The sequence below is a fragment of the Intrasporangium sp. Soil_C_50 genome (assembly GCF_057656595.1).
In genome coordinates this window covers 1,229,661-1,340,922 of record NZ_JBDGKB010000001.1, presented here as the reverse complement: position 1 = coordinate 1,340,922, position 111,262 = coordinate 1,229,661, and the positions used below count along the sequence as shown (strand labels likewise).

The window sequence follows — 111,262 nt, the reverse complement described above, 5'->3', positions numbered from 1 at the left end:
CGAAGGCGTCCTGGGTCAGCCCGAAGATCGCCGGGATGGAGTCGAGGGCGAACACGACGTTGGCCAGCGCGATCGCCGACACCGCGATCACGAGCGGCGTCCAGTGGCGGCGCCCGTCCTGGCGGACCGAGAGCCGGTCACCGTGGTAGTCCCGCGTCATCGGCAGGACCCGGCGCATGGCCCGCAGCACCCGGTACTCGCCGAACTCGGGCTCGTCGTCGCCACGAAGCAGCGAGATCGCCGTGTAGATGAGCAGGATGCCGAACAGGTAGAAGGTCCACGAGGCCGCAGCGATGAGGGCCGACCCGGCGAAGATGAACACGGCACGCAGCGCCATCGAGATGACGATGCCGAGGTAGAGCACCTTGTCCTGGGCGAAGGAGGGTACTGCGAACTTCGTCATGATGATGACGAACACGAAGAGGTTGTCGACCGAGAGGCTGTACTCGGTGATGTAGCCGGAGAAGAACTCGGCACCGGTGCGCCCGCCCACGGTCAGGGACAGCACGAGTCCGAAGAGCACGGCCAGCGACACGTAGAACGTGACCCACTTGACCGACTGGCCGAGCGTGACCTCGCCGTCGCGGCGGGCGATGACCCGCAGGTCGACGAAGACGATGACGGCCAGCAGCGCGAGCGTCGCGGCCCAGGCATAGGCGGGGATGGTGCTGATCATCGGAACCTCCGGAGGCGTACGTCATCTCCGGAGGTCTCCTCCGCCGACACCGTCGGCCCCGGACACCGGAACAGCAGCGGTGCTGTTCGTGATGACGACATCCGGAGTTGGGAGTACTCCCCTCCACCGCGGGGGACCTTATCGGCCATGACCTCGCGACGCATGCCGGAGTCCGGATCGTGGCGAGCTGCACCCCGGGGGAAGCGTCGGGGCCTGCCGCTGCGGCCCGGGACCTGTCAGGCGGCGGCGGTAGAGGTTGGACCCGTCGAGCAGACCGCGGGACTTCCTGACGACGGTGCCGTCCCAGGACTCAGCCATGTGCACGTTCCTTCCGGTCGGCGCCAGAGCGGTTCGTGGCGCGTGAACCACTCTGGCGTGGCCGTGCCCCGTGGTCATCGGTCGAAGGTCGCGACCTGCCCGTCCGAAAGTCGCGGACGCGGGTCGGAGGGGTAGGGCGCGACTCCGGTCAGCCGGGTCAGCCGGGTCAGCCGGGTCAGCCGGGTCAGGCGCCGAGCGGAGCGCGGAGGTCCCAGCCCTCGAGGATGGCCTGGACGGCACGCCCCTCCGCCTCGTTGACGAGGACGGGGGCGGCCAGGTTGACGGACGTGCCGGACGCGCCCGGCGTCGCGACGACGAGGATCCGCGCGGGCTCGTCGGGCTCGAGCCCGATCGACGCGCTGGGCGCGGCGACCTCGGGGGAGTACGACGGCGCGTACACCGCGGCGTCGAGCACGAAGAGGCGAACGTCGGGAGCGTCCGACGGGCGAAGGCTGAAGACGCCCTCCGCGCCGTCGACGGCGTCGAGCTGGTAGACGGTGTGCGGCGCGAGGCCGGGCAGGGGCTGCTCGAAGACGAGGGTGCTCATCGCAGGAACTCCGTGAGGCTGGGCTGGAGGACCTTCGCCGTGACGGCGAGGGCGGCTTGGTAGGCAGTCTGCTGCAGCTGGAGGTCGAGCACGGCCTGGCCGAGGTCGACGTCCTCGAGTGCGGTGCGGCGCGAGGTCAGGGCGGTCGTGGCCTCGGCCGTGGCCTGGCTCGCCCGCTGGAGCAGGGCCGAACGCGTACCGGCCTCGGCCCGCGCGGCGACGACGTTCCTCATGGCGCCGTCGAGCGCGCCGAGCCGGGCCGCCGGGTCGACGCCGGCGCGCAGGTCGGCGGCGATGTCGTCGAGGACCGTGAACGCCGACGTCGCGCCGGTGCCGAACGCGGTGCGGCCGTCGGTGTCGACGGCCACGGTGGTGTCGGGCCCGACCCGACGCGCGACACTGCCGGCGGCGCCGTTGAAGGTGGGCGGGGTGCCGTCGGTGAACGCGGCGTCGGCGTCGGACGTGCCGGCGAAGACGCTGCGGCCGAGGTAGCGCGTGTTGGCCGAGGACAGCAGGTCGGTGCGCAAGCCGTCGACGACGGTCGCCAGGGCATCGCGGGCGTCTTGGGTGAGCGAGCCGTTGCCGCCCTGCACGACGGCGTCGCGCACCTGGCGCAGCAGGCCCGTCGCACCCTCGAGTGCGGAGTCGACGGTGGACAGCCAGGCAGTGCCGTCGTCGATGTTGCGCTGGTACTGGGCCTGCGCAGCGAGGTCGCCGCGGACGCGGAGCGCGTCGCCCGTGCCGGCGGGGTCGTCGGACGGACGCGTGATGCGGGCCCCCGACGTGGCGGTCTGCTGGGCGGAGGCCAGCCTCGACTGCCGCTCGCCGAGCGCGCGCTGCGCGGCGAGGGACATCGACTGGTCGGTCACACGGAGCATGTCAGCGTCCTACCATCCCGGTGCGGTTGATGAGGGTGTCGAGGGCTTCGTCGACGGCGGTGAGCACGCGGGCCGCGGCCTGGTAGGCGTGCTGGGAGGCCATCAGGCTGACGCTCTCCTCGTCGAGGCTGACCGACGCGCTGGAGATCTGCGCGTGCTTGGCGTTGCCGGCCGCGGTGTCGGCGATCCCCGTCTGCTGCGTCGCGGCCCGGGACGCGCTGCCCGTCGCCGTGACGAACGCGGCCCACCGCGCGTCGGGGGAGCCTGCGCCACGGGCGATCTGGGCGATGGCGTCGGCGGTGCTGCCGTCGAGCGCGCCGGCACCCACGGCCCCGGTGGCGAGGCCGGACGCGTCGGTCGGGACGACGGACAGCCCGCGCGCGGCGGGCAGGCTCGGGTCGAGGCGGAAGAAGTCGAGCCCGGTGACCCCCGTGGAAGTCTGGCCGGCGCGGTGCACGGCATTGACCGAGGTGGCGATCGTGGTGGCGACCGCGTCGTAGGACGCCGCGGCCTCGGCGATGGCGCCGCCCGCTCCGCCGGCTGCCGGAGCGAGGGTCGAGAGGGCGCCGGCGATGCTGCCGCCCTCGAGCCCGACCTCGTGGCCGGGCTGGTCGGCCCACTCGAGCCGCAGCGCCGAGGAGGTCGTGTCGGCCATCGACGCCGCGCCGGTCAGGGCGACCTGTCGCGCCGTGTCGCCGCGGACGAGCGCGTTGCCGCCGAGGTACACGGTGACGGTGCCGTCGGCCTCGTCGCGGACCGAGGCGCCGGCGAGCGAGGAGATCGACTCGGTGAGCCGGGCCCGCGCGTCGATGAGCTCGCCGGGCGAACCGCCCTGGGCCACGGCCGACCTGATCTGCTTGTTGAGCGAGGCCACTTGCGCGGCAGCGTCGTTGAGGGAGGCCACCATGCGCCGGGTGTCGGTCGCGGTGTCGTTCCACTGGACCTCGAGGGACGCACGCCCGCTGCTCAGCGTGCCGGCGAGCTGACCTGCGGCGCTGAGCAGCGCACTCGACGCCCCCGCCTCGCCGGGGTGGTTGGCGACGTCCTGCCACGCGGACCAGAACGCCTGCAGACGCGTCGAGAGCCCGTCGCTGCCGGGCTCGCGCAGCGTCGCCTCGATGCCGTCGAAGGCCGCCGAGCGCTGCGCCGTGTACCCGGCCGAGGAGGCGGTCGTGCGCACCGACGCGTCGAGCAGCGCGTTGCCGAGACGGGCGATGCGGTCGACCGAGACGCCTTGTCCGGCCTGGGGGCCCGTGGCGCCGGGCCACATGGGCGCGGGGGCGCCGACCGAGGACTGCTCGATGCGCTGGCGCGTGTAGCCGTCGGTGCCGACGTTGGCGACGTTGTGACCGGCGAGGTCCATGGCCTGCTGGGCCGCCGACAGCCCGCGGTAGGCGGTGTTCAGGGCGCCGAAGGTGCTCATGGTGACCCTTCTGGTGAGAGGTTGGTCGAGAGGTCTGGTGGGGAGACAGGTCAGAGGTTGCGGTCGAACAGGTGCGCCTCGCCCTGCGCGGCCGCCCGTCCCTGCGAGTCGTAGGTCGTGGCCGCGGCGTCGGTCGTCGCGAGCGTCTCCTGCGTGGATCGCGCTGCAGCCCTGAGGAACTGGGCGTTTGCATCGCGCAGCTGGCGGATCGCTGCGGACTGGTCGGTCATGGCCGTCAGATGCGCCGACAGGATGTCGGCCCAGGCCGCCTCGGTGGCACCGGCGGCGAGGTCGCGCAGGCTGGCGTCCTCGGGCAGGCCCCACTCGTGGGCGACCGCGGCTGCGGCAGAGGCCCGTTCGAGGCCGGCGACGCGCAACCGCTCGAGCACCTGTTCGACCTCACGGGTCGCGTGCGAGAGCCAGCGCGTCTTGCCCGCCGTGAGGAGCAGCTGCTCCTCCTCGAGCTTGAAGGTCAACAGGTCGAGGAGCTCACGCTCGTACCAGAGCAGGGCCGACAGGTCCTGCACGGTCGACCCGGCCGTCGCCCCGGAGCCGCCGTCCCCGGCCTTTCGAGCCCCGCCATCCACTCGAGCTTCCCCCATCCGACAGACGTCGCGGACCGGCGCACTCCGCACCGTCAGTCTCCACTATCGGCAGCGGCACGGGACGGATTAGGCCCCGGGTAAAGACGCGGTAAATCCCAAGATCCCCTCGATGGTCACTAACGCGCCGGGACGGCCTGCCGACAGTGGCGGCTGAGGGCCCACGGACGGGCCCGGAACCACCCACCCGTTTCATGGAGGAACCCCAGATGGCTCTCACCGTCAACACCAACCTGTCGGCTCTCCAGGCCTACAACAACCTCTCCCGCACGTCCGCCAGCATGGCGAGCTCGATGGCCAAGCTCTCGAGCGGCCTGCGCATCAACACCGCGGCCGACGACGCCGCCGGCCTCACCATCTCCGAGGGCCTCAAGTCCCAGGTCAACGGCTACGGTGTCGCCGCCCGCAACGCGCAGGACGGCATCAACATGATCCAGACCGCCGACGGCGGCCTGGGCGAGGTCCACTCGATCCTGCAGCGCATGCGCGACCTCGCGGTCCAGGGCGCCAACGACTCGAACAACACCGACTCCCGCACGGCCATCAAGGCCGAGGCGGACGAGCTCGGCAAGGAGCTCGACCGCATCACCAACGGCACGAACTTCAACTCGATCGACCTGCTCAAGGGCGGCACGAAGGCCTTCCAGGTCGGCGCCGGTGGCACCGCCAACGACACGATCAGCGTGGACCTCGCCGACGTCGCCACCTCGGTGGGCACGCTGAGCGGTGCGGCCGGTGCGACGGGCTTCGACGTCACCGACAACGCGTCGTCGCAGACCACGATCAACAGCATCGACGCCGCCATCAAGGCGGTCTCGACCGACCGCGCCAACCTCGGTGCCGCGCAGAACCGCCTCAACCACGCGCTCAACATCGCGAACGTCTCGTCGCAGAACCTCGCGGCGTCGCAGTCGCACATCACCGACACCGACATGGCTCAGGAGATGGTCAACTACACGAAGACCAACATCCTGTCCCAGGCCGGCACGGCGATGCTCGCCCAGGCCAACCAGTCCGGCCAGGGCATCCTCAAGCTGCTCGGCTGAGCCGTTCAGTAACCGCACCGGGGCACAGCCGACGGCGGCCGGGGAACCCGACCCCGGCCGTCGTCGGCGTCCCGGCGCGCCAGCCAGGACATCGCCGACCACGTCGCCGGACGCAAGGAGCATCTCGTGGGAGTCTCGGTCAACGGCCTCGGCAGCGGGCTCGACATCACCTCGATCGTCAACTCGCTCATGAACGCCGAGGCGCTGCCGCAGCAGCAGCTGAAGCAGGCGCAGTCCCAGCAGCAGAGCCTCATGACCGTGCTGCGCACGCTCAACACCAAGGCGTCGGCGCTCGGCACGCTGGCGGCCAAGGTCGCCGCGCCGAACGCGCTCAACCTGCTCACCGCGACGTCGAGCACCACCGGCATCACCGCCACGGCGGCGACGACGGCGACCGCCGGGACCTTCGACCTCACGGTGACGCGGCTGGCCCGCACCCAGGTCGACGTGACGGCGGCGCTCGGCACGTGGCCCACCGACGCCGGCGGCGCCCCCACCCACCTGACGTTCACCGACGCGTCCGGCGCGACCACCGAGGTGACCCCTGCGAGCACGTCGCTCGACGACGTGGTGTCGGCGATCAACGCCTCCGGCGGGCCGGCCCGCGCGCTCAAGGTCAGCGCCGGCACCGACGGCAGCGGCGCCCCGCTCTACCGGCTGCAGCTGACCTCGACCCGCTCCGGTGCGGCCGGCGCGTTCAGCGCCTACGAGGGGACCCCGGCCGACGTCACGGCCGGCACGGCCACCGACCTCATGAGCCGCCCCGGTGCCGCCGTCGTGGCGCCGGCCCAGGACGCGTCGGCGCTGCTCTACGCCGGGACCGCGGCCGAGCAGGTCGTCACCTCGGCCACCAGCACCTTCGCCGACGTCGTGCCCGGCGTCTCCGTGACGGCCACGGCCGCCGGCGTCGGCACCGCCACGACCATCACCGTCAGCGGCGACAGCGCGGCCGTGGCGAAGCAGGCGAGCGATCTCGTCGCCTCCGTCAACGACCTGCTCGGCGCCATCGCGACGAACGCGAAGGTCACGACGACGTCCGGGTCCGCGGGCGTCTCGTCCGCCCAGGGCGGGCTGCTGACCGGCGACTCCACGGTGCGGGGCATCGCCTCGGCCATCACCGACGCCACCTACCGCCCGACGAGCAACGGCCGCTCGCCCTCGGAGATCGGCATCGTCATCCAGCGCGACGGCACGTTCACCTTCGACCAGGACAAGCTGACCGCGGCCCTCGCCGCGGACGCGTCCGGCACCCGCGCCGCGCTGACCGAGGTCGCCGGACGCGTCGCCACCGCCGCCAGGAACGCGTCGGCCCCCGTGAGTGGCTCGATCACGCAGCTCATCGCCGGGCGCCAGTCGGTCTCCGACGACCTGGGCAACCGGATCGCCGGCTGGGACCAGCGGCTCGCCGACCGCCGCACCCAGCTGCTCGCGGTCTACAACGCGATGGACACCGCGCTCGGCACGCTGAAGTCGCAGCAGTCCTGGCTCACGAGCCAGATCGCCGGCCTCCCGAGCTTCTCGCAGAACACCAAGTAAGGACACGACGCGTGACCAACGCAGCCAACGCGCGCCAGCAGTACGCCCGCGACGCCATCCTCTCGGCCAGCCCCGCTCGTCTCCTGACGATGCTCTACGACCGGCTGCTGCTCGACCTGCGCCGGGCCGAGGCCGCCCAGGAGGCCGCCGACTGGCAGACGGCGAACACCCAGCTGCTCCACGCGCAGGACATCGTGATGGAGCTGTCCTCGACCCTGCGCCCCGACGTGTGGGACGGCGCCGAGGGCCTGCGCGGCCTCTACGAGTACGTGCGCATGGCGCTCGTCAACGCGAACATCCACCGCGACGTCGCGCGCACCCGCGAAGCGATCACGCTGCTGACGCCGCTGCACGAGGCCTGGCACGCGGCCGCCGGGACGCTGCAGGACGCGACGTCGTCCCCGGTGTCCGGCTCCGCCGCACCCTCGGCGCCGGACGCGCCGCCCGCGGCTGCGGGCTCGGCAGGGTCCGCCTGGTCGTCCCCGACCGGTGGCGAGCGAACGGTGCACGCGGTTGGCTGAGAGCTGGGACGCCGTCCTCGACCGCCTCGAGGCCGACCTCGCCGCCGTCGAGCGGTCGTTGGCCGAGCGGGCGCCGACGGAGTCCGACGTCGCGTCGGCGCAGCTGCGCACGTGGGTGCCCCCCCGCGGCCTCGGCCCACTGCCCGAGCGGCTCATCGACCGAGCCCGCGAGCTGGCCGACGCGCAGGCGCGCGTCGCCGAGCGCCTCGACCTGCTCCACACGGCGACCGCCCACCAGCTGAGCGCACTTCGTGCTCTCCCGCCGGCGCCACCCCGGACGCCGGTCTTCGTCGACGTCCAGAGCTGACGTCCCGAGCTGACGTCCGGGCTCGTCCCGAACCCGCCGGAGGCCGGCACTAACGCGCCTCGCGGACCTGCCGATAGGGACCGTCGAGCACGGATTGCTCGCCGCGTCAGGCCACGGATCGGCCAATCCCCTTGCAAGCTTCCTGCAGGAGAACTGTGCTCGATTCCGTGACGTCCGCCGCGCTCACGAGTGCCCTCGACGGCCTCTCGCAACGCCAGCGCGCCATCGCCGACAACATCGCCAACGTCAACACGCCCGGCTACCACGCCCAGCGCGTCGCCTTCGAGGACGCGCTCGCGGCGTCCGTCCAGGCCGGCGACGGGAACGCGGCCGCCTCGACGTCGCAGTCGGCCGAGCCGACGCGCACGAACGGCAACAACGTCAACCTCGACACGGAGACGCTGTCGAACGTCGACACGGTGCTGCGCTTCCAGTTCGCGAGCCAGGCGATGAACGCGCAGTTCGCCGGCATCCGTGCGGCACTGAGGACGAGCTGATGACCTTCGACGCGATAGGCATCGCCGGCACCGCCCTGACGGTGCACCGCAAGTGGCTCGACGCCGTGGCCGACAACCTCGCCAACGTCAACAACGCCTCTCCGACGAGCGGACCGGCCTTCCAGGCACGCTACGTCGAGGCGCAGGCCGGCGCCGGCACGTCGGGTGTCTACGTCGCAGGCATCCGGGAGGGCGATGCCGCGGGCCGCCTCGTGTACGAGCCGGACAACCCGATCGCCGACGCCGAGGGCTACGTGCGCTACCCCGACATCGACATGAGCGAGCAGATGGGCTCGCTCATCATGGCCCAGCGCGGCTACCAGGCCAACGCCCAGGTCGTCGACCGCGCTCGGACCATGTACGAGTCGGCGCTGCAGATCGGCAGGTCCTCGTGAGCATCGCGCCCATCGGAGCCGTCGGACCGGTCGGGCCCGTTCTCGGGTCTGTCACGGCGACAACGGGATCCGCGCCCACGAGCGGCGGCGGCTTCGCCACGAGCCTCGCCGGCGCCGTCGACGACCTCCAGCAGCTGCAGTCGACCTCCAACCAGCTCGCCGTCCAGGCCGTCACCGGCAGCCTCGACGACATCCACTCCGCGACGATCGCGGCGACCCGTGCCCAGGTGACGCTCGAGGTCGCGGCGGCCTTGCGCAACAAGGGAGTCGACGCCTTCAACGAGATCATGAGGATGCAGGCCTGATGCCCCCGTTCCTGACGTCCGCGGCCCAGCGCTTCGGCACCACCGTCAAGGGTTTCACCGTCGGGCAGAAGACGGTGGCGGCCATCGGCCTGGCCGTCCTCGCCCTCGGCGCCGTCGCCCTGACGAGCTGGCTGACCAAGCCGAGCTACAGCCCGCTGTTCACCGGCCTCGCGAGCGCCGACGCGAGCGCCGTCGTCCAGCAGCTCGGCAAGGACGGCGTGCCCTACCAGCTCGCCGACGGCGGTTCGACGGTGCTCGTGCCGCAGGAGAGCGTCTACGACGAGCGGCTCAAGGCCGCGTCGGCGGGACTGCCCGCAGCACCGGCGTCGGGCTACTCGCTGCTCGACAAGATGGGCGTCACGTCCTCGGAGTTCCAGCAGAACGTCACGTACAAGCGGGCCATCGAGGGCGAGCTCGGCACGACGATCTCCCACCTCGAGGGCGTGCAGACCGCGTCGGTGCAGCTGGCGATCCCCGAGAAGACCGTGTTCACCTCGCAGCAGGGTGAGCCCACGGCGTCTGCGTTCGTGCAGACGCTGCCGGGCCAGACGCTGTCGGCCGACAAGGTCGACGCGATCGTGCACCTCACCTCGGCTGCCGTGCCCGAGCTCAAGGCGGCCAACGTGTCGGTCGTCGACGCGTCGGGCACCGTGCTCTCGGCCGTCGGCGCCGGCACCAACGGCTCGGGCTCGAAGCAGGCGAGCGAGTACCAGCAGCGCACCCAGGCCTCGGTGCAGGCCGTCCTCGACAAGGTGCTCGGCCCCGGCAACGCCACCGTCGCCGTGACGCCCGAGATCGACTCGAACTCCGCGCAGCAGACGTCCGAGACGTTCGCCGGGGTCAAGAACGTGCCGCCGCTCAGCCAGTCGACGACGACCGAGAAGTACCGGGGGACCGGCACCTCCCAGGGGTCCGGGGTGCTCGGTCCCGACAACATCGCGGTGCCCGGTGGCACCGGCGGCAACGGCTCGTACGACTCGACCAAGGACACCCGCGACAACGCGGTCAACAAGGTGACCGAGGAGCGCACCATCCCGGCGGGCGCCCTGAAGCGCCAGTCGGTCTCGGTCGCGATCAGCGCGGCCGCGGCCCGCAACCTCAACGTCCAGGACCTGCAGAACCTCGTGTCGGCCGCGGCCGGCGTCGACACCAACCGCGGCGACGTCCTGTCGCTGCAGGTGCTGCCCTTCAGCACGGCGGCCGCCGACCAGGCCAAGGCGGCTCTCGCCGCGCAGCAGGCCCAGGACGAGGCCCAGGCCGGCGCCCAGCTCATGACGACGCTCGTCTGGGCCGGGATGCTCCTGCTCATCGCCATCGCGGTGCTCGTGCTGTGGCTGCGCTCGCGCAAGCGGGCCGTCCGCGAGCCGGTCGACCTCGAGGGCGAGCTCGTCGCGGACGAGGTCCCGGCGATCGCAGGCCCCGAGGCGACGATGGTGCTGCCCGTCCTCAAGGCGAGCCACGACGTCGCCGCCGTTCCCGAGCTTCCCGGCCCGAGCGCGGACGTCCTCGACGCCGAGCGCCGCCGCGCCCAGGTCAACCGGCTCGGGTCGTCCGAGCCGCTCAAGACCGCCGAGCTGTTGCGCGGCCTCATGGACGAGCGGCAGCCGGTATGACCCTCGAGACCACGGTCCTGTCGTCACTGACGACGGCATCGCACCTGACCGGCACCCAGAAGGTCGCCATCGTCCTCATGCAGATGAGCCCCGAGAGCGCGGCAGCGGTCATGGGGCACTTCAGCGACTCCGAGGCCGAGGACATCGCCGCCGAGATCGTGCGCCTGAGCCGTGTCGACCCGGCGGTGTCCGAGGACGTCATCGCCGAGTTCCACGAGCTGGCCGTGTCGGGCCGCCGGACGACCCTGGGCGGGCGCGACTTCGCCGTCGGCCTGCTCGAGTCCTCGTTCGGGCCGAACCGTGCCGCCGGCGTCATGGACCGGCTCGCCTCGACGATGGCGGGCAAGTCCTACGACTTCCTCGAGAGCGTCGACCCCTCGCAGCTGCTCAGCCTCCTCGACGGCGAGCTGCCCGAGACGATCGCGCTCGTGCTGGCCCACCTGCGACCCGAGCAGGCCTCGCACGTCATCGCCGGGCTCGGCCCGGCTCGGGCCGCCGACGTGGCACACGCCGTCGCGACGATGGGCACGCCGACCCCGGAGGCGGTCCGGGTCGTCGCGGACAACCTGCGCTCCCGCACCGGAGCGGCCATCGCCGCCGGTCCGCGCCAGCAGCGGGCCCTCGGCGGCATCCAGCCGCTCGTCGACATCATCAACCGCTCCGACGCCGCCACCGAACGCGCCGTGCTCGACGCGCTGTCCGAGCGCGACCCGGTGCTCGCCGAGGAGGTCCGCAGCAAGATGCTGACCTTCGCCGACCTCGTCAAGCTCGAGCGCAAGGACGTCCAGCTCGTGCTGCGCGGCCTCGACGCCGCCGTGCTGGCACGCGCCATGAAGGGCGCCCCGCAGCCGGTGGTCGACACCATCACCGGGAACATCTCCGACCGCATCCGCGAGATCCTCGAGTCCGAGCTCGCGGCCCTCGGCCCGGTCCGTGCCTCCGAGGTGGAGGAGGCCCGCGCCGACATCGTCCGCTCGATCCGCGACCTCGAGGAGGCCGGCACCATCACGCTGCGCCGGGCCGAGGAGGACGACCTTGTCTACTGACACCTCGTTCGGCGGCGGAGCGGCCTACCCGACGCGTCCGACGCCGGAGGTCGTCGTCTTCCCGGCGGTCGACCTCATGGGGGAGACCGAGGGGTACACGCGCGGTCATGCCGCCGGGTACGCCGCCGGGCTGCGCCGCGCCGCCGACGAGGTGGCCGCCCGCGAGTCGGAGCTCGTGACGCGGCAAGCCGCGGCGGTGGCAGCCGAGCGGGCTCGCACCGACCGTGCCGTCGCCGTGCTCGACTCCGCGGCCCGGGCCCTCGAGCTGCGCACCGCGCCGGTGCTCGCCGACGCCGACGCGCAGCTCGTCGCCGCGGCACTCGCACTCGCCGAGACCATCGTCGGCAGCGAGCTGTCGGACGCTCCGCACGCGGCCCGCGCCGCCCTGGCCCGAGCGCTGTCGGAGCCTGACGCGTCCTCCGTCGTCGCGGTGCGGCTGCACCCGGACGACCTTGCGCTCGTGGGGGACTCGGTCGACGCGTCTCGGGTCGAGCTCGTCGTCGACGCCGGGCTCTCGCGTGGTGACGCCGTCGCCGTGTACCCGGAGGGCGAGCTCGACGCCCGCATCGGCTCGGCGCTCGCGCGCGCCCGCGCCACCGTGACGGGGGAACCGGCATGAGGGGGTTCGCCGACGTCCTCGACGCCGCCGCGCCCGAGCGCGTCGGGACCGTCACGGCCGTGCGGGGCCTCGCTCTCGAGGTGGCCGGGCTGCCGTGCGCGGTCGGCGACCACCTCGAGGTGGCCGCCGACGTCGGGTCCCCGACCCGCGCCGAGGTCGTCTCGTCCGCGCGCGGCACCCTGACCTGCATGCCGCTCGGGCCGCTCGCCGGCCTGCGCGTCGGCCAGCACGCCCGCGCCGTGCGCGGGGGGCCGCACGTGCCCACCGGCCCCGCGCTCCTCGGACGCGTGCTCGACGGCCTCGGGCGGCCCATCGACGGCAAGGGGCCCCTCATCGCCCCGACGGTGCGCTCGTCCGACCGGGCCCCCTCGCCGATGGAACGGGCCCGCATCGACACGCCGCTCGCCACCGGCGTCCGGGCGCTCGACACGCTCGTCACCCTGGGACGCGGCCAGCGCATCGGCCTGTTCGCCGGCTCGGGCGTCGGCAAGTCCTCGCTGCTGTCGATGATCGCGCGGGGGAGCGAGGCCGAGGTCTGCGTCATCGCCCTCGTCGGCGAGCGCGGTCGCGAGGTCCGTGAGTTCCTCGAGGACGACCTCGGCCCCGAGGGCCTGGCCCGTTCGGTCGTCGTCGTCGCGACCTCCGACGAGCCCGCGCTCGTGCGCCTGCGTGCCGCCGACACGGCGACGAGCATCGCCGAGTCGTTCCGCGCAGACGGCGCCCACGCACTGCTCATGATGGACTCCCTGACGCGAGTCGCCATGGCACAGAGGGAGATCGGCCTCTCTGCCGGCGAGCCGCCGGCCACTCGCGGTTACCCGCCGTCGGCCTTCGCCCTGCTCGCCCGCCTGCTCGAGCGTGCCGGGACGGCCCGGTCCGGCTCGGTCACCGGCATCTACACCGTCCTCGTCGACGGCGACGACCACAACGAGCCCGTCGCCGACACCGCCCGCTCGATCCTCGACGGCCACGTCGTCCTCGACCGCAAGCTCGCCGTCATGGGCCACTACCCGCCGATCGACGTGCTCGGCTCGATCTCGCGCGTCGCCTCGAAGGTCAACCCGCCCGAGCGCACCGCTGCCGCGACCGCCCTGCGTCGCGTCCTCGCGGCACGGAAGGCGGCCCAGGACCTCATCGACGTCGGTGCCTACACCCGCGGCGCCAACCCGCTCGTCGACGCCGCCCTCGACCAGGCGGCGCCGATCGAGGCCTTCCTCACCCAGCACCTCGACGACCGCACCGCGGCCGAGGACGCCTGGGCCGCCCTTGTCCGACTCACGACGACCCTCGGGGGGCCGCGATGACCCAACCGTTCTCGCTCGCCGGGCTGCTCCGGCTGCGCCGGCTCGAGGAGGACCAGGCCGCAGCGGTGTTCGGCGCCGCCGCGTCCCGGCACGCCGGCATCGCCGCGCGTACCGAACGCACACTCGCCGAGGTGGACCGCCTCCCGACCGATGTCGACAGCCTCGACGTCATGCACACCATCGCCGCGGGCCGCGCGTCCTCGGCAGCGATGCTCACCGAGCTGCGGGCCCTGAACGCCACAGCGGCAGCCGAGCGCGCCTCGGCCGAGCGCGACTTCGGGGCGGCCCGGGCCCGCACCCTCGGGCTGGAGAAGCTCGAGGCGCGGCACGCGTCGACCGTCCACGCCGCGGAGCTCGCCGCCGAGCAGGTCGTGCTCGACGAGCTGGGGTCGACCGCACGGCTTCGCAAGACGGACGAGGGGGGACCGGCATGAGCTTCACCGAGTCGCTGGGCCGGATCCAGCAGATCGAGTCGACGCTGACGCAGTTCGACCCGACGGCGGCTTCCCGCGCGGCGTCGGTCGCCGCCCGCACGGGCGCAGCGACCGGAGCGAGCGGCGCGGGTGGGTCGTTCGCCGACACCCTCGCGTCGGTGCTCGGCCCCGACGCCGCGCAGGGCCTGATGGGCGCGACGGACACGTCCGGCCCGTCCGGCGGTGTCACCGCCGAACAGGTCGTCGCCGCTGCCAAGCGCTATGTCGGGGTGCCCTACGTGTGGGGCGGCACCGACCCGAGCAAGGGCATGGACTGCTCCGGCTTCGTCCAGCGCGTGTACGGCGACGTCGGCATCGACCTGCCGCGGCTGGTCCGCGACCAGATGAAGCGCGGCACCGAGGTGCCTTCGCTCGCCGAGGCCCGGCCGGGCGACCTGCTCGTCAGCCACGGCCACGGCCACGTCGCGATCTACCTCGGTGACGGCAAGGCCATCGACGCTCCGATGCCGGGCAAGACGATCCAGGTGCGCGACGCGTGGGAGATGCACGGCAACCTCACGACGATCCGGCGCATCGTGCCTGAGCGCGCGGCGGTCCCGGCGGGCGTCGCGGCGAGCGGCCCCGGCACGGCGTCGCTCGACCCGACGCAGCGTCACTACGCGCAGGTCATCGTCGACGAGGTCAAGGCGCAGGGGCTGCCGGCGCAGGCTGCGGTCAACGCCATCTCGACCGCCCTGCAGGAGTCGTCGCTGCGGATGTACTGGAATCCCAAGGTCGCGGGCTCGCAGGCCCTCGCGCCCGACCGGTCGGCGCGCGGCGTCGACGGCTACTCGGTGGGCCTGTTCCAGCAGCAGGTCAACGGCTCGCGCTACTCGTGGGGCACCGTCACCGACGCCATGGACCCGCGCACCTCGACCCGGATGTTCCTCGACCGTCTGACGGCGCTGCCGGGCTGGCAGTCGATGCCGGTGTCCGCCGCCGACCAGGCCGTCCAGCGCTCGGCCCACCCCGACGCGTACGCCAAGTGGGAGGGCACCGCGCGCCAGATCGTCTCCGAGCTCTACGGATCGGGGGCCTGATGCCCGCCGTCGTGTCCTCCCGGTCGGGAACGACCGTGCCCGTGCCCGGGGCCACCCCGGCCGGGGCTCGCGGAGCGACCGCTGCCGCGCCCGGTGACTTCGTGACCACCCTGGCCTCGCTCCTCGCGCCCGTGACGACCGGGGCGACTACCACGGCGGGGAGCGCCGACCCGTTCGCCGCGCTGTCCACCGGCACGCCCGAAGCCGGCTCCGGTGCCGCGCGAGGGGTGCTCGTGTCCGACGACCAGGGCGGCACCGACGGCCCGGCTCGGGCCAGCGCGTCCGACGGCGACGCCATCGACCCGAACCAGTCGCTCGCGCAGCAGGTTCCGCTCAGCCTCATGCCCCTGCCGGCCACCGCTGCCATCGTCGCCGCTCCCGGGGCAGGAGACGGTCACGGTGCCGCCACGGCTACGGGCCCGACCGCCCCGCTCGCAGCCACCACCGCTCTCGTCGCCCAGGGTGGCGCGGCCGCCGCTGCGGCGACCCGGTCCGTGTCGTCGGCGGCCGCGGACGGCCGCGTGCCGGCGCCGGCTGCGACGGCCGTGCCAGGCCGCGCCCCAGCGGTGACGCCGGGCGCCGGGGCCATCCCGCCCGATGCGTCCGCGACGGCTGCCGTCGCTGCGTCCACCGCGCAGGCGCCCGATGGGTCGGCCGCTAGGACCGCGGAGTCGGCGGTGCAACCGGTTCGGTCGGCGGTCGTGCCGGTCCGCGGCGACGCGTCGTCGCCCGCAGCGCTGGTCGTCGCACAGCGTCCTGTGGCCCCCTCGCCCGGGACGTCCGACGGCCCGGACACCCCGGGCGCCCAGGCCGTCGCTGCCGTCGCCGCGCCGATGGCGCCGACGGCGACCGTCGTCACCGGCCCGGGCTCCCCAGCGGCGAGCGCGCCGGCCGCCACCCCACAGCCGTTCGCCGAGCAGCTGTCCCGGCCGGTCCTGCGCCTGGCCGCCGGCGGGCCGGGTGAGCACGTCCTCACGGTCCGGATCAGCCCCGAGCACCTCGGGCCGGTCACCGTACAGGCGCACATCGGCGCCGACGGCGTGCGCATCGAGCTGTTCAGCGCCACCGATGCCGGGCGCGCGGCCGTGAACGCCGCCCTGCCCGACCTGCGCCGCGACCTCGCCGGCACGGGTCTCGGCGCGAGCCTCGACCTGTCCCACCGCGGCGCCCCCGCGCACGACCCGCACACCGGGGAGGGACGTGGTGACCGCGGCGACGCCGGCGGGCAGGGCCGCGACGGCAGCCGGTCGGACACCCTGTCCCGGGTCTCCGCGGTGTCCGGGCTGGGCCACCACACCTCCGCCCCCGCCCCCTCCCAGCCGTCCCCAACCGTGGCCGTCCTCGACGTCCTCGCCTGAGAGAGAAGGAGACCCATGACCACCACCCCCATCGGTCCCGTCGGGTCCGTCGGCGGCTCGAGCATGACCTCGACCGCCCCCACCCGGGCCCCGAAGCAGACCATGGACTCGACGGTCTTCATGGACCTGCTCGTCACCCAGCTGAAGAACCAGGACCCGAGCTCGCCTATGGACACCAACGCCATGATCGGGCAGACGACCCAGCTGGCCGTCATGGAGAAGCTGAGCCAGATGGCCGCCGACAGCACGCAGGGCCTGCAGGCCCAGCAGCGCAGCGCGGCCGCCGCCCTGCTCGGCCGCACGGTCACCTACCTCGACGCCACCGGCGCCACGGCGACCGGCACGGCATCGGCCGTCTCCTTCGCCGGCGCCACCCCCACCGTCACCGTCGGCTCGGCGAGCATCCCCCTCGCCGCGATCACCGGGGTCGCCGGCTCCTGAGCCGGCCCCCGCACCAGACCACCCACCCCAGAAAGGCCGTCCCCATGCTTCGCTCGCTCTACTCCGGCATCTCGGGCCTGCGCGCCCACCAGACGATGCTCGACGTCACCGGCAACAACATCGCCAACGTCAACACCACCGGGTTCAAGGGCTCCTCGGCCCAGTTCCAGGACACCCTCTCGCAGCTCACCCAGGGCGCGTCCGGCCCGCAGGCCGCGACCGGCGGCACGAACCCCGCCCAGGTCGGCCTCGGCGTCCGCGTCGCCGCTGTCACGACGACCTTCACCCAGGGCTCGGCGCAGACCACGGGCAAGGCCACCGACATGATGATCTCGGGCGACGGCTTCTTCGTCACCAGCCGCGGGGGCCAGCAGTACTTCACCCGCGCCGGCTCCTTCGGCCTCGACGCCGCGGGCCACCTCGTCGGGCCCGACGGCGGCATCCTGCAGGGCTGGATGGCCGACGCGAACGGCCGGGTCAACACCGGGGCGCCCACCACCGGACTCGTCCTGTCGCCCACCGCGATGATCCCCGCGCGCGCCACCACCGGCGTCGAGGTCGCGGGCAACCTGCCCTCCGACGCCGCCACGGGCACCGCGCTCCAGCGCGACATCCAGGTCTTCGACGGGGGCGGCGCGGCGCGCACGCTGTCGCTGGCCTTCACCAGGACGGCCGGCGGCTGGAACGTCGCCGCGACCGACGCCTCAGGAGCGACCGGCAGCGGCTCGCTCGCCTTCACCGACGGCAAGCAGACGACGCCGGGGTCGGTCAGCGTCGGCGGCATCACCGTCGACCTCGGCACCGTCACCGGCTACGCGGGCAGCACCACCGTGGCCGCCACCGGCCAGAACGGCTGGGAGGCAGGCACGCTCGAGGCGTTCAGCGTCGGCGCGGACGGCTCGCTCGTCGGCTCGTTCAGCAACGGCATCCGCCAGTCCGTCGGTCAGGTGGCCCTGGCCCGGTTCACCAACCCGGCCGGCCTCGAGAAGGCCGGTCAGTCCTCGTACTCGGCCACGGCGAACTCCGGCAACGCGCAGGTCGGGCAGGCGGGCGACTCCGGCTTCGGCTCGCTCGTCGGTGGCGCGCTCGAGATGAGCAACGTCGACCTGTCGCAGGAGTTCACCAACCTCATCGTGGCCCAGCGCGGCTTCCAGGCGAACGCCCGCATCATCACGACCTCGGACCAGGTGCTCCAGGAGCTCGTCGACCTGAAGCGCTGACCTTACGGTCGGCCGCTCCCTGCCGATAGAGGGGGGCGGAGGCACGAGCGCCCCGCCCCCCGACAGGAACGGCCCCATGATCGCAGTCACCCGCCTGAACGGGTCACGCTTCGCGGTGAACCCCGACCTCATCGAGCGTGTCCAGGAGAACCCGGACACGACCCTCGTCATGGTCGGCGGCGCCACGTACGTCGTGCGCGAGAGCCTGCCCGAGGTCATCACGCTCATCGCCGAGTTCCGCGCGCTCGTCATCGCCACGGCCCACTCGTTCACGCCGGGGGAGGGGCCGCGCCTCAGCGTCCTCCGGGGAGAGGGCGACTCGCTCGCCGCCGCGGAGGCGGCCAGCGCCGCCGGCGCGGCCGCGGCAGCCGCACCCACTCCGATCCGACCCACCGAGCGATAAGGAGCGCAGCGATGGACCCCTCACTCGTCATCGGACTCGTCCTCGCGTTCGGCTCCGTCTTCGCCGTCGTCACCCTCGAGGGTGCGCACATCGGGTCCCTGTTCCTGCCTCCGCCGATGATCCTCGTCTTCGGCGCGACCATCGCCGTCGGCATCGCCGGCAACACCCTCAAGGACAGCCTGCGCGCCTTCAAGGCCGTGCCCAAGGCCTTCACCGGCAAGGCGCCCGCGCCCCAGGAGAGCATCGAGCAGATCATCCGGCTCGCCGAGAAGGCCCGCGCCGAGGGCCTGCTCGCCCTCGAGGCCGAGGCCTCCGAGACCAAGGACCCGTTCCTGTCCCAGGCCCTGCAGAACGTCGCCGACGGCACCGACCCCGAAGAGCTGCGGATCCTCATGGAGGACCAGATCGGCACCCGGGCCCGCTCCGACCACTCCGACTCGAAGTTCTTCGCGGCGCTCGGCGGGTACGCGCCGACGATGGGCATCGTCGGCACCGTCGTGTCGCTGACCCACGTGCTCGAGAACCTGTCCAACCCCGACGAGCTCGGCCCGATGATCGCCAGCGCCTTCGTCGCGACCCTGTGGGGCCTGCTGTCGGCCAACTTCGTCTGGCTGCCGCTGTCGGCCCGCATCGCGCGCCTGTCCGAGCTCGAGATCGAGCGGATGACGCTCGTCATGGAGGGGGTGCTCGCCGTCCAGAGCGGCGCCCAGCCGCTGCTGCTCGCCGACCGCCTGCGCGCCATGGTGCCCGAGCGCGGCAAGCCGGACGCCAAGGGCGGCAAGGACGCCAAGGACGCCAAGGCGAAGGCGGCGGCGTGAGCCGCCGGCGCTCGACGCGCAAGCCGCCGGAGAAGTTCCACGTCGACGAGCGGTGGGCCGTGTCCTACATGGACATGATCACCGTGCTCTTCTGCCTCTTCGTCGTGCTCTACGCGATGTCGACCGTCGACCAGAACCGGTTCGAGAAGCTGCGCAACTCCCTCGCCACGGGGTTCGGCACGAAGATCAGCCAGCGCATCGACACCGCGAGCGGCACCGTCGTGCCGCCGTCGGTGGCCAAGAAGGACTCGGAGGGCTTCGCCGACCTCGCGCTCGCGACCAAGGACGTCAACCGGTTCACGGCGATCCAGAAGGAGATGACCCGGCGCCTCACCGCCCAGGGCCTGCAGAAGGACGTCCAGTTCCACATCGACCAGCGCGGTCTCACGGTGCGCCTCGTCGGGTCGCAGACCTTCTTCAGCCCGGACAGCTCGATGCTGACCGCGCGGGCCAACCGCATCCTCGACGCCATCACGCCGGTCATCGTGCCGACGCGTCTGCAGGTGTCGGTCGAGGGGCACGCGGCCGCTCTGCGCACGTCCTACCCGTCGGTGTGGGAGCTGTCGGCCGAGCGGGCCACGAAGGTGCTGCGTGCCATGGTCGAGCGCGACCGCCTGCCGGGCTCACGCATCGGGGCCACGGGCTTCGGCTCGTCGCGCCCGGCCAGCACGGGCAGGACCGACGCGGACTACCGCCAGAACCGACGCGTCGACGTCGTCGTGCTCTCCGACCAGCCCGAGAGCGTACGGGCCCTCATCCCCGAGGCGCTCAAGGCCCGCGCCGCCCAGGCGCGCTCGTAGCGGCCCCGCGTCGCTCGACCCCGCTCTTAACACAGGGCGGCACCTGCCGATAGTGCCGGGCGTGACCATGCACGCCGTCGGGGCGACCGCGCAGCGCACGGCGGAGCCCTACGACTTCCGCCGCCCCACCACCCTCGCGCGCGAGCACAGCCGGATCCTCGAGGCCGCCTTCGACTCCTTCGCGCGCCAGTGGGGCACCCAGCTGACCGCCAAGGTCCGCACCAAGTCGAGCGCCACGACCGAGTCGGTCATCGTGCAGACCTACGACGAGTACGTCGCGTCGCTGCCGACCGTCACGTGCATGGTCCGCTGCGTCGTGGGCGACACCACGGCCAAGATGGTTGTGCAGTTCCCGACGCCGGTCGCGCTCGGCTGGGTGGCCCGGATGCTCGGCGGCAGCTCGGACAAGGCCGGCCTCGAGCGCAAGCTGACGCCCATCGAGCACGCCCTCGTCAAGGCGGTCGTCGAGGAGTCGCTCGACGTCCTCGCCTACGCGCTCGGCCCGCTGCTGCCCGCCGAGGCGCGCGTCGAGTCGATCCAGTACAACTCGCAGTTCGCCCAGGCCGCAGCCCCCTCCGACCTCATGGTCGTCGTGACGTGCGGCGTCCAGGTGGGCGAGACGACCTCGCCCGTCACCTTCGCGATCCCGGCCGACACGCTCCTGCCGCAGCTCGGCGCGGTCAACCCCGTGGCGAGCACCGAGAACGCGGCCGAGCTCACCCGCGAGCAGGTCGCCCAGGTGCCGGTCGAGGTGACGGTGCGGCTCGCGTCGGTCGCCGTGACGCCCGAGCAGGTGCTGGCGCTCGCGGTCGGGGACACCCTGCCCCTGCCGCACCACGCGCGCGAGCCGTTCCACGTCACCGTCGAGGGCCAGGAACTCGCGCGCGCCATGGTCGTGCGCTCCGGGTCGCGGGCGGCCGCCCAGATCGTGTCGCTCGTGCCGACGCCGGCCGGCCCGGCCCACCCCACCACCCCCGACGCCTCCGCCCCCACCCAGGAGTACCGCCCGTGAGCACCGCAACCCTCGCCTCCGCCGCCGAGCACCTCGTGGCCTCCCTGCCCGTCCCCGGCCTGCGCGTCCTCGGGCAGGTCGGCCCGGACGCCGTCACGGGCCCCGCCGACGCGGCCGTCGTGGCGGCCTCGCTCGTCGGTCCGCACCCGGCCGACCTCGTGCTCGTCGCGCTCGACACCCGGTTCGTCGCCGAGGCGGGCGGCGGCCCCGCTGCGTCGGCCACCGTCGTGCTGCGCCCCGCGTTCGAGCGCGCGGCCGCAGCGCTCGGTGACGGCGTGCTGTCCGAGCTCGTCGACGGCGACCCGAGCGGTCTGCTGTCCGACCCGGAGGGCGCTGCGTTCTTCGAGATCACCGACGGCGCAGCGCCGTTCGGCTGGCTCGCCGTCCGACGCGCCCCCGGCGGGCCCGCGCCAGTCGCGTCGGTGCCCTCAGTGGCGTCGTCCTTCTCCGCGTCCGCCGTGGGCCCGACCGGCGCCTTCGACGGGCGCCTGCGCCGCATCCAGGACGTCGAGATGGCCCTGACCGTCGAGATCGGCCGGACCCGGATGAGCGTCCGTGACGCGCTGTCGCTCGAGCCGGGTGCGGTCGTCGAGCTCGACCGGTCCGCCGGCGCACCGGTCGACGTCCTGCTCAACGGTCGCCGGATCGCCCTCGGCGAGGTCGTCGTCGTCGACCAGGACTACGCCGTGCGCATCTCCCGCATCCTCGACACCGCCGAGGGCCGGCCCTGAATGGAACCGCTCGTCCTGGGCCTGCGGGTCCTCGTCTCGCTCGCCGCGGTCTTCGGCCTCATGTGGCTGCTGCACCGTCGGCTTCGGGCCGGTGCCCCCGGCCTGCGGGCCAAGGCGCTCAGCGTCGTCGCGCGCCAGACGGTCGGGCCCAAGGCGTCCGTCGTGCTCGTCGACACCGACGGCAAGCGGTTCCTCCTCGGCGTGACCGAGCACGGCATCAGCGTCCTGCACACGGCCGACGTGCCCGAGCCGGTCGTGCCCGCAGCGGCGGTGCCGGCCGTGGGTCCAGGTGCTGACGCCGACCCCGATCCCGACCACGACGCCGTCCCGGGTGACTCGCTGCCGGCGACGGTCACGCGCCGCTCGGTCAAGCACGCGGCCTCCTTCGAGGCCGAGCTGCGACGCCAGCGGGCCCAGTCCGCAGGCGGGCCCGGTCGGCCCGCGCGGGCCGGGTCGATCCTCGAGCCGGCCACGTGGCGCCTCGCCGCCGAGGCGCTGCGGTCCGGTCGACGCCCGTGACGACGCCGGTGCTCGCGCTGCCGCGCCCGTCCCACCGCACCCGTCGCGTCCTCGCGCTGGCGCTGGCGGTCCTCGTCGTCGCCGCCGCACTGCTCGTCGTCGCGGCCTCGGCCGGCCACGCGGCGACGCTGCCGCACCTGCCGGCCCCGGCCCCGACGCCGACCCCCACGCCCGGTGTCGGCTCCGGCATCGAGCTGAAGATCAACGCCCCCGACAACGCGCCGTCCTCGTCGGTCGTGACGCTCCTCGGGATCACCCTGCTGTCGGTGGCCCCGGCGCTGCTGCTCATGATGACCTCGTTCACGAAGATCTTCGTCGTCCTCGCGATGACGCGGAACGCGCTCGGCCTCGCCTCGGTGCCGCCGAACCAGGTGCTCGCCGGCCTGACGCTGTTCCTGTCCCTCTTCATCATGTGGCCGGTGCTGACGCACGTGAACACCCTTGCGGTGCAGCCCTACCTGCACGGCCACCTCGACTTCGGGGCCGCGCTCACCGCGGGCGCCAAGCCGCTGGCGAGCTTCATGCTGGCCCACACGCGTCAGGAGGACATCGCCCTCATGACGCGGGCCGCCGGCATCGAGAACCCGGCCTCGCCGGCCGCCACCCCGCTGCAGACGCTCATCCCGGCGTTCATGATCTCCGAGCTGCGGGCCGCGTTCATCATCGGCTTCGTCATCTTCATCCCGTTCCTCGTCATCGACCTCGTCGTGTCCTCGGCCCTGATGTCGATGGGCATGATGATGCTGCCGCCGGTCATGGTGTCGCTGCCGTTCAAGGTGCTGCTCTTCATCCTCGTCGACGGCTGGGGCCTCATCATCACCGCGCTCGTGCAGAGCTACGCCGGCGGCGGGGGACCGACGTGAACGCCGCCGCCGTCCTCGACATCTGCGTCCAGGCCCTCGCCGCAGCGGCCAAGCTGTCGGCCCCGGTGCTCATCACCTCGCTCGTCGTCGGGCTCGCGGTGTCGCTCGTGCAGTCGATCACCCAGCTGCAGGAGGTCACGCTCTCGTTCGTGCCCAAGGCCGTCGCCGTCGCCATCGCCCTCGCGGTCTCGGGGCAGTGGATGATCGCCGAGATGGTGTCGTTCACCAACGACCTCTTCGCTCGGCTGCCCAGCCTCCTCGGGACGTGACCCACCGATGACCGTCCCCATCGACCAGGCGTGGGCCGAGGCCACGCTGCTCGCCATCGTGCGCATGACGGCGTTCCTCTTCGTCGCACCGCCTTTCTCCTACAACGCCTTTCCGGCGCGGATCAAGGCGATGCTCGGCGTCGGGCTCGGCCTCGCCGTCTCGACGCGGGCGCACTCCGCCTACACGAGCCGGGGCGACGCCGCCTTCATCACCGGCCTCGTGCTCGAGCTCGCCACGGGTCTCGCGCTCGGGTTCCTCGTCTACCTCGTCTTCGCCGCCATCCAGTCGGCCGGCTCGCTCGTCGACCTCGCCGCCGGCTTCCAGATGGCCCAGGCCTACGACCCGCAGAGCATGGTCAACGGCGCCCAGTTCGCGCGCCTGACCCAGATGGCGGCCCTCGCGCTCCTCTTCGCGTCCGACGGCTACCAGCTCGTCATCGGTGGCCTCACCGGCAGCGTCACGGCCATCCCGCTCGGCGGCGGGTTCGACCTGTCGCGGCCCGTCGAGGTCATGACGACGGCGACCACCGGCATGTTCGTGGCCGCGGTGCAGATCGCCGGTCCGCTCATGGCCGTGCTCTTCCTCGCCGACGTCGGCCTCGGCCTGCTGACCCGGGTCGCCCCGGCGCTCAACGCCTTCCAGCTCGGCTTTCCCCTCAAGGTCCTCATCACGCTCGCCCTCGGCGGCGTCATGTTCCTCGCCATCCCGCGCGTCGTGTCGGGCCTCGCCCACGAGTCGGCGCGGCTGCTGCTGGGGGTGGGCTGATGTCGGACGGCCAGGAGCGCACCGAGCAGGCCACCGACAAGCGGATGCGGGAGGTCCGGTCCAAGGGCCAGCTCGGCCGGTCGCAGGACCTCACCGCGTGGCTCGCGGTCGGCGTCGGTGCCGTCATGCTCCCGCTCACCGTGTCGCGCGCGGCCGACGCCGGGTCCGGGCAGCTGCTGACCCTGGGCTCGGTCGTCGCCGACCCCGACCCCGGCCGGGCGCTCGCCGCCCTCTCCGAGGGGCTCGGCTCGGTCGGGAGCACCCTGCTGCCACTGATCGGCGCGGTGTTCGCCGCGGTCGTCGTCGGCGGCGTCGTCCAGGGCGGCGTGCACGTCAAGAAGCTCGCCCCGTCGTTCGAGCACTTCAACCTCGTCCAGGGGTTCGGCCGGATGTTCGGCAAGCAGGCCCTGTGGGGCGGCGCCAAGGCCATGCTCAAGACCGCGGTCGTCGGGCTCGTCCTCTGGATGGTCGTCCAGGACCTCGTGCCGATCCTGCTGACCGCCGGCGGCCTGCCGGTGTCGGGGCTGCTCGCCGCCACCGGTGACGGCGCGGCCTCGCTGCTGCGCTTCGCCGTCGGGGCCGGCCTCGTCCTCGCCGCCGCCGACGTCATCGTCGTCCTGCGCCGCAACCGGAACAAGACCCGGATGACCCGGCGCGAGGTCAAGGAGGAGACGAAGAGCAGCGAGGGCGACCCGCTGCTGCGCTCGCAGCGCCGCTCCCGGCAGCTGGCGATGTCGCGCAACCGGATGATCGCCGCGGTCTCCGGCGCCGACGTCGTGCTGCTCAACCCGACGCACGTCGCCGTGGCGCTGACCTACGAGCCGGGCAAGGCCGCCCCCCGCGTCGTCGCCAAGGGCTCGGGCACCATCGCCGCCCGGATCCGCAAGGAGGCCGAGGACCGGCGGGTCCCGATGGTCCGCGACATCCCGCTCGCGCGGGCCCTGCACGCCGGCTGCGAGATCGGCCAGGAGATCCCCGTCGAGCTCTACACCGCCGTCGCCGGCGTGCTCGCCTTCGTCATGGCCCTCAAGGCCCGCGGTGCCGCCGCCGGCGTCCACACCGTTCCCCGACGCGTCAGCACCCCTGCCGCGCCCCTGCGCCCCAGCGCCCGACCCACCGCCCGACCCACCGCCCGACCAGGAGGAGCCACCTCGTGAACCGCGACCTCGCCCGGCTCGCCGTGCCGCTCGGCATCGTCGGCATCGTCCTGCTCCTCGTCGTGCCGATCCCGGCGGCGCTGCTCGACGTGCTCATCGTCTGCAACATCGCGCTGGCGCTCGTCATCCTGCTGACGAGCATGTTCGTCACCAAGCCGCTCGACTTCTCGGTGTTCCCGTCGCTGCTGCTCGTCGCGACGCTCTTCCGACTCGGCCTCAACGTGGCCTCGACGCGCCTCGTGCTCGGCGACGGCTTCGCCGGTCACGTCATCGAGGCGTTCGGCAAGGTGACCGTCGGCGGCTCGCTCATCATCGGCTTCGTCGTCTTCGTCATCCTCGTCGTCATCCAGTTCGTCGTCGTCACCAAGGGCGCCGAGCGCGTCGCCGAGGTGGGCGCGCGCTTCACCCTCGACGCCATGCCCGGCAAGCAGATGGCGATCGACGCCGACCTCAACGCGGGGCTCATCACCGACGTCGTGGCGCGCGAGCGGCGCGCCCAGGTGGCCGCCGAGGCCGACTTCTACGGCGCGATGGACGGTGCCTCGAAGTTCGTCAAGGGCGACGCGATCGCCGGCATCGTCATCATCGTCGTCAACATCGTCGGCGGCATCGGTGTCGGCATGGTGCAGCGCGGCCTGTCGCTCACCGACGCCCTCAACACCTACAGCCTGCTCACCGTGGGCGACGGACTCGTGACGCAGATCCCGGCCCTGCTCATGGCCGTGTCGACCGGCATGATCGTCACCCGCTCCGGCGCCGAGACCGACCTCGGGCGCAGCGCCTCGGTGCAGCTGTCGCAGTCGCGCACCGCGCTGCTCGTGGCCGGGTGTGCCGCCATCGTCATGGCGCTGCTGCCGGGCATGCCGCCCCTGCCGTTCCTCGGCGTCGGCGCCGCCCTCGTCATCGCCTCGCGCCGGGTGCGCTCGGTCACGGGTACGGGCGCGGCCGGTGCTGCGGGCGCGTCGGCCGAGGCGGAGGGGCAGGCCGCCGAGCGCGACCCGAACGAGGAGATCATCGAACGGATGCGTGTGCAGCCCCTCGAGATCCTCCTCGCCCCGGACCTCGTCGACCTCGTCGGCGGCTCGCCCGACGACCTGCTCGGCCGCGTCAAGGCGCTGCGCCACACCATCGCCATGGACCTCGGCATCGTCATCCCGCCGGTGCGCACCCGCGACAGCGTCGACCTGCCGCCCTCGACCTACGCCATCCGCGTCGCCGGCGTCGAGGCCGGACGCGGCACCGCCCCGCCCGGCAAGCTGCTCGCGCTGGGCGAGGCCCTCGACGCGCTGCCCGGCGTCTCCGTCATCGAGCCGGTCTTCGGCCTGGCCGGCAAGTGGGTGCCGGCCGAGCTGCGGCACAGCGCCGAGATGACCGGGGCCACGCTCGTCGACCGGGTCAGCGTCCTCGTGACCCACCTGTCCTCGATCGTCGGCGCCCACGCGTCCCGCCTGCTGTCGCGCGAGGACGTCCGCGTGCTCACCGAGGGCGTCCGGGGCATCAGCCCGGCGACCGTCGACGAGCTGACCCCCGCACTGCTCTCGCTCGCCGAGGTGCACCGCGTCCTGCAGGGGCTGCTCGCCGAGCAGGTGCCGATCAACGACCTCACCCGCGTCTACGAAGCGCTGACGTTGCGCGCCAAGGCCGGCGGCGACCCCGAGTCGCTCGTCGAGGCGGCTCGCGCTGCCCTCGGCCCGGCGCTCGTCGCGCGGTTCGCCGACGGGGGGCACCTGCCCGTCATCACCATCGAGCCCGGCCTCGAGCAGAGCCTCGTGCAGGACCTGCGCCCCGCGGAGGGCGGTAGCCAGCTCGTCGTCGACCCGACGCGTCTCGACGCGGTGCTCGCCTCGCTCAGCGCGGCCGTCGCCGCGGCCGAGTCGTCGGGGAAGTCGGCGGTGCTCGTCTGCGCGCCGGTGCTGCGCCCGGCGATGCGCCGCCTGCTGCCGCCCGCGCCGCGAGGTGTGCCCGTCCTGTCCTATGCCGAGGTGACCTCGGCCGACGTCACCATCGAGACCGTCGGGGTGGTGCGCGTTGGCACAGCAGTTCCTGCTTGAGGGTCGCTCCCTCGGCGAGCTGGCCCGCGTGGCGACGCACCTCTACGGCGACGGCGCCCGGATCGTGCGCGCCGAGCGCGTGCTCGACGCCGGGGTCGCCGGCTTCCTGGGCCGCCGCCACCTCGAGGTCACCGTCGAGGTGCCCGACAGCCGTGTGCCGCGCGTCGTGCCGCGCGTCGTGCCGCGTGTGGTGCCGATCCAGCCGGCCCTGCACGTGCTCGGCGACCGTGCCGGCATCCTGGCCCTGCTCGACAGCGCCGACCGTGCCGAGGACGACGTCAACGCCGACGCTGCCGCCGATGGGTTTCCTGCGACCGACAGCGGACCGGCGTCCGCGGTCGGTGAGCCTGTGTCGACCGAGTCCGCCGGCCTCTCAGACCTGCTCGCCCGCCTCGGCGACGACGGCGACCGCACGCACCGGCCCACCGGACGCGTCCCGCGGCTGCTGTCGGCGCCCGGTGACCTCGTCCTCGTCGTGGGTCTCGAGGACACGGCCCGTCACGTCGCGTCGACGATGGTCGCCGCGTCGGCGGCCGCGGACGGCCACGTCGGCCACGACCTGCACGGTTCGGGGGCCACGGATTTGCACGGGCTCTCGTACCTGGCCGGTCGCTGGGACGCCGCCCGGGCCCGCGCGCTCGGCGTCGAGTCGGGCACGACGGTCCTCGTCGCCTGCGGGCTCGGGCCCGTGTCCGCGGGCCTGCCGCACCTCGAGGCGGCCGCCGCGCTCGGCGCCGACCAGGTGTGGCTCGTCGTCGATGCCCGCCACAAGCCCGACGACACGAGGGCGTGGGTCGACCACGTCCGCGGCTCGGTCGCCGTCGACGCCCTCGCGGTCGTCGGCGTCGGCGAGTCCCGCTCCGCACACACGGTGAACGACCTCGGCGTTCCCGTAGGCTGGACGGACGGGGAGCCGGCACCACGGACGGTGCTCTGAGCCGCGTCGGCCCGGCACGGCCCGGCCCGAACACCTCACCCACGGAAGGGGATCCATGCTCGTCCTGACCCGCAAGCCCGGCGAGAAGATCATGATCGGCGACGACATCGTCATCACGTTTCTCGAGAGTCGCGGCGGCGACGGCATCCGCATCGGCATCGACGCGCCCCGGCACCTCGAGATCAAGCGCGAGGAGATCTTCGGCGCCGTCGCCGACGCCAACCTCGAGGCGTCGAGGGCAACGGCCGACGAGGTCCTGCGAGGTCTCGTCAACCCGCCGACGGATCGGCAGGAACCGGGCCCCGGGCCCGTCGTCACGTAACGTTCTTCCCGCACCTGCCGATAGTTCTCCCTCGAATTTCCCGTTTTCGATACAAAACGGACAAATCGCCCCAAACTGGACACAGTCGAGGGGCTCGGCAACGTTCTGCTCGCCCTTCGGTCGCGTGGTCATCGTGATCGTCAGAGGGGTCCAGTGGATAAAGCGGAGCGCAACCGTCTCGTCGTCGACAACCTTCCGCTCGTGGGCTACCTCGTGTCGGACCTGTGTGCTCGGGCGACCCACCTCTCGCGGGAGGACCTCGCCTCGGTCGGGGCCATCGGCCTCGTCCTCGCCGCGGACTCCTTCGACCCGTCGGCCGGTGTCCCGTTCGGCGCCTACGCGCGTCGCCGCATCACCGGGGCCCTCGTCGACGAGCTGCGCTCGCTCGACTGGGCCGGCCGCGGTACGCGCCAGCGCATCAAGGCGCTCCAGTCGATGACCGAGACCCTCGCCGCCCGGCTCGGGCGCACCCCGACCCACGACGAGATGGCCGCCGCCCTCGGCCTCACCCGCGAGCAGGTGCGCGCCTGCCTCGCCGACGCCGCCCGTACCGTCGGACCGCTCGACGGCGCCGCCGAGGCGCTCGCCGCCGAGACCGTCGCCCCCGAGGACTCGACGCTCGAGCGCGAGCGGGTCCGCTACCTCGGCGCCGCCGTCGAGGCCCTGCCGGAGCGCCTGCGCCTCATCGTCACCGAGATCTACCTCGAGGGCCGGGCCGTCAAGGACGTCGCCGCCGACCTCGGCCTGACCTCCTCGGCCGTGTCCCAGCAGCGCGGCGAGGCGCTTCGCCTGCTCCGTGGCGGGCTCGAGCTGCACTACGCCGACGACGCCGACGCGCCCGGTCGGCACGGCGGCCCGGACCACGCCGCCGTGCCGACCCCGCGTCGGGCCGCGTACCTCGAGACCCTCGGTGAGACCGTGCACGGCCTGCGCTGCGTGCACACCCGCTCGCCCGGCGTCGGGCACCCGACCCCTGCCGCGGTCCCTGCCCCGGTGCCCGTCTCGGTGCCGGTCTCGGTGCCGGCCTCCCCGGCCGTCGGCGTGCGGGCGACGCTCGAGGCTGCCGGCTGATTCCCAGCCGACGCGCAGGGTGGCGTCGGTGAGCGGCGCCTATCGTCGCCTGTGGGTACCCATCGCCTCGACGTCCGCCGGACGGTGCGACTGCTCGCCGCCTTCCTCGCGGCGTCGGCCGCCGTCGGTCTGCTCGGGGCCGCGCTGTACGTGCCGACGGTCGCAGCCATCGGCGGGCTGTCGAACGCCGGCAGTGAGGCCTTCCTGTCGCTGCCGAGCACCTTCACGATGGCCCAGCTCGTCCAGGGCTCGCGGATCCTCGCCGCCGACGGGTCGGTCATCGCGACACCGCAGGACCAGTACCGCGTCGTCGTGCCGCTCTCCCACGTCGCGCCGGTCATGCGGACGGCCCAGGTGGCCATCGAGGACAGCCGCTTCTACGACCACGGCGCCATCGACCCGCAGGGGCTGACCCGCGCCGTCATCCAGGACCTGCGCTCGGGCCAGGCCAGCGAGGGCGCCTCGACGCTGACCCAGCAGTTCGTCAAGCTCTCGCTGCAGGCCCAGGCGCTGCGCAACGGGCAGGGGGGTGCGGCCGCGGCAGCCGTGGCCAAGACCATCCCGCGCAAGCTGACCGACCTGCGCTATGCCGTCGCCCTCGAGCGGTCGTGGACCAAGGACCAGATCCTGCAGGGCTACCTCAACCTCGCCTACTACGGCGACGGCGCCTACGGCGTCGAGGCGGCGGCCCGGCACTACTTCGGCGTCCCGGCGAGCCGGCTCTCCCTGACCGAGGCGGCCACCCTCGCCGGCCTCGTCCAGAGCCCGAGCGCCACCGACCCGGTCCACCACCCGCAGGCGGCGCAGGACCGGCGCGACGTGGTGCTGGCGCGCATGCGCGCCCTCGACGAGCTGACACCGGCGCAGTACGACGCTGCCGTGCGGCGTCCCATTGCCAAGGACCTCTCGGTCACCGACCCGCCCGCGACGTGCGCCGCGTCGGCCGAGCCGTACTTCTGCTCGTTCGTCATCTCCTGGCTCGAGCAGCAGCCGGCGCTCGGGCCGACGCAGCAGGCCCGGCGTGACCGCCTCTTCCAGGGCGGGCTGACCATCCGCACCACCCTCGACCCCTCGGTGCAGGCGACGGTCGACAAGGCGCTGCGCCGGGTCGCCCCCGAGCACAACGCGCTGGGGGTCGCCGCGGCCGCCTACGTCACCCAGCCGGGGACCGGCGCCGTCGTCGCGCTCGGTCAGGACACGCAGTACGGCACGAGCGGTGGCGCGACCGAGCTCGACTACGCCGTCGACCAGCGCTACGGCGGCTCGGGCGGCTTCCAGTTCGGGTCGACGGCCAAGGCGTTCTCGCTCGTCACGGCCATGGAACAGGGGCTGGGCACCAGCGCGTCGGTCGACGCCCCGGCCGCCGACAACCACCAGCCGGCCACCTTCCGCCCCTCGCAGTTCCCGCAGCCGTGCGGCCTCGGCAGCGACTGGAAGGTCTACAACGACGAGGCCTGGCGCGGCGGCCTGATGTCGCTCAAGCAGGCCACCGCCAAGTCGACGAACACCGCCTTCGTCGCGCTGGCGAGCCGCATCGGGGTCTGCGCCATCCACTCGACCATGCTCGACTTCGGCATCCACGGCGGCGACGGCTCGCCGCTCGGCACCTATCCGCCGCAGGTCATCCTCGGGGCCCAGGCCATCTCGCCCCAGACGCTGGCCGACGCGTACGCCGGGCTCGCCGACCACGGCACCGTGTGCCAGGTGCACCCGGTCGCGAGCGTCGTGCAGGCCGGGACGACGCTGTGGGCGCCCGCGCCGAGCTGCCGGCAGGTGGCCGACCCGAGCGCGGTGGACCAGGCCACGCAGTACCTCGAGTACAACATGACCCACGGCTCCGGCATCCTCAACCAGCTGGCCGGCCGCCGCTCGGCCGGCAAGACCGGCACGGCCGACGGCAACGCGCAGTCGTGGTTCGTCGGGTACACACCGCAGCTGACGACGGCGGTGTGGGTGGGCAACCCGGTGAACCCGACCCGCCGGATGTTCAACGTGTCGATGGCCGGCAAGTCGTGCACCGCGATGACCGGCGCCTGCTACGCCGCGCCGATCTGGCGGCGCATCATGGACGGCGCCCTCGCGGGCGAGCCCGCGCTGTCGATGCCGTGACCGGCGCGCGTCGCTCGTCCTAGAGAGCCGCGCCGAGGGCGTAGCCGCCGAGCGCCGCCGCGAGGCCGATGACGAGCGACACCCCGACGTTGGCCAGCGCGACGAGAACGGCCCGCGACTCGAGCAGCCGGAGGGTCTCGTAGCTGAACGTCGAGTACGTCGTCAGCGCTCCGCAGAAGCCCGTGCCGATGCCGAGGGTCACGGCCTCCGGCAGGTCGTGGGCGACGGTGAGACCGGTGAGGAGCCCGAGGACGAGGGAACCGATGACGTTGACCGCCAACGTCCCCCACGGCATGAGGCTGTCATGGCGCGACTGGACGGCGCGGTCGGTGAGGTAGCGCGCGGGGGCCCCCACGGCGGCCCCGGCGCAGACGAGCAGGAGCGCCGTCACCGGTCCGCACCCCCGGCGTCGGGCGAGTCGGGGGAGCCTGCGTCGGGGGTCGACGCGTCGGGGTTCGGCCGGAAGGTGTGGTGCACGACGCGCACGTCGTCGAGCGTGACGAGCCCCTCGCCGACGACCTCCTGCACCTGCGGCAGGAAAGCATCGATGCGCTCGGCGGTGTCGATGACGACGACGGCGACCGGCAGGTCCTCCGACAGCGACAGCAGGCGCGAGGTGTGCACGAGGTGGGAGGAGCCGAAGCCCTCGATGCCGCGGAAGACGCTCGCGCCGGCGAGCCCTGCGGCGTGCGCCCGGTGGACGATCTCGCTGTGCACCGGGCGGTGGTGCCACGTGTCGGCCTCGCCGACGTAGACGGTGAGGCGGCGGGCGGGACCGTCGAGCGTGGTCATCGGGAACCTCCACGGGTGGCGAGTCGGTGCCGCGCGGCGAGAGCCGCGCGAGTGAGCAGGACGCCGGCCGCGACGCCCACGAGCGCCGCGCCCGGGGTGCCGACGAGGTAGGCGAGGGCGACGGCGGGGTGTCCGCCGTGGAGCAGCACCGTCGTCTCCGACGTGTACGTGCTGAAGGTCGTGAACCCGCCGAGGACGCCGACGCCGACGAACGGGCGCAGCAGCGGGTGGGCGCCGCCGACCTCGACGACGAAGACCATGAGGACGCCGATGAGCAGGCTGCCGGACACGTTGATCGACAGGGTCGTCCACGGGATGCTGCCGGGCTGTGCGGGGGCGGCCTGCGCGAGTCCGTAGCGGGCACAGGCGCCGAGGACGCCGCCGAGGGCGATGACCGGCAGGACGTAGCGGTGGGCACCCCACTCGCGGCGCTGCGCCGGGACGGAGAGGTCGACGTCGGGGTCGACCGGGCCGCCCGGGTCGTCGGTCTCCTCGAGCTCCGGGTTCGGGCCGGGTCGTGCGGACATGCGTGCTCCTACCTGGACAGGCGAATTCGTCAGGTAGGGACTGTTGGCAGCGTCCGTGCTGCGGTTGTCGGCGAGCCCCACCGCCATCGGCTGGCAGTCTACGCGGAGCGCCATCCGGGCGGCGGGACCCTCAGCGGACCGAGACGACGCGCCCCTCGAGGGAGGGGTCGTCGAGGGCGACGAGCCGGCCGACGACGGGATGGCCGGGCAGCTCGCCGACGACGAGCAGCCCCCCGGAGGTCTGGGCGTCGGCGAGCAGCACGAGCTCGTCCTCGTCCACGGTGGCGGTGACGTGCGGACGCACCCAGTCGAGGTTGCGGCGGCTGCCGCCCGGCACGTAGCCGGCGGCGTAGGACTCGCGGGCAGCGCCGACGTACGGCACGGCCGCCGCGTCGATCACCGCCCCTACGCCACTGGCGCGGCACAGCTTGTAGAGGTGCCCGAGCAGCCCGAAGCCGGTGACGTCGGTGGCGCAGCGGACGCCCGCCGCGAGGGCCGCGCGCGAGGCGTCGCCGTTGGGTGTCGTCATGACGGTGACCGCCTCCTCGAACACCTCGCCGGTGGCCTTGTGCCGGTTGTTGAGCACGCCGAGGCCGAGCGGCTTGGTCAGCGTCAGCGGGAGGCCGGCCTCGCCGGCGTCGTTGCGCAGCAAGCGGTTCGGGTCGGCCAGTCCGGTGACGGCGAGGCCGTACTTCGGCTCGGGGTCGTCGATGCTGTGCCCGCCGGCGAGGTGGCAGCCCGCCGCCCGCGCCACGTCGGCACCACCACGCAGCACCTCGGCCGCGAGGTCGAACGGGATGCGGTCGCGCGGCCACGCGAGCAGGTTGAGCGCGACGAGCGGCTCGCCGCCCATGGCCCACACGTCGGACAGCGCGTTCGTCGCGGCGATGCGGCCCCAGTCGTAGGGGTCGTCGACGACGGGTGTGAAGAAGTCGGTGGTCGCGACGACGGCGCGCTCCCCGTCGAGGCGCACGACCGCGGCGTCGTCGCCCGTGTCGACGCCGACGAGCAGATCGGGCCCCGCCGCGGGCGTCAGCGCACCGAGGACGCGTTCGAGCTCGCCCGGTGGCACCTTGCACGCGCAACCGCCTCCGGAGGCGAACTGCGTCAGACGCAGGGCCGGGACCTGGGCGGATGTCGTCGGTGTCGTCGGGGCGGTCACCTCGTCATCGTGCCACCCCAACCGGTCGGGGGCGGGCGCCGACCGGCGTTGTCGTTCCGGGGGTAGGGTCGCCGCGGAGGCGTTTCCCGCCTGGTGACGGGCGCGGTCTTCAAAACCGTAGTGACCGGGCATCCCGGTCAGGCGGGTTCGATTCCCGTCCGCCTCCGCCACACGTCCCGCCGACCAGCGAGCCCGACCACGAGCCCGACCGAGGGAGGTCGCGATGCAGGACCCCCGACGCCGGGTGCCCCGCACCGACGCCGTGCTCGCCGACGCGGGAGTCGCCGCGGCCGCCGGGCGCCTCGGCCACCACCGGGTCAAGGCGGTCGTCGTCGAGGTGCTCGGCGCCTGCCGGTCGGGGCAGGTCGCACCCGAGGGCGTCGTCGGGGAGGTGCTCGCCCGGCTGCCGCACGCACCCACCTCGATGCGGCGCGTCGTCAACGCCACCGGGGTCGTCGTGCACACCAACCTCGGGCGCGCGCCCTTGTCCGACGCGGCGGTCGAGGCGGTGACGATCGCCGCGGGCGCCACCGACGTCGAGCTCGACCTCGCAACGGGTCGCCGGGGCAGCCGTGGCACGGCGACGCTCGACGCGCTCCGGCGCGCGGTGCCGGCCGCCGGCGACGTCCACGTCGTCAACAACGGCGCGGCAGCGCTCGCCCTCGTCGCACGGGCGCTCGCGCCCGACCACGAGGTCGTCGTCGCCCGGGGCGAGCTCGTCGAGATCGGCGACGGCTTCCGCATCCCCGAGCTCGTCGAGTCGGTCGGCGCGCGGCTGCGCGAGGTCGGCACCACCAACCGCGTGCACCTGTCCGACTACGCCGACGCGATCGACGAGCGGACCGCCTTCGTGCTCAAGGTGCACCCGTCCAACTTCCGCGTCGAGGGCTTCACCTCGAGCGTCCCCGTGTCCGAGCTCGCGACGCTCGGGCCGCCCGTCGTCGCCGACATCGGCTCGGGCCTGCTCGCCCCCCACCCGCGCCTGCCCGACGAGCCCGACGCCGACTCCACGCTGCGCGCCGGCGCTGCGCTCGTGACGGCGTCGGGCGACAAGCTGCTCGGCGGCCCCCAGTGCGGTCTGCTCCTCGGCGACGCCGACCTCGTCCACCGGCTGCGGCGCCATCCGATGGCCCGGGCCCTGCGCGTCGACAAGCTGACGCTCGCTGCGCTCGAGGCAACGCTGACCGGCCCGCTGACGCCGGTGGCGCAGGCGCTCGACCGACGCCCCGGGGAGCTGCTCGCCCGGGCGCGGCGGATCGCGGTGGCGGTCGGGTCCGGGCTGGCGCGGGCCGTCGAGTCGCAGGGACGCGTCGGGGGTGGCGGTGCGCCGGGCGTGCCGCTGCCGAGTGCCGCGGTCGCCCTGCCGCACCGCCTCGCCGAGCCCCTGCGTCTGGGGGAGCCGCCCGTCGTCGGGCACGTCCACGACGGCCACCTGCTGCTCGACCTGCTCACGGTCCCCGAGAAGCTCGACGACGTCCTCGTCGAGGCGGTCCGCCGCGCGGCCGAGGCGGACGCCGACGCCGCCGTCAGGCGTCGCGCAGGTGGATCTGCTCGCCCTGCGGGCTGAAGAGGGAGAGCAGCTCGACCGGGTGCTCGGTGGCGCTGCGCATCGAGTGCGGCGTGCGGGTCTCGAACTCGGCGGCCTCGCCCTCGTCGAGCACCGTGACGGTGTCGCCGAGGCGCAGCTCGAGCCGGCCGCCGAGCACGTACACCCACTCGAAGCCGTCGTGGCGCTGCTGCTTCGGGGCGGCGCGGCGCTGACCCGGCAGGATCATCTTGAACGCCTGGATGCCCCCCGCACTGCGGGTCAGCGGGATGAAGACCATGCCACCCCGGCGCACCGGCCTGGGGTGGACGCGCGGGTCGCCGGAAGGCGGGGCGCCGACGAGGTCGTCGAGCGGCACGCGGTAGGCCCGCGCGAGCGGTAGGAGCAGGTCGAGCGTCGGGCGGCGCAATCCCGACTCCAGGCGAGACAGGGTGCTGACGCCGATGCCGGTCTCGGCCGACACGTCGGCGAGGGTCCGGCTGCGCTGGGTGCGCAGGTGCCGCAGCCGGGGAGCGACCGCGTCGAGCGCCTCGTCGATGTCGTCGCGGTCGTTGGCCTTCTCATCCATGCCGGCAGGATGCCCCCGAGCTTGCCGATCCTGCAAGAGCGCTTGCAGGAGTGGCGGTCGGCGGGTGAGCATCGGGGTCATGACGAGCGACGCGCACCAGCACCACCCGGGCCGCAGCGGCCACCACCCCGACCGGCACGGCGACCGGCCCAGCAACCCGGAGCAGTTCTGGGAGCAGCACTACGGCGGCCTGGCCGACGACTGGGGGACCCGCCCGAACGCGTCGCTCGTCCGGCTCGTCGAGGAGCACGCGGTCGTGCCGCCGCGGCCGGGCGCCGCCGCCCTCGACCTGGGTGCCGGGCACGGTGGCGACGCGGTGTGGCTCGCGGCGCGGGGCTGGTCCGTGACCGCCGTCGACGTCTCGGTGACCGCCCTCGGACGCGTCGACGCGCTGGCCGCGGCCCGTGGCGTCGGCGACGGCGTGACGACCGAGCGGCACGACCTGGCCGAGTCGATGCCGCGGGGTCCCTTCGGCCTCGTCACGGCGTGCTTCTTCCAGACCCCGCTCGAGCTGGACCGCGACGGCGTGCTGCACCACGCGTCGCGCACCGTGAGCCTCGGCGGGTGGCTCCTCGTCGTCGACCATGCCGCCGCGCCGTCCTGGGCCGGGCCCGACCACGGGCACGAGTTCCCGACGGCTGCGCAGACGCTCGAAGGCATCGACCTCGGGGACGGCTGGGTCGTCGAGCGCTGCGAGCGGGTCAGCCGCGTCGGCACGGGCCCCGACGGCCAGGAGGGCGAGCTCGTCGACAACCTGCTCGTCGGCCGCCGGCTCTGACGGCGCGTTCGGGGCACCGGCGGAGGGCGGGGTCTGTGTCAGTGCTCACTCTGGCTGAGCAGTGACGCAGGGGTGGCTACGTCAGTGCTCACTCTGGCTGAGCAGTGACGCACCGGAGTCGTCGCCGGGGTGACCGCCACCGGCCCGACCGAACCGCCACATCGCGACGGCGCCGGCGAGGGGCCCGGGGGCGAGCAGCAAGAAGGCGAACTGCCACCCGACGCGCGCGGCCAGCACCGCGGCCAGCTGGATCGTCACGACGGTGAGGGCGAAGCCGATCGCGGTCTGGACCGTCAGCGCCGTCCCGACGAAGCGCTGGTCCACGCTCTCGCTCAGGGCCGTCGAGAACACCCCCGAGTCGGCGATGACGGCAGCGCCCCACACGGCGAGGAAGGGCACGAGGGCCGATTGCGGCCACGTGAACGCCCAGGGGGAGGCGAGGCAGCACACACCGCTGACGACGAGGGCCGCGGTCGCCGCGAACGACCGTCCGCGCCGGTCCGCGACGACACCGCCGACGAGTGCGCCCACCGCCCCGGCGACCCCGATGACGGCGAAGGTGAGCAGGCTGACCGCGGGTCCGGGTCCGCCCCGGCCGGCCGCCTCGCGCCCGGCCACGAGGAACGCCGACAGCCACGTCCAGAAGGCGTACAGCTCCCACATGTGGCCGAAGTAGCCGAGGTTGGCCAGCCGGGGACGGCGCTCGCGGAAGACCTCGAAGGCGTAGCGGGCGTGGGGGCGCGCGGACGCGCTGAGCAGCGGGCCCGGGCGCACGAGCGTCCACGCGATGCCGGCGGCGACGAGCGTGATCGCCGACGCCACGAGCATGACACCGCGCCACGGCAGCGGCCCGATGCTCGCGACGAGGTGCGGCATCGCCGAGCCCAGCGTCAGCGCGCCGATGAGCACCCCGAAGGCCCGGCCGCGGCCCTCCGAGCCGACCCACGAGGCGGTGAGCTTCATCCCGACCGGGTAGACGCCGGCGAGGAAGAAGCCGGTCAGGGCCCGCAGCGGGACCGCGAGCCCGGGGCCGTGCGCGGCGAACGCGAGCACCGCCGTGCAGACGGCCGCCCCGAGGGCGCTCGCCGCCATGAGAGCTTGCGGCCGTACCCGGTCGGCGAGCCCGAGCGTGCTCGAGGTGACCGCTCCCACGGCGAAGCCGATCTGCACCGACGCCGTGAGCCAGACCGCTGCGGTCGTCGACAGCGACCACTCGGTGCGCAGGCTCGGCGCGATCGCCGTGGCCGAGAACCAGACCGCCAGGCCCAGCACCTGCACGAGCGCGACGAGCCGGCGTTGCCCGCGGGCCGACCCCCGGATCCGAACGCGGACGGCGAGGCCGTCGCCTCCGGGAGGGTCGTCGGCGCGCAGCTGCATGTCGCCACCATGGCACGGGCACGACGACGGCGCCCGTCCCCGGCCGAGCGCGTCAGGCGATCCGTTCGCGCAGCACCTGCAGGACGCGTCGGAGGGAGCGCGACACCTGCATCTGGCTGACCCCGAGGGCTTCGCCGATCTCGCGCTGGCTCAGGTCGTCGACGAACCGCCGGTGCAGCAGGTCACGGTCGGCGATCGACAGGTGCCGCACCGCGGCGCCGATCATGACACGGTCATCTGCGCCGTCGAGATCGACGTCGTCACAAGCGATTCCGCGTTCGACAGGCCCGTTGTCGTCGTCGCGCACCCGATGCTCGAGCGGGTCGGCGTGGAAGTACTGGCCCGTCGCGACTGCCTCGCGGACCTCCGTGGCCGTGCTCGACAGTGACAGCGCCAGCTCGGTGTCCTTCACCCGGCGCCCGAGGAGCTGCTCGAGCCGCTCGCGCTCGGCCGTGACGTCGGCTCGCAGCTCCTGGAGCCGCCGAGGCGGGCGCACGAGCCAGGCGCGGTCGCGGAAGTGCCGCTTCAGCTCGCCGGTGATCGTCGGCACGGCGTAGGCCGCGAACGACGGACCGCCTCCAGGGCGGTAGCGCGCCACCGCGCCGACGAGCGCGAGCCGGGCGACCTGCACGAGGTCGTCCTGCTCGACGCCGCGACCGGCGTACCGGCCCGCGAGCGTCGCGCACAGGTCGAGGTAGAGCACGCAGATGCGTTCGACGACGGCGGCGTGCGCGGCCGGTGTCGTCGTCTCGGCCAGCTCGGCGAAGAGGGCGTCGGTGACCGCGTCGCGATCGGTGTGGGTGTGGGTGGGAGTGCGGGTGTGGTCGGGCCCGGGCACGCCGATGGGCGTGACACGAGGCGGGGGAAGGGTGGACCGGTCGGCGGTAGGCGCCATGACTCGTCCGTTCAACTGGGCACGAGTCGGCCTTTTGGCTGGACCGCTCTGCCCCGACCCTCGCACGCCGAGTGCCGGAACACAACAGCCGGGGCCCGGTGCAGCATCGGGGCACAGCAGGGTGAAACGTGACAAAGACCCCCAGAGCATCCGTTCCGTTCCGCCGCGCGGCCCGGAGGAGGAGACTGCTGAGCAGGTCGCCTCTCACCTCGACGGCCGCCGCACGCGCTCACTGGGGGCTCGATGGCCGAACTCGAGCAACGCAACGACGACGCGATCGACCGGGACCGGGTCGACCTCGAGACGCGTCTCGCCGAGGCGCAGCAGCAGTTCCGTGCGACGAGCGACATCCTCAAGGTCCTGGCCAGCGGTGCCTCGGCGCAGTCGGGCGTGTTCCGGGCCGTCGTCGACAACGCCCGGCGCCTCCTGCACGCCGACGTCGCCCAGATCCACGTGCTCCAGGATGACCGCTACGTCCTCGAGTGGTCGAGCGGCCACACGGCCCACTTCCTCGAGACCGTCGACCGCTATCCCGTCCGGCCGAACCGAGGCACGCTCGTCGGTCGCGTCGTCCTGGACCGGACCGCGCAGCAGATCAAGGACGTTCTCGCGGACCCGGACTACGCGCAGTTCGACCTGCAGCGGCTCGGTGGCTACCGCTCCATCCTCGGAGCCCCGATGGTGGTCGACGACGAGGTGGTCGGGGTGCTGACGGTCTGGCGCACCGAGGTCGATCCCTTCGACGAGCGGGCCGAGGAGCTGCTGACCACGTTCGCCGAGCAGGCCGCCCTCGCGCTGCGCCACGTCGAGCTCTTCGCCGCCGTCGAGAGCCGGTCGGCCGAGCTGGCCCGCAAGGTCGACCAGCTCGAGGCGCTCGCCGAGGTCGGAGCCGCGATCAGCTCGACCCTCGTGCCCGACGAGATCCTCGCCCTCATCGTCTCCAGGGCCGTCGAGCTCTCGGGGACCGACGGCGGGTCGCTCATGGAGTTCGACGAGCACACCGGCCTCTTCGGCGTCCGCACCGTGTCGGGGACGAGCCCGGAGGTCATCGCCGCCCTCCGTGCCGCCGAGATCCACATCGACCGCACCTGGGTCGGGCGGTCCGCCCTGACCCGCGAGGTGCTCCAGATCCCCGACCTCGACGTGGAACCGCTTCCGCTCGACGAGCACCTCGCGGTGCTGCACGGCTCGGGGTGGCGCTCGCTCGTGGCCATCCCGCTGTCGCGGGCGGACCGGGTCGTGGGGGCGCTCGTCGTGCGACGCAAGTCGCCCGGCAGCTTCAGCGCCGAGACGTGCGAGCTGCTGGCCACGTTCGCCAACCAGTCGGCCGTCGCGCTCACCAACGCCCGGCTCTACCAGCAGCTCGAGCGGCAGAGCGTCGAGCTCGCCGAGGCCAGCCGGCACAAGTCGGAGTTCCTCGCGAGCATGTCGCACGAGCTGCGCACCCCGCTCAACGCCGTCATCGGGTTCTCCGAGGTGCTGCTCGAGCGGATGTTCGGCGACCTCAACGAGCGACAGGAGGACTACCTCCGGGACATCCACTCCGCCGGCCGCCACCTGCTCGCCCTCCTCGGCGACATCCTCGACCTGTCGAAGATCGAGGCCGGCCGGATGGAGCTCGACCTCACGACCTTCCCGATGGAAGACGTTCTCGCGCAAGCCCTCTCGCTCGTGCGGGAGCGTGCGACCCTGCACGGCATCGACCTCACCCTCGAGACCCCGGACGCGCTGGGCGCGGTGACGGCCGACGAGCTGCGGCTCAAGCAGGTGCTGCTCAACCTGCTGAGCAACGCGGTGAAGTTCACGCCCGACGGCGGACGCGTCGAGGTGCGCGCCTGGCGTGACGGTGACGACGTCTGCGTGACCGTCACGGACACCGGGATCGGGATCGACCCCGCCGACCAGGAGCGGATCTTCGACTCCTTCCAGCAGGGCGAGCGGTCGGCGTCGACGAGCGAGGGAACGGGTCTCGGGCTCACGCTGAGCCGCCGGATCATCGAGCTGCACGGTGGGCGGCTCTGGCTCTCGAGCACACCCGGCGAGGGCAGCACGTTCGGCCTCTCGGTGCCGCAGCGCTCACCCGCCGCGCCGTTCGAGGAGGACCGGTGGGCCGACGAGGACGACGCCGCGCAGGGCCCTCTGGTCGTCGTCATCGAGGACGACGCGCGGTCGGCCGAGCTCGTCGGGCTGCACCTGCGTGTGGCCGGCCTCCGGGCCCTCGGGGCCGCGACGGGCGAGGAGGGCCTCGAGCTCGTGCGCTCCCGGCTGCCGGTGGCCGTCGTCCTCGACATCCACCTGCCCGGGATGAACGGGTGGGAGGTCCTCACCGAGCTGAAGTCCGACCCGGCGACCGCCGCGGTCCCCGTCGTCATCGTCAGCGTCGAACCCGAGCGCGGACGCGGGTTCGCCCTCGGGGCCACCGAGTACCTCGTGAAACCGGTCAGCGGCGAACACCTGCTGGCGGCGGTCTCGCGGGTGCTGCCCCACCGGCCTTCGGTGGACGGTGCCCCCGGCCCGCGGCTCAGCGTCGTCGTCGTCGACGACGACCCGCTCGCCCTCAAGCTGGTGCGCAGCACCCTGGAGCCGCTCGGGTGGGAGGTCCACACGTGCACGGGAGGCCGGGAAGCCGCCGACGTCGTCCGCGAGGTCGCGCCGTCGGTCGTCGTCATCGACCTGCTCATGCCGCAGGTCGACGGGTTCGCGGTCATCGACGAGCTGCGTCCCGAGCGTGACTCGGATGGGCCGCCGATCGTCGTGCTGACCGCCAAGTCCCTGACGCCGCAGGACCGTTCGCGGTTGGAAGGCCGGATCGAGTTCGTGGCGCAGAAGGCCGGACTCGACCTGCCCGGGCTCGCGCGACGGTTGGCGGCCGTCGCCTCCGCGCACGACGACGAGGGCTCGCCGTGACGCGCCAACCCGTCGTGCTCCTCGTCGAGGACAACGAACGAAACCTCAAGCTGGCCCGCGACGTGCTCGAGTACGCCGGGTTCACCGTCGTCGTCGCCACCACCGGGGAGGACGGCGTCGACCAGGCGCGCGAGTCGCTGCCGGACGTCATCCTCATGGACCTCCAGCTGCCCGGCATCGACGGGTTCGCCGCCCTCGAGCAGCTGCGCGGCCACCCGCCGACCGCCCACATCCCGGTCGTGGCGCTCACCGCCTTCGCGATGCGCAGCGACCGCGAGCGGGTGCTCACCTCCGGCTTCTCGGGCTACCTGGAGAAGCCGATCAGCGTGCGGGAGTTCCCGGCGCAGGTGCGACGCCACCTGCCGCGTCCGGACGGGCCCGCGGAGCGCTGATGGGTATCTCGGCGGACGCCTTGGCGCAGCCCCTGACAGGGGTGCGGGTGCTCGTGGTCGACGACCTCGAGCAGAACCGCAAGCTCATGCACGCCGTCCTCGAGCCGCGCGGTTTCGTCGTGCGCTCGGAGTCCTCGGGCGATTCGGCGCTCGCGGCCCTGGAGCAGACCGAGGTCGACGTCGTGCTCCTCGACGTGCTCATGCCCGGCCTGGACGGCTACGAGACGTGCGCCCGCATCAAGTCCGACCCGCGCACGGCCCTGCTCCCGGTCGTCATGGTGACCGCGAGCGGCGCGCAGCAGCGGGTCCGGGCGCTGGAGGCCGGGGCCGACGACTTCATCACCAAGCCGTTCGACGCGGCCGAGCTGCTGGCTCGCGTCCGGTCCCTCGCCCGGGTCAAGAGGCTGCACGACGTCGTCCTGGAGCAGTCGCGGGCGCTGGAGCGCTGGAACGCCGAGCTCGAGTCGCGCGTGGCCGCGCAGGTGGAGGACCTCCAGCGGCTCGGGCGCCTGCGCCGCTTCCTGTCCCCTCAGATCGCCGGGCTCATCGTCGAGTCGGGGGACGAGTCGTTCCTCGAGAGCCACCGGCGCGACATCACGACGGTCTTCACCGACCTGCGCGGCTTCACGGCCTTCGCCGAGACCGCCGAGCCCGAGGAGACGATGTCGGTCCTGCGCGAGTACCACGCCGCTCTCGGCGAGCTCGTCTTCGCCTACGAGGGGACGCTCGAGCACTTCGCCGGCGACGGCCTCATGGTGTTCTTCAACGACCCGCCGCCGTGTCCCGACGCGCCCCGCCGGGCGGTGCTGATGGCCCTGGCGATGCGTGACCGTGTCGACGCGCTCACCGACGCGTGGCGGCGGCGCGGCTACGACCTCGGTTTCGGCGTCGGCATCGCCCAGGGTTACGCGACGCTGGGGCGCGTCGGGTTCGAGGGGCGCTGGGACTACGCCGCGATCGGCACGGTGACGAACGTGGCCGCCCGCCTCTGCGCGTCCGCGGCTGCGCGCCAGGTCCTCGTCAGCCCGCGCGTCCTCGCCGGCCTCGACGACCGTTTCGAGACCCGGTCGCTCGGCCTGCGCGAGCTGCGCGGCATCGCGCGCCCCCTCGAGGTGCACGAGGTCCTCGGCGTCGCCAGGGTCCGCGTCGCCGGGGTCGACAGTGACGGCGACGGCGACAGCGCCGGGGCCGCGAGCCTCGACGGCTCCGCGAGCCGGGACCGCCAGCGAGCCAGGGGAATCGGAACCGTCGAGCAGGAGGCCACACCGTGAACGACCCGATGACGACCGACGCGGCCGCCCCCGCGCTCGCCGACCTCGACGAGCGCGACATCGAGCGGGCGTTCGACGCCCTGCAGGCCCGAATGCCCGACGTCTGGCGGCTCTGGCGTCAGGACGACCCGCGCGAGTCGGTCGTCGTCGTCCCGTCGATGAGCATCGACCGCATCGGTCCATCCGCCGGTGCGATGAACCAGGCCCTCGAGGAGCGGCTCCTCTTCCTCCTGCTGCTCCTGCGCCAGCCCCGGCTCCGGATGGTGTTCGTGACCTCGATGCCGGTCAGCGAGGCGATCATCGAGTACTACCTCTCGCTGCTCCCCGGCGTCATCCCGAGCCACGCCCGCTCCCGCCTCGAGCTGGTCTCCGTCGGTGACTCCTCCGCGACCCCGCTCACCGACAAGCTGCTCCGACGCCCCCGGCTGCTCGCCCACATCGCCTCCCTCGTGCCCGACCCTGCACGGTCGCACCTCATCCCGTACAACACGACGACGCGCGAGCGCGACCTGGCGGTGCTGCTCGGCATCCCGATGTACGCCGCCGACCCCCGCCTCTACCCCCTGGGCACGAAGACCGGGTGTCGGAGGGTCTTCGCCGAGTCCGGCGTCGAGCACCCCTACGGCGCCGAGGACCTGCACTCGACCGACGACGTCGTCGACGCGCTGCTCGACCTGCACGCCGCGCGACCCTCGGCCGCGTGGGCCATGGTCAAGCTCAACGAGGGGGTGTCCGGCTCGGGCAACGCCCTCGTCGACCTCCGTGGTCTGCCGGCCGTGCCCAGGGCCACCACCGACGCCCCGGCCGACGCGCCCACCGACGCGCCCACCGACGCGCCCACCGACCCTCGCACCCGGGACGCGATACAGGACCGGCTGCGCGCGATGCAGCTCGAGGACGCGACCGTCCCCGTCGAGGCCTACCTGCGTCGGCTCGAGGCGAACGGCGGGATCGTCGAGGAGCGCGTCGTCGGCGACGAGGTGCGCAGCCCGAGCGTCCAGCTGCGGGTCACCCCGCTCGGCGAGCTGGAGATCCTCTCGACCCACGACCAGATCCTCGGGGGGCCCACGGGCCAGCTCTACCTCGGGGCGCGTTTCCCGGCCGACCCCGCCTACGCCACGACGATCACCCGGGACGCCGAGCGGGTGGGCCGGGTGCTGGCCCGGAAGGGTGTGCTCGGACGCTTCGCCCTCGACTTCGTCGTCGTGCGGCACGGCGACGACTGGGTGGCCCACGCGATCGAGATCAACCTGCGCAAGGGCGGCACCACGCACCCGTTCCTCACGCTCCAGTTCCTCACCGACGGCGAGTACGTGCACCAGGAGGGCCGCTTCCTCACGCCGGCGGGGCAGGAGCGCCACCTCGTGGCCACCGACCACCTCGAGGACCCGGCGCTCAAGGGGCTGCGCGTCGACGACCTCTTCGACCTCGTCGCGCGCTCGGGCCTGCACTTCGACCAGTCGCGGCAGACGGGGGTCGTCTTCCACATGATCAGCTCGATCACCGAGTGCGGCCGGGTCGGGATGACGGCGATCGGGGACACGCCAGACTCCGCCCAGGAGGTGTTCGACCGGGCGGAGTCGGCGTTGCTCACCGAGGCGCGCGCCTCCCTGCGGCCGCTTCCGCTACCGCGTCCGGTACCGGCTTCCGTGCGCCTCGGCGAGGGTCTGCGGTGACGGGTCAGGGGGAGATCGAGGCCGAGTGGATGAGTGCGCCGATGAAGGCCTGTCGCCAGCTGAGGTGCGTCACGGCGGCCCGCGCGGAGGCTCCTCCGCACTCGCACCGCCAGGTCCACTCGCCGCGCTGCGTCCGGCTGACCCGCGGGTGGTGGTGGGCCAGGTCCGGGTGCCCGTGCCGTGCGGTCGTGGTCGTCATGTCGCCCTCCTGCCTCCCCGAGGGGTTCGCGGCCCCTCGACCTCCGGATGTCCTCGGACACGACGATCCCGTTCCGGCGGCCGTCGGTCTGTGCCCGCGGCGACACGACGCGTGTGCCCGGCGGCACGTGGCATCGGCCCGGCAGACATGACCGCGGCTCCCGGCCTGCTCGCCGACCTGGGACCGGACGAGCGCCGTGCGGTGCTGTCCCGCATGCATCGGCGGACGTTCGCCGCGGGTGAGATCGTCTGCCACGAGGGCGATCTCGCCGACACGGTGCACTTCGTCGTCGTGGGCCGGGTCGTCGCCTGGCGGGCGTCGGACTCGGGTGACGTGCACGCCTACGCCGTCATGGGCCCGGGGCAGACGTTCGGCGAGCTCGCGATGATCCGTCGCGACGGCCGGCGCACGGCGACCGTCGAAGCCATCGAGCCCACGGTGACGATGACGCTCTCCTTCGTCGAGTTCGAGCGGCTCTGTGCCGCGCACCCGGAGGTCAACCGGCTGCTCCTGCGGCTGCTCGCGGCTCGCGTCACGCGGCTCACCGATGCCCTCATGGAGGCGCTGCACCAGCCGGCGGAGCAGCGGGTGGTGCGACGTCTGGCCGGGCTCTGCGACGTCTACGCGTCGGGCTCCTCGCACGAGGCGGTGCCCGTCCTGGTCCCGCTCAACCAGACCGACCTGGCCGAGCTGGCCGGGGTCACGCGCCCGACGGCCAACCGCGTGCTGCGGCGCCTCGAGGCCGAGGGTGTCGTCGAGCTGCTGCGCGGGCGCATCTCGGTCCGGGACGTCGATGCCCTCCGGCGCAGGCCATGATGGGCCGGTGACGATCTACCACCTGGCCGAGCAGTCCCACTGGGAGCAGGCACTCCGCGACAGCGCCTACACGCGGTCGACGCGGCAGCTGTCCCTAGAGCAGGAGGGCTTCATCCACGCGTCGTCGGCGGAGCAGTGGCCGGTGGTGCGGCGACGCTTCTACGGCGACGTCACCGAGCCGCTCGTCCTGCTCGAGATCGACGAGTCGCGGCTCGGGTCGAGGGTCGTCTACGAGGTCGGTGACCCGGAGACCGGCGAGGAGTTCCCGCACGTGTACGGCCCGGTCGAGGTCGACGCCGTCGTCGCCGCCACGGTGCTGCTGCCGCCACACGCCTGACCTCCCAACCGTCGAGAGGCCACGTTCGGTGGTCTCCCTCCCGTCGAGAGGCCACCTTCGGCGAGATCAGTCGGGCCGGATGCGGCCGCGGCCCGACTTGACGTCGCTCCGGCGCTTCTTGCCCGCGAGGCGACGCTGCTGGGAGCCGCGGGTCGGCTTCGTCGCACGCCGCGACGGCGCCAGGGGAGCGAGTGCCTCGCGCAGCAGGGCCTCGAGGCGCTCGCGCGCGGCCGCCCGGTTGCGCAGCTGGGACCGGTGCTCCGACGCGACGACGGCGACGCGTCCGGCGACGAGCCGCCCCGCGAGTGCCTCGACGGCACGCTCGCGCTGGGCCGGCGTCAGCGCGCTGGAGGTGCCGGGCTCGAAGAGCAGCTCGACACGGCTGTCGGTCGTGTTGACGCCCTGGCCGCCCGGCCCGGACGACCGGCTGAACCGCTCGACGAGCTCGACCGCGGGGATGACGAGGCCACGCCGCAACCCGGGGCCCGGGGCGACGACGAGGTCCTGGCCCGGTTCGCTCACCCCGCCATTGTGCGGGACGACGCGGGGTCAGCGCGGGGGCATGCGCAGGGCGCCGTCGAGGCGGATGACCTCGCCGTTGAGCATCGGGTTGTCGACGATGTGGCGCACCAGCGAGGCGTACTCGACCGGGTTGCCGAGGCGCGAGGGGTGCGGCACCTGCTTCTCGAGGATCTCCTTGACCTCACCCGGCAGCCCGGCGAGCATCGGCGTCTCGAAGGTGCCGGGGGCGATGGTCATGACGCGGATCGCCTTGTCCGCCAGGTCTCGCGCGGCCGAGAGGGTGAGCCCGACGATGCCGCCCTTGCTCGCGGCGTAGGCGGCCTGGCCGATCTGCCCGTCGAAGGCGGCGATGCTCGCGGTGTTGACGATGACGCCCCGGTCGCCGTCGACGGGCTCGTTGCCGAGCATGGCCGCGGCCGCGAGACGCAGCACGTTGAACGAGCCGACGAGGTTGATGTCGATGACCGTCCGGAACGTCTCGAGCGCGAGCGGTCCGCCGCGGCCGATGACGCGGCCAGGGGTGGCGACGCCGGCGCAGTTGACGGCGATGCGCAGCTCGCCGAGCGAGGTGGCGCGGTCGACCGCGGCCTGCACCTGCGCCTCGTCGCGCACGTCGGCCGGAACGAAGACGACGCGGTCGCCGCCGAGCTCGTCGACGAGCGCCGGGGCGGTGGAGCCCTCGAGGTCGATGACGACGGCCTTGGCACCGTCGGCCACGAGGCGCCGCACGGTGGCCCCGCCGAGGCCCGAGCCTCCGCCGGTCACGAGGGCGACGGTCGAGGAGTTCAGCTGCATGGCAAGGCCTTTCGGGTCAGGGGAGGTCGTGCGGAGGTACCGGGCTTGGGGACAGGTCAGCGGACCTGGGCGAGCAGCTGGCGGGACACGACGAGACGCTGGATCTGGTTGGTGCCCTCGAAGATCTGGGTGACCTTGGCCTCGCGCATGTAGCGCTCGAGCGGGAAGTCCTCGGTGTAGCCGGCGCCGCCGAGCACCTGGACCGCGTCGGTCGTCACCTTCATCGCCGCGTCGGTGGCGACGAGCTTGGCGACGGCTGCCTCCTTGCTGAAGGCGCGGCCGGCGTCCTTGAGGCGCGCGGCGTGCAGGTAGGTGGCGCGGGCGCTCGTGACCGCGGCCTCCATGTCGGCGAGGAGGAAGGCGAGGCCCTGGAAGTCGGCGATCCGGCGTCCGAACTGCTCGCGCTCCGACGCGTACCGCGCGGCGGCGTCGAGGGCCGCCTGGGCGAGACCGGTGGCGGCCGCGGCGATGCCGAGCCGGCCTGCGTCGAGGGCCGAGAGGGCGGTCTTCATGCCGTCGCCCTCGGCTCCGACGAGGCGGGCGCCCTCGACGGGGACGGCGTCGAACATGACCTGTGCCACGGGGTCGCAGTGCAGGCCCATCTTGCGCTCGGGCTCGGCGAAGGTCAGCCCGGGCGCGTCGGCGGGGACGACGAACGTCGACAGGCCCTTGCCGCCGTCGTCGGAGGTGCGGGCGAACGTCGTGTAGTAGTCGGCGTGGCCGGCGTGGCTGATCCAGGCCTTGGTGCCCTTGAGGCTCCAGCCGTCAGCGGTGCGCGTGGCGCGGGTCGTCATGGAGGCGATGTCGGAACCGGCAAGGGGCTCGGACAGGCAGTAGGCGCCGAGCTGATCGCCGGAGAGCATGCCGGGCAGGAGGGCGGCCTTCTGCTCGTCGGTGCCGTAGGTCGCGACGGGGTAGGCGGTGAGGCTGTGGACGCTGACGCCGACGGCGACGCTCATCCAGACCGACGCGATCTCCTCGACGACCTGCAGGTACACCTCGTAGGGCTGGTCGGCCCCGCCGAACTCCTCCGGGTAGGGCAGCGACAGCAGCCCGGCCCGTCCGAGCGTGCGGAACGCCTGCTCGGGGAACTCGCGGGCGCGCTCGGCGGCGTCGACCCGCGGGGCGAGGTCCTTGCGGCAGATCTCGCGCGTCAGCTCGATGAGGTCGGCGGCGTCGTCGGTGGGCATCAGCCTCGTCGCTGGCATGGCGAAATACTAGGACGTCCGAGCATCTCGTCCAAAATGTGGGACGCATCGGACGGGCGGGCCGGACAAACGCGGTGCGCGGCACCCGTGACGGGTCTTACGCTCGGCGCGTGCCGGGAGTGCCGAGCGTGCCGAACCTCCTGCTGCGGCCGCTGCGCCCGGCCGACGCGAGACGCACCTTCTACGCCCTGACGGCGGTCAGCGCGTTCGCGTTCTCGCTCTGCTTCACGCTCAACCTCGTCTTCCAGTACCGCGTCATCGGCCTCGACCCGTTCCAGATGGTGCTCGTCGGCACGGTGCTCGAGGTCACCTGCTTCCTCTTCGAGGTGCCGACCGGTGTCGTGGCCGACCTCGTGAGTCGCCGCCTGTCGGTCATCATCGGCTTCTTCCTCATCGGCATCGGCTTCGCGTTCGAGGGCGTCGTCGCGACGTTCGCCGCCGCCGTCGTCGGCAACGTCGTGTGGGGCATCGGCTACACGTTCACCTCGGGTGCGCTCCAGGCCTGGATCACCGACGAGGTGGGGGAGGAGGCCGTCGGGCCGGTCTTCACCCGCGAGACCCAGGTCGACCTCGGCGCGAGCGTCGTCGGCACGCTCGCCGCCGGCGCACTGGGGCTGCTCGCGCTGCGCGTGCCGGTCGTCGTGGCCGGGGTCGTGCTCATGGGGCTCGCCGTCGGCCTGCTGCTCGTCATGCCCGAGCGCCACTTCCACCCGACGCCTCGCGGCGACCGGGAGACCTTCGCCCACCTGCGCGCCCAGCTCGTCGGCGGCCTCCGCGTGGCCCGGCACCGACGCGTCGTGCGCGCCTTCCTGCTCGTCAGCCTCCTCGTCGGCCTGTCGAGCGAGGTCTTCGACCGGCTCTGGCGGGTACGGCTGCTCGACACCTTCGCGATGCCGGAGGTCTTCGGTGGCGACGAGGCGCTCGCGTTCACCGCGTTCGCCCTCGTGGGAACGCTGATCTCGCTCGCGGCCTCGCTGGCCAGCGGCCGGTGGCTGCCGCGGCGGTTCGTCGACGAGCACCCGGCCGTGCCGGTCGTCGTCGCGGTGTCGGCCCAGGTGCTGGCCGTCGTCGGCGTGGCCGTGCTCGGCAACCTGTGGCTCGTCCTCGCCTGCGTCTGGCTGCGGGGCGCCGGCCAGGCCTTCGCCGGCCCGATCCAGGCCGCCTGGCTCAACCGCAACCTCGAGTCGGGCACCCGGGCGACCGTCCTGTCGATGAACGGCCAGGCCGACGCCATCGGCCAGGTCGCGGGCGGGCCCCCGCTCGGGGCGCTGGCGTCGTGGGCCTCGATCCCGGTGGCGCTGCTCGTGGCCGCCGTCGTGCAGGCGCCGTCGGTGCTCGCGTTCCTGCGGGTGCGCCGCAGCACCGGCCGGCCCGACGCCGAGCCGGTCGGCGACGTGGCCCCTGCTCCCGCAACGTGACCCGGGTCAGCGGGGGTAGGTGCGCACCTCGGTGGCCTTGACCGCGGCCCACAGCTGATCGCCGACGCGGATGCCGAGGCCGGCCACCGACTCGAGCGTCACCTCGGCCGTCAGGGCGAGGTCGCCCTCGAGCCCGACACGGGCCGACTGGCCCTGCATCGTCACCGACGCCACCCGCAGCGGCCACGTGTTGCGCGGTGAGCCGTCGGGCCGTGAGCGGTGCAGCGCGACGCCCTGCGGCGGGACCGTCGCCCACACCGGCCCCTCCGTGGGGTCGGTCGTCACGAGGAGCGCACCGGTCGGCGTCGTGACGTGACCGTGCGAGTCGCCTTGTCCCGCATAGAGGTTGAGCCCGACTACGGTGGCCACGTAGTGGCTGCGCGGCTCGCCGAGCACCTCGGCCGGCGTGCCGGCCTGCGACACGCGTCCGTCCTCGACGAACACGAGGTGGTCGGCGAGCGTCAGGGCGTCGAGCGGGTCGTGGGTGACGAGGACGGTGACACCGTCGTAGCCGGCGAGTCGTGCCGCGAGGTCGCTGCGCGTGCGGGCGCGGGTGTCGGGGTCGAGGGCAGCCAGCGGCTCGTCGAGCAGGAGCAGCGACGGGTCGGTGGCCAGGGCCCGGGCCAGCGCGACCCGGGCCTGCTGGCCCGAGGACAGCTCGCGCGGGTGCGCGTCGGCGCGATCGGCGAGGCCGACGCGTCGCAGCTCGTCGACGGCCCGCTCGCGGGCCGTGTGCCGGTCGACGCCGCGGCTGCGCGGACCGTACGCGACGTTGTCGACGGCGCGCAGGTGGGGGAACAGGAGGCTGTCGGCGAGCATGAGGCCGACCGCGCGCTGCTCGGGCGGGACTCGTCGGTCGCCGTCGTCCCAGACCTGCGCACCGACGCGGACGTGCCCCGCCTCGAGGGGCAGCACCCCGGCGAGCGCGAGGACGGTCGTCGTCTTGCCACCGCCGTTCGGGCCGAGCACGCCGATGACCTGCCCGGGCTCTGCCGACAGTGCGACGTCGACCTCGGTCTGCCCGCGGCGCAGGCGGACCCTGGCGTCGAGGTGGCCGGAGCCCCGCGGCGTCGGGGCGCTCACCGCAGCCACCGCCCGCGGAGCACGCCGAGCACGAGGACGCTCACACCGAGCAGCAGGATCGAGATCGAGATGGCCACCTGCGGGTCGCGCTCGAGCTCGACGTAGACGAGCAGGGGGAGGGTCTGGGTGCGGCCCTGGAAGTTGCCGGCGAAGGTGATCGTCGCGCCGAACTCGCCGAGCGCACGGGCCCACGCGAGCGCGAGCCCGCTCGCGATGCCCGGCAGCACGAGCGGGATGCCGACGGTGCGCAGGTAGCGCAGGTCGCTCGCCCCGAGGGTGCGGGCCACCGACTCCAGGCGCGGGTCGAGCCCGCGCATCGCGCCCTCGACGGCGAGCACGTAGTACGGCATCGCGACGAACGTCTCGGCGAGCACGACCGCGACCGTCGTGAACGGGATCTGGATGCCGAACGGCGAGAGGTACTGTCCGAGAAGGCCGCCGCGGCCCCACGTCATGAGCAGGGCCATGCCGCCGACCACCGGGGGCAGCACGAGCGGCACCGTGAGCAGGGCGCGCAGCCAGCTCGTGGCGGTGCTGTCCGAACGCGCCAGGAGCCACGCGAGCGGCGTGCCGAGCAACAGGCACAGGACCGCGGTGCACGACGTCGTCGTCAACGACAGCCGCAGGGCCGGCAGCACCGTCGGCGTCGCGAGGTCGGACGGGATGCGCGCCCAGTCGGCCCTCAGCAGCAGGGCCACGAGGGGCACGACGAGCAACAGCAGCGCGAGCGCCGCCGGCACGCCGAGGGCCACGCGCGAGCGCCACCGTCCGCCCTGCCTCATGTCACGTCATCCTGCCCGCGTGGGACGGGCCCGGCGCTCAGGGCGCGCCGAACCCGAACGACTGCACCGTCGCCAGACCCTTGGAGCTGAGGACGTACGCGACGAAGGCCTTCGTGGCGGCGTCGTCGGTCAGGGTGATGACGGGGTAGTCGAGCGTCGTGTTGTCCTCGGCCGGGATCTCGACGCCCTCGACCGCGTCCTTGGCCGACACGACGTCGGAGTGGTAGACGACGGCGGCGTCGGCCTCGCCGAGCTTGACCTTGGCCAGCGTCGCCTTGACGTCGACCTCCTTGCTCACGATGTTGGGCGTGATGCCGGCCTTGGTGAAGACCTTCTGGGCCGCCTTGCCGCACGGCACGGTGTCGGCGCAGAGCACGACCTTGACGTCGGGCCTGGCGAGGTCGGCGAGCGAGGAGACCTTGGCCGGGTTGCCGGGCGGGACGGCGATCTCGAGGACGTTGGTCGCGAAGCTCTTCGTGCCCTTGACGAGGCTCTTGTCGAGCGGGTCGGCCGCTGAGGTGCCGGCGAGGGCGAGCACCGACGCGGGGGCGCCGTTGTTCGCCTGCTGCACGAGCGTCGCGCTCGAGCCGTAGGAGGTCTCGACGCCGACGCCGGGGTTGGCGGCCTCGAAGTCCTTCTTCAGCTGGTCGAAGGACTCGGTGAGCGAGGCGGCCGCGAGGACCGTGACGGTCCCCTGGAGGGAGGCCGCCGAGGCACCGGACCTCCCCGGCTGTCCGGTGCCGTCGGCGGTCGAGGGGGTGCTGCTGCCGCACGCGGCGAGCACGAGGGCCGCGAGCACGGGGACCGCGGGGAGCAGGGCGGCACGGGTCCGGTTCATGCGGGCACCTCCACGACGACGTGCGTGGACTTGACCGATGCCACCGCGACCGAGCCGACCTCGAGGCCGAGGTCGTCGACGGACTCGCTCGACAGCAGGGAGACGATGCGGAACGGGCCGCACTGCATCTCGACCTTGGCCATGACGGTGTCCGTGGTGATGGCGGTGATGATGCCGCGCATCCGGTTGCGGGCGGACGCGCCCCCGATGGCGCCGACCGCAGCCGGATGCGCGAGCTCCTGGGCGACGGCGGCCAGCTGCGCGCCGTCGACGGTGCGACGGCCGGCCTCGTCGGTGCCTCCCGCGAGGCGTCCGGCGTCGACCATCCTTCGGACGGTGTCGTCGGAGACGCCGAGCAGGGCGGCGGCCTCGGTGATGCGCAGGTGCGGCATGAGAACGACTCTACACACGCATCTGCGTAGTCGCACACGCTCCCGCGCGCCGCGCGCGCCACCCAGGGTCTCCGGGTCGACCCCCCACCTGCTCGATCGGGACAGCGACCGATCGCCGTCTCGATCGGAGAGGGGGTTGACGTGCCGGCTGGTCGGGCGTTTAATCAACGTATCGATTGATCAAGGAGTTGGTTGACAATGATCCTCTCGCCGGTCTCCGAGGCCGACCTCGACCGCGCCTTCGCGGCCCTGGCCGACCCGGTGCGGCGCGCCATCATCGCCCGCCTCAGCCGGGGCGCCGCGACCGTCAACGAGCTCGCCGAACCGTTCTCGATCAGCAAGCAGGCCGTGAGCAAGCACATCCAGGTGCTCGAGTCCGCCGGACTCGTGAGTCGGACCCGCGACGCGCAACGGCGTCCGGTCCACCTCGAGGCCGCCCGGCTCGAGGCCCTGACGGCCTGGATCGACCGTTACCGCCTCGTCGCCGAGCAGCGCTTCCGCAGCCTCGACGCCGTCCTGGCGCGCACCACGAGCAGTACCGACACCTCCACCAACCAGCAGGACACCACCGAGGAGCACCAGACATGAGCAACCCGCTGAACATCGACGCCCCCGCCGGCGTGCCGTGGATCGACTTCACGCGCGAGTTCGACGCCCCCGTCGAGGCCGTCTTCAACGCCCACCGCGACCCGGAGCTCGTCCGCCAGTGGCTCGGCCCGCGCGGCTACGAGATGGTCATCGACCACTGGGACTTCACCTCCGGCGGCGGCTACCGCTACACCCACCGCGACGGTGACAACGTCTACGGCTTCCGGGGCACGTTCCACACCGTCCGCGACAACGAGCTCGCCATCCAGACCTTCGAGTTCGAGGGCGCCCCCGACGAGGTCGCCATCGAGTTCATGCGCTTCGTCGACCTCGGTGACGGCCGCTGCCGGCTCGAGGGCCACAGTGTCGGCCCCACGGTCGAGGGTCGCGACATGATGATCCAGAGCGGGATGGAGAAGGGTATGGTCGAGGGCTACGAGCGCCTCGACGAGCTCGTCGCAGCCTCCTCCAGCACGCCCGCCGACGCCTCGGCGACGCAGGGCTGAGCGCCGTGGACTGGACCCTCGAGGTCGTCATCGTCCCGGTCAGCGACCTCGACGCCGCGATCGCCTTCTACCGCGACCAGGTCGGGTTCCACCTCGACCACGACACGAAGAACGAGCACATGCACGTCGCCCAGCTGACGCCGCGCGGCTCCGGCTGCTCGATCGTCGTCGGCAACATCCCCGCCCAGCAGGAGATGGCGCCGGGATCGCTCAAGGGCGTCCAGCTCGTCGTCGCCGATGCCGAGGCGGCCCGAGCCGAGCTCGTGTCGCGCGGCGTCGAGTGCTCGGAGGTCCAGGTCATCGACCCTCGCGACGGTGGCACGTTCTTCGGGTTCGCCGACCCGGACGGCAACACCTGGGCGGTCCAGCAGATCCAGGCCCGCGCCGATCGCCCGCTCATCCCCGCCGACCACCGCGGCCGCTTCGGTGAGGGCGTCGAGCTGTAACCGCCGGCCGGCGGCACGACGACAGGGTGTGCCGCCGGCCATGCAACGCCAAGCAGGCCTCGCGGCCGGGCTCGTCGACGAGATCTCGCTCCACCTCGCGCCGCGACTCGTCGGCGCGGCACGCCCCTGTTCGAGGGGCTCGACCTGGGCCACGTCGAGCTCGAGCTCCTCGACTGCACGAGCGCGCCGGAGGCGGTCCACCTGCTCTACCGGGTGGTCGGCCGGCCCGAGGCCGTGGACTGAGCCGCAGAACCGAACGACGCGTTCGGTCGTGGACGATGCGATGAACCGCGGACTCCGTGACCGAACGCGTCGCTCGCGCACGGAATGAGTGGTATCGGCTGCACCCACCCCGCTTTCGGGAACGCACCTTCGGGCGGCATACTGACGCGCATGAGCAGCGTCCCCCAGCAGCGCGTCCTCCGGACCGCGATCCCCGGCCCCCGCTCGGTCGAGCTCCAGCAGCGCAAGACGGCCGCCGTGTCCGCCGGTGTCTCCACCGGTCTGCCGGTGTACGTCGAGAAGGCCGGCGGGGGCATCCTCGTCGACGCCGACGGCAACCAGCTCATCGACTTCGGGTCGGGCATCGCCGTCACGACCGTCGGCAACGCCGCCCCGCGCGTCGTCGAGCGGGTCACCGAGCAGGTGCAGGACTTCACCCACACGTGCTTCATGGTGACGCCGTACGAGGAGTACCTCGAGGTCGCCGAGGCCCTCAACGAGCTGACCCCCGGCGACCACGAGAAGCGCTCCGCGCTCTTCAACTCCGGCGCCGAGGCCGTCGAGAACGCCGTCAAGGTGGCTCGCCACTACACCGGGCGCAACGCGGTCGTCGCGTTCGACCACGCCTACCACGGTCGCACCAACCTGACGATGGCGCTGACGGCGAAGAACATGCCGTACAAGCACAAGTTCGGCCCCTTCGCCGGCGAGGTCTACCGCGCGCCGATGAGCTACCCGTACCGCTGGCCGGGCGGCCCCGCCGACTGCGCCAAGGAGTCGTTCGACGTCTTCGTCTCGCAGGTGCACGCGCAGGTGGGCGAGGAGAACCTCGCGGCCGTCATCCTCGAGCCGATCCAGGGCGAGGGCGGCTTCATCGTGCCGGCGCCGGGCTTCGTCAAGCAGGTCGCCGAGTGGTGCCGCGAGAACGGCATCGTCTTCATCGCCGACGAGGTGCAGACCGGCTTCTGCCGCACCGGCGACTGGTTCGCCAGCGAGCACGAGGACGTCGTCCCAGACCTCATCACGACGGCCAAGGGCATGGCCGGCGGCCTGCCCCTCGCCGGGGTCACGGGCCGCGCCGAGATCATGGACGCCGTCCACGGGGGTGGCCTCGGCGGCACCTACGGCGGCAACCCCGTCGCGTGCGCGTCGGCCCTCGGCGCCATCGAGACCATGAAGGCCGACGACCTCTGCGGCCGCGCCAAGCAGGTGGAGGCGCTCTTCCGGCCCCGGCTCGAGGCGCTCGCCGCGAGGTACCCGCAGATCGGCGACATCCGCGGCCGCGGCGCCATGCTCGCGGTCGAGCTCGTCAACGGCGAGGGCGACCTCACCCCGAACGCCGCCCTCACCGGCGCCGTCAACAGGGCGTGCCACGCCGCCGGTCTCGTGACCCTGACGTGTGGTACGTACGGCAACGTCTTCCGCTTCCTGCCGCCGCTCGCCGCCGGCGACGACCTGCTCGCCGAGGGCCTCGACGTCTTCGAGGAGGCGTTCGCCGCCAGCGTCTGACAGGCTGTACGACGCATCGAGGCCGACCCGCGTTCGTGGCGGGTCGGTCTCTGCGCGTCCGGGCTCCCGCGCCGGACGAGCCCGCCGGTGCCATCGCCGCTCAGACGACGTCGAACAGCTCGGTGTGGATGTGCCGCGACGGCGCGCCCCGGTCGCTGACGATGCGCGTCGCGGCCGCGACCATCGGGCCCGGCCCGCAGATGAAGTAGTCGACGCGCTCCTTCCTGCGTCGGGTCGGCAACGCGGCCTCGAGCGTCTCCTTCGTGAAGCGTCCGACCTCGCCCTCCCACTCCTGCGGCGGCTCCTCGAGGATCTCGACGAGCTGCAGGTCGAGCTGCTCCTCGAGGTGCTCGCTGTCGGCGCGGTGCAGCATGTCGTCCGCGGTGCGCCCGGCCACGACGAGCAGCACCGGGCGCCGGTCGCCGCGGGCGGCCAGGGTGCGCAGCATGCTGAGCATCGGGGTGATGCCGACGCCACCTGCGATGAGGACGAACCGGTCCGAGCGCAGCCCGTCGAGGGTGAAGGCGCCGTGCGGCCCGTCGAGGAAGACGTGCCGGCCCGGCCGGAGCCCCGCGACGATCTCGCTGAAGTCGCCCAGGCCCTTGATCGTGAACTCCTTGCGCCACGGCTCGGTGGCGTCGGAGGAGATGGTGAACGGGTGCTCCTCGAAGACGAACGGCGAGGCGCCGATCTTGAGCCAGGCGAACTGCCCTGGCCGGAACGGCACCCCGCGGTGCCCGACGGCCCGCAGCACCAGCGTCGTGGCCCCGGGCGCCGGGTGGCGCACCTCGTCGACCACGTACCTGTTGCGGAGGGCCCGCAACGGTCGCCAGACCCAGCGGTGGGCGACGGCCAGCAGCATCGCGACGCCGAGGGCCATCAGCCAGTAGCGGGTCTGGTCCCAGCGCGTCAGGTCCTGCAGCCACAGCACGTGCAGCGCCGTCGCGACCAGCGCGACGTTGGCGAGGAGCACGTGCACGAGCCGCCAGCCCTCGTAGCGGGGCCGGCGCCGGCGGCGGGTCAGCCCGAGCGTCACGAGGCCGATGAGCGCGAGCGTCGCGATGCTCGCCGCCCACACGCGGGGCGGGGCGGTGCGCAGGTCGAGGACGCCGACGCCCGGTCCCGGGCGCAGCAGCACCGCGACGACGTGGGCCAGCACGAGCCCGACGGCGATGAGCGCGAGCGCGCGGTGGCTGCGCAGGAGACGCTCCACGCCGAGGTAGCCCGTGATCGGCCGGAAACGGCTCGGCAGGACGAACGTCAGGAGCAGCAGCGAGGCCGCCGCGAGCGCTGCGACGAGGGACGTGACCCGCCAGAAGCCCTGGTGCGACGACTCGGGGGCCGTCCAGAGGATCCGCAGCGGCACCCCGATGGCGGCGATGACGAGCAGCACCCACGCCACGGGGGCGAGGAGTCGCCGGGTCGCGCCGCCCCGGAGGCGTCGCGGGGCCGCGCTCGAAGGCGTCTGGGCGGGCAGTGACGCCGCGTCCTCGGACGCCGGCTCGCGGTGCACGGCGGCTCCTTCCCGCGCCGCGCTGCGTCCCGTCGGCGTCCGCGCACGGTGCGACAGCGGCAGCCTAGGAGCGCCGCTCCGTGCAGGACTTCAAGCCAGTGTTAAGCCCGGTTTAAGGCGGCGGTGACGGACCGCCACGGTTCGGGCGCATCGGGCGAAACGCCTGCGCCGCAGGGGTTCTCGCCGTCGGTCAGTCCGGCTCGACGGGCGTGACGTCGGGGCGCTTGGCCGAGCGGTGGTCGCCGGAGGAGCGGCCCGTGAGGCGTCGGTGCACCCACGGCCCGACGTACTCCCGAGCCCACTGTGCGTTGGCCTGGAGCGCCTCACGGCGGCTGATCGGGGGAGCGGGGTCGAGCGGCGTCTCCCACCCGGCCTCGGACGGCGCATGACCGAGGGCCTCGAGCGCGGCGAGCGATACGCGTCGGTGCCCCTCGGGGGTCATGTGGATGCGGTCCTCGGACCACATCCGCCAGTCGCGCAGGGCGTGCAGGCCCCACTGGTCGATGACGTGGGCGCCGTTGCGGCGGGCGATGCTCCAGATGTTGGCCGAGTGGATCGCGGCGCGGCCGCGGGTGGCCTTGACCAGCGGCGCGTCGGCCGGGTCGACGGGGGTCGCCATGAGGACGTCGGCGCCGGTCGCGCGGATGCGGGCCACGGCCGCCTCGAGGCGCGCGGCGAGCCCGTCGAGGTCGGCCTTGGGCCGCAGGATGTCGTTGCCGCCGCCGACGATGCTGACGAGGTCGGGCTCGAGGGAGAGCGCGTCGTCGAGCTGCGGGCCCACGACGTCGGCGAGCTTGCGGCCCCGGACGGCGAGGTTGGCGTAGCCGAAGTCCTGCCCGGCGGCGGTGGCGATCCCGGACAGGTGGGCGGCGAGACGGTCGGCCCAACCGGCGAACTCACCGTCGTGCGCGAACGTCGGGTCGTCGTCGCACATGCCCTCGGTGAAGGAGTCGCCGATCGCGACGAAGCGCGTCCAGACGCGCGGCACGTGGACGCCGGGTGCGGGCTGGGTCATGTCAGGCTCCAGTCGATGGGGTCGGCCCCCTGCCCGGCGAGCAGCTCGTTGGTGCGGCTGAAGGGCCGCGACCCGAAGAAGCCCGACCGCGCCGAGAGCGGTGAGGGGTGGGCGGACTCGATGCGCGGCACGTCGCCGAGCATCGGCGCGAGCGACTGCGCCTGGCGGCCCCAGAGGATGGCGACGAGCGGGCCGCCTCGCTCGACGAGAGCCGAGATCGCCTGTGCCGTCACGGTTTCCCAGCCCTTGCCCTGGTGGCTCGCCGGCTTGCCGGGGCGCACCGTGAGCACGCGGTTGAGCAGCATGACGCCGCGCCCGAACCACGGCGAGAGGTCGCCGTTCGCCGGCGTGGGCAGGCGCAGGTCGGTGCCGAGCTCGGTGTAGATGTTCTGCAGCGAGCGCGGCACGGGGCGCACGTCGGGGGCGACGCTGAAGCTGAGGCCGACGGGGTGGCCGGGCGTCGGGTAGGGGTCCTGGCCGACGACGAGCACCCGCACGTCGGGCAGCGGCAGCGAGAAGGCCCGCAGCACGGAGTCACCGGCCGGCAGGTAGCCGCGACCGGCCTGGACCTCGCCGCGGAGGAACTCGCCCAGGGTGGTGATGGTGTTGGCGACGGGTTCGAGGGCGGGCACCCAGGTCGGGTGGACGAGCTCGCTCAGGGGTCGCGCTGGCACGGCCACACGCTACCCCCGTGCCCGGTGCGACAGAATCGACCCCGATGGACCTCACACTGCGCGGCCCCGCCCTCGTCGGCGACACCGTCCTGCCCGACGTCCTCGTCCGGGTCGAGGGGGAGCGGATCACCGCGGTCACCCCGCTGGCCCCCGGTGTCGACCCGCCCGCCGACGCCCGTGGCGCCGAACGCGTCGACGGCACCCTGCTGCCCGGCTTCGTCGACATCCACTGCCACGGCGGCGGCGGTGCGGCCTTCACCGACCTGCGCGACGCCGCGGCAGAGGCCACGGCGCGCCACCACCACGAGCGCGGCTCGACGAGCGTCGTCGCGAGCCTCGTGACGATGACCCCCGCCGACCTCGAGCGCGGCGTCGCGATGCTGGCCGAGCTCGCCGACGACGGCCTCGTCGACGGCATCCACCTCGAGGGCCCGTGGCTGGCCGAGGCTCGGTGCGGCGCGCACGACCCGATGCTGCTGCGCGACCCCTCGCTCGCCGAGGTCGAGCGGCTCCTGCACCTGGCCCGCGGCCACCTGCGCCAGGTGACGCTCGCGCCCGAGCGCACCCACGGCCTCGACGCCGTGCGCTGGTTCACCGACGCCGGGGTGCACGCCGCCGTCGGCCACACGACCGCCACGTTCGCGCAGGTCGAGCAGGCCCTGGCGGCCGGCGCCGACCTCGCGACCCACCTGTTCAACGGGATGGACCCGTGGCACCACCGCGAGCCCGGCGCCGTCGCCGCGATGCTGCGGGCCGCCGCCCGCGGGGCCGCCACCGTCGAGCTCATCGCCGACGGCGCGCACGTCTCCGACGACACGATGCTCACCGTGCTCGACCTCGTCGGCGTCGACCGCGTCGCGTTCGTCTCCGACGCCATGGCGGCCGCCGGCGTCGGCGACGGCCGCTACGTGCTGGGCGGGCTCGACGTCGTCGTCCGTGACGCCGTGGCACGCCTGGCCCACGATCCGGACGGCTCGTCACCGGGCTCGATCGCCGGCGGCACGGCTCACGTCGCCGACGTCGTCGCCCGGGCCGTCGCGTCCGGCGTGCCGCTGTCGTCGGCTGCCCGCAGCGGGTCCCGAACTCCTGCAAGGGCGCTCGGTCTGGAGGGTCGCGGCGTGCTCGCCGAGGGGGCGCGCGCCGACCTCGTCGTCGTCGACGCGGCGGCCCGGGTGGAGCGGGTCATGCGCGCCGGGCGCTGGCTCGGCTGAGCACCACAGGCCCTAGGCTCGGCCGGTGACCTCTCCCCGCTGGACCACCGCCGTCTTCGACCTCGACGGCACCCTCGCAGACACGATCAACCTCATCGTGGAGTCGTACCAGCACGCGTTCCGCACGGTGCTCGGCCGCGAGGAGGACCCCACGGTCATCCGCTCGTGGATCGGCCGTCCGCTCATCAACGCCTTCCGCGACCACTCGCCCGAGCACGCCGACGAGCTCTACGCCACGTACCTGCAGTGGAACGCCGACAACACCGAGCGGCTCATCCGCGGCTACGACGGCGTGCGCGAGGTGCTCGGCGACCTCCGCGCCGCGGGCGTCCGCGTCGGGGTCGCCACGTCCAAGCGTCGCGAGTCCGCCCAGCAGGCGATGGACATCCTCGGGCTGTCCGAACACGTCGAGGACCTCGTGGCGATGGAGGACACCGAGCGCCACAAGCCGGACCCGACCCCGATCCTGCTCTGCCTCGAGCGCCTCGGCCGCGGGTCCAACGACGCCGTCTACGTCGGTGACGCCGTCGTCGACGTGCTCGCCGGCAAGGCCGCGGGCGTCGACACCCTCGCCGTCACGTGGGGCGCCGGGACGACCGAGGCGCTGTACGGCGTCCGGCCCACCGTCGTCGCCCAGGACGCGGCCGGGCTGCGCGAGGCGCTCCTCGGCTGATCCGCGCTCCGCCGGGGTGTCGGAGGACCCCCGGCGAGGCCCTAGCATCGGCGGGTGCACAGCTTCGACAAGGACGCCGACCACGTCGCCGTCGACAAGGTCCTGAGCTACGCGCGCGAGCGCCTCCTCATGGACCCGATCCCGCTCGACGGCGCCCAGACCGAGGAGTACCTCCACGCCGCGGTCGGCCAGACGATCACCCCGACGGGCCTCGGCTCGACGCGGGCCATGGAGCTCTTCGAGCACACGCTCGCCCCGGCCTGCCTGTCCACCGACCACCCGCGCTACCTCTCCTTCATCCCGTGCGCCCCGACGCGTGAGGCGGCGGCCTTCGACGTCGTCGTCGGCGCCTCGTCGGTCTACGGCGGCTCGTGGATGGAGGGTGCCGGCGCGATCTACGCCGAGAACCAGGCGCTGCGCTGGATCTCCGACCTCGTCGGCCTGCCCGAGTCGGCCGGGGGCGTCTTCGTGCCCGGTGGCACGGTGGGCAACCTGTCGGCGCTCGTCGTGGCCCGCCACACGGCCCGGGCCCGGGCCAGGGAGGCCGGCACGGGCGCGCGTCCGTACCGCATCGCCGCCACCGACAACGCCCACTCCTCGGTGGTGTCGATGGCCGCGGTCATGGACGCCGAGGTCGTCGGGGTGCCCGTCGACGAGAAGCTCCGCCTCACCGGCCCCGAGCTGCGCCAGGTCCTCGAGGAGCACGGCCCCGAGACGTTCTTCGCCGTCGTGGCCACGTCGGGCACGACGAACTTCGGCGTCGTCGACGACCTCGCGTCGGTGGCCGAGGTGTGCCGTGAGTACGGCATCTGGCTGCACGTCGACGGCGCGTACGGCGGCGCCGGGCTCGCCGCACCGTCGGTGCGCCACCTCTTCGCCGGCATCGAGCACGCCGACTCCTTCATCGTCGACCCGCACAAGTGGCTCTTCGCGCCGTTCGACTGCTGCGCGCTGATCTACCGCGACCCGCAGGTGGCGCGGGTCGCCCACACCCAGGAGGCCGGCTACCTCGACGTGCTGACCTCGGCGCCGGAGTGGAACCCGACCGACTACTCGATCGGCCTGACCCGCCGGGCCCGCGGGCTGCCGTTCTGGTACTCGCTCGCGGTGCATGGCACCGACGCCTACGTCGAGGCGATCGAGAGCACCCTCGAGGTGACCCGCTTCGCCGCCGACGAGATCGGCCGCCGGTCCTACCTCGAGGTCGTCCGCGAGCCGGACCTGTCGGTCGTCGTGTTCCGGCGTCTCGGCTGGGGTCCGGAGGACTACGCGGCGTGGACCGACCGGCTCCTCGGCCAGGAGTTCGCCTTCGTCGTGCCGACGACCTTCCGCGGCGAGACCCTGACGCGCTTCGCCATCGTCAACCCGCACACGACGAAGGAGGACGTGTCGGCGATCCTCGATACGATGTCCTGACGCCCGCCCGCCCGACGGCGGTTGGGAGGGGGCGTCCACCGTGTGACGTATGCGGCTCTTGAGGCTGTTGTGACCGGTGTGGCAGCGTTGTCGACATCGCCCCGCTGAATCCCGGTGACACCCCGGCGAGCCTCCCGCAGGCTGAATGACACCCCTGTCATTTGCGTCTAGGGTTGGCCCCGGAGCCAACGCAGCAGCACCCGTGCTGCTCACCGCCACCGGGGATGGGTCGGCACCGGCGCGGCCCGCCATCGGCGCAGCCGCACCGGAGCCCGGCTCCGCGGGGGTTGAGCGGAACAGCACAGCACGGACCGAGCCGCACGACGCGACGAGACGGGGACATGAGTACAGAACACGCCACGGCGCAGCCGCACCGCCACGACTCCGAGGGCGCCCTCAGCGACCGCGACCTCGAGATCCTGGCCTTCGAGCGCCAGTGGTGGAAGTACGCGGGCTCGAAGGAGCAGGCCATCAAGGAGCTCTTCGACATGAGCTCCACGCGCTACTACCAGGTGCTCAACGCCCTCCTCGACGACCCACAGGCCCTCGAGGCCGACCCGATGCTCATCAAGCGGCTGCGCCGGATGCGCGCCAGCCGCCAGCGCGCCCGCACGAGCCGGCGCCTCGGCATCAACGTCTGACGCGTCGCCCGACGGCCCCGCCCCTCTCTGGCCGTCCCCTGCCGTCCTCCTGAGAGCCGCCGGCTGTCCGCGGACGGGCTGCCGCGCGCCCGCGCGGACGTCCATGCCAGCGCCTCGCCCGCGTGGTTCACTTCCCCCATGGCCGAGGTGACGATCCGCCGCGCCGGGGCCGACGACGCGTTCATCGTCGCCGCGCTGCACCTGCAGTTCGCCCGCGAGCTGGGCATGCCGTCCGAGCCGGGCTACCTCGACCGGTTCGTCGACGCGTGGCTGCAGGAGCGGCCCGACCGCCCGACGTGGATCGCCGAGAGCCGTGGCGAGCACGCCGGCATCCTCGAGACCCGGCGCATCCGGGCCCTGCCCTGGCCGGGTCGGCGCGACGTCAGCTGGCTGCACGTCGGCGGACTCTTCGTCGCTCCCACGTGCCGCGACCGCGGCGTCGGGCGGGCGCTGACGGAGGCGATGATCGAGTGGTCACGCACGACCGATGTCAAGTGGATCCGCCTCAACGCCCCCGACGCGCAGGCCCAGGAGTTCTACGCGCGGCTCGGCTTCACCTCTCCGGGCACCCTCATGGAGTTCGACCTGCGGGACCCCTCGTGACCGCTCGCCCCGGTCCGACCAACTCGCTCGTCGACGTCGCCGGCCTGCGCGTCGGCCACGCCACGCGCGACGAGCCGGGCTGGCTCACCGGCACGACCGTCGTGCTGACACCGCCCGGCGGGGCCGTGGCCGGCGTCGACGTGCGGGGCGGCGGGCCCGGCACCCGCGAGACCGACCTGCTCGACCCGCGCAACCTCGTCGACCGCGTCGACGCCGTCGTTCTCGGTGGCGGCTCGGCACTCGGGCTGGCCGCCGCCGACGGGGTCGCCCGCGGCCTGCTCGCCGACGGCCGTGGCTGGCCGATGGGGGAGGGGCACGTCGTGCCGATCGTGCCGGGCGCCATCCTCTTCGACCTCGGCCGCGCCGGCACGTGGGAGCACCACCCGGGCGCCGACGAGGGCCGCGTCGCCTACGAGGCGGCCCGTGATGCGTCCGGCGAGGCGACCCCCGACCAGGGCTGCGTCGGTGCAGGCACCGGTGCCAAGGCCGGTGGCCTCAAGGGCGGGATCGGCGCGGCCAGCGTCGTGCTCGAGTCCGGAGTCACCGTGGCGGCGCTCGTGGCCGTCAACGCGGTCGGCTCGGCCGTCGACCCGACCACCGGGGCGATCCACGGCGTCCGGTACGGCCTCGACGACGAGTTCGCGGGGGTCGGCACACCGAGCCCGGAGGAGGTCGAGGCCGCCCGCGAGCGCGGCGACGCGCTCGCTGCCGCCCGGGTCGGGATGCCCGGCCTCGCCACGACGATCGGGGTCGTGGCCACCGACGCCACGCTGACGAAGGCCCACTGCGCCAAGCTCGCCGGCATCGGGCACGACGGCTTCGCCCGCGCGATCAAGCCCGTCCACACGCTCTTCGACGGCGACACCCTCTTCGCCCTCGCCACCGGCGCCGGCCCGGCGCCTGACCCCCTCGGGCTGACCCTGGTCATGGAGGCGGGGGCCGACTGCGTCGCGCGGGCGATCGCCCACGCGTTGCTCGCCGCGACGTCGGTCGACCGCACCGCCGACGGCGGCGTGGCCCTGCGGTCGTGGCGCGACGCCTTCCCGTCCGCGACGCGCTGAGTCCCGGTCCCCCGAGGGGCCGCAGGTCGTCGAGTGCCGGACGCCTCCGGCGTGCTCCGCAGCACGCCGGAGGCAGGAGCACCTAGCGGTATAGGACTCGAGCAGGTCGTCGCGCACCGCGCGGGAAAGGCCCCGGCGCAGACCGGCGAGCTCCTCGGGCGTGGGGTGAGCGCGCGAACTCTAGCCGCGGGTCGACGCGCGTGTGTCCGGTTCGCCCGGATCCGTGCAGCTTCCTGCACCGACGGGGAGTGTTTCGCGGGACGCGTCAGGCCGGCCGGCGCAGCTGGGCGTAGCCGCGACGGAAGGCATCGGCCAACCCCTCGATCGGGTAGGGGAGCCGCGGATCCGCCTCGCGCAACGCGTCCTCGACGTCGACCCCGGCGTCCCGGCACTCGCGGACCACGGCCGCGACCGCGGCGACCTCGTCGCGCTGCCGGGCGACCAAGGCGACGTCGACGGGCCGGCCGTGCCCGGGCACGACGACGGTGTCGTCCGAGGTCTCGACGAGGTGCTCGGACAGCGTGTCGGCCCAGTCGAGCGGCCAGCAGTCGTCGCCGAACGACGGCGGGGCGCTCTCCTCGACGAGGTCGCCGAGGAAGAGCACGTCGGTGTCGGGCACGGTGACGGCGATGTCGCCGTCGGTGTGGCCGCGTCCGTGCCAGGCCATCGTCACGACGCGGTCGCCGAGGTCGATCGTCGCGTGCGTGCCGAAGGTGCGGTCCGGTCGCCGGACGCGCGTCGCGAGCACGTCTGCGACGTCGCGCGCCGTGTACCCCGACTCCGGCGCGTCGCCCGGGTCGGCCCGGAACAGGGCCCGGTAGCGCTCGGCGTGCGCCTCCAGGGTGCGCCCGACGTTGTCGTGGGCGTGGATCGTCGCGGCCTCGAAGGCGATGTTGCCGAAGGTGTGGTCGAAGTGGACGTGGGTGTTGACGACGTGCGACACGACGATGCCGCGCCCGAGCCGGCGCACGTCGTCGAGGACCCGCCGACCCTGCGCGCCGCTCGCGCGGGTGTCGACGACGACGGCACCGTCGCGGCCGAGCACTAGTCCGACGTTGACGTCCCACTCGGGGTAGCGGGCGACGAGGACCCGGTCGCCGACCTCCACGAACCCGGTGGGGCGGGAGGGGCGCCCGGATGTGATCCGCGTCTCGGAGTCCATGCCCGTCACGCTAGCCGTCCCCGGACGGCGTGGTCTCGGGAGGCGCCCCGAGTGCGATTCGTCTAGTTTTGGGGCCCATGTCCTTCGACTCCGGGGCCCGCCCTCCACGCGCCAACCGTCGTCTCGTGCTCCTGCTGTCCGCGCTCGCCGCCATCGTGCTGGCCGGTGTCGGCGGCGTCGCCCTCTTCTCGGGCGACAGCTGGCGCGACGAGGCGATGTCGTCCGGCGTCTTCCCGAGCCTGCCCGGCAGCGAGTTCTCGAGCACGGCGACCGACGAGCCGTGGTGGACCTCCGCGGCCGGGTCGTCCTCGGCCTCGAGCGCCGCCACGTCCGCGCCTGCCGCCACCGCCACCATCGTGCCGGCGACGGCGTCTGCGCCCGCCGGCTCGAGCACCACCGCGGTCCCGACGAGCACCGCGCCCGCGCCGGCCACGACGCAGGCGCCCTCGACGCCGCCGTCGACGGGAACGCCCTCGCCGTCCTCGACGAACGGCCCCAAGCCGAAACCGCACCCCAAGCCGAGCTCGTCGACCCCGCCGGCCCCGCCGTCGCCGACGCCCTCGCCCACCTCGAGCAGGCCCGGCTGCTGGCTGCTCGTCTTCTGCTGACGAGCCGGTCCCGCATCGGGTCGGTGTCGGCTTTGCGTCGGTCCCGCATCAGGGCCGGCGTCGGGCCGGTGTCGGCCGGGCGTGGCAGCCTGAGCCCATGGACTGCGTCTTCTGCTCCATCGTGGCGGGCGACCTGTCGGCCGACGTCGTGCTCGACGAGCCCGACCTGCTCGGCTTCCTCGACCGACGGCCGGTGTTCAAGGGACACGTGCTCCTCGTGCCGCGCCGCCACGTCGACACGCTCCTCGACCTGCCGGCGTCGCTGCACGCGTCCCTGCTCGGCGCCGCGCAGCGGCTCGCCGGCGCCGTCGTCGAGGGCCTCGGGGCCCAGGGCAGCTTCGTGGCCATGAACAACGTCGTCAGCCAGTCGGTGCCGCACCTGCACGTCCACGTCGTGCCACGGACCAAGGGCGACGGTCTGCGCGGCTTCTTCTGGCCCCGCACCACCTACGCCTCGGAGGCCGAGTCGGCCGAGTACGCGGCCCGTCTCGCCGGGGCGCTCGCACCGCCGACCGAGCCCGTCCGCGCCTGACGCGTCGCCGTGCTGGCCGTGTGCTGGCCGTGTGCTGGCCGTGTGCTGGCCGTGTGCGGGGCCTGCGCCGAACGACGGGGCTCCCCTGCTGTTTGCACTCTCCGGGTGAGAGTGCCAATAATGGCGTTAGCACTCTCCCCGTGGGAGTGACAGAACTGGGCCGCACGCCGAGGGGCTCGGTCCCGCAGCGACCTGAGCTGCCGGGTCCTGCCCCGTCCGTCGCGGGCGTCGTGCGGGCCGCCACCATCGATTCGCGTGGGAGGAACCACCCGAATGGCCAAGACCATTGCGTTTGACGAAGAGGCGCGTCGCGGTCTCGAGCGCGGCATGAACATCCTTGCCGACGCCGTCCGCGTCACCCTCGGCCCGAAGGGCCGCAACGTCGTCCTGGAGAAGAAGTGGGGCGCCCCCACGATCACCAACGACGGCGTCTCGATCGCCAAGGAGATCGAGCTCGACGACCCGTACGAGAAGATCGGTGCGGAGCTCGTCAAGGAGGTCGCCAAGAAGACCGACGACGTCGCCGGCGACGGCACGACGACGGCTACCGTCCTCGCGCAGGCCATGGTGAAGGAGGGCCTGCGCAACGTCGCCGCGGGCGCCAACCCGATGGCCCTCAAGCGCGGCATCGAGAAGGCCGTCGAGGCCGTCTCGGCTCGTCTGCTCGAGCAGGCCAAGGAGATCGAGACCAAGGAGCAGATCGCCTCCACCGCCAGCATCTCGGCGGCCGACGAGGAGATCGGCGGTCTCATCGCCGAGGCGATGGACAAGGTCGGCAAGGAAGGCGTCATCACCGTCGAGGACTCCAACACCATGGGCCTCGAGCTGGAGATGACCGAGGGCATGCGGTTCGACAAGGGCTACATCTCGGCCTACTTCGTCACCGACACCGAGCGCATGGAGACCGTCCTCGACGACGCGTACGTCCTTGTCGCGAACAGCAAGATCGGCTCCGTCAAGGACCTTCTGCCCCTCCTCGAGAAGGTCATGCAGTCCGGCAAGCCGCTGCTCATCATCGCCGAGGACATCGAGGGCGAGGCCCTCGCGACTCTCGTGGTCAACAAGATCCGCGGCACCTTCAAGTCCGTCGCCGTCAAGGCCCCGGGCTTCGGCGACCGTCGCAAGGCGATGCTCACCGACATCGCGATCCTCACCGGTGGTCAGGTCATCTCCGAGGAGGTCGGTCTCAAGCTCGAGAACGCCACCCTCGACCTGCTCGGCAAGGCCCGCAAGGTCGTCGTCACCAAGGACGAGACGACCATCGTCGAGGACGCCGAGGACCGCAGCCAGATCGAGGGCCGCATCGCCCAGATCAAGGCCGAGATCGAGAAGTCGGACTCCGACTACGACCGCGAGAAGCTCCAGGAGCGCCTCGCCAAGCTCGCCGGCGGCGTCGCCGTCATCAAGGCGGGCGCGGCCACCGAGGTCGAGCTCAAGGAGCGCAAGCACCGCATCGAGGACGCCGTCCGCAACGCGAAGGCTGCCGTCGAGGAGGGCATCGTCGCCGGCGGTGGCGTGGCCCTCATCCAGGCTGCCAAGGCGCTCGACGAGCTTTCGCTCGAGGGCGACGAGGCGACCGGTGCCAACATCGTGCGTGTCGCGACCGAGGCCCCGCTCAAGCAGATCGCGATCAACGCCGGTCTCGAGGGTGGAGTCGTGGCCGAGAAGGTGCGCGGTCTCGAGGCCGGTCACGGCCTCAACGCCGCGAGCGGTGAGTACGGCGACCTGCTGGCCGCCGGCATCATCGACCCGGTCAAGGTGACGCGCTCTGCCCTGCAGAACGCCGCCTCGATCGCGGCGCTGTTCCTCACCACCGAGGCCGTCATCGCCGACAAGCCCGAGAAGGCTGCCCCGGCGATGCCGGGTGGCGACGACATGGGCGGCATGGGCGGCATGGGCTTCTGAGCCCCACCGCATCGCCCGGGCCACGGCCCGTCGAACGAACCGGAGGGCGGTTCCCCATCAGGGGAGCCGCCCTCCGGCGCGTCAGGGCCCGACCGGGAAACCCGGTCGTGCGCGTGGCGCGTCGGCGCTAGCCTCGCGGGCATGTCGACCCCGACCGAACGACGCCGCCCGCCCTACGTCGCCGACGAACGGACCCAGCTCGTCGGCTGGCTCGACCTGCAGCGCGAGATCGTGCGCTGGAAGTGCGAGGGGCTGTCGGACGCCGACGCGCACCGTGTCGTGCTGCCCACCTCCCCGCTCATGACGGTGGCGGGCATCGTCAGCCACCTGCGGTGGACCGAGAACACGTGGTTCGAGGTGGCCTTCCTCGACCGGCCCGAGGACGGCCCGCAGTTCGACGAGCCGGACGACGGCAGTGACGAGGACCTCGACAACGACATGCGCGTCGAGGGGGTGCCGATCGCGCAGCTGCTCGAGGACTACGAGCGCCAGTGCGCCCTGTCGAACGAGATCATCGCGGCGCACTCGCTCGACGACGTCGGCTGCCACGAGGCCTGGCCGTCCGGCACGGCGAGCCTGCGCTGGATGCTGCACCACATGCTCGAGGAGACCGCTCGGCACGCTGGCCACCTCGACATCGTCCGCGAGCTGCTCGACGGCGGACGCGGGTACTACTGACGGGCCCGTCGGTGCGACGCGCGCGATCGCGCCGGGGCGGGCGACCCGTAGGGGCGGGTGGCCGGCCCCGGCGCGCGGGCCGGCGACGGGGGAGGGCCGGCCGGCCCGGCTCGGGGGTTCGCGGACTCAGGGGGCTCCGCGGGCTCAGCGGGCTCAGCGGACTGAGTGGGCTCGGTGGGTCGAGTGGGCTCAGCGGGTTGAGTGGGCTCAGCGGGCGAAGAGGGCCCGGGTCGCGGTCTCGTGCTCGGCGTAGGCCTGCGAGGCCTTGAGCGTCAGGCGGCCGATGTCGCCGAGGGACTCGGTCATCTGGGCCTGGACGCGCTGGTAGTCGGCCATGACGCGCTCGAACTCGACCTTGGCCGGGCCCTGCCAGTCGCCGCCGAGGCCGGCCAGGCGGCCCCGCAGCTCGGCGGCGCTGCTCGTGATGGAGTCGGCGAGACGGTTGATGTCGGCCGCGGCGGCGGCGATGCGCTCGGTGTCGACGACGGAACGGGTCATGGTGTCCTCCTGCTCGATCGGGTGGCCGACCGGTCGGTGGCCTCGGGTCCGAGGCTAGGTCGGCGCCGCGTCGGGCGTCCGGCGTCATCCACAGGCGCGGGCGTCGGCGTCCTGGCCTAGGCTCACGGGTCATGACCGTGTGGATCGACCAGCCGATCTGGCCCGCCCACGGCCGGCTCTTCGCACACCTCGCCAGCGACACCTCCTACGACGAGCTGCACGCGGTGGCCCGGGCGGCGCAGCTGCACCCGCGGGCCTTCGACGGCGACCACTACGACGTGCCCGACGCCCGATGGCAGGACGTCGTCGACGCCGGCGCGACGCCGACCGACGGGGCCGACCTCGCCCGGCGGCTCAACGCGTCGGGGCTGCGGCTGCGCAAGCGCAAGCGCGACCGGGGCGTCAGGCGGATCCTCGACGTGCGGTTCCCCAACGGCGCGAGCGACGTCGACCTGGTCGCCTCCGACGACCCGCTCGACCCCGAGCGGGTCCTCGCGGCCATGGTGTTCGTCCGCGACCGGCGCGGCGACTTCGTCGTCGTGCACAGCGTGCGTCGCGACGAGTGGGGCTCCCCGGGCGGATGGCGCGAGGGTGACGAGACCCCGGTCGAGAACGCCGTGCGCGAGACGTTCGAGGAGACCGGCCTGCGGCTGCGCCACCCCGAGGTGCTGCCCTGCGGCTACGAGCGGTTCACGCCACGCACCGACGACAACCTCTTCACCCGTGACAAGCCGTTCCTGCAGGTCTTCCGCACCCGCCTCGAGGACGTCCGTCCGGCCCTCACCGACGGCGACGACGGCATCCACGAGACGCGGTGGGTGACGCCGCAGGAGTACGCGCAGCTGTGCGGGCACCTCTTCTGGTGGCCGCTGGCCGTCGAGGTGTTCCCCGACCTCCGAGGATTGGCGCCCACCGCCTGACACGACGAACGAGACGATGCGTGCCGCCCACCCGGAGGTGGACGGCACGCATCGGTGATGCTGACGGGTTCGCCTGCGGTGCAGGCGGACCCGATGCTTCAGCGCTGGTTGGTGAAGGTGAGCGCGACGTCGAGGTCGGCCTCGCGCAGCATCCGCTGGACGGCCTGGAGGTCGTCGCGGCTCTTGCTCGAGACGCGCAGCTCGTCGCCCTGGATCTGGCTCTTGACGCCCTTGGGCCCCTCGTCGCGGATCAGCTTGTTGATCTTCTTCGCGTTCTCCTGGGAGATGCCCTCCTTGAGGGGCGCGTCGAGGTGGTACTCCTTGCCCGAGAGGCGCGGGCCGGCCTCGGGGACGTCGAGGTGCTTGAGGCTGACCTTGCGCTTGACGAGGTGGGTCTGCACGACGTCGAGCACTGCGAGACAACGCTCCTCGGTGTTCGCCTTCATCTTGATGACGTCGCCGGCGAGGTCGACGGAGGCGCCGACGTTCTTGAAGTCGTAGCGCGTCGCGATCTCCTTGCTCGCGCTGTTGACCGCGTTCGCGATCTCCTGCTTGTCGAACTTGCTGACGATGTCGAAGGAGGAGTCGGCCATCGGTGGGGTCCTTCCGCATGCTGTGGTCTGGTCTGCCGGGGCGGCGCGAGTGGCGTCTCGGGAGGCCCGCGGACACGACGAAATCATCGCCGAGGCCCCGATTCGGACCGCGCCCCATCTCTTGCTATCCTTCCAGACGCACCAAGGCAGGTTGTCCGAGCGGCCAATGGAAACGGACTGTAAATCCGTCGCGAAAGCTACGAAGGTTCGAATCCTTCACCTGCCACCCAGTGCCCGGAGAGGCCCTGACCAGCGGAGACGCCGGTCAGGGCCTCCCGCATGTACCGGCCTGGGTACGGAGCGGCGCGGGTTCCGAAGGCAAGGCCTCGGGTTGCTGACCTGCGGAAACGCGCGCCGCATCGGCGGCTGTGTTGGTGTCGAGCCAGTCGAACGGAATCAGGTGATTCACAGGTGTCCGAGCCTTGTGAACGGTCGCGGTCGGGGATAGACACGCTGGATGGGCCCTGCCGACGAACTGCTTGCCGATCTCGACACGATCCGGCCGTGGCACCTCGACTTCTACCGGGACCTGCACCAGCATCCGGAGCTGAGCTTCCAGGAGACCCGTACTGCCGGACTGGTCGCCTCGCGGTTGGCTGAGCTGGGCTACGAGGTGCGCCAGGGAATCGGCCGAACGGGCCTGGTGGGGACTCTCCGGAACGGGGCGGGAACCACGGTCCTGGCGCGCGCCGACATGGACGCGCTGCCGGTGCGGGAGGCGACCGGCCTGCCCTACGCGTCCACCACCACCGCCACCGATGCATCCGGACGGGAGACGCCGGTGATGCACGCGTGCGGGCACGACATGCACGTGACCTGCTTGCTCGCCGCCGCCCAGCTGCTCTCGGAGCACCGGTCCGCGTGGTCGGGCACCTTCATCGCCCTCTTCCAGCCGGCCGAGGAGCTCGGCACCGGCGCGCGAACCATGGTCGATGACGGGCTGGCCGCACAGATCCCGAAACCGGATGTCGTGCTGGGCCAGCACGTGATGGGTCTGCCCCATGACACCGTCGCGTCTCGTCCTGGGCCGGCTCTGTCGGCCGCGGACAGCATCAGGATCACGCTGCACGGCCGCGGCAGCCACGGGTCGATGCCGCATTTCGGCATCGACCCGGTCCTGCTCGGCAGCTCGATCGTGCTGCGGCTGAACGCGATCGTCTCGCGCGAGCTGGCCCCGGGCCACTTCGGCGTCGTCACGGTCGGGGCCTTCCAGTCCGGCAGCAAGAGCAACGTCATTCCCGAGAGCGCGACGTTGCTGCTCAACCTGCGGGCCTACGACGACCGTACGCGGCAGCAGCTGCGCGATGCCGTCGAGCGGATCGTCAAAGCCGAGTGCGAAGCCTCGGGCTCGCCGGCGCCACCGGAGTTCGAGTACACCGACCCGTTCCCCGTCACGGACAACACCGTGGAGGTGTACGAACGAGTCTCGGCCGCCTTCACCGGCCACTTCGGCGACAAGGCGATCGTGATGGAGCCCTCGACCGGTAGCGAGGACTTCAGCGACATCCCGAACGGGCTCGGGGCGCCGTATCTCTACTGGATCTGGGGAGGCTTCGACCCCGACACCTACCACCGGGCCGAGGCCGAGGGCACGCTGGCGAAGACCATCCCCGGCAACCACGCCAGCACCTTCGCCCCCGTCCTGGAACCCACCTTCCGCACCGGTACCTCGGCGATGACCGTGGCGCTGATGAGCTACCTGGCCCCAGAGACACGGTGACCGGCCCTGCCAACTCAGTCCCCGAGCCGCGCCCAGCCAATCGCACTGAGCCGCCTCCGTCGTTCCTCGGTCCGGCGTCGCCCGCCACTGGCCCCAAGGACACCCGCCCTGCTTGGTGCTAGCCGCCGCCGTCAGCGATAGCCCAGCAAGGGTGGATGGGCCGCATCTGGCAACGGTTCGGGAGCTGCCGGTTGCAGCGACGGTCAGGGAGGTCCGTCTGGCCGGCCGCGGCTCGAACCGCCCTCGTTCGGTTGCTGTGCGGGGCGGCGACGCCCGATGGCCCCCACCCCAGGTCCAGGCTCGACGACCGCGTGGACGCCAGCAGCGGGAGGTGATGTGGCGAGCAACATTGGCGGTCGGGAATTCGATACACAGTGTGTAGCGTTATTCGGTCGAGACGCCCATCCACCAGTTCTCCAGGAGGACGACATGACCAGCACTTCCAGCCCGTTCACCGGCTCGATCGGGACGGTTCCCGACAAGGGCATCCCCGACGAGGTGGACGTGGCCATCGTCGGGTCCGGCGGTGCCGGCCTGATGGCAGCGCTCACCGCGGCGAAGGAGGGGGCGCGGGTGCTCGTAGTGGAGTCCCGCGAGCTCGTCGGCGGCGCCACTGGGATCTCCGCGGGTGCCGCCTGGATCCCGAACCACGGCTTCTCGAGGAAGCAGCTGAAGGTCAAGGATGACCTGGACCAGGCCCGCCGCTACATCTACGGCCAAGGCCGCGATCAGGTCCTGGATCACGACCTCGTGGAGAAGTTCCTGGAGGCCGGCCCGGACGTCGTCCGCTACATCGAGGAGCACACCTCGTTCGGGTGGATCCCGACGATCTGGCCGGACTACCGCTCCGACATCGACGGCGCTTCCATCGGTCGGGCGCTCTTCCCCGGCCCGTACTCACCGAGGGGACTGGGTGAGGCCGCCAAGTACGTGCGACCGGCACTGACCACGGGCATGGCCAAGAACCCGCTGCCGTTCTGGCTCCTGGGCGGCATGGGGATCGACGAGGCCTGGTTGGCCGGACCCGCACTCGTCGGGGCGTTGCTGGAGGCCGGCCTGCGCAACGGCGTCGACGTCCGCGTCGAGGCCCCCGCCATCCGCCTCATCACCGACGAGTCGGGCGTCCACGGACTCGTGGTCCGCGCTGACGGAGTCGAGTACCCAGTGCGCGCTACCGGGGGCGTGCTGCTGGCCAGCGGCGGCTTCGAGAGCTCGAGCGAGCTGAGCACCGAGTTCCTCGGCGCACCCTTCGGCGGCCAGGTCTCCCCGGCAGGGCACGACGGCATCGCCGTCCAGCTCGCCGAGCAGCTGGGCGCCGACCTGACCGGCATGCAGGACGCCTGGTGGATGCCGGGAGTGCAGCTGCCCGGGGAGCAGCTCGAAGGCCGACCGCTCAGCCGAGTCTTCCTCGGCGAGCGCGCCCTCCCGCACAGCATCATGGTCAACAGCAAGGGCGAGCGTTTCGCCAACGAGGCCCTTGCCTACGACCAATTCGGCGCGATCATGCGCGAAACCGACCCCGACACCGGGGACATGCCCAACGCGCAGGCCTGGCTGGTCTTCGACCAGAACTACTGGGACCAGTTCGGCATCTTCGGCGTCACCCCCGGCGGGGAAGTACCCGACTACCTGCACGCTGCCGACACGCTCGCAGACCTCGCATCGGACATCGGCGTCGACGAGGGCGGACTGCTCCGCACCGTCGACCGGTTCAACCCCGACGCCCGACAGGCACGCGACCCGCAGTTCCACCGGGGCGAGACCCTGTTCGACCGCTACTTCGGCGCGTTCTACCCCCGGCTCGGCACGCTCTCGCCTGACGCCCGGTTCCCCGCCGCCACGGCCAAGGCGCGGCAGTGGACCGCGAAGGCGATCGGACCTGTCGTCAACCGGCTCGCCGGCCGGGCGGCAAGGAAGAACGATCCGGAGCAACTGCGCTCGACCGTGGTCGGCCCCTTGGCGAGGATCATCCGGCCGGTCCTCAACAGCCCGAGGTCCAGCGTGCTGGGGCCGGTCGACACCGCTCCCTACTACGCCCTCAAGGTCGAGGCCAGCGCGCTCGGTACCGTCGGCGGCCCCCGAACCGACGCACACGGTCGGGCCCTCGACACCGAAGGCGCCGTGATCCCTGGCCTCTATGCCGCAGGCAACGCCGGCGGCGCCCCCACCAAGGGCTTCTACGGCGGCGCAGGCGGAACCATCTCCCTCGGCCTGGTCTTTGGACACCTCGCCGGTCGCGAGGCCGCCCGTCAGACCACGGCCACGCCTCGCTGAGGCCAGCCCACCTGCCCGGCGCCATGCTGGCCAGACTCCACCAGTCACCGGCGGCCGCCTTTGCGCGGCCGCCGGTGACTGCTGCCTCCACGAGGCGAGGACGTCCCTGCTGCCCGGTCTCTACGGGCTAGTTTTCCAAGCCCTGGTGGATCAGCGGTTGACACGGCATCCGAGGCCGGACTGACCATCCGGGCCCCTTGAACGTCTTGTTCCGCTCGACGGCACGCGGCAATGGAGAGTCGCCCACTGGCGCAGCACGCTGGTCCGCGGCCGCTTGGTGCGTGCAGCAGACGACGAAAAAGGTACTGATGAGACGCGAGAGCAGCAGCATGGTGGGCACCGTTCCGAGCGGTGCACGGGAGAAGATGGCCGCGCCAGTCGGGATCGCCGCAGTCGCTCCAGCGCTCTCGCCCTCCCCTCGGAGCGGCGCTCGGGCGGTCCTGCTCGCATCGCTGGCCCTCCTGTCGATGATCTCGCCGTTTGCGACGGATATGTACCTTCCGTCCTTCCCGCGGATAGCCCATGACCTCTCGACGGTCCCCTCAGGTGTCCAGCTGACCCTCACGACCTTTCTCGTCGGCGTGGCCCTCGGTCAGCTGTTCTTCGGCCCGTTGTCGGACCGCCGCGGGCGCAAGCGGCCCCTGGTCGCGGGTTCGCTCCTGTGCGTCGTCGCCTCCGTCGTCGCGGTGTACGCACCGACCATCGAGGTCCTGCTGGCAGCCCGCTTCTTCCAGGGTCTCGGAGGCGCCGCCGGGATCGTCATCGCGCGGGCCATCGTCGCAGACCTGTTCCGGGGCGCCGAGGCAGCCAGCATCTTCAGCGTGCTCGCCGTCCTGGGCGGGCTCGCACCGATCGTGGCACCGGTCGCAGGGGGTCTGCTCGCTGGTCCGGTCGGGTGGCGTGGGGTGCTGGGAGTGCTCGCAGCCCTGACGGTCGTCATGAGCCTCGTCGCCGTGTTCGTCATCCGGGAGACCGCGCCGGGGATGACGCGCGACACGGCATCGCCGCCCGCTCCACGTCCGTCGTCGTCACCGCCCCCGCGAGCCGCGGGGAACCCCCACCTGGGGACGGTGCTCCGCCGTCCCGGCTTCACGGCGTATGCCCTCGTCAAGACGAGCAGCTTCGCGGTTCTCATGGGCTACATCGCGGCGTCGCCCTTCGTCTACCAGGACTACGTCGGCCTGGGCGAGCTCACCGGAGCGGCCCTCTTCGGGCTGAACTCGCTCGCGATGATTGCCGCCAATGCCGTCAACGCGCGGTTCGTGCGCACCAGGGGTCCGGCACACATGCTGCGTGTGGGACTCGTCCTGCTCACGACCGCGGTCATCGCCCTGTCGTTCGTCGTCTTCCTTCCGGCACCGCCGTGGGCGCTCGTGCCCGTCCTCGTCCTGCTGGTCGGCAGCATGGGCCTCATCTTCGGCAACTCGGTCGGGCTGGCCCTCAGCCACGTCCGCGACGCCGCCGGGTCCGGGTCGGCCGTCATCGGGTTCGGGCAGTTCGTCGCCGGGGCAGCCGTCGCGCCTCTCGTGGGACTCGGGGAGCGAGCCACCCCTGTCCCCATGACCCTGCTCCTCGTCGCCGCGACTGGCGCGACGTGGGTGGGCGCGGTCATCGGGGGGCGCGCCAGCGCGCCCCGCGACTGACGCGGACGGCGCCGGGGGGCGTTCCAAGAGGTGGCACGGCCGGCTCGGCAACCGCAGGCGCCTGCGCGATGCTGCTTGGAACGCCGGTGTCGAGCCTGACGCCGGACTGACACCGCTACGAGGAGTTGGCCGATGACCACTACGACTGTGGAACTGACCGAGCAGAGCACCAGCCGCACGGTCGAGACGCCCAGCGGCACGATTCATTACAACGAGGCCGGCGACGGGCACCCGCTGCTCATGCTCCACGGCAGTGGTCCCGGCGCCACCGGCTGGAGCAACTTCGGGCCCAACCTCAAGGCGCTGAGCAGGCAGTTCCGCGTCATCGCGGCGGACATGCCGGGCTGGGGCAAGTCCTCGCCCGTCACGTACGAGGACCGCGACCACGTGGCGGCCGTGCGAGACCTGCTGGATGCGCTCGGTATCGACAAGGTGGCCCTGGTGGGCAACTCGATGGGTGGCGCGACGACCCTCAAGTTCTCGGCCGTCCACCCCGAGCGGGTGTCCCACCTCATCACCATGGGAGCCGGTGCAGGCGGTGCTCGCCTCTTCTCCCCGGCCGACGGCCCGTCAGAGGGGCTGAAGATCCTCCACCAGGGCTACCTCGAGCCCTCGGTCGAGGTCATGGCCAAGCTCGTCGACATCATGACCTACGACAGCGGCAGCAAGAGCGCGGCGCTGGCGCAGCAGCGCTACGACAACGCCACCGCCAACCGCGTGCACCTGGAGAACTTCGCCGCGGGAATCGGCAAGAGCCGCCGCGGCACCGCCACCGACGAGGAGCTGGCCAGCATCGCCGCGCCGGCGCTCATCGTCCACGGCCGCGACGACCGGGTCGTCGGCTACGAGCACAGCCTCAAGCTCGTCACGGTCATCCGGAACTCGCGACTCGTGCTCTTCAACCGCTGTGGCCACTGGGCCCAGCTCGAGCACGCCGACGAGTTCAACCGGCTCGTCGCCGACTTCGTGGCGAACAACTGACCGGGCCACCGCCGCCAGAGTGAGGACACAGCGATGAACACCGTGCTCGAGCGAGTCGAGGAGCTGGCCGCGTTCCTGGAGGACCAGGCGGAGGAGGCCGACGAGCTCGGTCGCCTGCCGGACGAGACGCGCAAGCGGCTGGAGGAGACCGGCGTCGTCCGCATGCTGCAGCCCAAGGACTTCGGCGGACTGGAGAGCTCTCCGGTGGAGTTCTTCGAGACGGTCCTGTCGATCGGGTCCCGGCACGGGTCCTCCGGGTGGGTCGCGGGCGTGGTCGGGGTGCACCCCTTCGAGCTGGCTGTCGGCACGCGGCAGATGCAGCAGGAGGTCTGGGGTGACGACCCGGACACGTGGGTGGCGTCGCCCTACGCACCCTTCGGCCGGGCCCGTCCTGTCGACGGGGGTTTCGTCTTCAGCGGACGGTGGCCCTTCTCCTCCGGCACGGACCTGTGCGACTGGGTCGTGCTGGGTGGCATGGTGACCGACCAGCAGGGCGAGGTCATCGCGCCGAACCCGGTCCGGCACTTCATCCTGCCGCGCTCCGACTACGAGATCGTCCCTGACTCGTGGCAGGTCGTCGGCCTGCGGGGGACGGGCAGCAAGGACGTCATCATCAAGGACGCGTTCGTCCCCGCCCACCGGGTGATCGACCCCACGGACCTCGAGACCGGGGCCGCAGCGGAACAGGCCGGACGGGCGGACGTGCCCCTCTATCGGATGCCGTTCCACACGATGTTCAGCGGCACGATCGCCTGTGCGACCCTCGCCCTGGCGGAGGGCGCGCTCGCGGCTTTCGTCTCGCACAGCCGGTCCCGGGTGAGCCGGGCCGGTCACCAGGTCAGCCAGGACCCGCACCAGCTGGCCGCGCTCGGTGGGGCGGCGTCGGACATCCAGGCCAGCCGGGTCCAGTTCCTCTCCGACGTGGAGCGGCTCTGGGACCTGGCCCAGCGCAACGTCCCGATCGACGTGGCGGTGCGGGCGGAGGTCAGGAGGAACCAGGTGCGGAGTGTGCGGCGCGCCGTGGACGCCGTGGACCGTCTCGTGGCCCACGCGGGCGGTAACGCCATGCGTCTGGACAACCCGATCCAGCGGTTCTGGCGCGACGCGCACACCGGGCTGGCCCACGCCTCCAACGTTGCCGACCCCGTCTACGCGGTCTACGGGCTCAACCTGTACGGGCACGACCTGCCCTTGGGTACTCGCCTCTGAACGCGGTCGTCAACGTCCTGTCGAGGGCGGTGAAGAGCTGGCCCGGGCCTCAAACCCGGGCCAGTTCTTCGTTCGTCACCCCGGAGGCCTCAGGACACCTGGGACACGTTCAGCGCGTACGCCCTGCTCACGCCGCGGGCGGCGTGACGCACGTGCGACTCGATGCGCGGCCAGCTCGTCCCGTGGGGAGGGCCCGACGCAGAGATGGCGGCGACGACCCGTCCCTCGACGATCACCGGGGCGGCGACGCAGGTGAGTCCGAGGGTGCCCTCCTCCCGGTCATAGGCCACCCCGGCTTCGCGGATGCGGCGCAGCTCGCGCACGAACCGGCCCGGCTCCGTGATGGAGTTGCGTGTGCGGCGGGGCAGGCCGGCCTCGACGACCGCACGGACGGCCGCGCCGTCACTGAAGGCCAGCATCGCCTTGCCCAGCCCGGTGCACGACGCCGGGAGCCGGGCCCCGGGCACCGTCACCAGACGCACGGGGTTGCCCGCGTGCACCTTCTCGACGTAGACGATGTCGGTTCCCTCGAGGATCGCCAGGTGCGCCGTGAGGCCGGTGTTGATGTGCAGCTCGCTCAGGTCGTGGATGGCCACGTCACGCAGGCCGTGCGGGCGACAGAAGCCGACCCGGCTGCCGAGCTCGAACAGGGACAGGCCCAGCCGGTACTTGGCCCCCGACCGCGCGACGAAGCCGGCGCGCTCGAGGTCACCGAGGAGCCGGAAGGCCGTGGACTTCGGCATGCCGGCCCGACGGGCCAGCTCACTGACGCCGAGCTCCGGGATGGTGCCGCGGAACGCGGCCAGCAGCTCCAGGGCCTTGCCCACTGACGTCATCTGCCGGTCGTCGCACTCCGGGGAGACGTCCTGCAGCGGGCTTCGGACGGAAACGGTCATCGGTTCTCCTTCGCCACGTCACCTCGTCGTCGAGATGCGCTCGTCGTCACCGTCCCAGCCGTTCGGCTCAATGGGACGTGCGTCCCATTATGCGGAACAGTCCAGATGGGTGGAGGAGTATTCCGCAGGGTGAGGCAAAGCAGTTTCCGGGCCCCGACGCGTGTCACCGTCATGTTCCGGAGGACGGCACGAGACGCATCCGTGATTGCCACAGGCGTGGCGATCATGACTGCGGCAAAGGTCGCCGACCTGCCGACGTCAACGTAGACGAGATGACACCGGGCCCAGCGGGCGCCGAGTAAGGAAACGATCATGGTCACAACAGGTAGAACCCGCCGGGCGGTTGTCGCGCTCGTCGCGATCACCTCGGTCAGCCTCGCCAGCGCCTGCAGCTCCGGTTCCCAGGCCGCGACCGGCACGGGCGGCGGTGTCGAGAAGGCGGACATCTCCGTCGCGGTGTTCCCGAGCTTCAACGCCCTGGGCGCCCAGGCGGCCAACGCCGACGGCACCTTCAAGGCCGCGGGCCTCAACGTCACGCTGACCAAGGTCGCGACGCCGGCCGAAGGCATGCCCCAGCTGCTCGGCGGCAAGGTCCAGTTCGCGCTCATGGACATGACGGTCCCGGCCGTGGCCCGCAGCAAGGGCGTGCCGATCGTGCTCGTGGCCCCGGGCGCCAAGGGCACGCCGCCCAAGGACGGCTTCGGGGTCGGCAACCTCTGGGTGCGGGCCGGCAGCCCCATCAAGACCATGAAGGACGTCCAGAACGCCACGTTCGGCATCCCGCAGATCAACAGCCAGATCTGGGTGGACATCCGCTCGGCGGTGGACGAGGCGGGCGGCGACTCCTCGAAGATCAAGTTCGTCGAGGTGCCCAACACCCTCTCGGCCCTCAAGGCCGGCAACGTCGACGTCACCACGACCTCCGAGCCGGCCGGGACCGCGGCCCTCGAGGACACCTCCATCCACCGGCTGGCGGGCTACACCGCCGCCGGCGCCGACCTCGCCTACGCCTACGTCACCACGAAGGAGTTCGCCCAGCAGAACCCCAACACGGTCAAGGCGTTCGAGCAGTCGATCCTCAAGGCCAACTCGGCGGTGAACGCCGACCCGGCCAAGCGCGTGCAGGTCGCCTCGACCTACGTGAAGGCGCCCAAGGCGCTGCTCGAGAAGGCGCACTACCCGGAGTTCGGCACCGAGCCGATCAGCCCGTCGTCGGTGCAGACGGCCCTCGACCGCCTGGTCAAGTACGGACTGCTCGAGCAGGCCAAGGCCCCCAAGGCGGCCGACCTGATCGTCGCCGGCCAGTAGATCGCAGCGGCCCGGGTCGCGGCAGCCACGTCTGCCGCGACCCGGGAAGGAAGGAGACTCGCGATGGCGCGATCGGAACACCAACGCGCGAGCGCCGGCTGGCGCCTGACCCGGCAGGTGGCGGCGGTCCTCATCGCCCTCGTCATCTGGCACCTGTTCGCCGTCGGACCGGGCCGGGCAGCAGACGTCCCGACGCCGTGGCTAACCCTGACCACGGCGATCGAGATGGCCCGCACCGGTGACTACTGGACCGCGGTCGGCAACACGCTGCTCACGGCGAACCTCGGGCTCCTGCTGTCCATCCTGGTCGGTGTGCCGCTCGGCCTCATCAACGGGTCCAGCCGCAAGGTGGCCCTCAGCTCCCAGTTCGTCGTCGACTTCGGCCGGACCATCCCGGGGGTGGCCATCCTGCCGCTCGTCCTGCTGCTCTTCGGCGGCACCCGCGCGATGGCCCTGATCCTGGTGATGTTCGGCGCCGTCTGGCCGATGCTGGTGCAGTCCACGTACGCCGTGCAGCAGGTGTCGCCGCAGCTGCGCCAGGTCAGCGCGGCGTTCCACCTGAGCCTCACCGACCGGATCAGAACGGTCTACCTGCCGAGCGCCATGCCGTTCCTGACCACGGGGCTGCGCATCGCCGCGACGATCAGCCTGCTCCTGGCCATCTCGGCCGAGTTCCTCGGCGGGACGGACGGCCTCGGGCGCAACCTGTTCAACGCCCTGACGGTCAACAACCCCGACGAGATGTTCGTGTACGCCTTCACGGCGTCCTTGCTCGGGGTCGCGCTCAACCTCATCCTGCTCGCCGCCCAGCGTCGGATCCTGTGGTGGCACCCCTCCCAGCGAGAGAGAGCCTGACATGAAGTCGCTGCGCTCGAAGGTCCTCTGGGAGATCTGGCTCCCCGTCCTGCTCCTCGTCATCTGGTGGGTCGCCAGCGCGGACAGCACGTCGTTCTACTTCCCCCCGCTCGCCGGGATCCTCACCGAGTTCAAGGCACTCTGGATCTTCCAGAACGTGCCGACGGAGATCCTGCCGAGTCTGGGCCGGCTCGCCGCCGGCTTCGCCATCGCCGTCGTCGGCGGCGTCGCGCTCGGCCTGCTGCTCGGGTCGGTCCGCGCACTCGAGGAGGCGGTCCGCCCGATCATCGAGTTCCTGCGGGCCACGCCGGGCGTCGCCGTGCTGCCCATCATGATGCTGCTGCTCGGCATCGGGACCCCGATGAAGATCGCCATCATCGCGCTGGTCAGCGCGTGGCCGGTCCTGCTCAACACCATCGACGGCGTCCGCTCCGTGGAACCGGTGCTGCGGGACGTCTCCAGGAGCTACCGGCTCTCTTCGTGGGACCGGGTCCGCTACATCATCCTTCCCACCGCGATGCCCCAGGTCTTCGCCGGGGCCCGGACGGCGTTGGCGATCGGAGTGGTCGCCATGGTGATCTCCGAGATGGTCGGCACCCCGGGCGGCATCGGCTACTTCATCCTCAACTCGCAACGCGAGTTCGACATCCCCGCGATGTGGACGGGCATCATCGCCCTCGGCATCGTCGGTTACCTGCTCAACAAGCTCTTCGGCCTCGTGGAGAACCGGGTCCTGAGCTGGCACAAGGGCATGATGGCCCACCACGAAGGAGGCGGCTCATGAACGAGACCGATGACCAGAGCGCAACGTACGGCACTGTCCTGGAGGTGGCCGGGCTCGGCCACTCCTACGGACAGCACACGGTCCTGCAGGGCCTCGACTTCACCGTCGCCAAGGGCGAGTTCCTCTGCATCGTCGGGCCCTCCGGCGCCGGCAAGACCACCCTGCTCCAGTGCCTGACCGGCCTGCGCAAGCCGACCGAGGGCCTGGTCGTCTTCGAGGGCGAGGCGGTCCGCGACACCCCGCGCGGCATGGCCGTCGTCTTCCAGGACTACAGCCGTTCCCTCATGCCCTGGCTGCGCGTCATCGACAACGTCGCCCTACCGCTTCGCTCGGCCGGCGTCCCCAAGGGCGAGCGGCTCGAGCAGGCACGCGCGGCGCTGGCCGAGGTCGGGCTCGCCGACTCCACCCACGCCTACCCGTGGCAGCTCTCCGGAGGCATGCAGCAGCGCGTCGCCATCGCACGCGCGCTCGCCTTCCGACCCCACGCCATCGTCATGGACGAGCCGTTCGCCTCGGTCGACGCCCAGACGCGTGCCGACCTGGAGGACCTCGTCATCCGGCTCAAGGAGCGACTCGGCATCACCGTGGTCCTCGTCACCCACGACATCGACGAGGCCGTCTACCTGGCCGACACCGTCCTGGTCCTGTCGGGCAAGCCGGCCAGCGTCGCGGCGCTCATCCCCGTCGACCTGCCGACGCCCCGGGATCAGCTCGCCACCAAGGCGCTGCCGGCCTTCGCCGAGCTGCGCAGCCGCGTCTACACCCTGATCCGCAAGCCCCCCTCCGCGGGTGCCGAGCAGCCGGACGACGCGCGCGAGGTCGCGCCGGTCAGCGCGGGCACGGGGGCGTGACGGACCCCCGCGACGACGTGCTGACGGCCGCCCGGGCCGACGCCCTGGTGCAGTCGGTGCTGGAGTCCGCTACGCAGCTGCGGTTGCGGGTCAGCGTCGCCGTCGTCGACGAGCGCGGCTTCGACCTCGTCGTCGTGCGCGGCGACGGGGCGAGCTGGTTCACCCCCGAGGTGGCCCGCACCAAGGCGCGGACCGCGGCCGCCTTCGCCCGCCCTTCGGACAGCCTTCTCGAGCTGCGCGCGGCGCATCCGGACCTGTTCGTGCTGCTCGGCGAGGGGCTTGCGTTCAGTCCCACGCCCCTGCCCGGCGGCCTGCCCGTGCGCCACGGCGACCGGCTCATCGGCGGGCTCGGCGTCAGCGGTGCCAGCCCGGACCAGGACGTCGATCTCGCGGCTGCTGCTCTGTCGGCTCTGGCACTGCCCGGGGAGGGCTCCGGTCAAACGTCCCGCCCGCCGGGACATCAGCCTAGGTAGGGCTCGCCCGGCGGACGAGACTGGGGCGCGCGGGCCGCCAGGTGGTGGCCGCACCACCAGCACACGAGGAGACACCGATGACTCAGCTCGACACGACGGTGGCTGTGGGTGACGACAACATCGACCCGGCACTGTTCCGCGAGACCCTCGGGCACTACCCGACCGGCGTGGCCGTGGTCACCGGTATCGCCGAGGACGGCACGCCGGCGGGCATGGTCGTCGGCTCGTTCACCTCGGTCTCGCTGGACCCGCCTCTCGTGGCGTTCCTCCCGACGCGCGAGTCCGGCAGCTTCGCCCGGCTGCGCACGGGAAAGACCTTCTGCGTCAACGTTCTGGCCTCTGACCAGGAGCAGACCTGCCGCCGGTTCGCCTCGCGGGCGCCGGACAAGTTCGAGGGCGTCGCGTGGTCACCCGCCCCGGCCGGCGCGCCCATCCTGGACGGGGCGGTCTCGTGGATCGAGTGCACCTACGAGGACGTCCTCGAGGGCGGGGACCACTACATCGTCCTCGGACGCGTCCGCCACCTCTCGGTGGCCCGGCCCTCGCTGCCGCTCCTCTTCTTCCAGGGAGGCTACGGGCGCTTCGCGCCTCCGTCGCTCGTCGCGCCCTCACACCCCGACCTCATCCACGCGGTGCGGCTGGCAGAGCTGGCGCGGCACGACATCGAGCAGCTCAGCGCCGAGCACGGCGTCGACTGCGCGGTGCTCGCGAAGGTGGGCGGCGACGTCGTGTTCGTCCTCACCTCCAACCAGTCGCAGGAGCGGACCACGCCCTCCGTCGGGCACCGGGTCCCGCTCATCCCGCCACTCGGTTCGGTCTTCCTGCGCGACGCCTTGGAGGAGGACGTGCAGGAGTGGCTGGCGCGCGCGCCGGGGCAGGGGGCTGCCACGGTGGAGACGTTCCGACGCAACCTCGACCGGGTTCGGGAGCGCGGCTTCTCGCTCTCGCTCATGCCGGACCCGACGGTGGACCGCATCTCGTTGATGTCCGACTACTCGTCGACGGATCGACTGCCGAAGCACGAGCGGCTCATGAAGCAGATGATCGCCGACACGGCCACGCTCTACGAACCGGACCTCGACCCGGACACGACCTACCACCTGCACTCGATCGTCGTGCCCGTGCCCGGGCCTGCCGGCACCCCGCCCATCGCGATGCGGATGTCCGGGCTGCCGGCGGGCGCGACGACCGGTCAGGTGCAGCAGTGGGTCGAGGCGTTGTCCGCCGCTGCGTCCTCGGCTGCCGCGAGGTTGTGCCGGTGACCGTCGTCGACGGCATTCCGCCATCTGGCACGGTCCGCTGGTCGGGCCGGCGTGGAGGACCGAGCATGACGATCAGACAACGTGAAGGAAAGGACCAACGATGAACGCACGCGTCAAGGCCTTCGGTTACGCCGTCGTGTCGGCGACCGACCTCGAGGCCTGGGAGCGCTTCGGCGCCGACCTGCTCGGGCTGCAGGTCGCCGAGCGCACCGCCGACCGGCTCACCCTCCGGATGGACGAGTACATGCACCGCATCGACATCCGACGCGCGGACACCGACGGTGTCATCGCGCTCGGGTGGGACGTGGGCAGCCAGTGCGCGCTCGAGGAGATCTCGCAGCGGCTCGCAGCCGCAGGCTACGAGGTCAGCCAGCGCGACGCGCAGTCCGCGGCCGAGCGCGGCGTCGAAGGTCTGGCGAGCTTCCGCGACCCTGACGACAACTACGACGTCGAGCTGTTCTGGGGCCTGCGCAACGCCACCGAGCGGTTCGTGTCCCCGATCGGGGCGACCTTCGTGGCGCGCGAGCTCGGGCTCGGGCACGCCTTCCAGGTGGTGCGTGACGAGCAGACGTACCGTCAGCTGTACTTCGACCTGCTGGGGTTCCGTCTCAGTGACCACATCGACATGCCGGGTGGTGTCGCCGGCGTCTTCACGCACTGCAACCCGAGGCACCACTCATTCGCCTTCGCGGCAGCGCCCAACCGGCCCATCGGCGTCGGTCACCTCATGTTCGAGATCGACGACCTCGACGTCCTCGGCCGCAACTACGACAAGGTCCTCGCCGGCGCGGCCCCGATCCTGTCGACCTTCGGCAAGCACACGAACGACAAGATGATCTCCTTCTACGTCCGGTCACCCTCCGGCTTCGGGATCGAGTACGGCATCGACGGCATCCTCATCGATGACGAGACGTGGCTGCCCACCCGCTACGACGTGGCCCACTACTGGGGACACCAGCGCACCCCGTGACCAGTCCGAGGAGAGGAGCGGCCATGGCCGTCATGGAAGAGATCGAGCAGATCGCGGACCTGCTCGAGGCCAACGCAGCAGCAGCAGAGGAGCTCGGGCGGCTCACCGATGAATCCGCCTCGGCCTTGCGGGCGTCGGGTGTGGTCCGCATGCTCCAGCCCACGGACTTCGGAGGGCTGGAGTCGCACCCGGTGGACTTCTTCCGCGCCGTGCTCGAGATCGGGTCGCGCGACCCGAGCGCGGGGTGGGTGGCCGGAGTCGTGGGCGTCCACCCGCACGAGCTGGCCCACGGTGACCGGCGGGTCCAGGAGGAGGTGTGGGGGCAGGACCCGGACACCTGGGTCGCCTCCCCCTACGCGCCGATGGGCCGGGCCAGGCCCGTGGAGGGCGGCTACGTCTTCAACGGGCGCTGGAACTTCTCGTCGGGCACCGACCACTGCCAGTGGGTCATGATCGGTGGCCTCGTCACCGACCAGGAGGGCAACGTCACCCAGCCGGACGCCGTGCACTTCCTGCTCCCGCGCTCGGACTACCGGATCATCGAGGACTCCTGGGACGTCATGGGGCTGCGTGGCACCGGCAGCAAGGACCTGGTGGTCGAGGACGCCTTCGTGCCCGACTACCGGACCATCGAGACGAAGGGCGTCACCGACGGCACCGGGGGCAAGGACCCGAGCCGCGAGTCGGTTCCCCTGTTCCGCATGCCGCGCAACGTCATGTTCTCGGGAGCCATCACGACGGCCACCCTGGCCATGGCCAAGGGCACGTTGGCCGCCTACGTGGCCGTCACCCGTGACCGGCAGGGGCGCGGCGGTCGGGCAGCCCTCGACCCGTTCCAGCTCTCGGCGATGGGCGCCGCGGCCGCGGACATCGATGCGAGCGTGCGTCACGTCCTCTGGGACGTCGAGCGCGTCTTCGAGGTGGTCTCGCGCGGAGAGGTCGTGCCGCTCGAGCTCCGGGCCGAGGTGCGTCGCAACCAGGTCCAGGCGAGCCAGCGTGCGGCTGCGGCCGCTGACAGCGTCTTCCGGCTCAGCGGAGGGGCGTCGCTGCACCACAGCGGCGTCCTGCAGCGTCGGTGGCGCGACACCCAGGCCGCGCTGCACCACGTGCAGAACGGGTCCGGACCGATCTTCCAGGCCTACGGCCTCAACCTCTTCGGTCACCCGATCCCGGCCCACGTGAAGATCTGATGTCCACGACCGTTCCCGCTGCCGCGGCGACCGTCCCCGTCACCGCCGAGTCGACGAGCCGCTTCGTCGACGCCGGCGGCGTCCGGGTGCACTACCACGAGGCCGGGTCCGGCCCCGTGCTGCTCTGTGTCCACGGCGGCGCCCCGGGGGCCTACGGCTGGGGCAACTTCGGGGCCAACGTCCCCGGCCTCGCCGATCACTTCCGGGTGCTCGTGGTCGACCTGCCGGGCTACGGCCGCTCGGACAAGCCCGAGATCAGCGGAGGCCGTTACACCTTCTACGCGAAGGTCTTCGCCGACATGTTGGCCGCCCTCGAGATCGAGTCCGCCCACGTCCTCGGCATGGCCACGGGTGGCGCCGCGGCCATGATGCTGGCCATCGAGCACCCCCAGGTCGTCGACGACCTCGTCCTCGTCAGCTCCGCCGGGGGGCTCCCGCTGTTCACGCCCATGCCGTCCGAGGGTCAGAAGCTCATCCAGGCCTACTACGGCGGCGACGGGCCCTCGCGCGCGAAGATGCGGTCCTACCTCGAGATGATGATGTACGACGCCTCGTCGATCAGCGAGGACCTGGTCGAGGAGCGCTACCAGGCGAGCGTCGAGCCGGAGTTCATGACGGGCGCGCCCGAGGGGCACGGAGCCCAGAACCGCCCGGTCACCGAGCAGGTGTGGCGCGACGTCGACCGCATCCGCGCACGCACGCTCGTGGTCTGGGGGCGCGACAACCGCGTCCAGGGCTACGACAACGCGCTGTTCCTGCTCAACCGGATCCCGGACGTCCAGGTGCACGTGTACGGGCGGACGGGTCTCTGGGTGCCCTTCGAGCGCACCGACGAGTTCAACGCCCTCGTGGTCGGCTTCCTCGCCCCCTCCCGCGCCGCTCGTTGACCTCCGGCCCCGGCGCGGCCCGCGGCTTCGCCCGGTGGTCGCGCGGCGAGCCGTACCCGGGCCTCCGGACCCCTTGACAGCCGAGAGAGCGCAGCTCTACCGTTCAGCATATTGGAATAGCGTTCCGAATAATGGGAGGCAGACGATGGAGTCTGGAAACCTGCTCGACGGGGACCACAAGCGCTCGGTCCTGGGGCGAGCGTTCGACATCCTCGACTGCTTCGGTGCCGAGACCCCCGAGCAGACCATCGCGGGAGTGTGCTCCCAGACCGGTCTCCCGCCGGCGACGGTCCACCGGATGCTGGCGCACCTCGTCGAGTGGGGCGCCGTCGAGCGCGCGTCCCGCGGCCGTTACCGGCTCGGTCGCCGACTCTGGCGGCTCGGCTGGGGGGTGCCCGAGGTCCGCCGACTGCGCGACGTGGCACGACCGTTCCTCGTCGACCTCTACTCGGCCACGGGTGCGCCTGTCGCGCTGTGGTCCCGTGACCGCGACCACGCGATCCTGAGCGACCTCATCTGCGGCCACCAGGCGTCGGGCTCCTGGCAGCCCGATCGACGAGTTCCCTTGGCGCAGGGGGCGGGTGGCCTCGCGATGCTCGCCTACCTTCGTCTCGACGAGATGGCGGACGAGCCGGGGGGCCCGCTCGGTGACGGCGGCGACTTCGTGCTGCGCCAACGGCTCGGCGACGTCCGTCGCGTCGGCTACGCCGTAAGCCGCTCCAGCGTGCCGAAGGAGGGGATGCTCATCGCTGCCCCGGTCTTCGACGAGGACGGCCAGGTCCGCGCGGCCGTGTCGGTCCGGCTGTCCCCGGAGCCGCTCAGCCCAGCTGCACTGGCCCGTGTGGTCGTCGAGGCAGCCCTGCTCACCTCCCGGGGCCTCGGGCACCGCGGCCTGGGTCGCCGGGGCGGCCTGCAGCCGGTTCGTCGGTACGCCTGAACCGTTCGGCCACCTGCGCACCCCCGCTGCCGCATACCCTTGACCGCCGGCCCCGGGCCGCTGCGCGGCGCCGCTCCCTCGAGGGCGGCAGCTGCCCGCCCTCGGCGGCACCTCGAGAGAAGGAGCACCACCGATGTCCGTGCTGGTCAAGACGGCCCAGACGATCGACAGCCTCGCCCGGGCCGGGCGCCCCATGCGGCTCGCCGAGGTGGCCGAGGACCTCGGACTGCCCAAGTCGTCGGTCCACCGGCTCCTGACGGAGCTCACCGAGCTGCGGATCGCGCGTCGCACCCCCGACGGGCTCTTCGCCCTGGGGCCCCGGCTGCTGTCCTGGGGAGCCAGCGCAGCCGACTCCTTCGTGATCCGCGGGGTCGCCGAGCCGTGGATGCACCGGCTGCGCGACTCCACGGGCGAGAGCGTGCACCTCTACATCCGGCACGGCTCGCACCGCGTCTGCCTCGCCTCCGTCGAGGGACGCGCCGCGCTGCGGCCCGTCGTGCCCACCGGCGGGCTGCAGCCCCTCGGGATCGGCTCCTCGGGCAAGCTGCTCCTCGCCTTCGCGCCCGCCTCGGTGCTCGCGGACGTCCGTGCCGAGTCGCGGCAGCGCCGCACGCGGATCCCGGACGAGGAGGAGCTCGCCACGATCCGTGAGACGCACTGGTCGGTCTCCATCGACGAGCGTGAGAAGGGTCTGAGCGGGGCGGCGACCTCCATCCGTGACGCGCAGGGCGAGGTCGTCGCCGCCCTCAGCATCTCGGGATCCTCCACCCGGCTCACGCTGCAGCGCTACTCCGAGGTCAAGGACGAGGTCTTCGGTATCGCCAACGAGATCGGGGCGGCGGTCGCCGGACGTGCCGAGCGACTCGCCTGAGGCGGTGTTCCGGTAGGTGCGAGGACACCTGCCGGGGGCGTAGCCGGGCTCGCAGGATGGGCGGCAACCACCTGCTCGAGCCCAAGGAGCGCCATGAGGATCGCCCGCTTCGACGATGACCGCATCGGTGTGGTCGTCGGTGAAGGCATCGTCGACGTGACCGACGCGCTGGAGCCCAGCGCGGGGGAGTGGCCACCGGTCGGGATGAACCGGCTGATCCGCGACTTCGCGGTCGTCCGCCCGACGCTGGCCCAGGCGGCAGAGCGGGGACCTGCCCGCCCGCTGTCCGAGGTCACCCTGCGCACGCCGGTGCCCTGGCCCAACAAGGTGATCGCCTTCCCGGTCAACTACCACGACCACGGCAGGGAGATGCAGGCGCAGTACCGCGCCGACGTGCAGGGCTTCTTCCTCAAGCCGCCGTCGTCGCTCTCCGGGGCCGGGGAACCGGTGGTCCTTCCCGCCCTCACCGGCCGGGAGGTCCACCACGAGTCCGAGCTGGCGATCATCATCGGTGCCGGGGGGCGGGACATCCCCCGCGCCGACTGGCAGGTCCACGTGTTCGGCTACGCCTGCCTGCTCGACATGGTGGTGCGCGGTCGCGAGGAGCGGGTCTTCCGCAAGGCCTACGACACCTTCTGCCCCGTCGGTCCGTGGATCACGACGGCCGACGAGGTCGGGGATCCGACCCAGCTCGGGATGCGGCTCTGGGTCGGTGACGAGCTGCGCCAGGACGCCAACACCCGTGACCTCGTCCTCGACATCCCCGGGATGGTCGAGATGGCCTCGGCGGTCATGACCCTCCACCCCGGGGACATCATCGCCACCGGCACCCCCGCCGGCGTGGGGCCCGTCACCGACGGCGACACGATCCGCATCAGCATCGAGCGCGTCGGCGAGATGAGCGTCGACGTCGTCCAGGGCACCAACGGGCGGACCGAGGTGTTCGCCCGCCCGTACGACCCACCCATCGTCAAGCAGCACTGAGGAGCCGACATGACCACGACCCCTTCCACCTCCGTGGAGGACATCGACAACCTCGATGACCTGTATGCCGTGTTCGACGCCCTGAGCGTCGAGGGTGGCTGGCACCGTCGCGCTCCCGCGCTGTGGCCGGAGCCGCGACGCAACTTCCTGCCGCACGTGTGGCACTACGCCGAGCTCAAGGCCGTCCTCGAGGTGGCCGGCGGTCTCGTCGACCACCAGATGGCCGACCGGCGCAACCTGACCCTGACCAACCCCGTGGAGGGCAACCTCTACGCCACCGTGCGGACCCTCGTGGCGGCCTACCAGCTGATCAAGCCCGGTGAGGTCGCGCTGGCACACCACCACACGCCCGCCGCGCTCCGGATCATCCTCGACGGGCGCGGCACCCACACGGTCGTCGACGGTGACCGCGTCGAGATGCGTCCGGGCGACGTGCTGCTCACGCCCAGCTGGGCCTGGCACGAGCACTCCGCGTCGGGCCCCGACGACTGCTACTGGGTCGACATCCTCGACGTGCCGCTCGTCCACCTCCTCGAGCCGATGTTCTTCGAGAAGCACCCCGACGGCGTCCAGGCCCAGCCCCGTGAGGTCGAGACCTCGCCCATCGCCTTCCGTTGGGAGGACTCCCTCGCACGCCTCGCAGAGCAGACGGCGTCGCCCGCGCACGGCATGGCCGAGCGTGAGATCGAGCTGGGCGGCCCGGCGATGCCGACCATCGCGCTGCACGTGCAGGAGCTCCCCGCCGGCTTCACCTCCGCCCGGCAGCGGACTACGGCGAACTCGATCTTCACCGTCGTCGAAGGTGCAGGTCAGACCGTCGTCGACGGCGAGACGCTGACGTGGGAGCGCGGCGACATCGTGGCCGTCCCCGCGTGGCGGCCCTACCAGCACGTGGTGTCCGAGTCCGCCCGGCTCGTGCGGTCGAGCGACGAGCCGGTCCTGGCCGCCCTCGGCCTGCTGCGCACCGAGAACCTCTGAAGGAGAAGCTGATGCACGTGGTCCTGGCCGGCGGAGGAGTCGGCGGAATGACAGCGGCCTTGGCGCTCTTGCAGCGCGGGGTGCAGGTCACGGTCCTGGAGCAGGCGCGGGAGCTCACCGAGGTCGGGGCGGGAATCCAGATCAGCCCCAACGGAAACCGGGCGCTCGACCACCTCGGCGTCTTCGAGGAGCTGCGGAGGCAGTCGTGCGACCCGGTGCGCAAGGAGTTCCGGCTCTGGAACACCGGACGCCCCTGGCCGATGTTCGACCTCGGCCCGATGGCCGTGGAGAGGTACGGCTACCCCTACCTCACGGTGTACCGCCCCGACCTGCTCAAGGCGCTCGAGGACGGCGTGCGAGCCGCCGGGGACGACGTCATCCGCCTCGGTTCTCGCGTCGTCGGCGTCGAGCAGGACGAGTCGTCGGCGAGCGTCCTTCTGGCAGACGGGAGCCGGGTGACCGGTGACGTCGTCATCGGGGCCGACGGGGTGCGCTCGGTGGTGCGCAACACCGTGTGGGGCCCGAGCGACCCGCAGTTCTCGGGCATGGTGGCCTGGCGCGGGCTCATCCCCATGGACGACCTGCCGAGGCACCTGCAGGCGCCCGTCGGATCGACGTGGATCGGGCCGGGCGGGCACGCCGTCACGTATGCGCTCCACGGCGGTGCGCTGATGAACTTCGTCGCCACGATCGAGGGCAAGACCTGGACCGCGGCCGGCGGCAACGAGCCGGGCACCGTCGAGGAGTGCCTCGCCGACTTCGAGGGTTGGCACGAGGACATCCAGACCCTCATCAAGGCCTCGCCCCGACTGCTCAAGTGGGCACTCGTCAGCCGCGAGCCGATCTCCTCCTGGACCTCGGGACGGATCAGCCTGCTCGGCGACGCCGCGCACGCGACCCTGCCGTTCCTCGCGCAGGGGGCTGTCCACTCCATCGAGGACGGTGTCGTGCTCGCCCGCGCGCTCGACGCCTTCGGGGACGACCCGGCGGTCGCCCTCAAACGCTACGAGGAGGCACGGATCAACCGCACGAGCCGGATGGTCCGCGGAGCGACGGCCAACACGGACCGGTTCCACAGCCGCGAGCTCGCGACCGAGGAGACCGCGCAGGCCTACCTCGAGCGCGAGTGGAGCGACGAGCCGATCGCCGACCGGTACGACTGGCTCTACTCCTACGACGCGGTGACGGCCCCCGTCTGACGATCGCGCCGAACCGGGACAGACCTGTGGCCCCTCACACTGTGAGGGGCCACAGGCCTGTCCCGGATTTGAGAGGCCACAGCCCCGTCAGAGCGTGAGCAGGCCGGCCACGGTGGGGCGGTCGAGGACCCGCGCGATGCGCTCGGCCAGGACGTCGGCCCGGGCCCCGAGCCGACGGGCGTTGAGGTCGTACTTCACCTGGACCTCGGCGTCGCTGAGGGGACGCTGCGCCGTGCCACGGTTGGTCAGCACCTCCTCGCGCAGGACGCGTCCGTCGACGGTGCGGACCTCGACGACCGACGGGAAGTGCCGCGGGAAGATCTCCTCGCAGCGCGGGTCCGATGCGTGCTCCACCGTGGCAGCCACGCGGAGGTTGAGCGGGTCGCGGACGGCCGCGTCGGTGAAGTCGTCGAGGTAGACCCCGAGCCCACCGCCACCGCGCAGCGCGAGCGCGAAGGTGAACGGCCCGCTGAACTGGGCGTGGTAGCCCGACTCCGGACGGATCTTGGCGTCCCGCGGCTCGGCGATCGTGCGCAGTGTCGCCCCTGCCACGCCGATGCGGACCGACTCGACCTCCTCGGGGCGCAGCCCCCGTTCCCGGAGCGCGACGGCGGCGTCGATGCCGGTGTGGGTGAAGACGTTGGTCGGGTAGGGCTTGACGAAGCAGGCAGCCGTCTCCCACTGGGTGCCGAGCCCCTCGAGCAGGGCGCTCTCGTCGTAGACGTCGCCGCAGTAGGCGCGGAAGAACCCGAAGCGCCCCTCGAGGACCGTCGGGGGGCCGGTCAGCCCGGCCTGCGCCGCCTGGGCGGCCGCCACGCCGCCGTGTGCAGCCCACCCGCAGTGCATCCGCTTGACCGACCCGCCGGCCCGGTTGGCCTCGAGCAGCCCGGCGCCCATGCTGCAGGCGATCGCCATCGCGTGGGCGAGACGCTCCGCGTCCAGACCCATGGCGACGCCGGCCGCAGCTGCGGCACCCACCGTGCCGCAGATCGAGGTGGCGTGCAGTCCCCGGTCGAAGAAGACGGAGTTGTTGATGCCCGGGTCGTAGCCGGCGTTGCCGAGGCGGATCGTGATCTCGTTGCCCACCGCGATGGCGGACAGCAGCGCCCGGCCGGAGGCCCCGGCGTCCTCGGCCGCAGCCAGGGCGGCCGGCACGACCGAGGCGCTCGGGTGCAGGATCGAGGGCACGTGCGTGTCGTCGAAGTCCAGGGCGTGGGCGAGGGTCCCGTTGACGAGGGCGGCCGACGGGGCAGGGACGGCGAGGTCGAGACCGATCGCACCCGCCGTCGGCTGTCCGCCCCAGCGGCGGGCGAGGGCCCGGACCACGTTCGCCGGCCCGGTGTCCAGGGCCGCGACCGAGATGCCCACCACGTCGAGCAGCCGCTGGCGGGCGTCCTCGAGCGCCTCCTCGGGCGGTGCAGCCGCCACGGCAGCGGCGAACTGTGCGAGCCGGGCAACTGCGGTGCCCTCCATGGGTGTGGTGGCAGCGGCGGCCATGTCATCCTCCGGGCGATGGACGGTGGAGCGCTCGGCCCTGTGGGCGGCGCTCGGGGACGGTGCGGATGGTTCAGTGCACGAGTGCCAGCGGGCGCAGCGGCGAGCCGGTGGCACCCAGGAGCCACAGGGGCGCTGCCACGAGGGTGAAGGCTTCGGGAGCCAGCGCGGCCAGCTCCTCGAGGTTCAGCATCTCGATGATCGGGATCCCCTTCTCCACCAGCAGGATCCGGTGACCGGGCAGGCGGGCATGGCCCTCTCCTGGCGGAATGTGCTCGAAGGCGGTGGTGTCGGATCCGACGACCAGCGGTTGGTGCGATGCCAGCCAGGCGACGGCGTCCTCGTCGGGTCCGGGCACCCCGCCCTCGTGGTCGAGGAAGGCCCCCGCGTCGTCCCAGAGCTGCGCCCAGCCGGTCCGCACGAGCAGTGCCTCGCCGGGTGCGGGCCGCCGGTCGCCGAGGGCCAGGGCCAGCTCCTCGGCCGTGACGGCGTGGCCGGGGTCCAGCCGTCGGACGCCGAGTGCTGCCGGCACGTCGAGCAGGTGCCCGACGCACACGATGGGCGCGACGGTGTGGACCCCGTGCTCGAGGTACCGACCGCCCACCTGTGCCTCGAGGGCGGAGACTCCTCCGTGCAGCAGGCCGTCGTGGCTGATGTGGGCGAGCGCGTCGAGGTGCGTGCCGGTGTGGGTTCCCATGACGAGCAAGTCGTTGGCTCCCGACGTGCCGTCGGCCCTGACCGCGTCGCCGTGCCGGCGGAGCAGGGCGTGCCGGAAGCCGGGGTGGTTGGGTGAGGTGGGGATGCCGGGATGCAGCGGCTGCGCGAGGTCGACGACGCCGACCGTGGCCCCGTCCGCGGTACGCCCGGCGCTCACGCGTCTGCCCGCTCGTGGATCAGCTGCGCCTGGCGAAGGATCGCCGGGTCGACGAAGCTCCCGTCGTCCAGGGTGGCAGCGGCCGACCGGGAGCGATCCATCGTCGCGACCCGCTCTAGCACCTCGTCGGCCCACCGGAGCTCGTCGGCGCGGGGCGCGAAGGCGCTGCGCACCACGGGCACCTGTCGGGGGTGGATGACCGAGCGACCGTAGAACCCGAGCTGACGCAGCGTCTCGCACGACCGGCGGAGTCCGTCGAGGTCGGTCACGTGGGGGTGGACGCTCGCGACGGGGGAGGGGAGGCCGGCCGCTCGAGCGGCCTGCACGACGGTCAGACGGGCGAGCAGCAGGCCGTCCTCGCTGCCGTCCCGCGGCAGCCCGAGGTCGGCGCGAAGGTCGCTCTCGCCCAGGGTGAGGGAGTGCACCCCGGTCTCGGCGGCGATTTCGGCAGCGTGGAGCAGGCCCAGGGCCGACTCGATGAGGGGGACTAGGTGCGGCTGGTCGAGGAACCTGCTCGAGGCGGCGTGCGCCTTTCTCACGTCCGTCGCTGACTCCACCTTGGGCAGCCGGATGCCGTGGACCTTCCCCTCGGCGAGAAGGGGACCGACGGCCGCGAGGTCCGCCGCGAAGTCGGCGGAGTCCACCGGGTTGACGCGCACGACGATCGGGACGCGACCGTCCCCGGGGACGCCCGTGCCGGCGCCGGCCGCGGCAGCCAGAGCGGAGGGCAGCAGGGCCCGCACGCCCGGACGGGCCGACGGGTGGACGGCGTCCTCGAGGTCGATGACGATGCCGTCGGCCGTACGGGCGGCCTTGGGCAGCAGCTCGGGCAGCCGGCCGCCGGGCACGTACAGCCAGGTGGCGATGTCGGCCAGCACTCAGATCACACCCGTGCGGCGCAGCCGGGCGAGGCGCTCGTCGTCGACACCGATCTCTGCGAGCACACGCTCGGTGTCGGCGCCGTGCTCGCGCCCGGTGTGTCGGATCGTGCCGGGCGACTCCGACATGCGGAAGAGCACGTTGGGCATCCGCACCGGCCCGAGGTCCTGGTCCTGCACGGTGGCGATGGCGCCGATCGCCGCGTACTGCTCGTCGGTGACCACCTTGGACACGTCGTTGACCACGGCGAGCGCGGCCTGTGCGCGGGCGAACTCCGCGACGACCTCGCTCGTGGGTCGCTGTGCCATCCACGAGCCGACGGCCTCGTCGAGCACGTCGGCGTGCTGGGCGCGTCGGAAGCCGTCGTTGAACCAGGGCTCGCGCACCAGATCGGGCCGTCCGACGAGCGTCATCACCCGTTCGGCGATCGAGTGGGCGCTCGTCGAGATCGCGACCCAGTCGCCGTCCGCGGTGCGGTAGGTGTTGCGCGGCGCGTTGTTCTCCGACCGGTTGCCACGCCGGTGCGTGACGATGCCGAGCTGGTCGTACACGGTCACCTGCGCACCGAGCATCGCGAGGATCGGCTCGATGATGGCCAGGTCGATGACCTGACCCTCGCCCGTTCGCTCGCGACGGTGCAGGGCCGTCAGGGTGGCCACCGCGGCCGCGAGGCCGCTGATGTTGTCCGCGAGGGCCAGCGGCGGCAGGGTGGGCGGGCCGTCCGGCTGGCCGGTCGAGTGGGCGAAGCCGCTCATCGCCTCCGCGATGGTGCCGAAGGCGGGCTCGGTGGCGCGAGGCCCGGTCTGGCCGAACCCGGTCACCCGGGTCAGGATGATGCGCGGGTTCACCGCGCGGAGCCGGTCGTAGCCCAGGCCCCACCGCTCGAGCGTCCCAGGCCTGAAGTTCTCGATGACGACGTCCGCCGTGCGGACCAGCTCGAGGAAGACCTCCTGCCCATCGGGATGCGACAGGTCGAGGGTCACGGCGCGCTTGTTCCGCCCGAGGATCTTCCACCACAGGCCGATCCCGTTCTTGCTCTGGCCGTGCGTGCGCGCCGGGTCCGGCTTTCGGGGGTGCTCGACCTTGATGACGTCGGCGCCGAAGTCGGCGAGGACGGTGGCCGCCGACGGCCCCGCGAAGAGCGTCGCGATGTCGAGGACCCGGATGTCGTCGAGGGCGCCCCCGGGAGACGGATCGTGTGCGGCGGCCTGCTCGGCGTCTGCTGACGCCGGTGCCGGCGTACCCGTGGTCGTTGGCATGGTTCCTCCTGCTCGAGCGGGACACCGGCGACGTTAGGGGCCGCGATCACGGACGGTCAGGCGACGCCTCACCCAGTGAGAGGAAGGACGAGCCGCCGGGAGGCTCTTCCGCTGGGTGCGACAACGCCTGCCGGCGGTGGCCGGGCCCCTTGACGATGGCGGAGTCCGGGGACCTCCTGCCCCGGTTCCCAGCAGAGAGGAGCAGGCCGTGACGACGGTGCGCGATGCAGCGTTCGAGGTGCTGCGGCAGTTCGGCATGACCCGGCTGTTCGCCAACCCCGGCTCCACCGAGGTGGCCCTGCTCACCGACCTGCCGGACGACTTCGAGTTCGTGCTCGGGCTGCACGAGGGGTCGGTCGTCGGGATGGCCTCGGGCCATGCCCTCGCCACCGGGACACCGGCCCTCGTCCTGCTGCACACCACGGCCGGCTTCGGCAACGCGGTCGGGGCCATCGCGACCGCACGCACCAACAAGGCTCCGCTCGTCGTCCTCGTCGGCCAGCAGGATCGTCGCCATCTGGCCTCGGACCCCTTCCTGGCCGGGCACCTCGAGGGCCTGGCCGGCCGCTACCCGGTCTCCCTCCGTCAGCCCGCCCGCCCGGCCGACGTGCCGGCTGCCATCGCCAGGGCCGTGCACGAGGCGACCCTGCAACGAGGTCCCGCCGTCGTCGTCGTGCCGATGAGCGACTGGTCCGAACCGGCCGACGAGACGATCGACCTGCCCGCGCCGGCTCGACTGCGCGTCGCCAGCGGCGTGAGCGAGGAGCTGGCCGCCGAGCTGACCGCGCTCGTCGACGCGTCCGGCACGCCTGCCGTCGTGGTGGGTCCCGGCGCCGACTCGACGGACGCGTGGAGCGCCCTCACGGCGCTCGCCGACCGCCTGGCCTGCCCGGTCTGGCAGGAGGCGCACGGCTCGCAGTCCGGCTTCCCGCAGGACTCGCCGCGATTCCGTGGCCATCTGCCCCCGACGCGCGCGGCCCTGCGCGAGACCCTGGCGGGCCACGACCTCGTGCTCGTCGTCGGCGGCCCGGCCTTCCGCCAGGGCACCTGGGAGCCCGGGCCGTTCGTCAACCCCGGCACGAGCGTCGTCGTCGTCACGTCGGACCCGGAGGAGGCGGCGTACAGCGCAGCAGACCTGGCCGTGGTCGGCGACGTGGCCGGCATCGTCGCCGAGCTGGCGGGCCGCGTGGACCCGAGAGCGGCGAACGCGCCCTCCCCAGTCCGCCGAGCGGTACCCGTCCCGGAGGGCGACACCCTTCGGGCCGAGCACGTGTATGCCGCGCTCGCCGAGCGCCTTCCCGAGGACGCGACGGTCTTCGAGGAGAGCCCCTCGACCCGGCGCCTCCTGCTCGACCTCATCCCGACACGTCGCCCGTTCGGCTTCGTCACCGTGGCGCAGGGCGGCCTGGGCTTCGCCCTTCCGGCGAGCATCGGCGTGCGGATGGCGCGGCCGGACCGGCCCGTGGTGGCCCTGCTCGGTGACGGCGCGTCGCTCTACAACGTGCAGGGACTCTGGAGCGCGCAGCACTACCGGGTCGGCGCCCTCTTCGTCGTCCTGTCCAACGGCGGGTACGCGGTGATGGACCGGCTGGCCGCAGCCCACGGCGGCAAGCCACCGTGGCCGCACTTCGAGGACGTGAGCGTGTCCACCATCGCCAGCGGATTCGGTTGTGCCACAAAACGGGTCACCACGCATCAAGAGCTGGCCGAAGAGCTGGACCGCATCGTCCCCACCTTGCGGGAGAGGGCCGAACCCCTCCTGCTCGAGGTCGCCGTGGAGGCGACTGCCTGACCACCCGCGCGGGGAAGCCCCCCGCGCACTCCCAGAACGAGAAGGAGGCCGCCATGGCCCAGGACTGGCTCGCCGAGGACGTCCTCACCGAGGACCAGGAGGCGTTGCGCGACACGGTGTCGGACATCGCCCGCGCGTACGACATGCAGTACTGGATCGAGGTGGAGGAGTCGGGTCGCTACCCCGCCGAGTGGGTCAAGGACCTGAGCGACGGCGGGTGGCTCTCCCTGCTCATCCCCGAGGAGTACGGCGGTGGCGGTGGCACCATCCCCGACGCCGCCCTGTTCCTCGAGACGCTGAACCGGTGGGGCGGCAACGCCGGGGCCATCCACGCGCAGATGTACCAGATGGGCGCCATCCTGCGGCACGGCACCGACGAGCAGAAGAAGCAGTGGCTGCCGCAGATCGCCAACGACGGCCTGCGCCTGCAGTCGTTCGGCATCACCGAGCCCGACGCCGGCACGGACACCACCCGCATCCGCACCTTCGCGCGGCGGGAGGGCGACGAGTACGTCGTCAACGGGGGCAAGATCTTCACGTCCCGCTTCCACCAGACCGACCTCATGCTCCTGCTCGTGCGCACCGACAAGTACGAGGACGTCGAGAAGAAGACCGACGGCATCACCGTCCTGCTCGTCGACGTGCGCGAGGCCAAGGAGAACGGCCAGATCGAGTACCGGCCGATCAAGGTGATGTCCGGCCACCACACGAACCAGCTGACCATCACCAACCTGCGGGTTCCGGTGGAGAACCGGATCGGCGAGGAGGGCAAGGGTTTCCGCGTCATCCTGTCCGGGATGAACTCCGAGCGCCTCCTGGTCTCCAGCGAGTACATCGGCTCCGGGCTCTACTTCATCGACCGTGCCGTGCAGTACTCCAAGGAGCGCGAGGTCTTCGGCCGCCCGATCGGGATGAACCAGGGCATCCAGTTCCCGCTGGCCACCGCCTTCACCGAGCTGCGGGCCGCGAGCCTCATGCGCTGGCACGCGGCCAAGGTCTTCCAGGAGGGGAGCCGGGACGGCTTCTACGCCAACACCGCCAAGCTGCTCTCGTCCAAGGCGTTGTGGAACGCCGCGAACGCGGCGATGGACACGTTCGGTGGAGCGGGACTGGCCTCGGAGTACGGGATCGAGCAGAAGTTCCGCGCGGCTCGCGGGCCGCTGATCGCTCCGATCTCCACCAACCTGGTCCTCGCGGGTATCGCCCACCGGGACCTGGGCATGCCGAAGAGCTTCTGAGCCATGACCACTTCCGGCTCAGCACCTCCCCCGCCGCCCCACCCGCAGGACCGCTCGGACGCGCTGCGTGGCGCCGACGACGGGGCCACGTACGCCGTCGCCTCCTTCGCCGTCCAGGCGGCCGCTCGGCGTGCGGGCAGCGCGCGGTCCGACGCCGTACTCTCCTCACTCGTCGACACGCTGGCCGTGGGCGTCGCGGGTGGCCGCACCGCTGCCGTCGAGGCTCTCCTCGGCCTGCTCGAGGAGGAGCCGGCGCCCGGTGGCTGCAGCATCTGGGGCTCGGACCTGCGCGTCGGTCCGTCGGCCGCGGCACTGGTCAACGGCACCGCCGCCCACGCGCTGGACTGGGACGACGCCTCGCCCACGATGCCGATGCACCCGGGGGCGGTGCTCTTCCCCGCGCTGCTCGCGCGGGTCGGGGTGACGCCGGTGACCACCGACCGGTTCGTCTCGGCGTACGCGGTCGGCTCGGCGGTGTTCCGTGCCGTCTCCGAGGTGCTGCCCCTCGAGGTGCACTACGGCCGCGGATGGCACAACACCTCGACGACCGGCCGCCTCGCGGCCACGGCCGCGCTGGCCAGCCTGGCCGGGCTCGACGTGGAGACGACGCGTCATGCCCTCGGCCTGGCGGCCTCCACGGCGTCGGGGAGTCGGGCCAACTTCGGCACCATGACCAAGCCGCTCCACGCCGGGCTGGCCGCCCGCGACGCGGTCACCGCCGTGGCGCTGGCCTCCCGCGGGTTCACGTCCCGGGTCACCCAGCTCGAGGCGCCCGGAGGCTTCTTCGCGCTCTTCGGCGAGACCGACGCGGCGACGCTCGCCGAGCTTCCCGAGCGGCTCCGCCGCTGGGAGGACGGCTGGAGCGACGACTGGGCGATCAAGCGCTACCCGTCCTGCTACGCGACGCACCGGGCCATCGACGCCGTGCTCGACCTGCGCCCCGGGCTCGACCTCACGGCGATCTCGTCGGTGGAGGTCACGGTGCACCGCGGCGGGCTGAAACCACTCCTGCCGCACCTGCCCGGCAGTGGGCTGGAGGGCAAGTTCAGCCTGCCGTACACCGTGGCGCGGGCTCTGCGGACGGGGCTGGTCCGGCTCGCCGACTTCACCGACGAGGCCGTCCGCGACGCCGCGGTGCGCTCGCTGATGGACGCGGTCGTCGTGCGCGAAGGCGCGGACCCGGACGATCCGGCATCGACCGAGCCGTTCACGGTGCTCACGGTGCGGACCGCCGACGGTGCGACGCACACGCGACGCGTCAACGTCAGCCGGGGGGACTCGCGCAACCCGCTGACCCCGGAAGAGCTGGAGGACAAGGCGATCGACGCCTTCGCCTCCGTCGGCTGGGCGTCCGGTCGGACGCGCGCGCTCCTGTCCGACCTGACCGCACAGTGGCGAGGAGGCGACCTGGCCGGTTTCCAGGACGTGCTCGCCGGTCCGCCCGTGGGCGCGCCGGTTCTCGTGGGGAGGACGGAGGCATGAGCGGTCTTCCCCGTGTCGAGATCGTCGAGGAGGGCATGCGCGAGGGCATGCAGATCGAGAGCGCCGAGATCCCGGTCGAGGCCAAGATCCGACTGCTCGACGCCCTCTCCCGGACCGGGCTCCGCACCATCCAGGTCGGCTCGTTCGTGAGCCCCAGGTGGGTGCCGCAGATGGAGCACATCGAGCAGGTCATCGCGGGCTTCACGCCGGTCCCGGGCGTCCGGTACACCGCCCTGGCCCTGAACCAGAAGGGCGCCGAGCGTCGCGCCCAGCACGTGCCGCCGCTGGCCCCGCAGGAGGCGGCCGCCCGCACGACGGTCCACCTCTGCGACGTCTTCGTCCAGCGCAACACGGCGCGCACCCAGGCCCAGGAGATCGCCGCCGTGCCCGCGACCGTGGCCTCCGCCGTCGAGCGGGGCGTGACCGAGGCCGTCGTGGCCATCAACGCCGCCTGGGGCTCGAACTGGCTCGGGGCGTTCTCGCAGGAGCGGCGCACGGAGCTCATCGGGCTGCAGATGCAGGCCTGGGAGGCGGCCGGGATCACCCCGCGCACCGTCTGGATCGGCGACCCGATGAGCTGGAACTCCCCGCGCGCCGTGGAGGAGCAGCTCCAGGTCATCCGCCGCGAATGGCCGCAGGTGCACACCTTCCACCTGCACCTGCACGACGGCCGGGGGAGTGCCCTGACGTCGGCCTACGTCGCGCTGAGGGCGCTCTCCTCGGAGCACACGCTGGTGCTGGACGCGTCGATCGGTGGGATGGGCGGGTGCCCTTACTGCGGCAACGGCCGTGCCACGAAGATGATCCCCACCGAGGACCTGGTGGACCTGCTCGAGACCGAGGGCATCGACACCGGCATCGACCTCGCGAGCCTTGTCGAGGCCGCGCACCTGGCCGAGGAGGTCGTCGGCCACCCGCTGTACGGCAAGGTCAGCAAAGCCGGACCGCGGCCGGGGGCCGAGGCGCTCTACCCGATGGACATGCCGCTCGTCGAGACCGAGGAGCAGGCGCAGCACTTCCGTCTGGGGCCTTCGACGTATGCCGGGTGCCCCCGTCCGTGGAGGCAGCCGATCACCTCGCCCGCGCGGGACGAGATCGACGGGACCCGCCGCGCCGGCGGTCCCGAGGAAGGCGCACGGGAGGACGTGCCATGACAACGACGGAGTCGATGATGGAGAGCCAGATCCCCACCGGGACCGCACCGGGGTCGCTCGTCGGCCTGCGCGTGGTCGAGCTGGGAACCAGCGTTGCCGGGCCCACGACCGGCCAGATCCTCGGTGACCTCGGCGCCGAGGTCATCAAGGTCGAGCGGGTGGGTGCCGGTGACGACACGCGCGGCTGGGCGCCCCCGTACTGGGGGAGCGAGCCGATGGCGTTCCTCGGCCTGAACCGCAACAAGAAGAGCCTGGCACTGGACTTCAAGGACGGCCGCGGCTCGCAGGTGCTCGAACGGCTCCTCGCCGACGCCGACGTCCTGGTCCAGAACCTGCGGCCCGGCGCTCTCGCGAAGGCCGGCTTCGACGCCGAGCGTCTGCGCGAGCTCAACCCACGCTTGGTCTACTGCGAGATGAGTGGCTTCGGCTCCGTCGGCCCGCGAGCCAGCGAGCCGGCGTACGACCCACTGCTGCAGGCGTATTCAGGCATCGTCAGCATGCTGGACACGGGCGAGGGGCCGCCCATGCGGGTGCCGCTGTCCATCCTCGACAAGGGCACGGGCATGTGGGCCGTCATCGGCATCCTCGACGCCCTGCGCCGTCGGGACCAGTCGGGGGAGGGGAGCCACGTGCAGGTGTCGCTGCTGCAGACGGCGGTCTCCTGGGTCGACCAGAAGGTCATGGGCTCCAGGGCGGGCAACCCGGCACCGCGCAACCTCGGGTCGGGCCATGCAGGTGTCGTCCCCTACGGCGCGTTCCCCGTCGCGGACGGTCATGTCTTCATCTCGGCGGGCAACCAGACCCTGTGGACGCGCCTCGTCGGGGCCCTCGGGGCTCCCGAGCTGCTGGGGCGGCCGGGCTTCCGGTCCAACCCGGAGCGCGCGGAACACCGTGCCGAGGTCAACGAGGCAGTCTCCGCAGCGACGCGTGCCTTCACGGCCGAGGACCTGCTGGAACGCCTTGCGGCTGCGGGCGTCCCGAGCGCGCCGGTGCGACCGGTGCACGAGGTGGCCGACGACCCGCAGGTGCGCGCCGTGGGTCTCGTGACGCCGTTGCCGCACCCCAACGTGCCCGAGCTCGAGGTCGTGCACCTGCCGGTGACCTTCGACGGGGCGTACCTGCCGCACCAGTGCCCTCCTCCGGAGCTCGGGCAGCACAGCGCCGAAGTGCTCCAGGACCTGGGCTTCAGCGACGACGAGATCGACGGGATGCTGGCGGACGGCGTGGTCGGGTGTGCGGAGGCAGCTGTGGGGTCGCCCGCATGAGCCCGCCGCTGCTGTGCGCGAGCCACTGGTCGGGGCGCTACTTCAGCGACGGCTGGCAGCCCGGCGCATCCCAGGGGCCCGTCACCGAGAAGGCGACCGGGAACCGGCTGGAGACGGTCGGACTCGCCGACGCGTCCGCCGTGGAGCGCGCCGTCGACGTGGCGGCGGCCGCGCAGCCGGGATGGGCGGCGCTCGGCTACGACACGCGCGCCGCGGTGCTGCGCCGTGCCGGACTGCTCTTCGAGCAGCACGCGGACGAGGCGGCTGAGTGGACGGCGCGGGAGTCGGGGGCGCCGTTGTCCATGGCCCACCGTGCCCAGGGCGTGGCGGCGCAGGAGTGCTTCGAGGCGGCCGGCCTGGCGAGCGCACCGTACGGCGAGCTCCTGCGATCGACCGCCCCCCGCCTCTCGTTGGCGCGCCGGAGGCCGGTGGGCATCGTGGGCGTCATCGCACCCTTCAACGCGCCGCTGCTGCTCGCGATCCGGGCGGTCGCTCCGGCACTCGCCCTGGGCAACGCAGTCGTGCTGAAGCCAGACCCGCGGACCGCCGTCAGCGGTGGCGTGCTCATCGCGCGGGTGTTCGAGGAGGCCGGGCTGCCGGCAGGTCTGCTGCACGTGCTCCCCGGTGGGGCAGACGTCGGCCAGGCTGTGGTGGCCCACCCTCGAGTGCCGGTCATCTCCTTCACGGGGTCGACGCCGGCCGGCCGGGCCATCGCGCGCGCCTGCGCCGACCAGCTCAAGCGCGTCCACCTCGAGCTCGGTGGCAACTCCGCCCTCGTCGTCATGGCCGACGCGGACGTGCGGAGGGCGGCCGCGGCCGGTGCGTTCGGGTCGTTCCGCCACGCCGGCCAGATCTGCATGGCGAGCGGGCGGCACCTCGTGCACGAGTCCGTCGTGGACGACTACCTCACCGAGCTGACGCGCATCGCCACGTCGACGAGGGTCGGCGACCCGCTCGGCGCGGGCGTCGGCTACGGCCCGCTCATCGACGCGGGTCAGCGCGACCGCGTCCACCGCCTCGTGACCCAGTCGGTGGAGGCCGGTGCGACGCTGCTCGCCGGCGGCACGTTCGAGGGCCTCTTCTACCGGCCCACGGTGCTCTCCCAGGTGCCCGTCGAGGCACCCGCCTACGCGCAGGAGGTGTTCGGCCCGGTGGCGCCGGTGGCCTCCTTCGCCGACGCGGACGAGGCCGCCGCTCTCGCCGCCGACTCCTCCTACGGGCTCTCGCTCGGCATCATCACGCGCGACGTCATGGGGGCGCTCGAGCTGGCCGACCGGGTGCCGACCGGGTCGGTGCACGTCAACGACCAGACGATCAACGACGAGCCCACGGCTCCGTTCGGTGGTGTCGGCGAGTCGGGCCTGGGGGCGCGCCACGGCGGCCACCAGTCATACCTCGAGGCGTTCACCGAGCTGCAGTGGGTCACCGTGCGGCGCGAGGCGCCCGTCTACCCCGTCTGAAGCTGCCCGACCGAAAGGACGACCCATGACCGACGACATCCTCCTCGTCGAGGACCGGGGCCACGTGCGCTACCTCACCCTCAACCGGCCCGAGGTGCGCAACGCGCTGAACCGCGATCTCAACGACCGCCTCGTCGACGCCGTCATCGAGGCCGACCACACCCCCGAGGTGTATGCCATCGCCATCACCGGTGCCGGTTCGGCGTTCTGCTCCGGCGCGGACCTCAAGGACGCGCGGGACCTCGCGGCGGCGGGCAAGCCGTTCTACGGGCCGCTCCACAACAACCGCCGCAGCCTCATGGAGGTGATGATCGACTCGCGCAAACCGACGCTCGCGATCATCAACGGGCCCGCGATGGCGGGCGGCTTCGAGCTGGCGCTCTCGTGCGACATGCGGATCGCCGCCGAGGACAGCGTCTTCCGGGTGCCCGAGGCAAAGCGGGGCCGCGGAGCGCACTTCGCCTCGGTGCTGCTGCCGACCACGGTCCCCCCGGGCATCGCGATGGAGTGGCTCTACACCGGTCGGCGCATCGCCGCCACAGAGCTGGAACGGTGGGGACTGCTGAACCGCCTGGTCCCCGGCGACCAGCTGGAGGCCGCGGCCACGGCCCTGCTGGACGACGTCGTCGCCTCGGCGCCGCTGTCGCTGCAACGGCTCAAGCTGACCTATCGCAAGACCGCGGGCATGTCGCCGCACGCCGCCATCCGGCTGGACACCGGCCCGGACGTCTACCTCTCCGAGGACCAGAAGGAGGGCGCGCGGGCGTTCCTCGAGAGGCGAGAGCCACAGTGGCAGGGCCGTTGACGGGCTCGGCCCACGCCGCGTCGGGTCGCAGGACCGGGTGGTTCGCGCGGCGGAACGACGGACCACGCCCGCAGGTGCTGCCGTGACCGCGCTGGAGCAGCGGGAGGAGCTGCCGCCGCGAGGCCTGCGCCACTCGCTGCGCGCCTTCCGCCACCGCGACTACGCCGTCTTCTGGGTGGGGGCCATCACCTCCAACACGGGCGGGTGGCTCTCCAACCTGACCGTCCCCTTCGTCGTCTACGCCGTGACCCACAGCGCGTTGTGGGTCGGGCTCGTGAGTGTCTTCCAGTTCGTGCCGAACATCGCCTTCGGGCCGTGGGGTGGTGTGCTCGCAGATCGGCACGATCGGCGCCGCGTCCTGCTCGTCACCCAGTCCGGGATGGCCCTCAGCGCCCTGCTTCTGTGGCTCGTGTGGACGGGGGGTGTGCGCGAGCCGCTCATCGTGATGGCACTTGTCGGGGTCGCCGGCATCTTCCAGGGCATCAACATGCCGAGCTGGCAGTCATTCGTCAACGACCTCGTTCCGCGTTCCGACCTCGACTCTGCCGTCGCGTTGAACTCCCTCCAGTTCAACGCCGCCCGGTCGCTGGGACCCGCGGTCGCCGGACTGATCCTGGCGACCATCGGGCCGGGACCGGCTCTCCTGCTCAACGCGCTGTCCTTCGTCGCCGTGCTCGTCGCTCTGGCGGCACTCAGGGTGCGCAACCGTCCGCGGACAGCGGACCCCGCGCCCGTCTGGCGTCAGTTCGCGACGGCGGTCGGCTACATCCGGGGGCAGCCCGGAATCCAGATGGGCCTGCTCGTCGCGGTCGCGGTAGGTCTGCTCGTCAACCCGATCTTCCAGTTCACCGTCGTCTTCGCCGGCAGCGTGTTTCACGTCGGTCCCTGGACCCTGGGGCTGCTCAATGCCGCCCTCGGTGTCGGGGCGCTGGTCGCCGCACCGGTGCTCGCAGGTTGGAGCCACATCCTTCCCCGGTCGCTGCTCACGCAGGTCGGCCTGATCGGGCAGGCCCTGGGTCTCGCTGGATTCGCACTCTCCCCGTCGCCCGGCTGGGCGGCGACAGCTCTGCTCGTCGTCGGCTGGGCTCTGCTGCTCACCATCTCGGCAACCAACACGGCGGTGCAGATCATCGTGGCCGACCGGCTGCGCGGCCGGGTGCTCGCGGTGCGGATCATGGCTTACACGGGATGCTTCCCGGTGGGGGGCCTTGCTCAAGGTGCCCTTGCGGACGTCTTCGGCCCACGAGCCACGGTGCTCGGCGCCGGGCTTGTGCTGCTGGTGCTCGCCCTGGTGCTGTCATCGTGGCGCGGGCCGTTGCGGATGCAGCGTCTGGATGATCCCCACGACGGCTGACAGCCAACAGTGTGCGCGTACGCGAAGCTCATCAGTGGCTGGCGCGAATACGTGCAGAAGCTGAGGCCATTCCGGGAGCGGGCCAACGCAGGACGGCGGTTCGCAGGGCCGCCGGGCTCGAGCTCCACCGGGCCGCGCGCGGAACTGGACTGTCAGCGGGAACGTGAGTCGGCACGGCAGGGGTGTGGAGGCCCGGTCAGGCGGTGGCCCTCTCCGGAGGAGCCACTGCGGCCGGGTTCGGCAGCTCCGAGCGCGAGGCCGCTGGGAGCGCGGTCGGAGCAACTCCCAGGACGGCGTCGACCTGCTCGAGGGTGAGGTGCCTCCCGATCCCGGACATCGAGACGATCACGTCGGCCAGCAGCGCGATCTCCAGCAGCAGGGCCGTGTCGACCAGCTCGGCCCCGGGCCGGCCGAGAAGCGCAGCCTCGCCGTGTCCGTGGGGCTCGACCGGCCGCGAGCATGCCGACGGTGCCCGCTCCAGGTCGCTGTCATCGAGGGTGCACATGTCACCGGACCCCACTGCACCGTTCACACGCCAGCTCACCCGATGGCTTTAGGCGCTGACGAGAACAGGCTATGCGCGGACCGCTCCGGCGTCCTCGATTCGCCACATCCGGACGTCACATCCGGACGTCACACCCGGAGGGCGGTGGTGGACTCAGCCCAAGGTCGACGCGCGGGCGACG

The 111,262-nt window shown here is 72.5% G+C and carries 116 protein-coding genes and 2 tRNA genes (2 of these 118 only partly in view); 84 read left to right on the top strand and 34 right to left on the bottom strand.

The annotated features are described in order from the left end of the window. The 6 genes from AC3A5R_RS06325 to flgN form a co-directional block, all read right to left on the bottom strand. Positions 1-676 carry the 5' portion of a TerC/Alx family metal homeostasis membrane protein gene (locus AC3A5R_RS06325; RefSeq protein WP_487619876.1) on the bottom strand. 299 nt of this gene lie to the left of the window's left edge, so 676 of the gene's 975 nt are visible here — the first part of the coding sequence; it begins with the start codon at positions 674-676; the stop codon falls past the left edge of the window. A gap of 138 nt (positions 677-814) precedes the next feature. Further along, entirely contained in the window at positions 815-994 is a 180-nt protein-coding gene (locus AC3A5R_RS06320) for a DUF7489 domain-containing protein (RefSeq protein ID WP_487619875.1), read from the bottom strand. 184 nt (positions 995-1,178) lie between these two features. Continuing rightward, on the bottom strand, positions 1,179-1,541 hold the full coding sequence (locus AC3A5R_RS06315; protein ID WP_487619874.1) for a flagellar assembly protein FliW: 363 nt from the start codon (positions 1,539-1,541) through the stop codon (positions 1,179-1,181). After that, entirely contained in the window at positions 1,538-2,419 is an 882-nt protein-coding gene (flgL, locus tag AC3A5R_RS06310) for a flagellar hook-associated protein FlgL (protein ID WP_487619873.1), read from the bottom strand. The genes AC3A5R_RS06315 and flgL overlap by 4 nt, the downstream gene beginning before the upstream one ends. 1 nt (position 2,420) lies before the next feature. After that, complete coding sequence (gene flgK / locus AC3A5R_RS06305) at positions 2,421-3,842, bottom strand: flagellar hook-associated protein FlgK (protein ID WP_487619872.1); 1,422 nt, start codon at positions 3,840-3,842, stop codon at positions 2,421-2,423. 50 nt (positions 3,843-3,892) lie between these two features. Beyond that, positions 3,893-4,369, bottom strand: coding sequence for a flagellar export chaperone FlgN (gene flgN, locus AC3A5R_RS06300; protein WP_487619871.1), 477 nt, complete (start codon positions 4,367-4,369; stop codon positions 3,893-3,895). A gap of 284 nt (positions 4,370-4,653) precedes the next feature. Here flgN and AC3A5R_RS06295 point away from each other — a divergent pair, with 284 nt between their 5' ends. The 31 genes from AC3A5R_RS06295 (at position 4,654) to AC3A5R_RS06145 (ending at position 31,993) form a co-directional block, all read left to right on the top strand. Continuing rightward, positions 4,654-5,490 (top strand): flagellin N-terminal helical domain-containing protein, encoded by an 837-nt coding sequence (locus AC3A5R_RS06295; RefSeq protein WP_487619870.1) that lies wholly within the window; start codon positions 4,654-4,656, stop codon positions 5,488-5,490. Positions 5,491-5,616: 126 nt separating this feature from the next. Beyond that, positions 5,617-7,026 (top strand): flagellar filament capping protein FliD, encoded by a 1,410-nt coding sequence (gene fliD, locus AC3A5R_RS06290; RefSeq protein WP_487619869.1) that lies wholly within the window; start codon positions 5,617-5,619, stop codon positions 7,024-7,026. 11 nt (positions 7,027-7,037) lie between these two features. Then, on the top strand, positions 7,038-7,547 hold the full coding sequence (fliS, locus tag AC3A5R_RS06285) for a flagellar export chaperone FliS (protein ID WP_487619868.1): 510 nt from the start codon (positions 7,038-7,040) through the stop codon (positions 7,545-7,547). Next, positions 7,540-7,854, top strand: a complete 315-nt coding sequence (locus AC3A5R_RS06280) for a hypothetical protein (protein WP_487619867.1) — start codon at positions 7,540-7,542, stop codon at positions 7,852-7,854. Before fliS ends, AC3A5R_RS06280 begins: the two co-directional genes overlap by 8 nt. Positions 7,855-8,009: 155 nt before the next feature. After that, positions 8,010-8,351 (top strand): flagellar basal body rod protein FlgB, encoded by a 342-nt coding sequence (gene flgB / locus AC3A5R_RS06275; RefSeq protein WP_487619866.1) that lies wholly within the window; start codon positions 8,010-8,012, stop codon positions 8,349-8,351. Continuing rightward, on the top strand, positions 8,351-8,746 hold the full coding sequence (locus tag AC3A5R_RS06270; protein WP_487619865.1) for a flagellar basal body rod protein FlgC: 396 nt from the start codon (positions 8,351-8,353) through the stop codon (positions 8,744-8,746). The genes flgB and AC3A5R_RS06270 overlap by 1 nt, the downstream gene beginning before the upstream one ends. Further along, on the top strand, positions 8,743-9,051 hold the full coding sequence (gene fliE, locus AC3A5R_RS06265; protein WP_487619864.1) for a flagellar hook-basal body complex protein FliE: 309 nt from the start codon (positions 8,743-8,745) through the stop codon (positions 9,049-9,051). Before AC3A5R_RS06270 ends, fliE begins: the two co-directional genes overlap by 4 nt. Continuing rightward, a complete protein-coding gene (gene fliF, locus AC3A5R_RS06260) occupies positions 9,051-10,664 on the top strand; it encodes a flagellar basal-body MS-ring/collar protein FliF (protein ID WP_487619863.1) in 1,614 nt (537 codons plus the stop codon). The genes fliE and fliF overlap by 1 nt, the downstream gene beginning before the upstream one ends. Then, complete coding sequence (fliG, locus tag AC3A5R_RS06255) at positions 10,661-11,710, top strand: flagellar motor switch protein FliG (RefSeq protein ID WP_487619862.1); 1,050 nt, start codon at positions 10,661-10,663, stop codon at positions 11,708-11,710. The genes fliF and fliG overlap by 4 nt, the downstream gene beginning before the upstream one ends. Further along, positions 11,700-12,329, top strand: coding sequence for a FliH/SctL family protein (locus AC3A5R_RS06250; RefSeq protein WP_487619861.1), 630 nt, complete (start codon positions 11,700-11,702; stop codon positions 12,327-12,329). The genes fliG and AC3A5R_RS06250 overlap by 11 nt, the downstream gene beginning before the upstream one ends. Then, positions 12,326-13,633: a FliI/YscN family ATPase gene (locus AC3A5R_RS06245; protein ID WP_487619860.1), complete on the top strand. Its 1,308-nt coding sequence runs from the start codon at positions 12,326-12,328 to the stop codon at positions 13,631-13,633. Before AC3A5R_RS06250 ends, AC3A5R_RS06245 begins: the two co-directional genes overlap by 4 nt. Further along, a complete protein-coding gene (locus AC3A5R_RS06240; protein WP_487619859.1) occupies positions 13,630-14,067 on the top strand; it encodes a flagellar FliJ family protein in 438 nt (145 codons plus the stop codon). The genes AC3A5R_RS06245 and AC3A5R_RS06240 overlap by 4 nt, the downstream gene beginning before the upstream one ends. Continuing rightward, entirely contained in the window at positions 14,064-15,146 is a 1,083-nt protein-coding gene (locus tag AC3A5R_RS06235; RefSeq protein ID WP_487619858.1) for a C40 family peptidase, read from the top strand. The genes AC3A5R_RS06240 and AC3A5R_RS06235 overlap by 4 nt, the downstream gene beginning before the upstream one ends. Positions 15,147-15,187: 41 nt before the next feature. Beyond that, a complete protein-coding gene (locus tag AC3A5R_RS06230) occupies positions 15,188-16,504 on the top strand; it encodes a flagellar hook-length control protein FliK (RefSeq protein ID WP_487619857.1) in 1,317 nt (438 codons plus the stop codon). 15 nt (positions 16,505-16,519) lie between these two features. Next, on the top strand, positions 16,520-16,945 hold the full coding sequence (locus AC3A5R_RS06225) for a flagellar hook assembly protein FlgD (protein WP_487619856.1): 426 nt from the start codon (positions 16,520-16,522) through the stop codon (positions 16,943-16,945). A 44-nt stretch (positions 16,946-16,989) separates the two neighbouring features. Continuing rightward, positions 16,990-18,165 (top strand): flagellar hook protein FlgE, encoded by a 1,176-nt coding sequence (locus AC3A5R_RS06220; RefSeq protein WP_487619855.1) that lies wholly within the window; start codon positions 16,990-16,992, stop codon positions 18,163-18,165. Positions 18,166-18,241: 76 nt separating this feature from the next. Next, positions 18,242-18,568, top strand: coding sequence for a flagellar FlbD family protein (locus tag AC3A5R_RS06215; RefSeq protein ID WP_487619854.1), 327 nt, complete (start codon positions 18,242-18,244; stop codon positions 18,566-18,568). Between the two features lie 11 nt (positions 18,569-18,579). After that, complete coding sequence (locus AC3A5R_RS06210; RefSeq protein ID WP_487619853.1) at positions 18,580-19,386, top strand: motility protein A; 807 nt, start codon at positions 18,580-18,582, stop codon at positions 19,384-19,386. After that, complete coding sequence (locus tag AC3A5R_RS06205; protein WP_487619852.1) at positions 19,383-20,186, top strand: OmpA/MotB family protein; 804 nt, start codon at positions 19,383-19,385, stop codon at positions 20,184-20,186. Before AC3A5R_RS06210 ends, AC3A5R_RS06205 begins: the two co-directional genes overlap by 4 nt. A gap of 67 nt (positions 20,187-20,253) precedes the next feature. Continuing rightward, positions 20,254-21,198 carry a flagellar motor switch protein FliM gene (locus AC3A5R_RS06200; RefSeq protein ID WP_487620126.1) on the top strand — a complete coding sequence of 315 codons (945 nt, stop codon included), beginning with the start codon at positions 20,254-20,256 and terminating at the stop codon, positions 21,196-21,198. Further along, a complete protein-coding gene (gene fliN, locus AC3A5R_RS06195) occupies positions 21,195-21,929 on the top strand; it encodes a flagellar motor switch protein FliN (protein WP_487619851.1) in 735 nt (244 codons plus the stop codon). The genes AC3A5R_RS06200 and fliN overlap by 4 nt, the downstream gene beginning before the upstream one ends. Then, positions 21,930-22,448: a flagellar biosynthetic protein FliO gene (fliO, locus tag AC3A5R_RS06190; protein ID WP_487619850.1), complete on the top strand. Its 519-nt coding sequence runs from the start codon at positions 21,930-21,932 to the stop codon at positions 22,446-22,448. Next, a complete protein-coding gene (gene fliP, locus AC3A5R_RS06185; RefSeq protein WP_487619849.1) occupies positions 22,445-23,311 on the top strand; it encodes a flagellar type III secretion system pore protein FliP in 867 nt (288 codons plus the stop codon). The genes fliO and fliP overlap by 4 nt, the downstream gene beginning before the upstream one ends. After that, positions 23,308-23,580, top strand: a complete 273-nt coding sequence (gene fliQ / locus AC3A5R_RS06180; RefSeq protein WP_323102050.1) for a flagellar biosynthesis protein FliQ — start codon at positions 23,308-23,310, stop codon at positions 23,578-23,580. The genes fliP and fliQ overlap by 4 nt, the downstream gene beginning before the upstream one ends. Positions 23,581-23,587: 7 nt before the next feature. Further along, entirely contained in the window at positions 23,588-24,346 is a 759-nt protein-coding gene (locus tag AC3A5R_RS06175; RefSeq protein WP_487619848.1) for a flagellar biosynthetic protein FliR, read from the top strand. After that, positions 24,346-25,503, top strand: coding sequence for an EscU/YscU/HrcU family type III secretion system export apparatus switch protein (locus AC3A5R_RS06170; RefSeq protein ID WP_487619847.1), 1,158 nt, complete (start codon positions 24,346-24,348; stop codon positions 25,501-25,503). The genes AC3A5R_RS06175 and AC3A5R_RS06170 overlap by 1 nt, the downstream gene beginning before the upstream one ends. Then, a complete protein-coding gene (locus AC3A5R_RS06165; protein WP_487619846.1) occupies positions 25,500-27,554 on the top strand; it encodes a flagellar biosynthesis protein FlhA in 2,055 nt (684 codons plus the stop codon). Before AC3A5R_RS06170 ends, AC3A5R_RS06165 begins: the two co-directional genes overlap by 4 nt. Beyond that, positions 27,532-28,491: a hypothetical protein gene (locus tag AC3A5R_RS06160; RefSeq protein WP_487619845.1), complete on the top strand. Its 960-nt coding sequence runs from the start codon at positions 27,532-27,534 to the stop codon at positions 28,489-28,491. Before AC3A5R_RS06165 ends, AC3A5R_RS06160 begins: the two co-directional genes overlap by 23 nt. Before the next feature lie 55 nt (positions 28,492-28,546). Further along, positions 28,547-28,813: a carbon storage regulator gene (locus AC3A5R_RS06155; protein WP_487619844.1), complete on the top strand. Its 267-nt coding sequence runs from the start codon at positions 28,547-28,549 to the stop codon at positions 28,811-28,813. Positions 28,814-28,966: 153 nt separating this feature from the next. After that, positions 28,967-29,884: a sigma-70 family RNA polymerase sigma factor gene (locus AC3A5R_RS06150; protein WP_487619843.1), complete on the top strand. Its 918-nt coding sequence runs from the start codon at positions 28,967-28,969 to the stop codon at positions 29,882-29,884. 51 nt (positions 29,885-29,935) lie between these two features. After that, a complete protein-coding gene (locus AC3A5R_RS06145) occupies positions 29,936-31,993 on the top strand; it encodes a transglycosylase domain-containing protein (RefSeq protein ID WP_487619842.1) in 2,058 nt (685 codons plus the stop codon). A 19-nt stretch (positions 31,994-32,012) separates the two neighbouring features. Here AC3A5R_RS06145 and crcB (AC3A5R_RS06140) read toward each other — a convergent pair whose 3' ends face one another. The 4 genes from crcB (AC3A5R_RS06140) to selD all read right to left on the bottom strand — a co-directional run bounded on the left by crcB (AC3A5R_RS06140) (position 32,013) and on the right by selD (position 34,474). Continuing rightward, the gene (gene crcB / locus AC3A5R_RS06140) at positions 32,013-32,384 is read right to left on the bottom strand and encodes a fluoride efflux transporter CrcB (RefSeq protein WP_487619841.1); all 372 of its coding nucleotides are present in this window, start codon (positions 32,382-32,384) and stop codon (positions 32,013-32,015) included. After that, the gene (locus AC3A5R_RS06135) at positions 32,381-32,785 is read right to left on the bottom strand and encodes a DUF190 domain-containing protein (RefSeq protein ID WP_487619840.1); all 405 of its coding nucleotides are present in this window, start codon (positions 32,783-32,785) and stop codon (positions 32,381-32,383) included. The genes crcB (AC3A5R_RS06140) and AC3A5R_RS06135 overlap by 4 nt, the downstream gene beginning before the upstream one ends. Next, positions 32,782-33,312, bottom strand: a complete 531-nt coding sequence (gene crcB / locus AC3A5R_RS06130) for a fluoride efflux transporter CrcB (protein WP_487619839.1) — start codon at positions 33,310-33,312, stop codon at positions 32,782-32,784. Before crcB (AC3A5R_RS06130) ends, AC3A5R_RS06135 begins: the two co-directional genes overlap by 4 nt. A 130-nt stretch (positions 33,313-33,442) precedes the next feature. Then, positions 33,443-34,474, bottom strand: a complete 1,032-nt coding sequence (gene selD / locus AC3A5R_RS06125) for a selenide, water dikinase SelD (protein WP_487619838.1) — start codon at positions 34,472-34,474, stop codon at positions 33,443-33,445. A gap of 75 nt (positions 34,475-34,549) precedes the next feature. On the opposite strand from selD, the gene AC3A5R_RS06120 reads away from it, so the two are divergent. Both AC3A5R_RS06120 and selA read left to right on the top strand, forming a co-directional pair. After that, positions 34,550-34,644, top strand: a tRNA-Sec gene (locus tag AC3A5R_RS06120). Between the two features lie 53 nt (positions 34,645-34,697). After that, on the top strand, positions 34,698-36,041 hold the full coding sequence (gene selA / locus AC3A5R_RS06115; protein WP_487619837.1) for an L-seryl-tRNA(Sec) selenium transferase: 1,344 nt from the start codon (positions 34,698-34,700) through the stop codon (positions 36,039-36,041). On the opposite strand, the gene AC3A5R_RS06110 is transcribed toward selA, so the two are convergent. Next, positions 36,001-36,588 carry a helix-turn-helix domain-containing protein gene (locus tag AC3A5R_RS06110; RefSeq protein WP_487619836.1) on the bottom strand — a complete coding sequence of 196 codons (588 nt, stop codon included), beginning with the start codon at positions 36,586-36,588 and terminating at the stop codon, positions 36,001-36,003. The genes selA and AC3A5R_RS06110 overlap by 41 nt on opposite strands. Positions 36,589-36,667: 79 nt before the next feature. Here AC3A5R_RS06110 and AC3A5R_RS06105 point away from each other — a divergent pair, with 79 nt between their 5' ends. After that, the gene (locus AC3A5R_RS06105) at positions 36,668-37,366 is read left to right on the top strand and encodes a class I SAM-dependent methyltransferase (RefSeq protein WP_487619835.1); all 699 of its coding nucleotides are present in this window, start codon (positions 36,668-36,670) and stop codon (positions 37,364-37,366) included. A gap of 81 nt (positions 37,367-37,447) precedes the next feature. Here AC3A5R_RS06105 and AC3A5R_RS06100 read toward each other — a convergent pair whose 3' ends face one another. Together AC3A5R_RS06100 and AC3A5R_RS06095 are read right to left on the bottom strand one after the other, a co-directional pair. Further along, positions 37,448-38,743: an MFS transporter gene (locus AC3A5R_RS06100; protein WP_487619834.1), complete on the bottom strand. Its 1,296-nt coding sequence runs from the start codon at positions 38,741-38,743 to the stop codon at positions 37,448-37,450. Positions 38,744-38,795: 52 nt separating this feature from the next. Continuing rightward, the gene (locus AC3A5R_RS06095) at positions 38,796-39,638 is read right to left on the bottom strand and encodes a sigma-70 family RNA polymerase sigma factor (RefSeq protein ID WP_487619833.1); all 843 of its coding nucleotides are present in this window, start codon (positions 39,636-39,638) and stop codon (positions 38,796-38,798) included. A 243-nt stretch (positions 39,639-39,881) separates the two neighbouring features. Between AC3A5R_RS06095 and AC3A5R_RS06090 the strand changes: the two genes are divergently transcribed. Genes AC3A5R_RS06090 through AC3A5R_RS06075 form a run of 4 tightly spaced genes read left to right on the top strand, consistent with a single transcriptional unit; the run spans position 39,882 to position 45,884 of the window. Continuing rightward, on the top strand, positions 39,882-42,545 hold the full coding sequence (locus AC3A5R_RS06090; RefSeq protein WP_487619832.1) for a GAF domain-containing protein: 2,664 nt from the start codon (positions 39,882-39,884) through the stop codon (positions 42,543-42,545). Beyond that, positions 42,542-42,937 carry a response regulator gene (locus tag AC3A5R_RS06085; RefSeq protein WP_487619831.1) on the top strand — a complete coding sequence of 132 codons (396 nt, stop codon included), beginning with the start codon at positions 42,542-42,544 and terminating at the stop codon, positions 42,935-42,937. Before AC3A5R_RS06090 ends, AC3A5R_RS06085 begins: the two co-directional genes overlap by 4 nt. Continuing rightward, the gene (locus tag AC3A5R_RS06080; RefSeq protein ID WP_487619830.1) at positions 42,937-44,208 is read left to right on the top strand and encodes an adenylate/guanylate cyclase domain-containing protein; all 1,272 of its coding nucleotides are present in this window, start codon (positions 42,937-42,939) and stop codon (positions 44,206-44,208) included. Before AC3A5R_RS06085 ends, AC3A5R_RS06080 begins: the two co-directional genes overlap by 1 nt. Beyond that, positions 44,205-45,884, top strand: a complete 1,680-nt coding sequence (locus AC3A5R_RS06075; protein ID WP_487619829.1) for a peptide ligase PGM1-related protein — start codon at positions 44,205-44,207, stop codon at positions 45,882-45,884. Before AC3A5R_RS06080 ends, AC3A5R_RS06075 begins: the two co-directional genes overlap by 4 nt. Before the next feature lie 4 nt (positions 45,885-45,888). Here AC3A5R_RS06075 and AC3A5R_RS06070 read toward each other — a convergent pair whose 3' ends face one another. Next, positions 45,889-46,083 carry a hypothetical protein gene (locus tag AC3A5R_RS06070; RefSeq protein ID WP_487619828.1) on the bottom strand — a complete coding sequence of 65 codons (195 nt, stop codon included), beginning with the start codon at positions 46,081-46,083 and terminating at the stop codon, positions 45,889-45,891. Positions 46,084-46,230: 147 nt separating this feature from the next. Between AC3A5R_RS06070 and AC3A5R_RS06065 the strand changes: the two genes are divergently transcribed. Together AC3A5R_RS06065 and AC3A5R_RS06060 are read left to right on the top strand one after the other, a co-directional pair. Further along, a complete protein-coding gene (locus AC3A5R_RS06065; RefSeq protein WP_487619827.1) occupies positions 46,231-46,899 on the top strand; it encodes a Crp/Fnr family transcriptional regulator in 669 nt (222 codons plus the stop codon). Positions 46,900-46,906: 7 nt separating this feature from the next. Continuing rightward, on the top strand, positions 46,907-47,236 hold the full coding sequence (locus tag AC3A5R_RS06060) for a DUF952 domain-containing protein (RefSeq protein ID WP_487619826.1): 330 nt from the start codon (positions 46,907-46,909) through the stop codon (positions 47,234-47,236). Between the two features lie 66 nt (positions 47,237-47,302). Here AC3A5R_RS06060 and arfB read toward each other — a convergent pair whose 3' ends face one another. The 3 genes from arfB to AC3A5R_RS06045 are packed head-to-tail and all read right to left on the bottom strand — an operon-like array spanning position 47,303 to position 49,761. Further along, entirely contained in the window at positions 47,303-47,758 is a 456-nt protein-coding gene (gene arfB, locus AC3A5R_RS06055; RefSeq protein ID WP_487619825.1) for an alternative ribosome rescue aminoacyl-tRNA hydrolase ArfB, read from the bottom strand. 27 nt (positions 47,759-47,785) lie between these two features. After that, positions 47,786-48,553, bottom strand: coding sequence for an SDR family NAD(P)-dependent oxidoreductase (locus tag AC3A5R_RS06050; protein ID WP_487619824.1), 768 nt, complete (start codon positions 48,551-48,553; stop codon positions 47,786-47,788). A 56-nt stretch (positions 48,554-48,609) separates the two neighbouring features. Then, positions 48,610-49,761 (bottom strand): acyl-CoA dehydrogenase family protein, encoded by a 1,152-nt coding sequence (locus AC3A5R_RS06045; RefSeq protein WP_487619823.1) that lies wholly within the window; start codon positions 49,759-49,761, stop codon positions 48,610-48,612. 110 nt (positions 49,762-49,871) lie between these two features. On the opposite strand from AC3A5R_RS06045, the gene AC3A5R_RS06040 reads away from it, so the two are divergent. Further along, positions 49,872-51,179, top strand: a complete 1,308-nt coding sequence (locus tag AC3A5R_RS06040) for an MFS transporter (protein WP_487619822.1) — start codon at positions 49,872-49,874, stop codon at positions 51,177-51,179. A gap of 6 nt (positions 51,180-51,185) precedes the next feature. Here the strand turns inward: AC3A5R_RS06040 and AC3A5R_RS06035 are convergent, their stop codons facing one another. From AC3A5R_RS06035 to AC3A5R_RS06020, 4 genes are read right to left on the bottom strand one after another with little or no spacing between them, the layout of a single operon-like run. Further along, a complete protein-coding gene (locus AC3A5R_RS06035; protein ID WP_487619821.1) occupies positions 51,186-52,262 on the bottom strand; it encodes an ABC transporter ATP-binding protein in 1,077 nt (358 codons plus the stop codon). Further along, on the bottom strand, positions 52,259-53,044 hold the full coding sequence (locus tag AC3A5R_RS06030) for an ABC transporter permease (RefSeq protein WP_487619820.1): 786 nt from the start codon (positions 53,042-53,044) through the stop codon (positions 52,259-52,261). Before AC3A5R_RS06030 ends, AC3A5R_RS06035 begins: the two co-directional genes overlap by 4 nt. A 37-nt stretch (positions 53,045-53,081) precedes the next feature. After that, a complete protein-coding gene (gene modA, locus AC3A5R_RS06025) occupies positions 53,082-53,882 on the bottom strand; it encodes a molybdate ABC transporter substrate-binding protein (protein ID WP_487619819.1) in 801 nt (266 codons plus the stop codon). Further along, entirely contained in the window at positions 53,879-54,274 is a 396-nt protein-coding gene (locus AC3A5R_RS06020) for a TOBE domain-containing protein (RefSeq protein WP_487619818.1), read from the bottom strand. Before AC3A5R_RS06020 ends, modA begins: the two co-directional genes overlap by 4 nt. Before the next feature lie 198 nt (positions 54,275-54,472). Here AC3A5R_RS06020 and AC3A5R_RS06015 point away from each other — a divergent pair, with 198 nt between their 5' ends. The 4 genes from AC3A5R_RS06015 (at position 54,473) to gabT (ending at position 57,545) form a co-directional block, all read left to right on the top strand. Then, on the top strand, positions 54,473-54,862 hold the full coding sequence (locus AC3A5R_RS06015; protein WP_487619817.1) for an ArsR/SmtB family transcription factor: 390 nt from the start codon (positions 54,473-54,475) through the stop codon (positions 54,860-54,862). Further along, positions 54,859-55,368, top strand: coding sequence for an SRPBCC family protein (locus AC3A5R_RS06010; protein WP_487619816.1), 510 nt, complete (start codon positions 54,859-54,861; stop codon positions 55,366-55,368). The genes AC3A5R_RS06015 and AC3A5R_RS06010 overlap by 4 nt, the downstream gene beginning before the upstream one ends. 5 nt (positions 55,369-55,373) lie before the next feature. Then, positions 55,374-55,814, top strand: coding sequence for a VOC family protein (locus tag AC3A5R_RS06005; protein WP_487619815.1), 441 nt, complete (start codon positions 55,374-55,376; stop codon positions 55,812-55,814). A gap of 393 nt (positions 55,815-56,207) precedes the next feature. After that, positions 56,208-57,545, top strand: a complete 1,338-nt coding sequence (gabT, locus tag AC3A5R_RS06000) for a 4-aminobutyrate--2-oxoglutarate transaminase (RefSeq protein WP_487619814.1) — start codon at positions 56,208-56,210, stop codon at positions 57,543-57,545. A gap of 100 nt (positions 57,546-57,645) precedes the next feature. Here the strand turns inward: gabT and AC3A5R_RS05995 are convergent, their stop codons facing one another. The 3 genes from AC3A5R_RS05995 to AC3A5R_RS05985 all read right to left on the bottom strand — a co-directional run bounded on the left by AC3A5R_RS05995 (position 57,646) and on the right by AC3A5R_RS05985 (position 60,747). Then, positions 57,646-59,058 (bottom strand): ferredoxin reductase family protein, encoded by a 1,413-nt coding sequence (locus AC3A5R_RS05995; RefSeq protein WP_487619813.1) that lies wholly within the window; start codon positions 59,056-59,058, stop codon positions 57,646-57,648. A gap of 190 nt (positions 59,059-59,248) precedes the next feature. Continuing rightward, entirely contained in the window at positions 59,249-60,073 is an 825-nt protein-coding gene (locus tag AC3A5R_RS05990) for an SGNH/GDSL hydrolase family protein (RefSeq protein ID WP_487619812.1), read from the bottom strand. After that, on the bottom strand, positions 60,070-60,747 hold the full coding sequence (locus AC3A5R_RS05985) for a uracil-DNA glycosylase (protein WP_487619811.1): 678 nt from the start codon (positions 60,745-60,747) through the stop codon (positions 60,070-60,072). The genes AC3A5R_RS05990 and AC3A5R_RS05985 overlap by 4 nt, the downstream gene beginning before the upstream one ends. A gap of 44 nt (positions 60,748-60,791) precedes the next feature. Here AC3A5R_RS05985 and AC3A5R_RS05980 point away from each other — a divergent pair, with 44 nt between their 5' ends. The 6 genes from AC3A5R_RS05980 to AC3A5R_RS05955 all read left to right on the top strand — a co-directional run bounded on the left by AC3A5R_RS05980 (position 60,792) and on the right by AC3A5R_RS05955 (position 66,352). Beyond that, on the top strand, positions 60,792-61,958 hold the full coding sequence (locus AC3A5R_RS05980) for an N-acetylglucosamine-6-phosphate deacetylase (protein WP_487619810.1): 1,167 nt from the start codon (positions 60,792-60,794) through the stop codon (positions 61,956-61,958). Between the two features lie 25 nt (positions 61,959-61,983). Further along, positions 61,984-62,631, top strand: a complete 648-nt coding sequence (locus tag AC3A5R_RS05975; protein WP_487619809.1) for an HAD family hydrolase — start codon at positions 61,984-61,986, stop codon at positions 62,629-62,631. Between the two features lie 54 nt (positions 62,632-62,685). Beyond that, on the top strand, positions 62,686-64,047 hold the full coding sequence (locus tag AC3A5R_RS05970; RefSeq protein WP_487619808.1) for a pyridoxal phosphate-dependent decarboxylase family protein: 1,362 nt from the start codon (positions 62,686-62,688) through the stop codon (positions 64,045-64,047). 341 nt (positions 64,048-64,388) lie between these two features. After that, complete coding sequence (gene napA / locus AC3A5R_RS05965; RefSeq protein WP_487619807.1) at positions 64,389-64,688, top strand: nucleoid-associated protein NapA; 300 nt, start codon at positions 64,389-64,391, stop codon at positions 64,686-64,688. A gap of 138 nt (positions 64,689-64,826) precedes the next feature. After that, entirely contained in the window at positions 64,827-65,291 is a 465-nt protein-coding gene (locus AC3A5R_RS05960) for a GNAT family N-acetyltransferase (RefSeq protein ID WP_323101938.1), read from the top strand. Next, complete coding sequence (locus tag AC3A5R_RS05955) at positions 65,288-66,352, top strand: P1 family peptidase (RefSeq protein ID WP_487619806.1); 1,065 nt, start codon at positions 65,288-65,290, stop codon at positions 66,350-66,352. The genes AC3A5R_RS05960 and AC3A5R_RS05955 overlap by 4 nt, the downstream gene beginning before the upstream one ends. 265 nt (positions 66,353-66,617) lie before the next feature. Here the strand turns inward: AC3A5R_RS05955 and AC3A5R_RS05950 are convergent, their stop codons facing one another. Then, complete coding sequence (locus AC3A5R_RS05950) at positions 66,618-67,514, bottom strand: MBL fold metallo-hydrolase (protein WP_487619805.1); 897 nt, start codon at positions 67,512-67,514, stop codon at positions 66,618-66,620. Positions 67,515-67,591: 77 nt separating this feature from the next. Between AC3A5R_RS05950 and AC3A5R_RS05945 the strand changes: the two genes are divergently transcribed. From AC3A5R_RS05945 to AC3A5R_RS05930, 4 genes are all read left to right on the top strand, one after another. After that, positions 67,592-68,122 (top strand): hypothetical protein, encoded by a 531-nt coding sequence (locus tag AC3A5R_RS05945; RefSeq protein ID WP_487619804.1) that lies wholly within the window; start codon positions 67,592-67,594, stop codon positions 68,120-68,122. Between the two features lie 97 nt (positions 68,123-68,219). Beyond that, complete coding sequence (locus tag AC3A5R_RS05940) at positions 68,220-68,654, top strand: HIT family protein (RefSeq protein WP_487619803.1); 435 nt, start codon at positions 68,220-68,222, stop codon at positions 68,652-68,654. A gap of 273 nt (positions 68,655-68,927) precedes the next feature. Beyond that, positions 68,928-70,559, top strand: coding sequence for a chaperonin GroEL (groL, locus tag AC3A5R_RS05935; RefSeq protein ID WP_487619802.1), 1,632 nt, complete (start codon positions 68,928-68,930; stop codon positions 70,557-70,559). Between the two features lie 141 nt (positions 70,560-70,700). Beyond that, complete coding sequence (locus tag AC3A5R_RS05930) at positions 70,701-71,237, top strand: DinB family protein (protein ID WP_487619801.1); 537 nt, start codon at positions 70,701-70,703, stop codon at positions 71,235-71,237. Between the two features lie 207 nt (positions 71,238-71,444). Here the strand turns inward: AC3A5R_RS05930 and AC3A5R_RS05925 are convergent, their stop codons facing one another. After that, positions 71,445-71,735, bottom strand: a complete 291-nt coding sequence (locus tag AC3A5R_RS05925) for a WXG100 family type VII secretion target (protein ID WP_323101921.1) — start codon at positions 71,733-71,735, stop codon at positions 71,445-71,447. 131 nt (positions 71,736-71,866) lie between these two features. Here AC3A5R_RS05925 and AC3A5R_RS05920 point away from each other — a divergent pair, with 131 nt between their 5' ends. Then, a complete protein-coding gene (locus tag AC3A5R_RS05920; protein WP_487619800.1) occupies positions 71,867-72,655 on the top strand; it encodes a DUF4031 domain-containing protein in 789 nt (262 codons plus the stop codon). A gap of 98 nt (positions 72,656-72,753) precedes the next feature. Here AC3A5R_RS05920 and AC3A5R_RS05915 read toward each other — a convergent pair whose 3' ends face one another. Further along, on the bottom strand, positions 72,754-73,248 hold the full coding sequence (locus tag AC3A5R_RS05915) for a YajQ family cyclic di-GMP-binding protein (RefSeq protein ID WP_323101916.1): 495 nt from the start codon (positions 73,246-73,248) through the stop codon (positions 72,754-72,756). Between the two features lie 145 nt (positions 73,249-73,393). Here AC3A5R_RS05915 and AC3A5R_RS05910 point away from each other — a divergent pair. From AC3A5R_RS05910 to AC3A5R_RS05885, 6 genes are all read left to right on the top strand, one after another. Then, positions 73,394-73,474: transfer RNA gene (locus AC3A5R_RS05910), tRNA-Tyr, on the top strand. Between the two features lie 231 nt (positions 73,475-73,705). Continuing rightward, a complete protein-coding gene (locus AC3A5R_RS05905; RefSeq protein WP_487619799.1) occupies positions 73,706-74,968 on the top strand; it encodes an amidohydrolase in 1,263 nt (420 codons plus the stop codon). Positions 74,969-75,397: 429 nt separating this feature from the next. Continuing rightward, entirely contained in the window at positions 75,398-77,242 is a 1,845-nt protein-coding gene (locus tag AC3A5R_RS05900) for an FAD-dependent oxidoreductase (RefSeq protein ID WP_487619798.1), read from the top strand. Between the two features lie 308 nt (positions 77,243-77,550). Beyond that, the gene (locus tag AC3A5R_RS05895) at positions 77,551-78,885 is read left to right on the top strand and encodes a multidrug effflux MFS transporter (protein WP_487619797.1); all 1,335 of its coding nucleotides are present in this window, start codon (positions 77,551-77,553) and stop codon (positions 78,883-78,885) included. A gap of 132 nt (positions 78,886-79,017) precedes the next feature. Beyond that, positions 79,018-79,866 (top strand): alpha/beta fold hydrolase, encoded by an 849-nt coding sequence (locus AC3A5R_RS05890; RefSeq protein WP_487619796.1) that lies wholly within the window; start codon positions 79,018-79,020, stop codon positions 79,864-79,866. A 33-nt stretch (positions 79,867-79,899) separates the two neighbouring features. Further along, positions 79,900-81,075 (top strand): acyl-CoA dehydrogenase family protein, encoded by a 1,176-nt coding sequence (locus tag AC3A5R_RS05885; protein ID WP_487619795.1) that lies wholly within the window; start codon positions 79,900-79,902, stop codon positions 81,073-81,075. An 89-nt stretch (positions 81,076-81,164) separates the two neighbouring features. On the opposite strand, the gene AC3A5R_RS05880 is transcribed toward AC3A5R_RS05885, so the two are convergent. Continuing rightward, entirely contained in the window at positions 81,165-81,971 is an 807-nt protein-coding gene (locus AC3A5R_RS05880; RefSeq protein ID WP_487619794.1) for an IclR family transcriptional regulator, read from the bottom strand. A 312-nt stretch (positions 81,972-82,283) separates the two neighbouring features. On the opposite strand from AC3A5R_RS05880, the gene AC3A5R_RS05875 reads away from it, so the two are divergent. The 14 genes from AC3A5R_RS05875 (at position 82,284) to AC3A5R_RS05810 (ending at position 95,520) form a co-directional block, all read left to right on the top strand. Next, positions 82,284-83,279 carry an ABC transporter substrate-binding protein gene (locus AC3A5R_RS05875; protein WP_487619793.1) on the top strand — a complete coding sequence of 332 codons (996 nt, stop codon included), beginning with the start codon at positions 82,284-82,286 and terminating at the stop codon, positions 83,277-83,279. Positions 83,280-83,342: 63 nt separating this feature from the next. Continuing rightward, positions 83,343-84,134, top strand: a complete 792-nt coding sequence (locus AC3A5R_RS05870) for an ABC transporter permease (RefSeq protein ID WP_487619792.1) — start codon at positions 83,343-83,345, stop codon at positions 84,132-84,134. Between the two features lies 1 nt (position 84,135). Beyond that, positions 84,136-84,918, top strand: coding sequence for an ABC transporter permease (locus AC3A5R_RS05865; protein WP_487619791.1), 783 nt, complete (start codon positions 84,136-84,138; stop codon positions 84,916-84,918). After that, positions 84,915-85,769: an ABC transporter ATP-binding protein gene (locus AC3A5R_RS05860; RefSeq protein ID WP_487619790.1), complete on the top strand. Its 855-nt coding sequence runs from the start codon at positions 84,915-84,917 to the stop codon at positions 85,767-85,769. Before AC3A5R_RS05865 ends, AC3A5R_RS05860 begins: the two co-directional genes overlap by 4 nt. Then, positions 85,766-86,242 carry a GlcG/HbpS family heme-binding protein gene (locus AC3A5R_RS05855; protein ID WP_487619789.1) on the top strand — a complete coding sequence of 159 codons (477 nt, stop codon included), beginning with the start codon at positions 85,766-85,768 and terminating at the stop codon, positions 86,240-86,242. The genes AC3A5R_RS05860 and AC3A5R_RS05855 overlap by 4 nt, the downstream gene beginning before the upstream one ends. A 77-nt stretch (positions 86,243-86,319) precedes the next feature. Beyond that, on the top strand, positions 86,320-87,504 hold the full coding sequence (locus AC3A5R_RS05850; protein WP_487619788.1) for a flavin reductase: 1,185 nt from the start codon (positions 86,320-86,322) through the stop codon (positions 87,502-87,504). Between the two features lie 100 nt (positions 87,505-87,604). Further along, on the top strand, positions 87,605-88,474 hold the full coding sequence (locus AC3A5R_RS05845; protein ID WP_487619787.1) for a VOC family protein: 870 nt from the start codon (positions 87,605-87,607) through the stop codon (positions 88,472-88,474). A 23-nt stretch (positions 88,475-88,497) separates the two neighbouring features. After that, a complete protein-coding gene (locus AC3A5R_RS05840; RefSeq protein ID WP_487619786.1) occupies positions 88,498-89,664 on the top strand; it encodes an acyl-CoA dehydrogenase family protein in 1,167 nt (388 codons plus the stop codon). Beyond that, positions 89,664-90,551 carry an alpha/beta fold hydrolase gene (locus AC3A5R_RS05835; RefSeq protein ID WP_487619785.1) on the top strand — a complete coding sequence of 296 codons (888 nt, stop codon included), beginning with the start codon at positions 89,664-89,666 and terminating at the stop codon, positions 90,549-90,551. The genes AC3A5R_RS05840 and AC3A5R_RS05835 overlap by 1 nt, the downstream gene beginning before the upstream one ends. 145 nt (positions 90,552-90,696) lie before the next feature. Then, positions 90,697-91,488, top strand: a complete 792-nt coding sequence (locus AC3A5R_RS05830) for an IclR family transcriptional regulator (RefSeq protein ID WP_487619784.1) — start codon at positions 90,697-90,699, stop codon at positions 91,486-91,488. A gap of 133 nt (positions 91,489-91,621) precedes the next feature. Next, positions 91,622-92,359, top strand: a complete 738-nt coding sequence (locus AC3A5R_RS05825; RefSeq protein WP_487619783.1) for an IclR family transcriptional regulator — start codon at positions 91,622-91,624, stop codon at positions 92,357-92,359. 93 nt (positions 92,360-92,452) lie between these two features. After that, entirely contained in the window at positions 92,453-93,343 is an 891-nt protein-coding gene (locus AC3A5R_RS05820) for a fumarylacetoacetate hydrolase family protein (protein WP_487619782.1), read from the top strand. Positions 93,344-93,352: 9 nt separating this feature from the next. Next, on the top strand, positions 93,353-94,321 hold the full coding sequence (locus AC3A5R_RS05815; RefSeq protein ID WP_487619781.1) for a cupin domain-containing protein: 969 nt from the start codon (positions 93,353-93,355) through the stop codon (positions 94,319-94,321). An 11-nt stretch (positions 94,322-94,332) separates the two neighbouring features. Continuing rightward, on the top strand, positions 94,333-95,520 hold the full coding sequence (locus tag AC3A5R_RS05810) for an FAD-dependent monooxygenase (protein ID WP_487619780.1): 1,188 nt from the start codon (positions 94,333-94,335) through the stop codon (positions 95,518-95,520). An 87-nt stretch (positions 95,521-95,607) separates the two neighbouring features. On the opposite strand, the gene AC3A5R_RS05805 is transcribed toward AC3A5R_RS05810, so the two are convergent. The 4 genes from AC3A5R_RS05805 to AC3A5R_RS05790 all read right to left on the bottom strand — a co-directional run bounded on the left by AC3A5R_RS05805 (position 95,608) and on the right by AC3A5R_RS05790 (position 100,026). Further along, positions 95,608-97,017 (bottom strand): MmgE/PrpD family protein, encoded by a 1,410-nt coding sequence (locus AC3A5R_RS05805; protein ID WP_487619779.1) that lies wholly within the window; start codon positions 97,015-97,017, stop codon positions 95,608-95,610. Between the two features lie 70 nt (positions 97,018-97,087). Next, positions 97,088-97,888 carry a cyclase family protein gene (locus AC3A5R_RS05800; protein WP_487619778.1) on the bottom strand — a complete coding sequence of 267 codons (801 nt, stop codon included), beginning with the start codon at positions 97,886-97,888 and terminating at the stop codon, positions 97,088-97,090. Further along, entirely contained in the window at positions 97,885-98,766 is an 882-nt protein-coding gene (locus AC3A5R_RS05795; RefSeq protein WP_487619777.1) for an HpcH/HpaI aldolase/citrate lyase family protein, read from the bottom strand. Before AC3A5R_RS05795 ends, AC3A5R_RS05800 begins: the two co-directional genes overlap by 4 nt. Next, positions 98,767-100,026, bottom strand: a complete 1,260-nt coding sequence (locus AC3A5R_RS05790) for a CaiB/BaiF CoA transferase family protein (RefSeq protein ID WP_487619776.1) — start codon at positions 100,024-100,026, stop codon at positions 98,767-98,769. A 208-nt stretch (positions 100,027-100,234) separates the two neighbouring features. Between AC3A5R_RS05790 and AC3A5R_RS05785 the strand changes: the two genes are divergently transcribed. From AC3A5R_RS05785 to AC3A5R_RS05750, 8 genes are all read left to right on the top strand, one after another. Next, positions 100,235-101,818 (top strand): thiamine pyrophosphate-dependent enzyme, encoded by a 1,584-nt coding sequence (locus AC3A5R_RS05785; protein WP_487619775.1) that lies wholly within the window; start codon positions 100,235-100,237, stop codon positions 101,816-101,818. Between the two features lie 53 nt (positions 101,819-101,871). Next, a complete protein-coding gene (locus AC3A5R_RS05780; RefSeq protein ID WP_487619774.1) occupies positions 101,872-103,056 on the top strand; it encodes an acyl-CoA dehydrogenase family protein in 1,185 nt (394 codons plus the stop codon). Between the two features lie 3 nt (positions 103,057-103,059). Then, the gene (locus tag AC3A5R_RS05775) at positions 103,060-104,538 is read left to right on the top strand and encodes an MmgE/PrpD family protein (RefSeq protein WP_487619773.1); all 1,479 of its coding nucleotides are present in this window, start codon (positions 103,060-103,062) and stop codon (positions 104,536-104,538) included. Then, positions 104,535-105,692 carry a beta/alpha barrel domain-containing protein gene (locus AC3A5R_RS05770; RefSeq protein WP_487619772.1) on the top strand — a complete coding sequence of 386 codons (1,158 nt, stop codon included), beginning with the start codon at positions 104,535-104,537 and terminating at the stop codon, positions 105,690-105,692. The genes AC3A5R_RS05775 and AC3A5R_RS05770 overlap by 4 nt, the downstream gene beginning before the upstream one ends. After that, the gene (locus AC3A5R_RS05765; protein WP_487619771.1) at positions 105,689-106,957 is read left to right on the top strand and encodes a CaiB/BaiF CoA transferase family protein; all 1,269 of its coding nucleotides are present in this window, start codon (positions 105,689-105,691) and stop codon (positions 106,955-106,957) included. Before AC3A5R_RS05770 ends, AC3A5R_RS05765 begins: the two co-directional genes overlap by 4 nt. Next, entirely contained in the window at positions 106,954-108,417 is a 1,464-nt protein-coding gene (locus AC3A5R_RS05760) for an aldehyde dehydrogenase family protein (protein ID WP_487619770.1), read from the top strand. The genes AC3A5R_RS05765 and AC3A5R_RS05760 overlap by 4 nt, the downstream gene beginning before the upstream one ends. Positions 108,418-108,442: 25 nt before the next feature. Further along, a complete protein-coding gene (locus tag AC3A5R_RS05755; RefSeq protein ID WP_487619769.1) occupies positions 108,443-109,222 on the top strand; it encodes an enoyl-CoA hydratase/isomerase family protein in 780 nt (259 codons plus the stop codon). A gap of 82 nt (positions 109,223-109,304) precedes the next feature. Next, the gene (locus tag AC3A5R_RS05750) at positions 109,305-110,576 is read left to right on the top strand and encodes an MFS transporter (RefSeq protein WP_487619768.1); all 1,272 of its coding nucleotides are present in this window, start codon (positions 109,305-109,307) and stop codon (positions 110,574-110,576) included. A 196-nt stretch (positions 110,577-110,772) separates the two neighbouring features. Here AC3A5R_RS05750 and AC3A5R_RS05745 read toward each other — a convergent pair whose 3' ends face one another. Further along, a complete protein-coding gene (locus tag AC3A5R_RS05745; protein ID WP_487619767.1) occupies positions 110,773-111,081 on the bottom strand; it encodes a hypothetical protein in 309 nt (102 codons plus the stop codon). A 153-nt stretch (positions 111,082-111,234) separates the two neighbouring features. Next, on the bottom strand, positions 111,235-111,262 hold the 3' end of the coding sequence (locus tag AC3A5R_RS05740; RefSeq protein WP_487619766.1) for a LacI family DNA-binding transcriptional regulator. The gene runs 980 nt beyond the window's last position; only the last 28 of its 1,008 coding nucleotides appear in the window; its start codon lies beyond the right edge, outside the window; its stop codon occupies positions 111,235-111,237.

Bases quoted from the DNA above. Each gene is read 5' to 3' on its own strand.
- AC3A5R_RS05830 (WP_487619784.1), top strand. From the start codon at position 90,697: ATGGAGTCTGGAAACCTGCTCGACGGGGACCACAAGCGCTCGGTCCTG.
- AC3A5R_RS06175 (WP_487619848.1), top strand. From the start codon at position 23,588: ATGACCGTCCCCATCGACCAGGCGTGGGCCGAGGCCACGCTGCTCGCC.
- groL (WP_487619802.1), top strand. From the start codon at position 68,928: ATGGCCAAGACCATTGCGTTTGACGAAGAGGCGCGTCGCGGTCTCGAG.
- AC3A5R_RS06045 (WP_487619823.1), bottom strand. From the start codon at position 49,761: ATGCCAGCGACGAGGCTGATGCCCACCGACGACGCCGCCGACCTCATC.
- AC3A5R_RS06210 (WP_487619853.1), top strand. From the start codon at position 18,580: ATGGACCCCTCACTCGTCATCGGACTCGTCCTCGCGTTCGGCTCCGTC.
- AC3A5R_RS06105 (WP_487619835.1), top strand. From the start codon at position 36,668: ATGACGAGCGACGCGCACCAGCACCACCCGGGCCGCAGCGGCCACCAC.
- gabT (WP_487619814.1), top strand. From the start codon at position 56,208: ATGAGCAGCGTCCCCCAGCAGCGCGTCCTCCGGACCGCGATCCCCGGC.
- AC3A5R_RS06235 (WP_487619858.1), top strand. From the start codon at position 14,064: ATGAGCTTCACCGAGTCGCTGGGCCGGATCCAGCAGATCGAGTCGACG.
- selA (WP_487619837.1), top strand. From the start codon at position 34,698: ATGCAGGACCCCCGACGCCGGGTGCCCCGCACCGACGCCGTGCTCGCC.
- AC3A5R_RS05950 (WP_487619805.1), bottom strand. From the start codon at position 67,514: ATGGACTCCGAGACGCGGATCACATCCGGGCGCCCCTCCCGCCCCACC.
- AC3A5R_RS05810 (WP_487619780.1), top strand. From the start codon at position 94,333: ATGCACGTGGTCCTGGCCGGCGGAGGAGTCGGCGGAATGACAGCGGCC.
- AC3A5R_RS05825 (WP_487619783.1), top strand. From the start codon at position 91,622: ATGTCCGTGCTGGTCAAGACGGCCCAGACGATCGACAGCCTCGCCCGG.
- AC3A5R_RS06225 (WP_487619856.1), top strand. From the start codon at position 16,520: ATGACCACCACCCCCATCGGTCCCGTCGGGTCCGTCGGCGGCTCGAGC.
- flgL (WP_487619873.1), bottom strand. From the start codon at position 2,419: ATGCTCCGTGTGACCGACCAGTCGATGTCCCTCGCCGCGCAGCGCGCG.
- AC3A5R_RS05990 (WP_487619812.1), bottom strand. From the start codon at position 60,073: ATGACCCAGCCCGCACCCGGCGTCCACGTGCCGCGCGTCTGGACGCGC.
- AC3A5R_RS06015 (WP_487619817.1), top strand. From the start codon at position 54,473: ATGATCCTCTCGCCGGTCTCCGAGGCCGACCTCGACCGCGCCTTCGCG.
- AC3A5R_RS06320 (WP_487619875.1), bottom strand. From the start codon at position 994: ATGGCTGAGTCCTGGGACGGCACCGTCGTCAGGAAGTCCCGCGGTCTG.
- AC3A5R_RS05805 (WP_487619779.1), bottom strand. From the start codon at position 97,017: ATGGCCGCCGCTGCCACCACACCCATGGAGGGCACCGCAGTTGCCCGG.
- fliF (WP_487619863.1), top strand. From the start codon at position 9,051: ATGCCCCCGTTCCTGACGTCCGCGGCCCAGCGCTTCGGCACCACCGTC.
- AC3A5R_RS06170 (WP_487619847.1), top strand. From the start codon at position 24,346: ATGTCGGACGGCCAGGAGCGCACCGAGCAGGCCACCGACAAGCGGATG.
- AC3A5R_RS05960 (WP_323101938.1), top strand. From the start codon at position 64,827: ATGGCCGAGGTGACGATCCGCCGCGCCGGGGCCGACGACGCGTTCATC.
- AC3A5R_RS05780 (WP_487619774.1), top strand. From the start codon at position 101,872: ATGGCCCAGGACTGGCTCGCCGAGGACGTCCTCACCGAGGACCAGGAG.
- AC3A5R_RS05870 (WP_487619792.1), top strand. From the start codon at position 83,343: ATGGCGCGATCGGAACACCAACGCGCGAGCGCCGGCTGGCGCCTGACC.
- AC3A5R_RS05760 (WP_487619770.1), top strand. From the start codon at position 106,954: ATGAGCCCGCCGCTGCTGTGCGCGAGCCACTGGTCGGGGCGCTACTTC.
- AC3A5R_RS05850 (WP_487619788.1), top strand. From the start codon at position 86,320: ATGACTCAGCTCGACACGACGGTGGCTGTGGGTGACGACAACATCGAC.
- AC3A5R_RS06135 (WP_487619840.1), bottom strand. From the start codon at position 32,785: ATGACCACGCTCGACGGTCCCGCCCGCCGCCTCACCGTCTACGTCGGC.
- AC3A5R_RS06245 (WP_487619860.1), top strand. From the start codon at position 12,326: ATGAGGGGGTTCGCCGACGTCCTCGACGCCGCCGCGCCCGAGCGCGTC.
- AC3A5R_RS05980 (WP_487619810.1), top strand. From the start codon at position 60,792: ATGGACCTCACACTGCGCGGCCCCGCCCTCGTCGGCGACACCGTCCTG.
- AC3A5R_RS05940 (WP_487619803.1), top strand. From the start codon at position 68,220: ATGGACTGCGTCTTCTGCTCCATCGTGGCGGGCGACCTGTCGGCCGAC.
- AC3A5R_RS05765 (WP_487619771.1), top strand. From the start codon at position 105,689: ATGACAACGACGGAGTCGATGATGGAGAGCCAGATCCCCACCGGGACC.
- AC3A5R_RS06020 (WP_487619818.1), bottom strand. From the start codon at position 54,274: ATGCCGCACCTGCGCATCACCGAGGCCGCCGCCCTGCTCGGCGTCTCC.
- AC3A5R_RS05790 (WP_487619776.1), bottom strand. From the start codon at position 100,026: ATGCCAACGACCACGGGTACGCCGGCACCGGCGTCAGCAGACGCCGAG.
- AC3A5R_RS05920 (WP_487619800.1), top strand. From the start codon at position 71,867: ATGACCGTGTGGATCGACCAGCCGATCTGGCCCGCCCACGGCCGGCTC.
- AC3A5R_RS06155 (WP_487619844.1), top strand. From the start codon at position 28,547: ATGCTCGTCCTGACCCGCAAGCCCGGCGAGAAGATCATGATCGGCGAC.
- AC3A5R_RS05820 (WP_487619782.1), top strand. From the start codon at position 92,453: ATGAGGATCGCCCGCTTCGACGATGACCGCATCGGTGTGGTCGTCGGT.
- AC3A5R_RS05755 (WP_487619769.1), top strand. From the start codon at position 108,443: ATGACCGACGACATCCTCCTCGTCGAGGACCGGGGCCACGTGCGCTAC.
- fliG (WP_487619862.1), top strand. From the start codon at position 10,661: ATGACCCTCGAGACCACGGTCCTGTCGTCACTGACGACGGCATCGCAC.
- AC3A5R_RS05775 (WP_487619773.1), top strand. From the start codon at position 103,060: ATGACCACTTCCGGCTCAGCACCTCCCCCGCCGCCCCACCCGCAGGAC.
- AC3A5R_RS06050 (WP_487619824.1), bottom strand. From the start codon at position 48,553: ATGCAGCTGAACTCCTCGACCGTCGCCCTCGTGACCGGCGGAGGCTCG.
- crcB (WP_487619839.1), bottom strand. From the start codon at position 33,312: ATGTCCGCACGACCCGGCCCGAACCCGGAGCTCGAGGAGACCGACGAC.
- AC3A5R_RS05900 (WP_487619798.1), top strand. From the start codon at position 75,398: ATGACCAGCACTTCCAGCCCGTTCACCGGCTCGATCGGGACGGTTCCC.
- AC3A5R_RS05945 (WP_487619804.1), top strand. From the start codon at position 67,592: ATGTCCTTCGACTCCGGGGCCCGCCCTCCACGCGCCAACCGTCGTCTC.
- AC3A5R_RS05905 (WP_487619799.1), top strand. From the start codon at position 73,706: ATGGGCCCTGCCGACGAACTGCTTGCCGATCTCGACACGATCCGGCCG.
- AC3A5R_RS06095 (WP_487619833.1), bottom strand. From the start codon at position 39,638: ATGGCGCCTACCGCCGACCGGTCCACCCTTCCCCCGCCTCGTGTCACG.
- AC3A5R_RS06065 (WP_487619827.1), top strand. From the start codon at position 46,231: ATGACCGCGGCTCCCGGCCTGCTCGCCGACCTGGGACCGGACGAGCGC.
- AC3A5R_RS05745 (WP_487619767.1), bottom strand. From the start codon at position 111,081: ATGTGCACCCTCGATGACAGCGACCTGGAGCGGGCACCGTCGGCATGC.
- AC3A5R_RS05845 (WP_487619787.1), top strand. From the start codon at position 87,605: ATGAACGCACGCGTCAAGGCCTTCGGTTACGCCGTCGTGTCGGCGACC.
- AC3A5R_RS06270 (WP_487619865.1), top strand. From the start codon at position 8,351: ATGACCTTCGACGCGATAGGCATCGCCGGCACCGCCCTGACGGTGCAC.
- AC3A5R_RS05930 (WP_487619801.1), top strand. From the start codon at position 70,701: ATGTCGACCCCGACCGAACGACGCCGCCCGCCCTACGTCGCCGACGAA.
- AC3A5R_RS05840 (WP_487619786.1), top strand. From the start codon at position 88,498: ATGGCCGTCATGGAAGAGATCGAGCAGATCGCGGACCTGCTCGAGGCC.
- AC3A5R_RS06240 (WP_487619859.1), top strand. From the start codon at position 13,630: ATGACCCAACCGTTCTCGCTCGCCGGGCTGCTCCGGCTGCGCCGGCTC.
- modA (WP_487619819.1), bottom strand. From the start codon at position 53,882: ATGAACCGGACCCGTGCCGCCCTGCTCCCCGCGGTCCCCGTGCTCGCG.
- AC3A5R_RS05815 (WP_487619781.1), top strand. From the start codon at position 93,353: ATGACCACGACCCCTTCCACCTCCGTGGAGGACATCGACAACCTCGAT.
- AC3A5R_RS05895 (WP_487619797.1), top strand. From the start codon at position 77,551: ATGAGACGCGAGAGCAGCAGCATGGTGGGCACCGTTCCGAGCGGTGCA.
- AC3A5R_RS06070 (WP_487619828.1), bottom strand. From the start codon at position 46,083: ATGACGACCACGACCGCACGGCACGGGCACCCGGACCTGGCCCACCAC.
- AC3A5R_RS05835 (WP_487619785.1), top strand. From the start codon at position 89,664: ATGTCCACGACCGTTCCCGCTGCCGCGGCGACCGTCCCCGTCACCGCC.
- AC3A5R_RS06010 (WP_487619816.1), top strand. From the start codon at position 54,859: ATGAGCAACCCGCTGAACATCGACGCCCCCGCCGGCGTGCCGTGGATC.
- AC3A5R_RS06080 (WP_487619830.1), top strand. From the start codon at position 42,937: ATGGGTATCTCGGCGGACGCCTTGGCGCAGCCCCTGACAGGGGTGCGG.
- AC3A5R_RS05875 (WP_487619793.1), top strand. From the start codon at position 82,284: ATGGTCACAACAGGTAGAACCCGCCGGGCGGTTGTCGCGCTCGTCGCG.
- fliO (WP_487619850.1), top strand. From the start codon at position 21,930: ATGGAACCGCTCGTCCTGGGCCTGCGGGTCCTCGTCTCGCTCGCCGCG.
- AC3A5R_RS05865 (WP_487619791.1), top strand. From the start codon at position 84,136: ATGAAGTCGCTGCGCTCGAAGGTCCTCTGGGAGATCTGGCTCCCCGTC.
- AC3A5R_RS06220 (WP_487619855.1), top strand. From the start codon at position 16,990: ATGCTTCGCTCGCTCTACTCCGGCATCTCGGGCCTGCGCGCCCACCAG.
- AC3A5R_RS06215 (WP_487619854.1), top strand. From the start codon at position 18,242: ATGATCGCAGTCACCCGCCTGAACGGGTCACGCTTCGCGGTGAACCCC.
- AC3A5R_RS06200 (WP_487620126.1), top strand. From the start codon at position 20,254: ATGCACGCCGTCGGGGCGACCGCGCAGCGCACGGCGGAGCCCTACGAC.
- flgK (WP_487619872.1), bottom strand. From the start codon at position 3,842: ATGAGCACCTTCGGCGCCCTGAACACCGCCTACCGCGGGCTGTCGGCG.
- AC3A5R_RS06030 (WP_487619820.1), bottom strand. From the start codon at position 53,044: ATGAGGCAGGGCGGACGGTGGCGCTCGCGCGTGGCCCTCGGCGTGCCG.
- AC3A5R_RS05880 (WP_487619794.1), bottom strand. From the start codon at position 81,971: ATGACCGTTTCCGTCCGAAGCCCGCTGCAGGACGTCTCCCCGGAGTGC.
- AC3A5R_RS05890 (WP_487619796.1), top strand. From the start codon at position 79,018: ATGACCACTACGACTGTGGAACTGACCGAGCAGAGCACCAGCCGCACG.
- AC3A5R_RS05860 (WP_487619790.1), top strand. From the start codon at position 84,915: ATGAACGAGACCGATGACCAGAGCGCAACGTACGGCACTGTCCTGGAG.
- AC3A5R_RS05885 (WP_487619795.1), top strand. From the start codon at position 79,900: ATGAACACCGTGCTCGAGCGAGTCGAGGAGCTGGCCGCGTTCCTGGAG.
- AC3A5R_RS05770 (WP_487619772.1), top strand. From the start codon at position 104,535: ATGAGCGGTCTTCCCCGTGTCGAGATCGTCGAGGAGGGCATGCGCGAG.
- napA (WP_487619807.1), top strand. From the start codon at position 64,389: ATGAGTACAGAACACGCCACGGCGCAGCCGCACCGCCACGACTCCGAG.
- AC3A5R_RS06315 (WP_487619874.1), bottom strand. From the start codon at position 1,541: ATGAGCACCCTCGTCTTCGAGCAGCCCCTGCCCGGCCTCGCGCCGCAC.
- AC3A5R_RS05925 (WP_323101921.1), bottom strand. From the start codon at position 71,735: ATGACCCGTTCCGTCGTCGACACCGAGCGCATCGCCGCCGCCGCGGCC.
- AC3A5R_RS06110 (WP_487619836.1), bottom strand. From the start codon at position 36,588: ATGGATGAGAAGGCCAACGACCGCGACGACATCGACGAGGCGCTCGAC.
- AC3A5R_RS06295 (WP_487619870.1), top strand. From the start codon at position 4,654: ATGGCTCTCACCGTCAACACCAACCTGTCGGCTCTCCAGGCCTACAAC.
- AC3A5R_RS05915 (WP_323101916.1), bottom strand. From the start codon at position 73,248: ATGGCCGACTCCTCCTTCGACATCGTCAGCAAGTTCGACAAGCAGGAG.
- AC3A5R_RS06100 (WP_487619834.1), bottom strand. From the start codon at position 38,743: ATGCAGCTGCGCGCCGACGACCCTCCCGGAGGCGACGGCCTCGCCGTC.
- AC3A5R_RS06090 (WP_487619832.1), top strand. From the start codon at position 39,882: ATGGCCGAACTCGAGCAACGCAACGACGACGCGATCGACCGGGACCGG.